Annotated in this window: 93 protein-coding genes and 1 pseudogene (1 of these 94 only partly in view); 47 read left to right on the top strand and 47 right to left on the bottom strand. The window is 67.6% G+C overall.

The annotated features are described in order from the left end of the window. A protein-coding gene (locus tag EKM57_RS09215; protein ID WP_129792215.1) for a CBS domain-containing protein crosses the window boundary here: on the bottom strand, window positions 1–253 show its 5' portion. The gene continues 176 nt to the left of window position 1, outside the view; 253 of the gene's 429 nt are visible here — the first part of the coding sequence; its start codon is at window positions 251–253; its stop codon lies off the left edge, out of view. Between the two features lie 68 nt (window positions 254–321). Here EKM57_RS09215 and EKM57_RS09210 point away from each other — a divergent pair, with 68 nt between their 5' ends. Further along, window positions 322–627 (top strand): hypothetical protein, encoded by a 306-nt coding sequence (locus EKM57_RS09210; protein WP_129792214.1) that lies wholly within the window; start codon window positions 322–324, stop codon window positions 625–627. Next, window positions 614–997: an acyl-CoA thioesterase gene (locus EKM57_RS09205; RefSeq protein WP_129792213.1), complete on the top strand. Its 384-nt coding sequence runs from the start codon at window positions 614–616 to the stop codon at window positions 995–997. The genes EKM57_RS09210 and EKM57_RS09205 overlap by 14 nt, the downstream gene beginning before the upstream one ends. On the opposite strand, the gene EKM57_RS09200 is transcribed toward EKM57_RS09205, so the two are convergent. The 6 genes from EKM57_RS09200 to hisS all read right to left on the bottom strand — a co-directional run bounded on the left by EKM57_RS09200 (window position 998) and on the right by hisS (window position 8,329). After that, on the bottom strand, window positions 998–2,542 hold the full coding sequence (locus tag EKM57_RS09200) for a DUF4139 domain-containing protein (protein WP_129792212.1): 1,545 nt from the start codon (window positions 2,540–2,542) through the stop codon (window positions 998–1,000). Further along, window positions 2,543–4,042 carry a DUF4139 domain-containing protein gene (locus EKM57_RS09195; RefSeq protein ID WP_129792211.1) on the bottom strand — a complete coding sequence of 500 codons (1,500 nt, stop codon included), beginning with the start codon at window positions 4,040–4,042 and terminating at the stop codon, window positions 2,543–2,545. A 132-nt stretch (window positions 4,043–4,174) separates the two neighbouring features. After that, entirely contained in the window at window positions 4,175–4,894 is a 720-nt protein-coding gene (locus EKM57_RS09190) for a DUF4167 domain-containing protein (RefSeq protein ID WP_129792210.1), read from the bottom strand. A gap of 252 nt (window positions 4,895–5,146) precedes the next feature. Then, complete coding sequence (prmC, locus tag EKM57_RS09185; protein WP_129792209.1) at window positions 5,147–6,016, bottom strand: peptide chain release factor N(5)-glutamine methyltransferase; 870 nt, start codon at window positions 6,014–6,016, stop codon at window positions 5,147–5,149. Then, window positions 6,003–7,088 (bottom strand): peptide chain release factor 1, encoded by a 1,086-nt coding sequence (gene prfA, locus EKM57_RS09180; RefSeq protein WP_129792208.1) that lies wholly within the window; start codon window positions 7,086–7,088, stop codon window positions 6,003–6,005. Before prfA ends, prmC begins: the two co-directional genes overlap by 14 nt. Next, window positions 7,085–8,329, bottom strand: a complete 1,245-nt coding sequence (gene hisS / locus EKM57_RS09175) for a histidine--tRNA ligase (protein ID WP_129792207.1) — start codon at window positions 8,327–8,329, stop codon at window positions 7,085–7,087. The genes prfA and hisS overlap by 4 nt, the downstream gene beginning before the upstream one ends. A gap of 132 nt (window positions 8,330–8,461) precedes the next feature. On the opposite strand from hisS, the gene EKM57_RS09170 reads away from it, so the two are divergent. After that, window positions 8,462–10,021, top strand: coding sequence for an amidase (locus tag EKM57_RS09170; RefSeq protein ID WP_165357329.1), 1,560 nt, complete (start codon window positions 8,462–8,464; stop codon window positions 10,019–10,021). A gap of 9 nt (window positions 10,022–10,030) precedes the next feature. Here the strand turns inward: EKM57_RS09170 and EKM57_RS09165 are convergent, their stop codons facing one another. The 4 genes from EKM57_RS09165 to EKM57_RS09150 all read right to left on the bottom strand — a co-directional run bounded on the left by EKM57_RS09165 (window position 10,031) and on the right by EKM57_RS09150 (window position 12,281). Further along, on the bottom strand, window positions 10,031–10,288 hold the full coding sequence (locus EKM57_RS09165) for a KTSC domain-containing protein (protein WP_165357304.1): 258 nt from the start codon (window positions 10,286–10,288) through the stop codon (window positions 10,031–10,033). A gap of 75 nt (window positions 10,289–10,363) precedes the next feature. Next, window positions 10,364–10,681 carry a multidrug efflux SMR transporter gene (locus EKM57_RS09160; protein ID WP_129792205.1) on the bottom strand — a complete coding sequence of 106 codons (318 nt, stop codon included), beginning with the start codon at window positions 10,679–10,681 and terminating at the stop codon, window positions 10,364–10,366. 9 nt (window positions 10,682–10,690) lie between these two features. Beyond that, window positions 10,691–11,590: a DMT family transporter gene (locus tag EKM57_RS09155; protein ID WP_129792204.1), complete on the bottom strand. Its 900-nt coding sequence runs from the start codon at window positions 11,588–11,590 to the stop codon at window positions 10,691–10,693. 55 nt (window positions 11,591–11,645) lie between these two features. Then, on the bottom strand, window positions 11,646–12,281 hold the full coding sequence (locus EKM57_RS09150; RefSeq protein WP_129792203.1) for a cell wall hydrolase: 636 nt from the start codon (window positions 12,279–12,281) through the stop codon (window positions 11,646–11,648). 125 nt (window positions 12,282–12,406) lie between these two features. Between EKM57_RS09150 and EKM57_RS09145 the strand changes: the two genes are divergently transcribed. The 6 genes from EKM57_RS09145 to EKM57_RS09120 all read left to right on the top strand — a co-directional run bounded on the left by EKM57_RS09145 (window position 12,407) and on the right by EKM57_RS09120 (window position 18,227). Continuing rightward, window positions 12,407–13,036 carry a response regulator transcription factor gene (locus EKM57_RS09145; protein ID WP_129792202.1) on the top strand — a complete coding sequence of 210 codons (630 nt, stop codon included), beginning with the start codon at window positions 12,407–12,409 and terminating at the stop codon, window positions 13,034–13,036. A gap of 67 nt (window positions 13,037–13,103) precedes the next feature. Continuing rightward, window positions 13,104–13,469 carry a response regulator gene (locus EKM57_RS09140; protein ID WP_129792201.1) on the top strand — a complete coding sequence of 122 codons (366 nt, stop codon included), beginning with the start codon at window positions 13,104–13,106 and terminating at the stop codon, window positions 13,467–13,469. 31 nt (window positions 13,470–13,500) lie between these two features. Further along, window positions 13,501–15,129 (top strand): ATP-binding protein, encoded by a 1,629-nt coding sequence (locus EKM57_RS09135; RefSeq protein WP_129792200.1) that lies wholly within the window; start codon window positions 13,501–13,503, stop codon window positions 15,127–15,129. 79 nt (window positions 15,130–15,208) lie between these two features. Then, window positions 15,209–16,078, top strand: a complete 870-nt coding sequence (locus tag EKM57_RS09130; protein ID WP_129792199.1) for an alpha/beta fold hydrolase — start codon at window positions 15,209–15,211, stop codon at window positions 16,076–16,078. Between the two features lie 161 nt (window positions 16,079–16,239). Further along, complete coding sequence (locus EKM57_RS09125; RefSeq protein WP_129792198.1) at window positions 16,240–17,919, top strand: FAD-dependent oxidoreductase; 1,680 nt, start codon at window positions 16,240–16,242, stop codon at window positions 17,917–17,919. 50 nt (window positions 17,920–17,969) lie between these two features. Further along, a complete protein-coding gene (locus EKM57_RS09120) occupies window positions 17,970–18,227 on the top strand; it encodes a DUF2171 domain-containing protein (RefSeq protein WP_129792197.1) in 258 nt (85 codons plus the stop codon). A 16-nt stretch (window positions 18,228–18,243) separates the two neighbouring features. On the opposite strand, the gene ispG is transcribed toward EKM57_RS09120, so the two are convergent. Further along, on the bottom strand, window positions 18,244–19,359 hold the full coding sequence (gene ispG, locus EKM57_RS09115; protein WP_129792196.1) for a flavodoxin-dependent (E)-4-hydroxy-3-methylbut-2-enyl-diphosphate synthase: 1,116 nt from the start codon (window positions 19,357–19,359) through the stop codon (window positions 18,244–18,246). 139 nt (window positions 19,360–19,498) lie between these two features. Between ispG and EKM57_RS09110 the strand changes: the two genes are divergently transcribed. After that, complete coding sequence (locus tag EKM57_RS09110) at window positions 19,499–19,846, top strand: DUF6152 family protein (RefSeq protein ID WP_129792195.1); 348 nt, start codon at window positions 19,499–19,501, stop codon at window positions 19,844–19,846. 8 nt (window positions 19,847–19,854) lie between these two features. Continuing rightward, entirely contained in the window at window positions 19,855–20,325 is a 471-nt protein-coding gene (locus tag EKM57_RS09105) for a hypothetical protein (RefSeq protein ID WP_206185362.1), read from the top strand. On the opposite strand, the gene EKM57_RS09100 is transcribed toward EKM57_RS09105, so the two are convergent. The 4 genes from EKM57_RS09100 to EKM57_RS09085 form a co-directional block, all read right to left on the bottom strand. Beyond that, window positions 20,316–20,792 carry a GNAT family N-acetyltransferase gene (locus EKM57_RS09100; RefSeq protein WP_206185361.1) on the bottom strand — a complete coding sequence of 159 codons (477 nt, stop codon included), beginning with the start codon at window positions 20,790–20,792 and terminating at the stop codon, window positions 20,316–20,318. The genes EKM57_RS09105 and EKM57_RS09100 overlap by 10 nt on opposite strands. Before the next feature lie 32 nt (window positions 20,793–20,824). Next, window positions 20,825–22,084, bottom strand: coding sequence for a Xaa-Pro peptidase family protein (locus tag EKM57_RS09095; protein ID WP_129792194.1), 1,260 nt, complete (start codon window positions 22,082–22,084; stop codon window positions 20,825–20,827). Between the two features lie 163 nt (window positions 22,085–22,247). After that, complete coding sequence (locus EKM57_RS09090; protein WP_129792193.1) at window positions 22,248–22,454, bottom strand: toxin-antitoxin system HicB family antitoxin; 207 nt, start codon at window positions 22,452–22,454, stop codon at window positions 22,248–22,250. An 18-nt stretch (window positions 22,455–22,472) separates the two neighbouring features. Beyond that, window positions 22,473–23,390 carry an SPFH domain-containing protein gene (locus EKM57_RS09085; RefSeq protein WP_129792192.1) on the bottom strand — a complete coding sequence of 306 codons (918 nt, stop codon included), beginning with the start codon at window positions 23,388–23,390 and terminating at the stop codon, window positions 22,473–22,475. Window positions 23,391–23,594: 204 nt separating this feature from the next. On the opposite strand from EKM57_RS09085, the gene EKM57_RS09080 reads away from it, so the two are divergent. Next, on the top strand, window positions 23,595–24,605 hold the full coding sequence (locus EKM57_RS09080) for an isoaspartyl peptidase/L-asparaginase family protein (RefSeq protein WP_129792191.1): 1,011 nt from the start codon (window positions 23,595–23,597) through the stop codon (window positions 24,603–24,605). A 25-nt stretch (window positions 24,606–24,630) separates the two neighbouring features. Beyond that, on the top strand, window positions 24,631–25,479 hold the full coding sequence (locus EKM57_RS09075; RefSeq protein ID WP_206185360.1) for a S1/P1 nuclease: 849 nt from the start codon (window positions 24,631–24,633) through the stop codon (window positions 25,477–25,479). A 39-nt stretch (window positions 25,480–25,518) separates the two neighbouring features. Here the strand turns inward: EKM57_RS09075 and pal are convergent, their stop codons facing one another. The 8 genes from pal to ruvB all read right to left on the bottom strand — a co-directional run bounded on the left by pal (window position 25,519) and on the right by ruvB (window position 32,135). Further along, on the bottom strand, window positions 25,519–26,037 hold the full coding sequence (pal, locus tag EKM57_RS09070; protein ID WP_129792190.1) for a peptidoglycan-associated lipoprotein Pal: 519 nt from the start codon (window positions 26,035–26,037) through the stop codon (window positions 25,519–25,521). Window positions 26,038–26,089: 52 nt separating this feature from the next. Beyond that, window positions 26,090–27,445: a Tol-Pal system beta propeller repeat protein TolB gene (gene tolB / locus EKM57_RS09065; protein WP_129792189.1), complete on the bottom strand. Its 1,356-nt coding sequence runs from the start codon at window positions 27,443–27,445 to the stop codon at window positions 26,090–26,092. After that, window positions 27,442–28,260 (bottom strand): hypothetical protein, encoded by an 819-nt coding sequence (locus EKM57_RS09060; RefSeq protein ID WP_129792188.1) that lies wholly within the window; start codon window positions 28,258–28,260, stop codon window positions 27,442–27,444. The genes tolB and EKM57_RS09060 overlap by 4 nt, the downstream gene beginning before the upstream one ends. Next, window positions 28,260–28,712, bottom strand: a complete 453-nt coding sequence (locus tag EKM57_RS09055; protein ID WP_206185359.1) for a biopolymer transporter ExbD — start codon at window positions 28,710–28,712, stop codon at window positions 28,260–28,262. Before EKM57_RS09055 ends, EKM57_RS09060 begins: the two co-directional genes overlap by 1 nt. 1 nt (window position 28,713) lies before the next feature. Then, window positions 28,714–29,388, bottom strand: a complete 675-nt coding sequence (gene tolQ / locus EKM57_RS09050) for a protein TolQ (protein WP_129792383.1) — start codon at window positions 29,386–29,388, stop codon at window positions 28,714–28,716. Between the two features lie 8 nt (window positions 29,389–29,396). Beyond that, window positions 29,397–29,855 (bottom strand): tol-pal system-associated acyl-CoA thioesterase, encoded by a 459-nt coding sequence (gene ybgC, locus EKM57_RS09045; protein WP_129792187.1) that lies wholly within the window; start codon window positions 29,853–29,855, stop codon window positions 29,397–29,399. A gap of 98 nt (window positions 29,856–29,953) precedes the next feature. Beyond that, window positions 29,954–31,102: a DUF3089 domain-containing protein gene (locus EKM57_RS09040; RefSeq protein WP_206185358.1), complete on the bottom strand. Its 1,149-nt coding sequence runs from the start codon at window positions 31,100–31,102 to the stop codon at window positions 29,954–29,956. A gap of 13 nt (window positions 31,103–31,115) precedes the next feature. Then, the gene (gene ruvB / locus EKM57_RS09035; RefSeq protein WP_129792186.1) at window positions 31,116–32,135 is read right to left on the bottom strand and encodes a Holliday junction branch migration DNA helicase RuvB; all 1,020 of its coding nucleotides are present in this window, start codon (window positions 32,133–32,135) and stop codon (window positions 31,116–31,118) included. Between the two features lie 106 nt (window positions 32,136–32,241). Between ruvB and EKM57_RS09030 the strand changes: the two genes are divergently transcribed. Continuing rightward, window positions 32,242–33,375, top strand: a complete 1,134-nt coding sequence (locus EKM57_RS09030; protein WP_129792185.1) for a dipeptidase — start codon at window positions 32,242–32,244, stop codon at window positions 33,373–33,375. A 26-nt stretch (window positions 33,376–33,401) separates the two neighbouring features. Here EKM57_RS09030 and ruvA read toward each other — a convergent pair whose 3' ends face one another. From ruvA to EKM57_RS09010, 4 genes are read right to left on the bottom strand one after another with little or no spacing between them, the layout of a single operon-like run. Continuing rightward, window positions 33,402–33,998: a Holliday junction branch migration protein RuvA gene (ruvA, locus tag EKM57_RS09025; protein WP_129792184.1), complete on the bottom strand. Its 597-nt coding sequence runs from the start codon at window positions 33,996–33,998 to the stop codon at window positions 33,402–33,404. Continuing rightward, entirely contained in the window at window positions 33,995–34,489 is a 495-nt protein-coding gene (gene ruvC, locus EKM57_RS09020; RefSeq protein WP_129792183.1) for a crossover junction endodeoxyribonuclease RuvC, read from the bottom strand. Before ruvC ends, ruvA begins: the two co-directional genes overlap by 4 nt. A gap of 13 nt (window positions 34,490–34,502) precedes the next feature. Next, complete coding sequence (locus EKM57_RS09015; RefSeq protein WP_129792182.1) at window positions 34,503–35,246, bottom strand: YebC/PmpR family DNA-binding transcriptional regulator; 744 nt, start codon at window positions 35,244–35,246, stop codon at window positions 34,503–34,505. Between the two features lie 18 nt (window positions 35,247–35,264). Then, window positions 35,265–35,507, bottom strand: a complete 243-nt coding sequence (locus tag EKM57_RS09010) for a DUF2312 domain-containing protein (protein ID WP_129792181.1) — start codon at window positions 35,505–35,507, stop codon at window positions 35,265–35,267. Between the two features lie 264 nt (window positions 35,508–35,771). On the opposite strand from EKM57_RS09010, the gene pyk reads away from it, so the two are divergent. Then, the gene (gene pyk, locus EKM57_RS09005) at window positions 35,772–37,250 is read left to right on the top strand and encodes a pyruvate kinase (RefSeq protein WP_129792180.1); all 1,479 of its coding nucleotides are present in this window, start codon (window positions 35,772–35,774) and stop codon (window positions 37,248–37,250) included. Between the two features lie 27 nt (window positions 37,251–37,277). Here pyk and EKM57_RS09000 read toward each other — a convergent pair whose 3' ends face one another. The 3 genes from EKM57_RS09000 to ykgO all read right to left on the bottom strand — a co-directional run bounded on the left by EKM57_RS09000 (window position 37,278) and on the right by ykgO (window position 39,071). Then, the gene (locus tag EKM57_RS09000; protein ID WP_129792179.1) at window positions 37,278–38,168 is read right to left on the bottom strand and encodes an NAD(P)H-hydrate dehydratase; all 891 of its coding nucleotides are present in this window, start codon (window positions 38,166–38,168) and stop codon (window positions 37,278–37,280) included. A 95-nt stretch (window positions 38,169–38,263) separates the two neighbouring features. Then, window positions 38,264–38,887, bottom strand: a complete 624-nt coding sequence (locus EKM57_RS08995) for an HAD family phosphatase (protein WP_129792178.1) — start codon at window positions 38,885–38,887, stop codon at window positions 38,264–38,266. Window positions 38,888–38,945: 58 nt separating this feature from the next. Then, a complete protein-coding gene (ykgO, locus tag EKM57_RS08990; protein WP_006833921.1) occupies window positions 38,946–39,071 on the bottom strand; it encodes a type B 50S ribosomal protein L36 in 126 nt (41 codons plus the stop codon). A 193-nt stretch (window positions 39,072–39,264) separates the two neighbouring features. On the opposite strand from ykgO, the gene EKM57_RS08985 reads away from it, so the two are divergent. Further along, the gene (locus EKM57_RS08985) at window positions 39,265–39,750 is read left to right on the top strand and encodes an Lrp/AsnC family transcriptional regulator (protein WP_129792177.1); all 486 of its coding nucleotides are present in this window, start codon (window positions 39,265–39,267) and stop codon (window positions 39,748–39,750) included. A 302-nt stretch (window positions 39,751–40,052) separates the two neighbouring features. On the opposite strand, the gene galE is transcribed toward EKM57_RS08985, so the two are convergent. Further along, entirely contained in the window at window positions 40,053–41,066 is a 1,014-nt protein-coding gene (gene galE, locus EKM57_RS08980; protein WP_129792176.1) for a UDP-glucose 4-epimerase GalE, read from the bottom strand. Between the two features lie 92 nt (window positions 41,067–41,158). Between galE and EKM57_RS08975 the strand changes: the two genes are divergently transcribed. The 3 genes from EKM57_RS08975 to gpmA all read left to right on the top strand — a co-directional run bounded on the left by EKM57_RS08975 (window position 41,159) and on the right by gpmA (window position 43,664). Further along, entirely contained in the window at window positions 41,159–41,779 is a 621-nt protein-coding gene (locus EKM57_RS08975) for a DUF4136 domain-containing protein (protein WP_129792381.1), read from the top strand. Between the two features lie 65 nt (window positions 41,780–41,844). Then, window positions 41,845–42,978, top strand: a complete 1,134-nt coding sequence (locus EKM57_RS08970) for a M14-type cytosolic carboxypeptidase (RefSeq protein ID WP_129792175.1) — start codon at window positions 41,845–41,847, stop codon at window positions 42,976–42,978. Continuing rightward, window positions 42,978–43,664, top strand: a complete 687-nt coding sequence (gpmA, locus tag EKM57_RS08965) for a 2,3-diphosphoglycerate-dependent phosphoglycerate mutase (protein WP_129792174.1) — start codon at window positions 42,978–42,980, stop codon at window positions 43,662–43,664. Before EKM57_RS08970 ends, gpmA begins: the two co-directional genes overlap by 1 nt. A gap of 78 nt (window positions 43,665–43,742) precedes the next feature. On the opposite strand, the gene EKM57_RS08960 is transcribed toward gpmA, so the two are convergent. Next, entirely contained in the window at window positions 43,743–44,354 is a 612-nt protein-coding gene (locus EKM57_RS08960) for a GGDEF domain-containing protein (protein WP_129792173.1), read from the bottom strand. A 147-nt stretch (window positions 44,355–44,501) separates the two neighbouring features. Here EKM57_RS08960 and purE point away from each other — a divergent pair, with 147 nt between their 5' ends. Further along, the gene (gene purE, locus EKM57_RS08955) at window positions 44,502–44,990 is read left to right on the top strand and encodes a 5-(carboxyamino)imidazole ribonucleotide mutase (protein WP_129792172.1); all 489 of its coding nucleotides are present in this window, start codon (window positions 44,502–44,504) and stop codon (window positions 44,988–44,990) included. 22 nt (window positions 44,991–45,012) lie between these two features. Continuing rightward, a complete protein-coding gene (locus tag EKM57_RS08950) occupies window positions 45,013–46,095 on the top strand; it encodes a 5-(carboxyamino)imidazole ribonucleotide synthase (protein WP_129792171.1) in 1,083 nt (360 codons plus the stop codon). A 180-nt stretch (window positions 46,096–46,275) separates the two neighbouring features. Here EKM57_RS08950 and EKM57_RS08945 read toward each other — a convergent pair whose 3' ends face one another. Beyond that, the gene (locus EKM57_RS08945) at window positions 46,276–49,299 is read right to left on the bottom strand and encodes a pitrilysin family protein (RefSeq protein WP_129792170.1); all 3,024 of its coding nucleotides are present in this window, start codon (window positions 49,297–49,299) and stop codon (window positions 46,276–46,278) included. 117 nt (window positions 49,300–49,416) lie between these two features. Beyond that, window positions 49,417–51,177 (bottom strand): diguanylate cyclase, encoded by a 1,761-nt coding sequence (locus tag EKM57_RS08940; RefSeq protein ID WP_165357302.1) that lies wholly within the window; start codon window positions 51,175–51,177, stop codon window positions 49,417–49,419. A gap of 279 nt (window positions 51,178–51,456) precedes the next feature. Here EKM57_RS08940 and EKM57_RS08935 point away from each other — a divergent pair, with 279 nt between their 5' ends. Next, a complete protein-coding gene (locus tag EKM57_RS08935; RefSeq protein WP_129792168.1) occupies window positions 51,457–52,023 on the top strand; it encodes a polysaccharide biosynthesis/export family protein in 567 nt (188 codons plus the stop codon). Here EKM57_RS08935 and EKM57_RS08930 read toward each other — a convergent pair. Beyond that, complete coding sequence (locus EKM57_RS08930) at window positions 52,014–52,688, bottom strand: serine acetyltransferase (RefSeq protein ID WP_129792167.1); 675 nt, start codon at window positions 52,686–52,688, stop codon at window positions 52,014–52,016. The genes EKM57_RS08935 and EKM57_RS08930 overlap by 10 nt on opposite strands. A gap of 367 nt (window positions 52,689–53,055) precedes the next feature. Between EKM57_RS08930 and EKM57_RS22475 the strand changes: the two genes are divergently transcribed. Beyond that, window positions 53,056–54,462, top strand: coding sequence for a sugar transferase (locus EKM57_RS22475; protein ID WP_129792166.1), 1,407 nt, complete (start codon window positions 53,056–53,058; stop codon window positions 54,460–54,462). Between the two features lie 42 nt (window positions 54,463–54,504). Here EKM57_RS22475 and EKM57_RS08920 read toward each other — a convergent pair whose 3' ends face one another. The 4 genes from EKM57_RS08920 to EKM57_RS08905 are packed head-to-tail and all read right to left on the bottom strand — an operon-like array spanning window position 54,505 to window position 58,857. Then, window positions 54,505–55,587: a glycosyltransferase family 4 protein gene (locus EKM57_RS08920; protein WP_129792165.1), complete on the bottom strand. Its 1,083-nt coding sequence runs from the start codon at window positions 55,585–55,587 to the stop codon at window positions 54,505–54,507. After that, the gene (locus EKM57_RS08915) at window positions 55,584–56,606 is read right to left on the bottom strand and encodes a polysaccharide pyruvyl transferase family protein (protein WP_129792164.1); all 1,023 of its coding nucleotides are present in this window, start codon (window positions 56,604–56,606) and stop codon (window positions 55,584–55,586) included. Before EKM57_RS08915 ends, EKM57_RS08920 begins: the two co-directional genes overlap by 4 nt. Then, entirely contained in the window at window positions 56,599–58,098 is a 1,500-nt protein-coding gene (locus EKM57_RS08910) for a lipopolysaccharide biosynthesis protein (RefSeq protein ID WP_129792163.1), read from the bottom strand. The genes EKM57_RS08915 and EKM57_RS08910 overlap by 8 nt, the downstream gene beginning before the upstream one ends. 3 nt (window positions 58,099–58,101) lie before the next feature. After that, complete coding sequence (locus EKM57_RS08905; RefSeq protein ID WP_129792162.1) at window positions 58,102–58,857, bottom strand: glycosyltransferase family 25 protein; 756 nt, start codon at window positions 58,855–58,857, stop codon at window positions 58,102–58,104. Between the two features lie 198 nt (window positions 58,858–59,055). Here EKM57_RS08905 and EKM57_RS08900 point away from each other — a divergent pair, with 198 nt between their 5' ends. The 8 genes from EKM57_RS08900 to EKM57_RS08865 all read left to right on the top strand — a co-directional run bounded on the left by EKM57_RS08900 (window position 59,056) and on the right by EKM57_RS08865 (window position 68,394). Beyond that, complete coding sequence (locus EKM57_RS08900; RefSeq protein ID WP_129792161.1) at window positions 59,056–60,027, top strand: glycosyltransferase family A protein; 972 nt, start codon at window positions 59,056–59,058, stop codon at window positions 60,025–60,027. Window positions 60,028–60,058: 31 nt separating this feature from the next. Further along, window positions 60,059–61,432 (top strand): GumC family protein, encoded by a 1,374-nt coding sequence (locus EKM57_RS08895; RefSeq protein WP_243450978.1) that lies wholly within the window; start codon window positions 60,059–60,061, stop codon window positions 61,430–61,432. A 29-nt stretch (window positions 61,433–61,461) separates the two neighbouring features. Further along, on the top strand, window positions 61,462–62,853 hold the full coding sequence (locus EKM57_RS08890) for a hypothetical protein (protein WP_129792159.1): 1,392 nt from the start codon (window positions 61,462–61,464) through the stop codon (window positions 62,851–62,853). A 43-nt stretch (window positions 62,854–62,896) separates the two neighbouring features. Continuing rightward, window positions 62,897–63,136 (top strand): hypothetical protein, encoded by a 240-nt coding sequence (locus EKM57_RS08885; protein ID WP_129792158.1) that lies wholly within the window; start codon window positions 62,897–62,899, stop codon window positions 63,134–63,136. 305 nt (window positions 63,137–63,441) lie between these two features. After that, on the top strand, window positions 63,442–64,680 hold the full coding sequence (locus EKM57_RS08880; RefSeq protein WP_129792157.1) for a glycosyltransferase: 1,239 nt from the start codon (window positions 63,442–63,444) through the stop codon (window positions 64,678–64,680). 71 nt (window positions 64,681–64,751) lie between these two features. Continuing rightward, complete coding sequence (locus tag EKM57_RS08875; protein WP_129792156.1) at window positions 64,752–66,062, top strand: outer membrane beta-barrel protein; 1,311 nt, start codon at window positions 64,752–64,754, stop codon at window positions 66,060–66,062. A 16-nt stretch (window positions 66,063–66,078) separates the two neighbouring features. Next, the gene (locus EKM57_RS08870; RefSeq protein ID WP_129792155.1) at window positions 66,079–67,098 is read left to right on the top strand and encodes a hypothetical protein; all 1,020 of its coding nucleotides are present in this window, start codon (window positions 66,079–66,081) and stop codon (window positions 67,096–67,098) included. A gap of 432 nt (window positions 67,099–67,530) precedes the next feature. Continuing rightward, window positions 67,531–68,394, top strand: a complete 864-nt coding sequence (locus EKM57_RS08865) for an SDR family oxidoreductase (protein ID WP_129792154.1) — start codon at window positions 67,531–67,533, stop codon at window positions 68,392–68,394. Window positions 68,395–68,493: 99 nt separating this feature from the next. On the opposite strand, the gene EKM57_RS08860 is transcribed toward EKM57_RS08865, so the two are convergent. Next, window positions 68,494–68,793, bottom strand: coding sequence for a hypothetical protein (locus tag EKM57_RS08860; protein WP_129792153.1), 300 nt, complete (start codon window positions 68,791–68,793; stop codon window positions 68,494–68,496). Window positions 68,794–68,955: 162 nt separating this feature from the next. On the opposite strand from EKM57_RS08860, the gene EKM57_RS08855 reads away from it, so the two are divergent. The 3 genes from EKM57_RS08855 to EKM57_RS08845 are packed head-to-tail and all read left to right on the top strand — an operon-like array spanning window position 68,956 to window position 71,218. Further along, window positions 68,956–69,378: a helix-turn-helix domain-containing protein gene (locus EKM57_RS08855; protein WP_129792152.1), complete on the top strand. Its 423-nt coding sequence runs from the start codon at window positions 68,956–68,958 to the stop codon at window positions 69,376–69,378. After that, complete coding sequence (locus EKM57_RS08850) at window positions 69,375–70,307, top strand: alpha/beta fold hydrolase (protein ID WP_129792151.1); 933 nt, start codon at window positions 69,375–69,377, stop codon at window positions 70,305–70,307. Before EKM57_RS08855 ends, EKM57_RS08850 begins: the two co-directional genes overlap by 4 nt. Further along, window positions 70,304–71,218, top strand: a complete 915-nt coding sequence (locus EKM57_RS08845; RefSeq protein ID WP_129792150.1) for a TolB family protein — start codon at window positions 70,304–70,306, stop codon at window positions 71,216–71,218. Before EKM57_RS08850 ends, EKM57_RS08845 begins: the two co-directional genes overlap by 4 nt. 26 nt (window positions 71,219–71,244) lie before the next feature. Here the strand turns inward: EKM57_RS08845 and EKM57_RS08840 are convergent, their stop codons facing one another. After that, window positions 71,245–72,141, bottom strand: a complete 897-nt coding sequence (locus EKM57_RS08840; protein WP_129792149.1) for an HNH endonuclease — start codon at window positions 72,139–72,141, stop codon at window positions 71,245–71,247. A gap of 306 nt (window positions 72,142–72,447) precedes the next feature. Between EKM57_RS08840 and EKM57_RS22225 the strand changes: the two genes are divergently transcribed. The 11 genes from EKM57_RS22225 to EKM57_RS08785 all read left to right on the top strand — a co-directional run bounded on the left by EKM57_RS22225 (window position 72,448) and on the right by EKM57_RS08785 (window position 79,459). Further along, entirely contained in the window at window positions 72,448–72,666 is a 219-nt protein-coding gene (locus tag EKM57_RS22225; protein ID WP_206185357.1) for a hypothetical protein, read from the top strand. Between the two features lie 278 nt (window positions 72,667–72,944). Then, window positions 72,945–73,313: a hypothetical protein gene (locus tag EKM57_RS08830; RefSeq protein WP_129792147.1), complete on the top strand. Its 369-nt coding sequence runs from the start codon at window positions 72,945–72,947 to the stop codon at window positions 73,311–73,313. A gap of 10 nt (window positions 73,314–73,323) precedes the next feature. Continuing rightward, window positions 73,324–73,680 carry a helix-turn-helix domain-containing protein gene (locus tag EKM57_RS08825; RefSeq protein ID WP_129792146.1) on the top strand — a complete coding sequence of 119 codons (357 nt, stop codon included), beginning with the start codon at window positions 73,324–73,326 and terminating at the stop codon, window positions 73,678–73,680. Continuing rightward, a complete protein-coding gene (locus tag EKM57_RS08820; protein ID WP_129792145.1) occupies window positions 73,673–74,692 on the top strand; it encodes a protease inhibitor I42 family protein in 1,020 nt (339 codons plus the stop codon). Before EKM57_RS08825 ends, EKM57_RS08820 begins: the two co-directional genes overlap by 8 nt. After that, window positions 74,689–75,327, top strand: coding sequence for a C1 family peptidase (locus tag EKM57_RS08815; RefSeq protein ID WP_129792144.1), 639 nt, complete (start codon window positions 74,689–74,691; stop codon window positions 75,325–75,327). Before EKM57_RS08820 ends, EKM57_RS08815 begins: the two co-directional genes overlap by 4 nt. 2 nt (window positions 75,328–75,329) lie before the next feature. Next, a complete protein-coding gene (locus EKM57_RS08810) occupies window positions 75,330–76,151 on the top strand; it encodes a hypothetical protein (protein ID WP_129792143.1) in 822 nt (273 codons plus the stop codon). After that, window positions 76,148–76,723: a hypothetical protein gene (locus EKM57_RS08805; RefSeq protein WP_129792142.1), complete on the top strand. Its 576-nt coding sequence runs from the start codon at window positions 76,148–76,150 to the stop codon at window positions 76,721–76,723. Before EKM57_RS08810 ends, EKM57_RS08805 begins: the two co-directional genes overlap by 4 nt. Continuing rightward, window positions 76,710–77,480: a deoxycytidine triphosphate deaminase gene (locus EKM57_RS08800; RefSeq protein WP_129792141.1), complete on the top strand. Its 771-nt coding sequence runs from the start codon at window positions 76,710–76,712 to the stop codon at window positions 77,478–77,480. The genes EKM57_RS08805 and EKM57_RS08800 overlap by 14 nt, the downstream gene beginning before the upstream one ends. Window positions 77,481–77,579: 99 nt before the next feature. Continuing rightward, window positions 77,580–78,581 carry a nucleotide kinase domain-containing protein gene (locus tag EKM57_RS08795; RefSeq protein WP_129792140.1) on the top strand — a complete coding sequence of 334 codons (1,002 nt, stop codon included), beginning with the start codon at window positions 77,580–77,582 and terminating at the stop codon, window positions 78,579–78,581. Window positions 78,582–78,688: 107 nt separating this feature from the next. Beyond that, entirely contained in the window at window positions 78,689–79,015 is a 327-nt protein-coding gene (locus EKM57_RS08790; protein WP_129792139.1) for a hypothetical protein, read from the top strand. Window positions 79,016–79,018: 3 nt separating this feature from the next. Continuing rightward, complete coding sequence (locus tag EKM57_RS08785; protein WP_129792138.1) at window positions 79,019–79,459, top strand: 4'-phosphopantetheinyl transferase superfamily protein; 441 nt, start codon at window positions 79,019–79,021, stop codon at window positions 79,457–79,459. Window positions 79,460–79,578: 119 nt separating this feature from the next. Here the strand turns inward: EKM57_RS08785 and EKM57_RS22470 are convergent, their stop codons facing one another. From EKM57_RS22470 to EKM57_RS08765, 5 genes and pseudogenes are all read right to left on the bottom strand, one after another. After that, window positions 79,579–82,734 (bottom strand): calcium-binding protein, encoded by a 3,156-nt coding sequence (locus EKM57_RS22470; RefSeq protein WP_129792137.1) that lies wholly within the window; start codon window positions 82,732–82,734, stop codon window positions 79,579–79,581. A 556-nt stretch (window positions 82,735–83,290) separates the two neighbouring features. Continuing rightward, entirely contained in the window at window positions 83,291–83,506 is a 216-nt protein-coding gene (locus tag EKM57_RS08775; protein ID WP_129792136.1) for a hypothetical protein, read from the bottom strand. Between the two features lie 3 nt (window positions 83,507–83,509). Next, window positions 83,510–83,563 (bottom strand): annotated as a pseudogene (locus EKM57_RS22770) (hypothetical protein); the annotation flags it as partial. Between the two features lie 377 nt (window positions 83,564–83,940). After that, window positions 83,941–84,972: an OmpA family protein gene (locus EKM57_RS22460; protein WP_129792135.1), complete on the bottom strand. Its 1,032-nt coding sequence runs from the start codon at window positions 84,970–84,972 to the stop codon at window positions 83,941–83,943. Then, window positions 84,969–85,532 (bottom strand): hypothetical protein, encoded by a 564-nt coding sequence (locus EKM57_RS08765; RefSeq protein ID WP_129792134.1) that lies wholly within the window; start codon window positions 85,530–85,532, stop codon window positions 84,969–84,971. The genes EKM57_RS22460 and EKM57_RS08765 overlap by 4 nt, the downstream gene beginning before the upstream one ends. Window positions 85,533–85,763: 231 nt before the next feature. Between EKM57_RS08765 and clpB the strand changes: the two genes are divergently transcribed. Together clpB and EKM57_RS08755 are read left to right on the top strand one after the other, a co-directional pair. Then, a complete protein-coding gene (gene clpB, locus EKM57_RS08760) occupies window positions 85,764–88,433 on the top strand; it encodes an ATP-dependent chaperone ClpB (RefSeq protein WP_129792133.1) in 2,670 nt (889 codons plus the stop codon). Between the two features lie 91 nt (window positions 88,434–88,524). Continuing rightward, entirely contained in the window at window positions 88,525–89,487 is a 963-nt protein-coding gene (locus EKM57_RS08755) for a 2OG-Fe(II) oxygenase (RefSeq protein ID WP_129792132.1), read from the top strand. The last annotated feature ends 513 nt before the right edge of the window (window positions 89,488–90,000 follow it).

Below are 90,000 nucleotides of genomic sequence, written 5' to 3'. Positions count from 1 at the left end.
CCCGAGTGACGGTGATGGCCGGGGCGGTCATGATCCGCTCCACCGGCCATTCGAGCACCGCGGCCCCTTCGCTCTTCAGGCAATAGATGATGTCGCGTTCCGACATGACGCCGGCGACCGATTCGTCGCGCAGCACCGGCAGCGCACCGATCCGCCGGGTAGCGAGCAGCTCGATGGCATCGCGCACCGGCGTCTCGGCCCGTACGGTGAGCACATCGGCTCCCTTGTTCTGGAGGATGGCGGCGATCGTCATGGCGCCCGTCTCTCTTTTGTTGCCGACTCGCCTTGATGATCCCATGTGCGAAGACCAAAGGAAAGGCCATGCCCCATCACGACCCGATTCCCCGCTCCCGCCAGGCGGATTATGAGCGCGCCGCCTCCGCTTGGGCGCGGTACAAGAGGATGATGAAGTGGATGGTGCTCGCCGCCGCGGTCACCGTGGGCCTGTCGCTCCTCTATCTCTGGCAGTCCGGCGGCCCGATGCCGCTTCACCTGATCGTCGCGACGATCGCCGGCGTCGGCCTGACGGTGCTGGTCGGCACGGGCCTCATGGGCCTGGTCTTCCTCAGCAACCGGTCCGGGCATGACGACGAAGCGGCACGCGGAGGGCAGGATGACGATCAGTAACGAGCAACCGATCCTCCGGGTCGTGCCGCGGCCCGGCGACATCAACGCCAACGGGCATATTTTCGGCGGCTGGATCCTCAGCCAGATGGACATCGCCGCCGGCATCGTCGCCGCGCGCGAAGCGGACGGACCGGTCGCCACCGTCGCGATCGAGGCCATGGAGTTCATCGCCCCGATCCTCCTCCACGACGTGATCTCGGTCTTCGCGCGGGTCGAGCGGATCGGCCGAACCTCGATCGCGATCCGCATCGAGGTGGTCGCAAGCCGCGAACGCGGCCAGACCGAGGTCAAGGTGACCGAGGGGCTGTTCACCTTCGTCGCCATCGACGAGCTCCACCGTCCGCGGCCGGTGAAGCGGGAACCGGCCTGATCAGCGGCGCTCGGCGATTCGATAGCGCAAGGCGGCGCTTCCGTTGGCGGGCACCGTCACCGTCCACAAGGGGCGGCCGTGGCGCCGCGACAGGCGCCGGGTGGGACCCAGCAGGGTTCCTTCGCCGACGAGGAGTTCGGCCTCGAAGGGAACGGGCCCGCTCTGGTCGTTCGTCACCGTCAGCCGATATTCCTCGCGGTCCCTGGTCCCGGTCAGTCGCTCGATGGTGGTGAAGACGCCGGTGGCCGGACCGATTGCGATCTCTACATCGTCTCCCACCGCCCGGTCGACCAGGAAACCTTCGCCGAGCAGGATCGGCCGGCCCGCGCCCTCGCCGAACAGAACCAGCCGGCCGGCGGGCAGCGGGAGCCCGAGCCCTTCGGCGCTCCGATTGCGGGTGACAAGCAGGCGCTGCACCGGCTCCGGCGCCCTCGCGTCGCCCGGATCGAGGCGCTGTCGGTAGACGATCCGCACGCGGACATCCTCCCGCTCGAGCAGCGCCACCTGCTTTTGCGAGTTCGCCGCCACCGTGACTGGCTCGGGAATGCGATAGAGCTTCACGTCCCCCAGCTCTTCCTGGTCGGCCTGCATCGCGACCCGCGACCCGGTCACGACGATCGCTTCGGCGGCTGCCATGGGCGGCGGGGGCGCGTGCGGCGGCGGCGGCGGGGGCGCACCCCCCTGTCCGAGGGAGGCTACATCGCTGGTACTGCCTTGCGGCCAGCAGCTGAGCTGGATTGGCCGGGCCAGCGGCGGATCCACCGGCACGTGCTCGCGGTTCAGTTGCCCAGCCACCGCTTGGGTGCTGGCCGCGACGAAGCTGGTGTCGTCGTTGCTGGCGAGGGTTAGCCAGGCGAACAGATCGACCCGCTCGCCATCCGCGGCCAGGTGGGCGACATAATTGGCCTGCCAATCGAAGTTGGTCGCGAGGTAGGAAAGCGTAATTCGTGTGGTGAGCGGCGCGCGATTTCGCACTCGCACCGACAGGGTCGGCCGCGGCGAAAGGCCGCCGGGAATCTCCTGATAGACCAGGGTCTCCGGCAGGCCGGTGCAGCGGAGCGCTTCGAAGCCGTCCGCGGTCTGCAGCACGACGGCGCCGTCCGCGCCGGAGCGGATCAGCGCCTCCTGCTCGCGAACTTCGCCGGTGGCCAGCGAGGTACGCCGCAAGTGCACCCGACGACCGAGCGATCGGTCGAGGAGCGTTCCGGGCGACAGCAGGTAGGCGTCGCGATTGCGTTCCACCACATCCTCCGGAAAGCCCGACATGATCACGCTTTGGGGGATGATCCCGCTCGCAACGCCTTCGAAGCGCAACTCGGACTCGCCAGCCGGAAGCACCACCTGCCGCGTCTCGCTGACCAGCGCATAGCCGTTCAGCCACCGCAGGTTCGGGGCCTGCGCCGGCGCCCGGGCGGGGTCACGATAGACGGTGACGGAGACACCCTCCGGCCCGGGCGAGGAGACGACCGCCTGGGCGAAGGCTGGTGCGGCGAGGCAGGCGAGGAGCGCCGCCCACGGCCGCACGATGGTTCGCGCGCGTGCCACTCAGTGCCTGGTCTGGAAGGTCGCGTTCACCGTCGCCGAGCCGTTCGCCGGCACCTCGACATGCCACACCACCTGGTCCGCCGACAGCCGCTCGCTTGGATGGCTCTCCGTGACGATCCGGGTATCGTGCCAATAATTGTCCAGCCCCGACTGATAGAGGTGGACCGTCACCGGCTCCGGCCGCGCGTTGGTGAGGAGATAGCGCATGCGCGTCTGCCAAAACTCCGTCTCCCGTACGCTGTCGCTCTCGCCGGACGTCCTCGTCCCGTCGGCATGGAAGATGCGGAAGCGCGAGGTCGTGCGCCATTCGGCGGCGGTGATCCTGTCGCGGCCTTCGACCACCGGCTGCGCCTTGACGTCGAAGGCCTGACCGGTGGTGAGCCCGAGTTGGGAGCCCATCGGCGTATGGCCGATCGCGCTCTCGCCGACGAATTGGGGGTTGCCGCGCGCGTCGCGCTGATAAACGCGAACCGTGCCTGCCGGCAGCGCGTCGCCAAGGCCTTGGTCGCGCGAGGTCGAGAAGCGCACAACCGTGTTCACGTTCTGCGGCTCCTCTAGCGTCTGGAGCCACGGAGCGCGAAATTCATAGGCGCGCTGCGCCGGCGTGCCCTGCACGTCCAGAAAGCTCACCTGCTTGGTCTGCCTGTTGGCGATCGTCGTCCGCTCGGGAAGCGGGTAGAGGTAGAAGTCGCCGAGCCGCTCCCGATCGGAGGTTTCGGTCCCTGCCTCGCGGAGCGGCCTTCCCGGCGGCGGCGGTGGCATGGGGCGGCTCAAATAGGGCTGGGCCGCCTGCCCCACCGCGCCCGCGACGAGCAAAGTGTCGGCGTCACGATATTCGGTGCCGCTATTGTTGGTGAGGGTGATCCAGCCCTGGACGTCCATCCGACCTGTATTCTCGTCGAACAAGGCGACATAATCCGCCGCCCAGGCAAGACCCGATGTCAGGTAGGTGAGCGTCACCGGGCGACGCCCGGCGCGCTCGCTCTCCACCGTTACCGAAAGGGTTGGGCGGGCACGCAGATTCTCCGGCACCCGGTCGAAGATCACCCGCACCGGCAATCCATCGTCGCGGAGCACTTCTATCCGATCGCCGATCTGGAGCACGACGCCACCATTGGCGGCAAGCACTCGCGCCCGCTCCCTCGTCTCGGCGCCGGTGGCCGGATTGGTGCGAACCAGCGTGATCGTCTCGCCCACGGCCTTCTGGATAAGAGCCTGGGGCGACAGCAGGTCGAAATCGAAATTCTGCTCGACGATGCCGATGCCTGCGCCGGTCAACGTGACGGTCTCGGGGCGGATCTGGGCGGAAACGTCTGGGAACTCGCGGCGCGAACGCCCCGAGGCGAGGTCGAGCTGGCGCGTGTCCTGAACCAGAGCGAGATCATTGTTGTAGATGGTGACGGCAACTTCGCCCTGCGCATTTTGCGAAGGCGCCGGAATTTCGTTCTGGGCGACGGCAGGCGCGGCCAGCAAGGCCGTAAGCAGGAACCAGGCACGCATGAAAGACGCTCCCCCAGACATTTCCGGGGGGAGCGTCCTACACTGTGGCGCACAGGTCAACGGCGTTGGGCCGCCACCGGCTCGGCTTTCCGAAGTCGCAGCCGGCGAACGTTGCCATCCGCCTTGCAAAGGTCAGGCGGCCGGAGCCACTTCCTCGCCGGAAGCGCGCGGACGGCGGGTCCGGCGGCGCGGCGCACGTTCCTCCGATTCCGGCTCGGCCGCGACGGAAATGGCCGGCGGCAACATATCCGCAGAGATCCGCTCGCCGTCGCCTTCCTCGGCACCGGCTTCCTCTTCGGAACGGCGGCTGCGCGCGCGGCGGGTGCGATACTCGCCATTGCCCTCCCGACTGGCGCCTTCCCGACTGGCGCCCTCCCGGTTGGCAGCCTCGCGATTGGCCTCCCGGCGCGGCTCGCGCCGAGGCTCGGTTTCACGTGCCTCGCGGCGTGGCTCGGATTCCCGGGCCTCGCGACGTGGCTCGGATTCCCGGGCCTCCGCCTCGTCGCCTTGATCGTCAGTGTCGCGGCCGTTGTCGCCGTCCTCCTGATCCTCATCATCATAGCCGGCATCGTAGCCGCTCTCGCCGCGCTGGCGGCGCTGCTCGTCGAACCGGGCGCGACTCTCGTTGAGCACGCGGAAATAATGGTCCGCAAACTGGAGGTAGAATTCGGTCTGGACGCGGTCACCCTGCATCTGCGCGTCGCGGGCGAGGCCCTTATATTTCTCGAGCAGTTGGGCGGCATTGCCCCGCTGCCGGTTATCCTGGCGATTTCCGCCGCCCGCACTCATATTGGGCGTGCGTCCGCCGCCGCCCCGGCCGCGTCTGCGGCCGCCCTGACGATTGCTGATCAAACGATAATCCTCACCAATGTGGGTTCAACTCTCTACCGGCCGGGCCATTCCCGGCCGCTTCACTGCGCGACCCAAGAGCCATGGTTCCGGCGAACGGAGCCAGGCACCTCTCCAAATCGCCTGCCAAGCGACCAAGCAATCGGGGGTCGGCGACGGCAGGCCTCACGCATCGATGCTGTGATCGGCCCCGTCCCTGAGCCCTTATGTAGCTACGGCGTCGCGCAAATCCAAGCGGAAAAGCATTAGCGCCGATTAAGCCCGGGAACCCGGCCGCAGGATAAGGCATCTGGAGACTCCGCTAAGGTCTGCACGTGACGAAACGGTGAATCCTTGCTCCGCGAAAAGCGCGGCCGCCCGGTCGTGCTGACCGGCGCCGACCTCGATGCAGGCGGCCCCGCGCGGCGCCAGCAGGCGGCCGAGCTGCGGCGCGATCCGGCGGTAGGCGCCGAGCCCGTCCGCCCCGGCGTAAAGCGCCTCGGCCGGCTCCCACTCCGATATATCCGGAGCGAGGAGCGCATCCGCCTCGACATAAGGCGGATTGCAAAGGACCAGTTCGAACTTCTCCTCGATCCCCTCGCCCCAGTCGCCGCGGACGAACCGGACGCGGCGACTTAGTCCGAGCCGATCGGCGTTGCGCCGGGCAAAGTCCAGCGCGGCGTCGGAACGGTCGACGCCGACTCCTCGCGCGCCCGGCCATTGGTCGAGGGCCGCCAGCACCAGCGTTCCCGGGCCGGTGCCGAGATCCAGGATGGTCGCCGGGCTCCCTTTGCCGAAAAGGTCGAGCGCCGCCTCGATCAACGTCTCGCTGTCCGGGCGCGGCACGAGCACGCCCGGGCCAACCTCTATGTCGATTGTCCAGAAGGCGCGGCGGCCGACGATATAGGCGACCGGCTCGCGGCTCAGGCGGCGCTCCACCAGGGAGCCGAAGTCCGCCGGCGCCGTCGCATCGAGGCGACCCAACAGCAGTTCATCGCGGCTACAGCCCAAGGCATGGGCCATCAGCAGCTCGGCGTCGAGGCGCGGAGTATCGGTAACCGGGGCAAGGCGCCGCGTCGCTTGCGCCAGTGCGGCACGAACGGCTTTCCCGTCCTGCCCGCCGGAAGGCGCGTCAGGCCTGCTCATCGAGCGTCGCCAGCCGCTCCGCCTCCTCTTCCGAGATAAGCGCGCCGATCAGGTCCTCGAGCTGCCCCTCCAATATTTCGGGGAGGCGGTGGAGGGTGAGGTTGATTCGATGGTCGGTCACCCGACCCTGCGGGAAATTGTAGGTCCGGATCCGCTCCGACCGGTCGCCCGATCCGACCATCGACTTGCGCGCGCCGGCGCGCTCGCTGGCGAGCCGCTCGCGCTCCTGCTCGTAGAGGCGGGTGCGCAGCACCTTCAGCGCCTTGGCCTTGTTCTTGTGCTGGGATTTCTCGTCCTGCTGGATGACGACGAGGCCGGTCGGCAGATGCGTGATCCTGACGGCGCTGTCGGTCGTGTTGACCGACTGTCCGCCCGGGCCCGACGACCGGTAGACGTCGATCCTCAGGTCCTTGTCCTCGATCTGAACGTCGACCTCCTCGGCCTCGGGCAGCACCGCGACCGTCGCCGCCGAGGTGTGGATCCGGCCGCCGCTTTCGGTCACCGGCACGCGCTGGACGCGGTGCACGCCGCTCTCGAACTTCAGCCGCGCGAACACGCCCTGGCCTGTGACGGAGGCGATCACTTCCTTGAAGCCGCCGACCTCGGCCGGGCTCGCCGAGATGATCTCGAACCGCCAGCCCCGCCCCTCGGCGTAGCGCTGGTACATGCGCAAGAGGTCGCCGGCGAACAGGGCCGCCTCGTCGCCACCGGTTCCGGCGCGGATCTCGAGCATCGCGCTGCGCTCGTCGGCCGTGTCGCGCGGCAGCAGCTTCAGCGCCAGCGCCCGCTCCGCCTCCGGAAGCTTCCGGCGTAGCGCCTCGGCTTCCTCGGCGGCCATCGCCTTCAGCTCGGGCTCCGCCTCGGGATCCTCGATCATGGCCCCGAGCCCGTCGAGTTCCGCCCGCAGCCGTCTCAGCTCGCCGGCGGCCTCGGCCACTGGAAGGACCTCGGCATATTCGCGGGAGAGCCGGACGAAGAGGTCGGGCGCCAGATCGCGCGCCGCCATCGCCTCCTGCAACTCCTCCTTTCGCGCCTCGATGGCCGCGATCCGCTCCGCCGGGATGCGGGTCATCGGCCGCGCAGCGTACCGGCAAGGCCGGCGAGCTTCACATGCTCCTGGTCGCCCGTGCCCAGGACCTTCACCGCCGCCTCGCCGCGGTCGAGTTCGTCGTCGCCGAGGATGACGGCGAAGCGCGCGCCGCTCGCGTCGGCCTTCGCCATGCGCTTCTTCATATTGCCCTTGAACGCCATGTCGCAGGCAACGCCGGCTCGGCGCAGCTCGGCCAGCAGCCCGACCGCCGCGCTTTCCGCTCGCTCGCCCAGCGGCACCAGGACGGCGTCCGGGCGCGCCCGTCCGGGCACGTCGATCAGCATCGCCAGCCGCTCGATCCCGGCCGCCCAGCCGACTGCCGGCGTCGCCGGTCCGCCGAGGGATTCGATCAGGCCGTCATAGCGCCCGCCGGCCAGCACCGTGCCCTGCGCGCCGAGCCGGTCGGTGACGAACTCGAAGGCCGTGTGGCGGTAATAATCGAGACCGCGGACCAGCCGCGAATTGCGCGTCCAGGCAACACCGGCCGCATCGAGCCCGGCAGTCACCTGGGCGAAGAAATCGGCTGCGGCGGGACTCAGATATTCGTCGATGCCCGGCGCGGCGTCGGCGATCGGCCGGTCCTTGGGATCCTTGCTGTCGAGGATCCTGAGCGGATTGCGATCGAGCCGGGACAGGCTGTCCTCGGACAGGTCGGCCCGGTGCGACTCGAAATGGCGGACCAGGGCGGCACGCCAGGCGTCGCGGGTCTCGGCGTCGCCCAACGTATTGAGCTCGAGCCGGACGCCCTCGCCGATGCCGAGCTCGCGCAGCAGTTGATCGGCAAGGACCAGCAGCTCCACATCGGCCAGGGCACTGTCGGAGCCGATAATCTCCGCGTCGAGCTGGTGGAACTGCCGGAAGCGGCCCTTTTGCGGCCGTTCGTAGCGGAACACCGGGCCATGCGTGGCGAGCTTCAGCGGCACATGCTGCTGCCAGCCTTCCGACAGATAGGCCCGGCACAGGCCGGCGGTGAACTCGGGCCGGAGCGTCAGGGAATCGCCGCCGCGGTCCGGAAAGGTGTACATCTCCTTGGAGACGATGTCGGTGGTTTCGCCGATCGAGCGGGCGAAGACCTCGGTCGCCTCGAACACCGGCACCTCGACCCGGCCGAAAGCATAGAGCCGGCGCACGCGGTCGAAGGTGGCGACGACCGCCTGAAAGCGGTCCGCCTCCTCGCCCCAGATGTCCTGGGTTCCCCTGATCCGTTGCGGGCCCTTGCTCATCGGCGCGCCCTTAGCAGTTTTGCAAGCCGAGGGAACTCCCGCGCTCCGGGTACGGCCCCGTGTCTGGACGACCGCGCCGAACCGGCCCTAGGGTAGCGTGCGCCGCGGCCGAGAGGAGAGGATGAAGTGAAGATGCGGGCCTGCCTGATCGCCGGGATGATGCTCCAGTCGGCCTTCGGAGCGGCGAGTGCGACCCAGCCGCAGCCGGTCCCAACGGTCACAGACACGGCGAGCGCCGAAGCGCGCACACGCATCGCGCTCGAACGGATCGAGGCGCTCAATCCGAGGCTCAACGCCGTCATCGCGGTCGATCCCACCGCGATCCAGCAGGCGCGCGGCCTCGATCGCTTCCGGAGCATGCGGAGCCCGCTTTTCGGAATGCCGGTGCTGATCAAGGACAATATCGAGACGGCCGGGCCGCTGCCCACCACCGCCGGCAGCCTGGCGCTGGCCGGCAACGTCACCGGACGGGACGCGCCGCTGGTGGCGCGCCTTCGGGCCGCGGGCGCGGTGATCGTCGGCAAGGCGAACCTGTCCGAATGGGCGAACATCCGATCGAGCCAATCCATATCCGGCTGGAGCGCGGTCGGCGGCCAGACTCGAAATCCCTACGCGCTCGACCGCAATCCCTGCGGATCCAGCTCGGGCAGCGGCGCCGCTGTGGCCGCCGGCATGGTACCGGTGGCGATCGGGACGGAAACGGACGGTTCGATCACCTGCCCGGCCTCGATCAACGGGATAGTCGGCTTCAAGCCGACGGTCGGCCTCGTCAGCCGCGCCCGGATCGTGCCGATCAGCCATAGCCAGGACACACCGGGTCCGATGACCCGAACCGTGCGCGACGCCGCTCTCGTGCTCGGCGCCATGGCCGGCAGCGATCCCGCCGATCCGGCGACCGCGGAAGCCGACGACCGACGGGCCGATTATGTCGCCAGCCTGTCGGCAGACGCGCTGCGCGGTGTCCGGCTCGGCGTGATGCGCTTTGCGGACGGCTTCGGCACCGATGCGGTCTTCGAACAGGCGCTGGCGGCCCTCCGGGCCGAGGGCGCGACCCTGATCGACATCGACGAGTTCGAAGGGCGCGAGGAGATCGGCCGCAACGAACTCATCGTGCTGCTGCGCGAGCTCAAGGCCGGCATGAACGCCTATTTGGCCACACTGCCGCCGAACGTGCGGACGCGCACGCTGGCGGACCTGATCGCGTTCAACCGCGCACATGCCGACGTTGAGTTGGCGCTGTTCGGCCAGGATCTGTTCGAGCAGGCGGAGGCCATGCCGGGGCTGGACGAGGCCTATCGCCGCGCCCGTGAGACGAGCTTTCGCCTGGCTGGGCCCGAAGGCATCGACCGGCTGCTGCGCGAGCATGATGTCGTCGCGCTGGTCGGGCCGACCATGCCGGCCGCCTGGCTGATCGATTCCGTCCACGGCGATCAATTTCCCGGCGCCGGCGGCGGCAGCTTGGCGGCGGTGGCCGGCTATCCGCATCTGACCGTTCCGATGGGTCAGGTGCGAGGGTTGCCGGTGGGCCTGAGCTTCATCGGCCCGAAATGGTCCGACGCTCTGATCCTGTCGCTGGGTTATGCCTATGAGCAGGCGTCGCAGCAAAGGCGCGACCCGCACTTCCTCGATTCGGTCGAGGAGAGCGACGACGTCGCACCCCATTTGCGGCCCGCTCGCGTCGAGGTCCGCTGACCCGCGCGGTCAATCCTCCTGGGGGCGAAAACGTCGGCGGCCCGGCTCGATCGCGTAGCGGAAGCGCGGCTTCACCTCCCGGTTCACGAACTCGCCGACGGAGGATGCCGACCGCAGCTGCCGGTATGTCTCCTCCGGAACATCGAAATAGCTGTAACGGTCCCCGCCCGAATACCAGATGTCGAGGACACGTGGGCCGGGATGATAAGTCGCCCGGTCGACGGCCGAGGAATCCGGAAAGGCCGTGCTGAGCGGCAGGTCCTTCACCGTCCCTCCTGCTTCGCCTTTCCGCTCATGCTGGGTCAACGGCCAAGGCGCCCCGAGGCTGCATTGGCGCGATGCTCACGCCGTCGTCAGCTTCAGCCCCGCGATGCAGCCGACGATTCCAAGGATCAGCAGCGCACGCAGGGTCGTTGCCGGCTCGCCGAACCAGAGCATGCCTACGACGACGGTGCCGATGGCGCCGATCCCGGCCCACACGGCATAGGCCGTGCCCATCGGAATGGACCGCGCGGCATATTCGAGCAGGCCCATGCTGAGGGCGACCGACACGAGGAAAGCGAGCGTCCAAGGCAGATTCCGGAAGCCGTCGACGAAGCGCAGCGAGGTCGTGAAGCCGACTTCGAACAAGCCGCCGATGATGAGCCAGAACCAGGCCATGATGCCCTCCTATACTCCGGCCGCCGGGTCGGCGACGGGAGATGCGGTCCGCCGCGCCGCGAGGATGCAGGCGACGACGATCATCGCCGCCCCGGCGAGGGTCAGTGGCCGCACCGGCTCGGCGAAGAAGATCAGGCCGAACATCGACGCCCAGATGAAGGCGGTATATTCGACCGGCGCGAGATATTGCGCCTCTGCGCGGGCATAGGCCCAGGAAAGCAGCAGCAGAGACCCGAAGGCCAGAGCGGCCGAGGAGAGAATCGCCGGAACATGCCCGGCGGCGGGCACATCGCCGAGCAGCGGCGCGACCAGCAGAAAGCAGGCGCTCATGATCGCGCTCATGAAGAAGGCGATCTCGAAAGGTTTGGCGACGAGCGCCTGCTGACGCATCAGGATGATGTTCCACGCATAGAGCGCCGCCGAGGCGAGGATGGCGAGCGCGCCCCGAAAGGCTTCGGGGCCGAGGTCGGCCTGCGCCTGGCCGGCGAGGATCACGAGCACTCCGGCGAAGCCGAGCAGGGACGCCAGGATGGCTCGGCGCTCGATCTTCTCCTTCAGGATCAACGCGGCGAGATAGAGGGCGATCAGCGGCGCGACGAAGGCGAGGGCGACGCCCTGCGCAAGCGGCACGCGGGCGAGACCCCAGAAGAAGAGGATCGCCATTACCGAGGACATGATGCCGCGAATGAGGTGGATGCGCATCGCCGCGCGTCCCGGCCAGGGCCTGCGCAGGCCGAAGAAGATCAGGCCGCCGATCACCGCCCCCGTCAAGGTGCGCCACAGCAGCGCGTTATAGGCGCCGATCGCCAGCGCCAGATGCTTCATCACCGCATCCATGCCCGAGAAGAGGGCGATGCCGAGCGTCGCGACGGCGAAGGGCAGCGCGATGCTGGGGACGGACCGGTTCATCGCCGCCGCATAGAGGGATTCGCCGACTGAGGGAATCGCGCCGCCGCTGGCCGCGTCAGGTTCGGCGCGCAGTGCGGAAGAATAGATGGCCGCCGATCTGCCGCGCCGGCTCCATGCCCCGGGACCAGCTCGGCGCGACGTCGGCCGTGTGGTAGAAGAGCGCGCCCTCGGTTGGATCTGCCGAGCGCTCGGCCAGTATCTCGGCGGCGATTCGCCGGGCGGCCACCCACATCTCGAAATCGCGGCTTTCGCGGGGCAGCCGGTCGATGCCCTGGATCGCCGCGCGATTGGGATCGCCCGGATTCCAGCAGCTGAACTGCCACGCCTCGCTCACCGTCTCGGTGACGAACGCGCCGTGATGGCCGGCGCGGCGGCGATTGTCGATGACGTGGCCGACCGCGCGCATCGCTTCCTCGCCGCTTCCGCGCGCCTCGCCCCACATGGTAAGCGCCATCCAATGGGCATCGACGACGTCGAGTTCGGCCGCCGGAGGCTCGGCGACGAAGTCGGGAGCGGCCGCTGACGGACGGAGCACCGGCCGGCCGCCAAAGCCCTGCGCCAGCTCGTCCCACTCGAGGACCGGCCCCGCGGGATCGGGCGAGGCGCCGGCGCGCTCGTCCTGCCCCCCCTGCGCCTGGGCGGCGAAGATGACGAGTCCGGCGGCCACGCCGAGTACGAGCGTCGCTTTCATGATGGCATCCTAACCGGCGAATGTGACGGTTTGCCACAGGCAATTCGTCAATGATGCGCGCCCCTTGGATGCGGAACCGACCTATGGTGATATGGCCCGGGGGGAAGGGGGAGCGATTCCGAGCCATGTCGATCAAGCCGAGCGCCAGGCCTCTCGTTCACGTCGTGGACGACGACTCGTCCCTTGCCGACGCCTTGGCGAGCCTGTTCCGCTCGGTCGACCTGGAGGCTCGCACCTACGGCTCGGCGCAAGGCTTCCTCGATGCGCCACGGCCCGACCGGCCCGGCTGCCTGGTGCTGGACGTCCGGCTCCCCGGGCTCAGCGGCCTCGATTTCCAGGCCAGGCTCGCCGAGCATGGGGTTCATCTGCCCGTCGTGCTGATGACCGGCCATGGCGACATACCGATGACGGTACGCGGCATGAAGGCCGGCGCGGTGGATTTCCTCGCTAAGCCGTTCCGTGACCAGGACATGCTCGACGCGGTCGCCGCCGCGATCGAGCGGGACGTCGAGCGCCGGGAGGCCGAAGGCCGTCACGCCGACCTTCACGCCCGCTTCGCGACGCTGTCGCCGCGGGAACGGCAGGTGATGCTGATGGTGGCGGCCGGCCGGCTCAACAAGCAGGTGGCCGGCGACCTGGCTTTGAGCGAGATCACGGTGAAGATCCATCGCGGCGCCGCGATGCGGAAGATGGGTGCCCGCACCCTGCCCGATCTGGTCAGGATGGCCGAGGCGCTCGGCGCCGGCCCCAGCTGAGGCCGCATACCCACGTATAGTGTCGCATGCCGCGAAACTCTGGAATGCTTCCCCCGAGAGGATTGCCGTGACGCCCGACCGCTTCGTTTCGATAGTCGAGGACGATGAGTCGCTTCGCGACGCTCTGCTGGGGCTGCTGCGGTCGATGGGCTATGCGGCGCGAGGCTTTGCCTGCGCGGAGGACTTCCTCGCCGTGCAGGACGGGCGCTGCGGCTGCGTCATTACCGACATCCGCATGCCGGGCCTCAGCGGAATCGAGATGACCGCGCAGCTGCGCCGCTCGGGCTTCGACGTTCCGGTCATCATGATTACCGCCCGCGACGATCCGGCGCTCGAGCAGCAGGCCCGCGCGGGCGGGGCCCTGTGCATCCTGCGCAAGCCGTTCGATTCGGAAGCGCTTCTGGATTGCGTCGAGCGCGCGCTCGCCGCATGATCGCCCGGCAGCTTCATGCCGGGAGGACGAGATGGATGGGCCGAGCTGGTCGCAGGGCGCCGGCATCCTCGACCTGGTCCACGACAGTATCATCGTCCGCGATCTCGACGACCGAATCCTCCAGTGGAACGCGGCGGCCGAGGCGCTGTACGGCTGGCCGCGCCGGGAGGCGGTCGGCCGCAACCTCCACGATCTGCTGCACTGCCGGGATCCCGAGCGCCTGAAGGTCATGGAGGCGGGCCTCCACGCCCATGGAGCGTGGGAGGGCGAGATCACCCGCACCACCCGCGACGGCAACCCCGTTCGGATCGACGTGAGATGGTCGCTGCAGCGCGGCCACGACCATAGCGGGCCCTGCGTCGTCGAGACGGGACGCGACCTCACCGCCCGCCGGGCCGCGGAGGAAGCCGCCCAGCTCACCGAATATCGCTACCGCAACCTTTTCCAGGCCATGTCGGTCGCCTTCTTCGAGGTCGACTTTGCCGGCGTCGGGCCCCTGCTGCTCCCGCTTCGCGACGCCGGGGCCGATCTTCGGTCTCACCTGGCCGGCAACCCCGACCTGGTGCGCGAGGCCATGCGGCGTTCGCGCGTGCTCGACGTCAACGCCAAGGCCCTGTCGCTGTTCGGCGCCGCCTCGCCGGAGGAGATGATCGGCGGCGACGTCGACCGCTACTGGCCCGACTCCAGCCTGCCGGTCTTCGCCGAAGCCTTGGTGGAGACGTTCGAGAAGCGGCCGCACATGATGACCGAGACGCGCCTGCGCGATCTCGCCGGGAGCGAGCTCGATGTCCTTTTCACGGTTTCCTGGTCGCCCGAGAGCCGCCGGAGCGGCGTGCTGCTCATCGGCGTGATCGACATCTCGGATCGGCTTCGCGCCGAACGGATGCTTCGCCAGGTGCAGTCCGATTTCGCCCATGCGGCGCGGGTCGCGACCTTGGGAGAACTGACCGCGTCGATCGCGCACGAGGTCAATCAGCCGCTCGCCGCCATCGCCACCAACGGCGAGGCGAGCCTGCGCTGGCTGGCGAGGCCGGAGCCGGAGCTCGAGGAGGTACGCCGGCTGGCAGGACGGATGGTGGCCGATGCGCGGCGTGCCGCGGACATCATCGCCAGGATAAGGGGAATGGCTTCGCGCGCCTCACCGGAACCGGTCGCGGTGGCGGTCGACGATCTGGTGACGGAGACCCTCGCCTTTCTCGACCGCGAGCTCCGGATCCGCGAGGTGGAGGCCGAAGTCCACGTCGATCCCCACTTGCCCCTGGTGTCCGGTGACCGCACCCAGATCCAGCAGGTGCTGGTGAACCTGATCGTCAACGCCCTGCAGGCGCTCGATCAGGTTCCGGCGCGGGACCGGCGGCTCGCCTTGCGCCTCCATGCCGCGGACCAAGCCGTCCGGGTCGAGGTCGAGGACAATGGACCCGGCATCCCAGAAGGAGAAACGACGCGCCTGTTCGACAGCTTCTTCACGACCAAGCCGGCCGGCTTGGGCATCGGCCTCTCGCTCTGCCGTTCGATCGTCGAGGCGCATGGTGGCCGCATCGCACATGAGACGGCCGGCCGCGGCGCGCGCTTCGTCTTCACGCTGCCGGCCGCCGTCGGTGCGGAACCGTTCGAGACGCATCCGGCGAGGCCCGAAATGTCCACTCATACGAAGGTATAGGCCCCCCGTCCCATCGTAGAATGGGCACCCCGTGAGCGCGAGGGCATGCTCGAATCTCCCCCGGAAGAGGAGATTTTCAATGCCGACGATCACCACGCGCGACGGTACCGAGATTTTCTACAAGGACTGGGGCGCGGGTCAGCCGATCCTGTTCTCGCACGGCTGGCCGCTCAGCTCGGACGCCTGGGACAATCAGCTGCTCTATTTCGGGCAGCGTGGCTTCCGGGTCGTCGCGCACGATCGCCGCAGCCACGGCCGGTCGGCTCAGACCTGGGACGGCAACAATATGGACCAATATGCCGACGATCTCGCCGAGCTTATCGAGGCGCTAGATCTGAAGGACGTGGTGCTGGTCGGCCATTCGACCGGCGGCGGCGAGGTCACCCATTATGTGGGCCGCCACGGCACGTCCCGCATTGCCGGCCTGGTGCTGCTCGAGGCCGTGCCGCCGCTGATGCTCAAGACCGCCGCCAATCCGAACGGCACTCCGATCGAAGCCTTCGACGATATCCGCAAGGGCGTGTTCGGGGATCGCTCGCAATTTTACCGGGATCTCACCCTCCCCTTCTACGGTTTCAACCGGGAAGGCGCGCAGGTATCGGAAGGCCTGCGAGAGTCGTTCTGGCTCATGGGGATGATGGGCGGGATCAAGGGTCAGTATGACTGCATCCGCGAATTTTCCGAGGTGGACTATTCGGACGATCTCAGGCGGGTCGACGTGCCCACCTTGATCATCCACAGCACGGACGATCAGATCGTGCCGATCGACCCGGCCGCGCGCGCCGGGATCAAGCTCGTCCCCGGCGCCCTGCTGAAGGAATATGAGGGCGGCAATCACGGTATTGCCCAGACCGACCCGGATCGGGTCAATGCGGACATCCTCGACTTCATCCAGTCCGAGGCCACGACGACGAAGCCGTTCATCCTGGCCGAGCCCACCCGGGCTTAGCCTGACACGCCTCGCGGGCCGTCCCGCCTCCCCACCCACGGGGCGGCTCGCACCCTGGAAGGAAAGCAGAATGATGCAGCGCCCTGTCCGCTCGGATCGAACCGCGGCCGCCCTTGCGGCACCGGCCGCTTCGGAACCGCTGCAGGCGGCGCACTGACGCCATGACCGTGCCCGAACAGAGGCTTGCGGACACGCGCGGCGACCAGATGTTCCCGACGCTCGAGCCGCGCGCGGTCGAGCGGCTGCTCCGTTTCGGGGAGCGGCGCCGATTCTCCGACGGTGCCATGATCGTGAGGACCGGCGAGACGGGGCACGGCCTTGCCGTCCTCCTGGCCGGAGCCGTAGAGATCAGCCAAAGCGCCGCCGGCGCGCGGTCCACGATCGTCACTCACCGGGCGGGGGATTTCATGGGCGAGCTTGCCCAGCTTTCCGGACGTCCGTCGTTGGTCGACGCCCGGGCGATCGGCGAGGTCGAGCTGCTGGTCATCGCGCCTGGGCAATTGCGTGCCCTCCTCGCGTCCGAAGCGGTCATCGGCGAGCGTATCATGCGCGCGCTGATTCTGCGCCGAATGGGCCTGCTCGAGACGGGCGGCGGCGGGCCGATCATCGTCGGCCATGCCGGCGATGCCGGCGTGCTCCGGCTGGTCAACTTTCTCTCCCGCAACGGTCATCCGCACTCACGGCTCGATCCGGAAAGCGATTCCTGCGGACGCGCCCTCGTCGAACGCTTCCAGGTTGCGCCCGAGATGCTGCCGATCGTCGTCTGTCCGAACGGACAGTTGCTGCGCAACCCGACCGAGGCGGCGCTCGGCCGGTGCATCGGTCTGGCCCGCCCGATCGATGCGGACCGCATCTTCGACGTCGCGATCGTCGGCTGCGGACCGGCCGGCCTGGCCACCGCCGTCTATGCCGGCTCGGAAGGCCTGTCGGCGATCGTCGTGGATTGCCGCGCCTTCGGCGGCCAGGCGGGCGCGTCGGCACGAATCGAGAATTATCTCGGCTTCCCGACCGGAATATCGGGAATGGCGCTGATGGGCCGCGCCTTCAGCCAGGCGCAGAAGTTCGGAGTCGAGATAGCCATCCCCGACGAGGCGCTTCAGCTTGAAGGCGATACCGGCGATTTTCTGCTGCGCCTGGCGGAAGAGGAGACGATACGCGCCCGCGCCGTGGTCGTCGCCACCGGCGCCCGCTATCGCCGCCCCGACGTGCGCGACCTCGAAGCGTTCGAAGGCACGACGGTCCATTACTGGGCATCGCCCAGCGAGGCGAAATTGTGCGAAGCCGAGGAGGTTGTGCTGGTCGGCGGTGGTAACTCGGCCGGCCAGGCGGTCGCCTATCTCGCCGACCATGCCGCACGAATCCTGCTGCTCGCGCGCCGCCCGATTGAGGAGACGATGTCGGCCTATCTGGTCGAACGGCTTTCCGGCCTATCCAATGTGGAGATCGTGACCGGGGCCGAAGTGTCGGCGCTCGAGGGGAGCGCCGGCGAGCTGGAGGCCATCCGCTGGCGCGACCGGGGGTCGGGCGCCGAGGAGCGCCGGTCGGTCAGCCAGCTCTTCCTGTTCATCGGCGCGGAGCCCAATACGGACTGGCTGAGTGGCTGCGGTCTGGAGCTCGACGAGCGCGGGTTCGTGCGCACCGGCGGCTCCTGCACGAAGGCCCGGTTGCCCCTCGAGACCAGCCGCCGCGGCGTGTTCGCCGTCGGCGACGTCCGGGCTGGCTCGATCAAGCGCGTCGCGTCGGCGGTCGGCGACGGCGCGCAGGTGGTCGCTGCCTTGCACACCTATCTCGCGCAGGCCCGTGCGCCGGACCTGATGCCGCGCCTGACGGCGACCGCCTGAAGCCGCGGCCGACCCGCGGCAGCCCTTTACCCACCAGAAGGAGAAACGACATGGCGGCAAGAGACGAGATACGCGCGGATATGGAAGTTATCGGCGCCGACGGCGTCCACCTCGGCACGGTGGACCGGATCGAAGGTGACCGGCTCAAGCTCGTGAAGGCCGACGCCGGCCAGGGCGGCCATCAGGACCATCATCATTATCTGTCGCTCGGGCTGGTCGCGGCTGTGGAGGGCGACAAGGTGCGCCTGTCGGCCAATGCCGGCAATGCCGCACTGTTCGAGGAGGAGCAGGACGGCTCGGCGGCCTGAGCCGCCGGAACCAGGCTCAGGCAGCCGCCTGGGCCTGGCCGGCCTCGATCTCCGCGGCCTTGGCCTCGACCAGCCGGACGATATGGTCGACCATGTCGTCGTCGCGGACATGATGGTCGGTCACGCCGGACAAATAGACCATATGCTTGCCGTTGCCGCCGCCGGTGATCCCGATATCGGTTTCGCGCGCCTCGCCGGGCCCGTTGACGACGCAGCCCAGCACCGAAAGCGACATCGGCGTGCGGATATGCGACAGCCTTTCCTCCAGCACCTCCACGGTGCGAATGACGTCGAAGCCCTGTCGCGCGCAGCTCGGGCAGGAAACGACTCGCACGCCGCGATTGCGGATGCCCAGGCTCTTCAATATTTCGAAGCCGACGCGCACCTCCTCCTCCGGCTCCGCGGACAGCGAGACCCGGATCGTGTCGCCGATGCCGAACCAGAGCAGCGAGCCGATGCCGATCGCGCTCTTGACGGTGCCGCCGCGAAGGCCGCCCGCCTCGGTGATGCCGAGATGGAGCGGGCAGTCGACGGCTTCGGCGAGCTGCTGGTAGGCAGCGACAGCGAGGAACACGTCCGACGCCTTCACCGCCACCTTGTAGTTGCGGAAATCATGCTCCTCGAGCAGGCGGATGTGATCGAGCGCGCTCTCCACCAGCGCCTCCGGGCAGGGCTCGCCATATTTTTCGAGCAGGTCGCGCTCCAGGCTGCCGGCATTGACGCCGATCCGGATCGCGCAGCCATTCGCCTTTGCCGCGCTGACCACCTCGCGCACCCGCTCGTCCGACCCGATATTGCCGGGATTGATCCGCAGGCAGGCGGCGCCGGCATCGGCGGCCTCGAGCGCCCTCTTGTAGTGGAAATGGATGTCGGCGACGATCGGCACGCGCGCCGCGCGCACGATCTGCCTGAGCGCCGCGGTCGATTCCACGTCCGGGCAGGAGACTCGGACGATATCCGCCCCGGCTTCCTCGCAGCGGCGGATCTGATCGATCGTCGCCTTGGCGTCCGCGGTGATCGTGTTGGTCATGGTCTGCACGCTCACCGGCGCGTCGCCGCCGACCGGCAGGCTGCCGACCATGATCTGCCGCGAGCGGCGGCGCTCTATGTCTCTCCAGGGGCGAACCGACATGGCCGCGATATAGGCGCTGCAGGTGACGAGGGAAAGGCACGGGGCAAATGCGCAACGCGCCCACGCCGCGTTCGCTGGCGGAGCCTTCGAGATCGGCCTCCGATCTGCTATGAACCACGCGCAAGATGAGGAGCCGAGGATGTTGAGAAAGATCTTGATCGCCGCCGCCTTGTCGGTCGCGCCCGCAGCCGCTCTGGCCCATCATGGCTGGTCGAGCTACGACATGGAGCGCACCATCACCCATACGGCCAGCCTGAGCGACGTGAATTGGGGCAATCCCCACGGCTCGGCCCGGGTTCGCTACGACAATGCCACCTGGGATGTGGTCCTAGCGCCGGTCCGGCGGATGGAATCGCGCGGGCTGACCCAGGCCATGCTCGGCCCGCGCCAGCACGTGACGCTGGTGGGCTATCCACGCAAGGACGGGACGCGCGAAATGCGGATCGAGCGGATCATCGTCGGCGACCAAACGGTCGAGCTGCGCTAAGTACGGCCTTGGCACTCGCCGACCTGGCTCGAAGGGTCGCATCGAGCGACTATGCGGCCTGGGCGGCGGAATCGGCGCTCGCATATCCGGTCGCCAACACGCTCCACCTGCTGGGCCTGGTGCTGCTGGTGGGCGGGATCGGCCTGGTCGACCTGCGGCTGCTCGGCTTGTTCCCCCGCCTTCCGCTCGCACCGCTCGCCGGCGCGCTGACGCCGCTTGCGATCGGTGGGCTTATCATTCTCGTCGCGAGCGGGACGGTCCTCTTCGCCGCCGACGCCCTTTCGCTGGCGACGAGCTGGACCTTCCGTCTCAAGCTCGTGCTGATCGCGCTGGCGCTCGCCAACGCATTGGTCTTCCGCTGGCTGTTCGGCCGGGCTTCGCCCGAGCCGCCATCGGGCGCGGCGCGGCTGATGGCCCTCGCGTCGCTCGCCTTCTGGCTGTCAGTGGCCACGGCGGGACGGATGATCGCCTACAGCTGAGAATTCCGGTCGAGCTCGATCTGGTAGCGCACGACATCGTCGGCCGGCGCGAACTTGTCGTACAGCCGTCGCGCCTGATGGTTGGCGCTGTTCGTGTGCCAGTAGAGCCGCGACCAGCCGCGCGATCTCGCCAGCGCCAGCAGGTCCTCGATCAGGGCCCGGCCAACCCCCTGGCCCCGCACCGCCTCGTCGACGCCGAGGTCCTCGAGATAGCAGATCGGCTGGAGCTTCCACGTCCCCGGATGCAGCACGCACACGGCGAAGCCGACCACCTCGCCGTCGCGCTCGGCCAGTCGCGCGAACAGACCGGAGCTGGGGTCGAGGAGACGCGACCAGCAATGCTCGGTCACATCCTCCGGCACCTCGGCACCCAAGGCTTTCAGATATCCGTTCCACAGCCGGCGCCACGCCGCTTTGTCGGCGGCGGTCGCCGCGCGCACGCGGATTCCATTGGCCTCGTCGTTCACGACATCCTCATCGGCCTGGAGGCGCCCGGCGGTCAACCGAACGGCTCGTCGATCGACGGCGGCGGCGTGGTGAACCAGCGGGGGCCTCCCTCGGCCATGTAGAAGCAATCTTCGAGCCGGATCCCGAACTTGCCCGGCAGATAGAGGCCCGGCTCGTTCGAGAAGCACATGCCGGGCGCGAGCGGAGTCGTCTCGCCATGGACCAGATTGACCGGCTCATGTCCCTCGAGGCCGATGCCGTGGCCGGTGCGGTGGGACAGGCCGGGCAGGCTGTAGCCGGGGCCGTAGCCCCATCGCTCATATTGCGCCCGCACCGTGTCGTCGACGCTTCCCGCGGTGCGGCCGAGTTGCGCGGCGGCGAAGGCGATCTCCTGGCCGCGACGGACCTGCTCCCAAACGCGGCGCTGCTCGGCCGTCGGCTCGCCGAACACGAAGCTGCGCGAGATGTCGGACTGATAGCCGTGGACGGTGCAGCCGCAGTCCATCAGCACGACCTCGCCTTCGCGGACCTCCTGGGGCTGGCCCGAGCCATGCGGATAGGCGCTCGCCTCCCCGAGCAGGATCAGGGCGAATTCGGAATTGCCGCCGAGCGCCTGCGTTGCGCCGGCCATGATGGCGCCGATGTCCGCGGGGGTCATGCCCCGCTCGATTCGCGGCGCGGTGTGGCGATAGGCGGCAAGGGTGACGTCGGCGGCCTTCTGCATGAGCGCAAGCTCGTGCGCCGTCTTGACCATGCGGCAGCCGCGGACCACCGGCGCCCCCGGCCGCAGCTCGACGCCGGGCATGGCGCGCCGAAGGCCGTCGACCGCGAAGAAGCGAACCGTCTCTTCGACGCCCACTGGGCCGGTAAGGCCGCGGTCGCGCAGGAAGCCGGCGACGGTGCGCAGCGGGTCCTCATGTTCGTTCCAGACGCGCACCTCGCCCGGCACCTTCAGGCTCTCGCGGACCGACGGCTCCTCGAAATGCGGCGTGACGATCGCGGGCTCGCCGTCGCGCGGCAGGATCGCCGCGGTGAGCCGCTCGCTCCGCCACCACTGGACGCCGGTGAAATAGGTCATCGAGGCGCCGGGCTCGATGAACAGCGCGGAAAGGCCGAGATCGGCCATCAGCCGCTGCGCCCGCGCGATCCGCTCGAGATGCTCCTCCCCGCTGATCGGAACCGCATCGCCGGTTATCGATCTCAGCCCCGGCACCGCCGTCGACGCCTGCGCGAAGAGGCTCGCCGGGCGGAGCGCGGCGGCGCCGACCGCCGCAAGCCCCAGACCCATGAAATGCCGCCTGTCGAAATGCATGAAGCTCCTCCCGCTCGGACGGCGGCAGCGATGATCGGCTATGGACGCGTTGACAAGGGGCTTCAGGCGAGCCTGAGCATGCCGGCGCCGATCAAAATCAGGGCGACGAAGAGGCCGGTCAGCCAGAGAATCCGCCGCCGCCGGCTGTGGAACGCCATGAACATCATTCCTTCTCCTCCTTGGGCGGCCTTCCTCTGCGCCGCTCCTCCGGGGGCGCCACCTTCAGGCCCCTGCGTGCCAGCGCCTCGCGCAGCAGCACCTCGATCTCGGCGTTGACGCTGCGGAAGTCGGCCGCCGCGCAGCGCTCGAGCGCCGACCATAGAGCGGGCTCGATGCGCAGCGGAAAGGCCTTCTTTGGGCGGGATGACATGATCGGAGCGGACCGGCCCTATTGATAGAGCGTGCCGGCATTCACCACGGGCTGGGTGTCCCGTTCCGAGCACAGCACGACCATCAGGTTCGAGACCATTGCGGCCCGCCGCTCGTCGTCGAGATGCACCACGTTCTTCTCCGACAGCTTCTGCAGCGCGGTTTCCACCATGCTGACGGCGCCGATCACCAGTTTCTCCCGCGCCGCGATCACCGCCTCGGCCTGCTGACGACGAAGCATCGCCTGGGCGATCTCCTGGGCATAAGCGAGATGGGTGAGCCGGGATTCGTCGATCGAGATTCCGGCGCGGGCCACGCGTTCCTGCAGTTCCTTCTCGAGCTCGGCATTCACCACGTCGGCATCGCCGCGCAGCGTCACCTCCTTATGCTCGATATCGTCGTAGGGATACCGCCCGGCCATCGCCCGCACGGCGCTTTCGACCTGGATCTCGATGAACTCCACATAATTGTCGACGTCGAACAGCGCCTGCGCCGTGTCGGTCACGCGCCACACGACGTTGGCGGCGATCTCGATCGGGTTGCCACGCAGGTCGTTCACCTTCAGCCGGTCCGACGTGATGTTGTGGATGCGGGTCGAGATCTTGGTGCGGGTGAGCCATGGCAGCCGCCAGCGGAGCCCGGTCTGGCGATCCGTGCCCTTATAGTCGCCGAACAGCAGGATCGCCGCGGCCTGGTTGGGCTGCAGGAAATAGAATCCGACGGCGACGAACAAGGCCGCCGGGCCGAAAGCCCAGGCGGACAGCCCGATCATCCAGGGATCTTCCCGCGCGACTCCGAGCCACGTCGACGCCGCCCCCGCCGCGACGAGGAGGACGAGCAGCAGAATCATCGGATAGCCGCTCTGTGTCGCCGCGGCGCGTTCCCGCGAAAGCCGCAGGTCGTGGATGTCCGACGCCTTGTGGATTTCCTGTGCCATTATCGCGCCTCCCGTTTAATCATGATATCATAATTATATTGTTTCGATTCGGGCAAGCGGAATCGTTTCGGCCGGGGCCAAAACCGCGACTTCCGGAAAAAAGGGGCTGGACAGGGAAGGCGCCCAAGCAGCAGGAGGGCCGCGCCTGCCGGGGCGGCGCGGACGCGCCTGGACGCCCCGTGCGTGTACCTGGAGTCTCCGCCGATGACCGAGCCTGCCGCCCTCCCTCGCGCCCTCGAATCGGGGCGGCCGGAATGGCGCCTGGTCATCCATGGCGGCTGCGGCAATCTCGATCATGGCCTCCTTGATGCGGAAACGGAAAAGGCTGCCCGCAGCGGGCTCGAGGACGCGCTGGCGGCGGGCACCGAGATTCTGGCCCGCGGCGGCAATGCGCTCGACGCGGTCGAGGCGACGGCCCGCATTCTCGAGGACGATCCCCATTTCAACGCCGGCCGCGGGTCGGTCCTCACCTATGAGGGTGCGATCGAAATGGACGCGGCCATCATGGAAGGCCGCAGGCTGGGTGCGGGCGCCGTCAACGGAGTCACGGCCACGCGCAATCCGATCAGCCTTGCCCGGGCGGTGATGGATCATTCCCCCCACGTCTTTCTCAGCCGCGGGGGTGCCGACGAATATTCGCGCCTCCGCGGACTGGAGCAGGCATCGCAGGACTATTTCGAGACCCCCGAGCGCCGCCACCAGCTCGACGAACTGCGTCGGCGGGGCGGGGAAGTCTTCGATATCGACGTCAAATATGGCACCGTGGGTGCGGTCGCGCTCGATCGGTACGGCCATGTCGCCGCGGCCACCTCGACCGGGGGCCTCACCGGGAAGCGCTGGGGCCGGGTCGGCGATTCGCCGGTGATCGGCGCCGGCACCTATGCCGACGACCGCGCCGGAGCGATCTCGACCACCGGGGCCGGCGAATATTTCCTGAGGATCGGCGTGGCGCACGAGATCTGCGCCCGGATCCGCTTCCGGCAGGAGGCAGCGGGCGGCGCGGACCTGCCGCGGTCCGAGGCGCAGGCGATCGCCGATTCGGTGCTGGCGGAGGTCGGCGGGCTCGGCGGCGCGGGCGGGATCATCCTGGTGACTCGCCGCGGCGACGCCCTCTTCAGCTTCACCACCCCGGGAATGTATCGCGGCGAAGCCTCGCCGGCCGGCCGCACCGTCGCCATCTATGCCGACGACCCGGTCGGCGACGCTGCCGCCTGATCGCCCGCCGGCTCCCGGATTGCCGATGCTGCGCCGCTTCGCTTTGCTCCTGATCCTGCTCCTGGCCCCGCGGCCCGCCTTGGCCTGGTGGGAATATGGCCACGAGACCGTCGCGCTCATTGCCGAGCGCGAGGTGCGGCCCGAGACCCGCGCCCGGTTGCGGGCCCTGCTGGCCCGCTCGGCCCTGCTCGAGACGCCGGCCTGCCCAGCCGGGAACATCGCCCAGGCGAGCTATTGGGCGGACTGCATCAAGACGCTCGGGGATCGGTTCAGCTTTGCTTCGCCCTGGCACTATCAGAATGTCGACGTCTGCCGCCCGTTCGACCAGGAAGGCGCGTGCCGCGACGGCAATTGCGTGTCGGCGCAGATCGAGCGCCACACCCGCTTGCTTGCCGACGGGGATGTGCCGGAGCGCGAGCGGGTGATGGCGCTCGCCTTCCTCATCCACCTGGTCGGAGACCTGCACCAGCCGCTCCATGCCGGCGATCGCGGCGATCGCGGCGGCAACGGGCTGCGGATCGCTTATGGACTCATCGCCGGGCGGACCAACCTGCACCTCGCTTGGGACGGCTATCTCGCCGAGCGCGCAATCTCGACCCCGGCGGCCGGCGCGGCGGGAATCCTGGGCTCGCTCGAACCGGCCGACAAGGCCGCGTTCCGCCAGGGGAGCGTGACCGACTGGGCCCGCGAGAATTGGGAAGTCAGCCGGGATTTCGCCTACGCCGCCCTGCTCGGCGACCCTTGCGGGGCCATCCCCGATGAACGGCCGGTGATCGACGAAGCGACGACGCGGCGCCTGATCCCGATCGTCCGCCGGCAGGTGGCGCGCGGCGGCATCAGGCTCGCGCGGCTGCTGGACGAGGCGTTGGCGTGAACGCCCTCTCCCCGCCGAAGCGGGGAGAGGGAAATGGGATTATTCAGGCACCACCGTCACCGCGCGGCGGTTCTGGGCCCAGGCGGATTCGTTCGATCCTTCGACCGCCGGGCGCTCCTTGCCCCAGCTGATCGTCTGCATCCGGTTCGCCGCGACTCCGCGCGACTGGAGATAATCGCGCGCCGCATTGGCACGGCGATCGCCGAGCGCGAGGTTGTATTCACGGGTGCCGCGCTCGTCGGCATGACCCTCGATGGTGACGTTCACCGTCGGATTGCGGTTGAGCCAGTCGGCCTGGGCGTCGAGCGTGCGCCGCGCTTCGGCGTCGATCGAATAGCTGTCGAGCGCGAAGAACACGCGATCCGAGGTCACGCTCTGCAGGAAGTCGGCGCGCGAGCCCGGCACCGGCGCGCCGCCGATCGTGCCGTCGGGATTACCGGTGTCCGCCGGCGGCACGTTCGAGCTCGGCGGCTCGGGCGGAAGGTCGGCCGATCGGCGGGCGCAGCCGGCCGTCATCGACAGAGCGGCGGCGACGGCCACCAGGCTGATCATCTTCATTCTCATATTTCTCTCCCTTTCATCGTCTGTCGAAACACGAAGCCGTCCAAATCTAGTCACGTAACGGCGACCATGCGGGGTCCGATCCGCCGAGCGGCGTCGGGACGCGGCGCGTGACGCCGCTCGCGACGTCGACATACCATAACTGGCCGGAACTGGCCCCGCGGGTGAACATCACCGCCCTGCCGTTCGGCGCCCAGGTCGGGCCTTCGGCATAGCCGCCCCCGGTCAGGATGCGCTCGCCCGATCCGTTGGGGCTCATCACGCCGATCCGGAATCCGCCGGTCTTGGTGAAGGCGATGAGGTCGCCGCGCGGGCTCCACACCGGCGTGGCATAGCCGCCGCCGCCGAAGCTGATCCGGCGCTGGCCCGAGCCGTCGGCATTCATGACGTAGAGCTGCTGGGTGCCGCCCCGGTCGCTTTCGAACACGATGCGGCTGCCGTCGGGCGAATAGCTGCCGCCAGTGTCGATTCCGGGGGCGTTGGTCAGCCGCTGCGGCCGTCCCCCCGATACCGGCACGCGATAGATGTCGGTGTTGCCGTTCACCGACATCGAGAAGATGATGTAGCGGCTGTCGGGCGAATAGCGCGGCGCGAAGGTCATGTAGGGCTGGTCCACCAGCGGCCGCGCGCGGCCCGAATCCAGCTCGTAGACCATCACCCGCGGACGTTCGTCCTGATAGGTCATGAAGGTGATCGTCTGCTGGTTGGGCGCGAAGCGCGGCGTCAGCACCGTCCACTGCCCGTTCGTCAGGAAGCGGTGGTTGGCGCCGTCATAATCCATGATCGCCAGCCGCTTGATCCGCCGCCGGGCCGGGCCGGTCTCCGAGACATAGACGATGCGCGTGTCGAAATAGGCGCCTTCGCCGGTCAGGCGGGTGTAGATCGTATCGGCGCAGCGATGCGCAGCCCGGCGCCATTCCGGCGGCTGGACGACATAGCCCTGGCGGGTGAGCTCCACCTGTCCGGCAATGTCGTAGAGATAGCAGCCGACGGTGATCGTGCCGTTGGCATTGGCCTGGACGAAGCCCTGGACGAGGTTCTGAGCGCCCGTGCTTCCGAAATAGCCGAAGTCCGGCGCCGTCACCTGCGGATAGGCGACCGGGCGCAGCCCGGCCGGCCCCATCGGCGTGAACAGGCCCGATCCCGCCAGGTCGGCCGCGACGATCTCCGCCACCTGGCGGCCGAGCGCCACGGTATTTCCCGCGGGCGTGTCCGCCGGCTGCGGGGTCGGCATGTAGGGGATGGCGATCGGGATCGCCGCGGTGACGCCTTCGCCGACGCGGATGGGCTCGTCGTCGGCTGGCTCCAGAGCCGGCACAGGGAGCTGCTGCGCCTGCGCCGGCACCGCCACCGCGCACAGGGCCACGAGGGCAACGAGAATCTTCAGGGGGCCAACATGCTTCATCGGGTCTGCCTCGGATCGAACTGATAGGTGAATTGCCGCCAGCCGCGCGGCACGTCGTACAGCTCGGGCGGAAGGCCGCGGATGGGCGTGCACTGGCGCACGACCGCCAGAGCGAGGTCTCGCATCCTCTCCTCATAGGCCCGGAGCCCGGGATCGTCATTATGAACCCGCCGCACCTGCGCGCCAACCAGGCTTCCGTTGCGGCTCAGAGTAACCGACACGTCCACCCTGATCGCTCCCGCTTCCGGCGACGGCAGCGGCTGACGCTCGCACGGCACGAGCGCCCGGCGGATCGCGGCGTTGATGCTCGCCCGGGCTTCGCCGGTCATTCTTGCCGTGGGGCGCGACGAGGTGGACGGCGTCGGATCGTCGCCGATGCCCTTGAGGATGTCATCGCCGAGGCGCGAGCGCTGGGTGCGCCGGCCGCTGCCGCTCGTGCCCTGCTTTTCCTGCGCAGGTTGCCGGGCGCGTGGCGGCGCCGGCGCTTCGCGCGCCGGGCTCGGTGCCGCCTGGCGGGGGGCAGGCTGCGCCGCGGCCGGAGTCGGTCGCGGCTCCGGCTGTGCCGGCTCTGGCGTCGGCGCGGCGGGCGCGTCGTCGACCGGTCCGGTCTCGGGCGCCATGCCCTGGGCCGGGGGCTCCTGCGTCGGCTGCGGTGCGGCGGAGACGAGCCCGACCTCGTCGACGAACGAGACCTCTATCGCGTCCGACGGCGGCGGCGCCCGGCCGACCGACGCCAGACCGAGCACCAGGACGGCGAGCACGGCGCCATGTCCGACGAGGGAGACGCCGACACCGGTAGCCTCCGACCGGTCCATCAGGGCGCCCCACCTTCCTGTTGCGGGGGACCGGAGACCAGGGCCATACGCCTGAGGCCGGCGCGGTTGATCTCGCCCATCACCTGCATCACGCGCCCATAATCGAGCGCGCGGTCGGCGCGCAGGTAGATGCGCGGGCCGCCTTCCTCCCGCGAGCCCGCGGCGATCTGCCGGAGGCGCTCGCCGAGCACGCTGTCGGGCACCGGCGCATCGTCCACGAAGACGGCACCGTTCGATTCGATCGTGACCGACACCGGCTCGCGCTCCTGCTCGAGCGCCGCCGCCTTGCTGTCCGGCAGATCGACCTGGACTCCGGTGGCGAGCAAGGGCGCGGTCACCATGAAGATGATGAGCAGCACCAGCATCACGTCGACCATCGGCGTGACGTTGATCTCCGCCATCGGCGCTCGGCGGCCGCGCCGTCCGGGACCGAGGATCGGGCCCATGGCCATCCTAGCTGTCCAGCTCCAGCTCGCGGCTCAGCGTGCCGTGGAATCCATCGGCGAAGCGCTGCAGGCGCGCTTCCAGCCGATTGATGCCGAAGCTAAAGCGATTGTAGGCGATCACCGCCGGAATGGCCGCGAACAGGCCCAGGGCCGTCGCGAACAGGGCTTCGGCGATTCCGGGCGCCACCACCGCCAGGCTGGTGCTCTGCTGCCCCGCAATGTCGCTGAAGCTGCGCATGATGCCCCAGACGGTGCCGAACAGCCCGACGAACGGCGCGACCGAGCCGACCGTGGCGAGAATGTTGAGGCGTGCGGCGAGCCGGTCGGTTTCGGCGGCGACGGCGGAATGCAGGGCGACGGCAAGGCGAGAGCGCGTACCGTCCTTGTCGATCGTGCGGCCCGCGGTCGACCGGCGCCATTCGGCGATCCCGGCGGCGAGCACCTTGGCCGACGGATGTTCGCCACGCCCCTTCTTCTCGTAGAAGCTGTCTATATCCTCGCTCTTCCAGAACTCGCGTTCGAACCGCTCGCTCTCCCGCGCGGCGCGGCGCATCTTCAGCCAATGGCCGACGATGATCGCCCAGGTCCAGATGCTGGCGAGCAGCAGCCCGCCCATCACGACTTTCACGACGATGTCCGCCTGCATGAACAGGGCGATCGGCGACATCGCGTCGGTCGGCATAACTTCGGTCACTCCACCCCTTCCTCTTTCAGCCGCTCGAATTTCGCCACCCATTCCCGCGGCTGGCGCCTGGGCCGTCCGTCCAGCGAAAGGAAGGCGGCCGTTACTGTCGCATCGGCCACCGTTTCACTTCCGCGCATGACTCGCTGATGAATGACGCAGCTTGCCGCTCTCACCTCGCAAACCTCGCTCAGCACCAGCAGTTCGTCGTCCAACCGGGCGGGCCGGCGATATTTGATGTGGGCCTCGGCGACGACATAGACTCCGTCTCCGGCCTCCAGCACGGCGCGCTGGTCGATGCCCGCCGCGCGGAGCATGTCCGAACGGGCCCGTTCCATGAATTTGAGGTAGTTCGCATAATAGACGATGCCGGCGACGTCGGTATCCTCGAAATAGACGCGCAGCGCGAAATGGTGGGCCCGGCCGATCCACGCGCCCTGATAGGCCTTGTCGACTGCGACGCCCACCCGCGCTCCCTATCGATGCGGCCGCGCGTGCGAACCCTCGGCCGCCCACGTCGGGACGAGCCGAGCCGATTCTGCGTCGGAGAGCCCCGGATCCGCGTTCAACGGCGGTCGTAGGCCTGCGCTTGCGCCTCGATCAGGCGCATCAGGTCCCCTTGGGTCAGGCTGACGTCGGCCAGGTGAAGCCCCCAGCCGGGAAGCGGCCTTCCCTGGAAATACACGTCACCCGGAATCCGATCGGTACGGGCATCGCCCGGATTGGCGTTCACGGAAACGGCGAGATAGCCCACCTGCCCCTCATTCACGCACTGGGCCGAAGCGAGGCCTTCGGTGCGCAGGAAAGGCGTCGGCGGCGGGCCCAACGACGACCAGTCGACCGTCGGCGCGCCCGGTGCCGGCGGCTCCGCCGTGAACCAGTAGGAATCGAGCGGGGCCGGGCCGCCACCGAGCGCGGCAGGGTTCGTGCAGGCCACGGTGAAGCCGGGCCGCGGCGTGCGGCCGAAGTCCGAAGCCGGCGGCGGCGGGGCGTCGGCCCGGAACGAGACGTAAGTGACGACGCAGCCGGTTTGGCCGGGCTCGGTGCAGAGCGGCGTGCGGCGAAAGCTCCCCCCGACGGTCCGGCCCTGCGGCACCTCGACATTGTAGCCGATCAGCATCGCCGAGAGCATCCGGCCGGCCGCTTCGCTCTCCTCGATCTCCTCGGCGAGCAGCCGGGTGAGGTGGATCGTCCCCTGGCTGTGGCCGATCAGCACGAACGGCCGCCCTTGATTGCGATGCTCCAGATAGTGCCGCCAGGCGGCGCGCACGTCTGCATAAGCGAGGTTGAAGACCGCGGTCATGTCCTCGCCCGCCATTGCGCGTGGAATCGCCGCGAGCGTCGCCGACCGGTAAAGCGGAGCGAAGGTCCGGCACACGCCGGCAAACCGGCCGAGCTGGACCAAGGCGGCGCCATGCTCTTCCGGCCCGGCATTCATGTCGCTGTTGAGGCCGGGGTCGCGCGACACGGTGGGATAAACGTAGAAACAGTCCGCGGGCGAATTCTCGGCCGGCCGCACCGCGCCGTTCGAACCATAGCCGTTCGGGGTCAACGCGGTGGTCGGCAAAGGCCGGCCGCAGGCGTCCTGCCGGCCGGGAAGGCAGAGCCAACTCGTCTCCTCGGCATAATCGATCGCCGGTGCAGCCTCGGCCGCCTGCGCCGTCGCCGGCGCCCAGGCGGCCGCGGCGGCCAGCGCGATCATCATTCTCCTCATCTTGCTTCCCTCATCAGGTATCGAACAAACCGGCCTGGTCCGCGGGCTGGGGCAGGCCGAGATGGGTCCAGCCGGGACCGTTGAGGCAGCGCCCGCGCGCGGTTCGGGCGATCAGGCCGAGCTGGATCAGATAGGGCTCGATCACCTCCTCGATCGTGTCGCGCGGCTCGCTCAGGCCGGCGGCGAGCGTCTCCACCCCGACCGGCCCCCCACGATAGATGTCGGCGATCATGTGCAGATATCGGCGGTCCATCGCGTCGAGGCCGAGATGGTCTACCTCCATGCGGGTGAGCGCGCTGTCCGCAGCCTTCGCGCTCACCTCGGCCTCGCCCGCCGCCTGGGCGAAGTCGCGGACGCGACGCAGCAGCCGTCCCGCGATGCGCGGAGTCCCGCGCGAGCGCCGTGCCACCTCGCGCGCGCCCTCGTCGGTCAGCGCGAGACCGAGCAGCCGCGCCGCGCGGCGCACCACCTGCTCGAGCTCCTCGACCGAATAGAAGGTGAGGCGGACGGGGATCCCGAAACGATCGCGCAGCGGCGTCGAAATCAGCCCCTGCCGGGTGGTCGCGCCGACGAGGGTGAATTTCGGAAGGTCGATCCGCACCGAGCGCGCCGACGGTCCTTCGCCGATCATCAGGTCGAGGACCCGGTCCTCCATGGCCGGATAAAGGATCTCCTCGACCGCCGGATTGAGCCGGTGAATCTCGTCGATGAACAGGACGTCGCCATCCTCGAGATTGGTGAGGATCGCGGCCAGGTCGCCGGATTTGGCGATGACCGGTCCTGATGTGGCGCGAAAGCCCACGCCGAGTTCGCGGGCAATGATCTGCGCCAGCGTCGTTTTGCCGAGGCCCGGCGGGCCGAAGAAGAGCACATGGTCCAGCGGATCCCCGCGGCCCTTCGCCGCCTCGATGAACACGCGCAGATTTTCGCGCGCCGATTTCTGGCCAACGAACTCGTCGAGAGTCTTCGGACGCAGCGCGGCGTCCAGATCCTCGGGCTTCCGGTCGCCCGCGATGATCCGATCCTGATCCATCAGGGTTCGGCTTTAGCGCAAGCATCCCGCCTGTCGAACCGCTTTCCGAAGCGCTTGAGGGCGGACCGATTCTTCCATAGGCTGCGCCGATAGCGGGAGGTCAGCCATGGATCGCCGGGAGTTCCTTCTGTCAGCGGGCGCCGTCAGCGCCGCACTCGCATGGCCGATGCGGGCCGCTGCCCAGGACGTGCCTCCGCCGCGGCCGCGCGGCGCGAGGTCCTTCTATGTCGACGCTCAGGGGGCGCTCGACGGCTTCGACCAGCCGGAGGAGGGCCGCTACGTACCGAGCGAGCGGCTGATCCGAGCCATCCGCCAGCGCCGGATCGACATCATCAGCGGCACGATCGCGCCCGTCGGCAACGGCCCCGACCGCTATCGCGAGGCGGTCGAGGGCGTCGCCTGGTGGGACCGGCAGATCGGCGAGCATGCCTCGCTCCTCGCCAAGATCGAGAGCGCCGCCGACATCCGCGCGGCACGCGAGGCGGGCAGGCTCGGCATCATCTACAATTTCCAGGACACGACCCCGTTCGAGACGAATGCCGACAGGGTCGACACGTTCGCGACGCTGGGCGTCAGGGTGATGCAGCTCACCTACAACAAGCGCAATCTCGCCGGCGACGGCTGCCTGGAGCGTGCCAATGCCGGCCTTTCCGATTTCGGGCGGGAGCTGATCGCGCGGATCAATCGCGCCAAGGTCCTGCTCGACCTCAGCCATTCCGGCCAGCGCACCGTGGCGGAGGGAATTGCCGCCAGCGCCGCGCCGCCGGCGATCACCCATAGCGGCTGCCGGGCGCTCGCCGACCTGCCGCGCAACATGCACGACGCCGAGATGCGCGCCCTGGCGGACAAAGGCGGCGTGTTCGGGATCTACCTGATGCCGTTCCTCCGCGCGCAGGGTCAGCCCGGCACCGAGGATCTGCTCCGCCACCTGGACCATGCGGTGAACGTGTGCGGCGAGGATCATGTCGGCATCGGCACCGACAACCCGTTCACCGGCTACGTCGTCAACGACGAGACGCGCGCGCAGCAGCGGGAATTTTACGAGGATCGCGCTCGCCGCGGAATCGCCGCGCCGGGCGAAGCCGCCGACGTGCTCAATCTGGTGGAGGGGTATAATGACGAGCATCGCTACGATCGCATCGCCGCGGACCTGAGGCGCCGCGGCTGGAGCACGACCCGGGTCGAGAAGGTGCTCGGCAACAATTTCGTGCGCCTGTTCGAAGAGGTGTGGGGCGCTTGACTCGATTCGAGCAGCTTGGAACGACCTTAGCGGGCCGCTTTCTTGAGCGCGCCACGAACGAGCGCGTCGAGGCCGGTATCGGGGCCCAGTTCGGCCTCTGCTTTCGCTACCGCCGACAAGGCGTCGGCCGGGCGGAAACCGAGATTGACCAGGGCGGAGACGGCATCCTGCGAATGTCCGCCGGACGGCGCCGCCGCGCCACCGGCAGGTCCTAGCGCAACTCCGCCCGCTTTGTCCTTGAGCTCGTTGACGATGCGTTGGGCGAGCTTGGGGCCGACCCCCTGCGCCCGGCTGATCATCCGGCTGTCCCCGCTCGCGACCGCCCGGTGCAGCTCGTCCTCGGTCAGCGCAGACAGTATGGCGAGGGCCACCCGAGCGCCGACGCCCTGCACCGAAATCAGCAGGCGGAACCAGTCGCGTTCCGACGCCGAGGCAAAGCCCACCAGCCGGATGGAATCCTCGGAGACCAGCATCTCGGTGTGCAGCACGACTTCGTCGCCGAGGGCGCCCATGTTCGACAGGGTCCGGCTGGACGCGGAGACGAGATAGCCCACACCGGCCACGTCGATCACCGCAAAGTCTGCGCCGAAGCCGTCGAGCAGGCCCCTCAGCTTGGCGATCATGCGGCGTTCCCGAGTGCGCGGCGGCTGGCAAGATGATGGGCGTGGGTGACGGCTACGGCGAGCGCGTCGGCCGCATCGGCGCCGGCGATCTTCACGCCGGGCAGCAGGCGCTGGATCATGGCGTGGATCTGCGCCTTCTCGGCGCCGCCGAAGCCGACCACCGCCTTCTTGACCAGCCGCGGCGCATATTCGCCCACCTCGATTCCCCGCTGTGCGGCGGCGAGCAGGACGACGCCTCGCGCCTGTCCGAGCTTCAACGTCGATTGCGGATTGTCGTTGAGGAATACCTCCTCGACCGCGGCCGCTGCGGGTCGATGCCGATCGATCACCTCGCCCAGCGCCGCCTCGAGGCGGACCAGCCGAATCGCAAGGGCCGATTTGGGATCGGTTCGAACCTGGCCGTTCGCGACATGGCTCAGCCGATTGCCCTCGGCCGCGATCACGCCCCAGCCGGTGCAGCCGAGGCCAGGATCGAGACCGATGATCAGCATGCCCCCACCTTGCCTAAGCCAACCTCTCCATCACCTCTTCGGACATTTCGTAATTGCCCCAGACGGTCTGGATATCATCATCATCCTCGAGCGTCTCGACCAGCTTGATGAGCTGTTCGGCATCGTCGCCGGAGACTTCGACGGAGGTCTGGGGCCGCCAGGCAAGGCCGACGCTCTCAGGTTCCCCCAGAGTCGCTTCCAGTGCACGGGCGACCTCGTGGAGGCTGTCCTGGGCCGTCCAGATCTCGTGGACCTCCTCGCCGGACTGCACGTCCTCGGCCCCGGCCTCGATGGCCGCCTCGAGCACGGCATCGGCCGAGCCGACGGAAGCCGGATAGCTGACCAGGCCCAGCCGCTCGAAGCCGTGGGTCACCGAACCCGAGGCGCCGAGATTGCCGCCATTCTTCGAGAAGATGGTGCGTACGTTCGTCGCGGTCCGATTGCGGTTGTCGGTCAGCGCCTCGACGACCAGGGACACGCCGCCCGGGCCGAAGCCCTCGTAGCGGATCTCCTCATAGTCCTCGGCTTCGCCGCCGCTCGCTTTGTCGATCGCCCGCTGGATATTGTCCTTGGGCATCGATTGGGCCCGGGCGGCGTTGACCGCGGCGCGAAGCCGCGGATTCATGTCCGGATCGGGTGCGCCCATCTTTGCCGCGACGGTGATCTCGCGCGACAGCTTGGAGAACATCGCCGAGCGCTTCTTGTCCTGCGCGCCCTTGCGGTGCATGATGTTCTTGAACTTGCTGTGGCCCGCCATGGCCGCCGCTCCTTCCGCTCAGGCGAGGCCCAGGGCCGCCTTGTAGGTTTCGAGCAACGCCTCCGCTTCCTGCCGGGCATTGCTCTCCATCTTCCGAAGCCGCACGACCGCGCGCATCGTCTTGGGGTCGTAGCCGCGAGCCTTGGCTTCCGCATAGACGTCGCGGACATCGTCGCCGATGGCCTTCTTCTCCTCCTCGAGCCTTTCGATCCGCTCGATCAGCAGCCTCAATTCGTCGGCCGCGACATTTCCTTCCGCCAATTCACGCTCCATGTTTGGGGTTGAGGCGACGCTCTAGGGTCCAGACCCCTGACCGGCAAGGGTCGACTGCCGTAGGCGGCAGGCGACTCAAGCGGGTTGCGCTGCCGAGATGAGTGGTTATGGGCGCCAGGGGCGCGAAGGCGAGACTGGAGGCGGTCGTGACGGATTGGCAGACAATGGCCGACAGGAAGCGCGGGTTGGGCGGGGACCCTGACGACGCAGCCGATCGGTTGCCGCCACTCCCCCGAAGGATCGGACTTTAGAATGCCGGCGAGAGAGGCTTCGCCGAGCCGGTTCGTCCCGCGCACCCGCAAGGTCCGGATCCTCGCCACCCTGGGCCCGGCGAGCAGCGATCCGAAGATGATCCGCCAGTTGGCCGAGGCCGGCGCCGACGCCTTCCGGATCAACATGAGTCACGGCAGCCATGCCGACCATGCGAAATTGATCGCCGCGATCCGCGGCCTGGAGGCCGAGCTGGATCGGCCGACGACGATCCTCGCCGACCTGCAGGGGCCGAAGCTCAGGGTAGGCCGATTCAAAGAAGACCGTGCCGAGCTCCGCAGGGGACAGACATTCTGCTTCGACCGCAGCGGCGAGCTCGGTGACTCGGAGCGGGCGAACCTCCCCCACCGCGAGATTTTCGAGGCGGTCGAGCCCGGCGCGCGGCTGCTCGTCGACGACGGCAAGCTCGTCTTCCGCATCGTCGAAGCGGACCGCGACCGGATCGTGACCAAGGTGGAGGTCGGCGGCACGATCTCCAACAATAAGGGCCTCAACCTGCCCGACGTGCTGCTGCCGCTCGCCGCCTTGACCGAAAAGGATCGGTTGGATCTCTCCTTCGCGCTCGAGCACAATGTCGATTGGATCGCTTTGTCCTTCGTGCAGCGGCCGGAAGACGTCGCCGAGGCGCGGCGGCTGATCGGCGGCAAGGCGGCGCTGCTCGCCAAGATCGAGAAGCCGGCGGCAATCGAGCGGCTGGAAGGGATATTGGAGCTCGCCGACGCCGTCATGGTGGCGCGCGGCGACCTTGGCGTCGAGCTGCCGCCGGAGGAAGTGCCGCCGCTTCAGAAGCGGATCGTCGAGGCGGCCCGGCGGCTCGGCCGGCCGGTGGTCGTCGCCACACAGATGCTTGAATCGATGATCGGCTCGCCCTCGCCGACGCGCGCGGAAGTGTCGGACGTCGCCACGGCCGTCTATGACGGCGCCGACGCTATCATGCTGTCGGCCGAGAGCGCGTCGGGCAAGTTCCCGCTCGAAGCGGTCGCGATAATGAACCGGATCGCCACCAGCGCCGAGGCGGATCCGACCCATTATGCCCGGGTCCACTTCACCGAGACGCTACCCGACGCGACGACGAACGACGCGATCGCGCGTGCCGCCGGCGAAATGGTCCGAACCGTCGGAGCCTCGGCGATCGTCTGCTTGACCAGCTCCGGGTCGACGGCGCGGCGCGTGGCGCGGGAACGGCCTACCGTGCCGTTGCTGGTGCTGACGCCGCAGATCAAGACGGCGCGTCGCCTCGGCTTGCTCTGGGGTGCCCACGCGGTGCGCACCCGCGATGTCTCCAGCTTCGAGGAGATGGTCGGCAAGTCGAAGCGGATGGCGCTTCGCCACGGTCTGGCAAAAGGGGGCGGCCGGATCATCGTCACAGCGGGCGTTCCCTTCGGCACTCCCGGATCGACCAACGTCATCCATGTCGCCCGGCTGCTCGGCGACGAGTTGGAGCGGCACCGGGGAAGCTGAGAGTTCGCGGCCGCGGTCGGGTCGGGATCAAGCTTCCCGATTGGCGGGCAACAGCGCCGGGATCTCGTCGGGCAGTTCACGGGCGAGGAATCCAATTCGGCCGACCCGCTTGGTCAGCCGCCGCCCCGCCTGCGCGTGCAGCCACGTCCCCCACAGCAAGGCGGTGAGCGGATCGGCTCCGCGGGCGCAAAGCCCTCCGACGATCCCCGCCAGCACGTCGCCGCTGCCCGAGGTGGCAAGACCGACGCCGCCGCCCTCCAGGCGGAAGGTTCGGCCGCCCGGCGCGGCGATGAAGCTGGCGCCGCCCTTGACCAGCGCATGCGCGTTGAACCGCCGCGCCGCCTCGCGCGCCGCTTCGGCCGGATCCGCTTCGATCTCACCCCGATCCCGGCCGAGCAGCCGCGCCATCTCGCCGGCGTGGGGAAGCAGGATCACGCCGTTCGGCCACCTGCAGACCTGGGCGCAGAGCGAAGGCAGGCAGTCGAGCACGGCGGCGTCCAGCACCAGGGGGCAGCCGGCGCCGCCGTCGAGCAAGGCGGCGAGCAGTTGCTCGAGCGGGCGGCCCGGCTGCATTCCGCAGCCGACGGCCACGGCCTGCGCGGCCTTTGCCCAGCGGACCAGCGGCGCAATCCCTTCCTCGGCAATGCAGCCGTCATCGGTCTCGGCATGGCCGATGACCCGCGCTTCCGGAATGGCCACCGCAAGAGCCGCCGCGATGCTCTGCGCGGTGCCGATCTGAAGCTTGCCGGCGCCGGCGCGAAGCGCCGCCACGCCGGAGAGGCGCGCCGCGCCCGCCAGCTCGCGGCTTCCGGCGATTACCAGCAACCGGCCGCGATCCTCCTTACCCGAATCCTCGGGCACGTAGGGCAACGGAAAGGCACGCAGAAGCTCGGCGTCCAGTGATTCGGGCTCGCTCATCGCGCACCGGGTATCGCAGCGAAGGGTCGTATTCGTCTCACCGCTGGGAGAAAGCACGAGGCGCCGGAGAGTTGCCGGTCTTTCGAACCCGGAGGCTAGAGCAGGCGCTCCGCCTCCAACCGGGCACGTAGCTCCTCGGCGGTGGTAAAGAGATGGGCGTGGAGGCCGACCGCGGCCGCGGCCTCGACGTTGATGAGCCGGTCGTCGACGAATAAAGCATCCTCCGGGCGAAGACCGAAGCGATCGAGCGCAAGAAAGTAGATGGCCGGATCCGGCTTGAGCAGCTTGACCTCGCCCGACACGACGATGTCCCGGAAGCGCGCGAAGAAGTCTCGTTCCCGGGCATGGAAGGGCGGCCAGAAATCGGCCGAGAAATTGGTGATCGCGTAGAGCGGCACGCCGCGGGCGTGGAGCTCGTCGACGATCGCCGGCATGCCCGCAACCGGATCGGTGATCGTCTCGCCGAATCGCTCGCCCCAGGCGGCGATCAGATGGGCATATTCGGGAAATTTCTCGGAAAGTTCGGACGCCGCTTCGTCATAGGGCCGGCCGCCGTCAAGCGACTCGTGCCATTGCCAAAGGCCGGTATCCTCGATGAAGCGCATCCGCGCTTCGTCGTCGGCGATCTGCCGCACCAGGAAACTGTCGGGATCCCATCCGTAGAGAACATTGCCGACATCGAAGATGACGGCAGCCGGCGGGGACTCGGGCAGACTCATGACGGCTCCCCGACTTTCGCTGGGGATCGGTCGACCATGATGCCGACGGCGCGGAGCCTCAGCCCTGGCGCGCCTTGAAGCGGCGGTTCGTCTTGTTGATGACGTAGGTGCGGCCCCGGCGGCGGATCACGCGGCAGTCGCGATGGCGCGACTTGAGGGACTTCAACGAGTTGCGGATCTTCATGGCTGGGACGCCCTGCCTGTCTCTGTGCTATGCTGTTGCCGGAAAGCGAGGCGCTCACCTAGTCAGCGAGGCCCCCCAAGTCAAGCATGGCGGTGGGGTTTCGCCCCGGGCCGACGGCAGCAATCCTATGCTCCCTGGCCTCTGAAACAACTGCCCTGTTGGAAGATCCTTCCAATTCAGGCATCAGGCACTCATGGACCGCACCGATATCAAGATTCTCGCCATCCTCCAGGAGGATGCTTCGCTGCCGGTGGCCGAGGTGGCCTCGCGCGTCAATCTGTCGCAAACGCCATGCTGGCGTCGGATCCAGAAGCTCGAGGCACAGGGCGTGATCCAGCGCCGGGTCGCGATCCTCGACCCCGATTCGATCGGGCTCGGCCTTTCGGTGTTCGTCGAGATTGAGGCCGCCGATCATTCGCCGGAATGGTTGGGCGGCTTCGCCGAAACGGTCGCGGCGATGCCGGAGGTTATGGAGGTGTACCGGATGGCCGGAGACGTCGACTACATGCTGCGCGTCGCCGTCGGCAGCATGGGTGAGTATGACGATTTCTATCGACGCCTGATCGCCGAGGTGCCGCTCAAGAACGTCACCTCCCGCTTCGCCATGGAGCGGGTGAAGAGCACGACTGCCTATCCGCTGCAGCGCCAGCTCCAGGACCCGAACCCGGTTGCAACCTGACCGGCTCGCTCCGGCCGCTCGGCCGGAAAAAGAACCCCCGGGGAGACCGGGGGCTAGGGGACCATTTCGGACAGGGGCCTCGGCGGATCGTCGCGACCCCTTCGCATCCCCGTCAATGCGGCAAGAATGACCCGGCGCGGACGCCACCGCAATGCGCGAGCGCGGGCGCGTTCAACTTTGCACGATCGCACTCCCCTGCCGGCTCGGCGCAGCAGGCTTATGCCAAGCCGGCGCGCCGGATTGGCAGTTCATTCCAGCATAGCGCGCAGCGGTTCAGCCCACGAGGGAATCACGCGCGGGAATCAGTTGCCCAGGCCGCGGTCAGCCAAATGCCGTTCCCACGCGAGCGCATCTGCCACGATGGTGTCGAGCCGGTCGCGTTCCGGCCGCCAGGGCAGGGTGGCGAGGATCCGCCGGTTGTCTGCGACGAGCCGCGGCGGATCGCCGGCGCGTCGGGGCGCAAGGCGGCGCTCGATCGTCACGTTGGTCGCGCGATCGACGGCGTCCAGCACTTCGAGCACCGAAAAGCCCCGGCCATAGCCGCAATTCATCACGTGGCTCGCACTCGGCTCGCCGATCAGCAGCTCGAGCGCCAATACATGGGCGGCGGCGAGATCGCTGACATGGATATAGTCGCGCACGCCGGTTCCGTCGGGCGTGTCATAGTCGGTGCCGAACACGTCGACATGGCCGCGCTTGCCGCTTGCCGCTTCCACCGCGACCTTGATGAGGTGCGTGGCCCCGGCGGTCGACTGGCCCGAACGGCCCTGGGGGTCGGCGCCGGCGACGTTGAAATAGCGAAGGGCACAGAAGTTCATCGGGTGGGCGGCCGCAACGTCGGTCAGCATCCGCTCCGTCATCAGCTTGGACCAGCCATAGGGGTTGATCGGTTCGGTTCGGGCGGCCTCGCGCACCGGCACCTCGTCCGGAATGCCGTAGGTGGCCGCGGTGGACGAGAAGATGAAGTGGCGCACGCCGCCGCGCACGGCCGCTTCGATCAGCGCGCGGCTCTTCACCGTATTGTTCTCATAATATTTGAGCGGGTCGACGACGGATTCGGGCACGACGACCGACCCGGCGAAGTGCATCACTGCGCCGATCCGGTGCTTCTCGATCAGATCGGCGACCAGCGCCTGGTCCGCAATGTCGCCGCAGGCGAAGACCGCCTCGCGCGGGACCGCCCATTCGAAGCCGGTAGACAGATTGTCGATCACCACCACCGGCCAGCCCGAATCGAGCAAAGCGAGCACGGCGTGGCTGCCGATATAGCCGGCGCCGCCGGTCACCAGCACCGGCACGCGATCTTCCTTCGTCATCTTTCCTCCCACCCCGCTGTGCGATGCAGCGAATATGTTCCAGGCTCGTTTCAGGTCCTATACAGTCCCGTGCGCTGAGGAGGAGGTGGGTGATGAAGCAACTCGCGGCAGTAAGTACGCTCCTCGTCGCGCTTTTGCTCGTCGGCGGCTGCCAGACCACCGATCAGGGCCGGGGAGTCCAGCAGGGGGTGTCGGTCACTCGCTTCCATCTCGGCCAGCCGATTGCGCGCGGGGAGATCGCGGTCGAGGCGGCAGACCCGGCCGAGGCGAACAGTCTTGAATTCTCCCAGCAGGCGGCCTCGGTGGCGCGCGAGCTGCGCCGGCTCGGCTGGGTCGTGGCACCCGGCAACGTCAATACCGAGCAGGTGGCCGTGATCCGGGTCGCGCAGGGCAGCCGCCTGGCCCAGCGTTCCCGCTCAGGACTCAGCATCGGCTTCGGCGGCGGCACCGGCGGCTATCGAAGCGGCGTCGGCGTCGGCCTCGGCGCAACCATCCCGGTCGGCGGCCCCAGCTCGGGCGAGATCGTGCTCACTGAACTCTCGGTCCGAATCCAGCGCAGATCCGATGCGACCATTGCCTGGGAGGGACGGGCGCGGCTCGAGGCGCGCGGCGATGCGCCGCTCGCCAGCTCCGTCGCCGCGGTCGACCGCCTGGCCTGGGCTTTGTTCAGCGACTTTCCCGGGGAGTCCGGCGCGACCATATTGGTGCGCTGAGGCCCGCCTCCGTCTGGCGCTCCTGGGGACTTCCCCGTTCCGCGCCCTCTGACTATGGGAACCCCATGACCCTATCCGTTTCGAGCGCCTTCGATGGCGGCAACATTCGCCTGATCTCCGCCGATGGCGATCGCCTGGACCTCGAGATCGTCCGGGACCACCAGTCGGACTTCTACCAATGGTTCTACTTCCGCGTGACCGGAGGCGCCGGCCGCCCGCTCGAGCTGCGACTGACCAACGCTTCCGGTTCGGCCTACCCGCACGGCTGGCACAATTACCGCGCCTGCATGTCCTACGATCGGGAAGATTGGAAGCGGATCGACTGCAGCTACGCGGACGGCGTCCTGACCCTGCGCACGACACCGACTTCGGACAGCGTCTGGTTCGCTTATTTCGCCCCCTATACGATGGAACGGCACCACGACCTCGTCGCCTCGGCGGCCGCCGTGGAAGGAGTCGAGTACCGGTCGCTCGGCCAGACGCTCGACGGCCAGGAGCTGGATTATTTCCGCCTGCCCGGGGGGCCGCTTCAGGTCTGGCTTTATGCGCGTCAGCACCCTGGCGAGACGATGGCCGAATATTGGATGGAAGGCGCGATCGAGCGGCTGCTCGACGATTCCGATCCGGTCACGCGGCGGCTTCGCGAGCAGGCAACCTTCCACATCGTTCCCAACATGAACCCGGACGGATCGCGCCGCGGACACCTGCGCACCAATGCCGCCGGCGTGAACCTCAATCGCGAATGGCACGCGCCGAGCCTGGAACGCAGCCCCGAGGTGCTTCACGTGCTGGAGGAGATGAAGAAGACCGGGGTCGATTTCGCGATGGACGTTCATGGCGATGAAGCGATCGCCGCCAGCTTTCTTGCAGGGTTCGAGGGAATTCCGAGCTGGAAGCGCGAGCAGCAGGACCTGTTCGACGCCTTCAGCGCGGCACTGGTGCGGATCTCGCCCGACTTCCAGACCGAGAAGGGCTATGAGATTCCAAGGCCCGGCGAGGCCAATCTGTCCATGTCGACGGCTCAGCTCGCCGAGCGGTTCGGCGCCTGCTCGATGACCCTGGAGATGCCGTTCAAGGACAATGACGACCTTCCTGACCCGGTCTACGGCTGGTCGCCCGAGCGCTGCCGGCTGCTGGCGCGCGCCTGCCTGGACGCGCTGCACGCGATTGTCGGCAGGGTGAAGGAGTATCGTCGCTAATGCCCCGGCTGGTTCTGATCCGCCACGGCCAGTCGGCCTGGAACCTTGAAAATCGCTTCACCGGCTGGTGGGATGTCGATCTCACCGAACAAGGGACGGCCGAGGCGAAGGCTGCGGGCGAGCTGCTCGCGGCCCGGGGCTTCGACTTCGACCTGTGCTTCACGAGCGTCCAGACGCGGGCGATCAAGACTCTCCACATCGCCCTGGAGGCGATGGGCCGGCTCTGGCTTCCCGAAGAGAAGCATTGGCGGCTGAACGAGCGCCACTATGGCGGCCTTACCGGTCTCGACAAGGCCGAGACTGCGGCGAAGCACGGCACCGAACAAGTCCATATCTGGCGCCGCTCGTTCGATATACCGCCGCCGGCGATGGAGCCGGGCAGCGAATATGACCTCGCCAACGACCGCCGCTATGCGGGGGTAGAGGTGCCGACGACCGAGAGCCTCAAGCACACGATCGAACGGGTGCTGCCCTATTGGAATGACAGGATCGCGCCTGCGCTCCGGGCGGGCGAGCGGGTGCTGATCTCCGCCCACGGCAATTCGCTGCGGGCGCTGGTCAAGCATCTGTCGGCGATCCCGGACGACGAGATTACCGGGCTGGAAATCCCCACCGGCCAACCGATCGTCTACGAGCTGGACGAGGGCCTGAACGCGGTCGAGCGATATTATCTGAAGGACCGATAGTCGGGGCCAGCTTCATGCCGGCCTAGAGCCCGCCTGCGGCGGCGCCCGGACCGACCAATCGTCCGGCCAAGCCGGTGTTCAGAATTCCTTGATGCGCTGCAGGTTTCGGTCGGCGCGGGCGAGGACGTCTTGGGCTCTGTCGCCGGGAAGAATCGTGGCGACGCCGATCGTTGCCTCGACGCCCACCGTCGTGTGGCCGAGGTCAAGCGGGCGCTCGGCGATGTAGCGGGCGATTCGCTCGCCGGTATCCATCGCCGAATCGGGATCGAGATGGTCGAGCAAGAGGCCGAAGCCTCGGCCGATGCGGGCAGCGACGTCGCTGGAGCGGATCAGCGACTGGAGCAGCCTGGCCACATGGGCGAGCGCGGCGTCGCCGGCGATCCGGCCGTGCCGTTCGTTGATTGCGGCGAGGCCCTTGAGATCGATCGTGATGAGCGCCGACGGCGTGCCATGACGATCGGCTTGGCCGACCGCGCGGTCGAGCTGACGCTCGAGCTCGCCCGGTCCGGGTAGGCCGGTGACGGGATCGCTGTCGGCTACCTGCTCGAGGTCCCCGATCCGCGCGCGGCTTTCGGCAAGCGCCGCGCGTAGCAGCGCATTCTCGTCAGCCAACCGGCCGAGCGCCTCGCGCACCTGCGGCGTGAGCTGCTCGGGCGGGATGGACCCGTGAATGTCGATGGGGGGCGCCATTCGGATGGATGTAGCGCCGAGAGGGTTAACAAGCGGCGAAGACCGAAAGGCAACCCGTCGAGCGGAAACCTGTCGGGCAGCGAAGCGCCGTTGCCCTTGTCGACCGCGCTGGATAGGTATGGCGCTCACGGAGCGGACGGAAGGCAGATGGCAGTGCAAGCGCCCCTGGTCGGGATCATCATGGGCAGCCGCTCCGACTGGGAGACGATGCGCCACGCCGCCGACATGCTCGAGGCGCTCGACGTGCCCTACGAGACGCGGGTGGTTTCCGCCCATCGCACGCCGGAACGGCTCTACGAATATGCCCGAAGCGCAGCGGAGCGGGGCTTGAAGGCGATCGTCGCCGGCGCAGGCGGGGCGGCCCACCTGCCGGGAATGACGGCGTCCATGACCCGGCTGCCGGTGCTCGGCGTGCCGGTCGAATCCTCCGCACTCTCCGGCCTCGACAGCCTCCTGTCGATCGTTCAGATGCCGGCCGGGATCCCGGTGGGCACCCTGGCGATCGGCAAGGCCGGGGCGGCCAACGCCGGACTGATGGCGGCGTCGATCCTCGCCACGGCCGACGCGGGTCTGGCGGGGCGGCTCGACGCATGGCGCGCCCGGCAGACCGACGCTGTCGCAGAGCTGCCCGAATGACCGGCCTTCCTGTGACGTCCTCATGACCATCGTCCCGCCGGGTTCCACGATCGGCATTGTCGGCGGTGGCCAGCTCGGTCGCATGCTGGCACTCGCCGCCGCCCAGCTCGGCTATAAATGCCATATCTACGCGCCGGAGGAGGCGCCGCCGGCGGCCGAGGTGGCGGCTTATTTCACCCGTGGCGATTATGACGACGAGGCGGCGCTGCGCCGATTCGGCGCGGAGGTCGACGTCGCGACCTTCGAGTTCGAGAATATCGCCGCCGGACCGCTCGCCGCCCTTGCCGGCGAAGCGCCGCTCTATCCGCCATGCCAGGCGCTCGAGATCGCCCAGGACCGGTTGAACGAAAAGCGCTTCATCCAGGGCCACAATGGGCGCCCGGTTGCCTTTGCCGCCGTCGACGGCGAGACGGCGCTCGCCGCGGCCCTCAAGGAGATCGGCACGCCGGCGATCCTGAAGACGCGACGCTTCGGTTATGACGGCAAGGGCCAGGTGCGCATCCGCAGCGTCAAGGAGGCGGCCAAAGCGTGGAAAGAAGTCAAAGGCGCGCCCTGCGTCGTCGAGGCGATGGTCGAGTTCGATGCCGAATTCTCCATCCTCCTGTGCCGGTCCCCCGAGGGCGAGGTGGCGGTGTGGGATTCGCCGCGCAACGTTCATCGAAGCGGTATCCTCGACCGCTCCACGGTCCCGGCCGACAAGGCTCTTCAGCCGGCAATCGGGAAGGCCGAGGCGCTTGCGCGTCGCGTGGCGGACTCGCTCGATTATGTCGGCGTGCTGACGCTCGAATTCTTTGCAGTCGGTGAGGAAGCGCTGTTCAACGAAATGGCGCCGAGGGTCCACAATAGCGGCCACTGGACGATCGAGGGCTCGCTGACTTCCCAGTTCGAGAACCACATCAGAGCGATATGCGGCCTCCCGCTCGGGGCGGTCGGCCTGGCGGCGCCGCGGGTGGAGATGCGGAACCTGATCGGCGACGAAGTCACGGGCTGGCGCGAAATCCTTGCCGACCGGACGGCGCATCTGCACCTCTACGGCAAGCGCGAAGCGAGGCCGGGACGCAAGATGGGGCATGTGACCCGGCTGCTGGGATTGAGCGGGGGCTAAGTCCCGCCGGCCGCCCTCTCCCCTTGGTCATGCCGCCGGAGGCTGGCATCCAAGCGGATCAAGACAATGGCCCGGCGTCGCCAGATCGCTCCCCCTCAGCGGCTGGGTCGGCTTGAACCCGGTCCCCGCCGAGATGACGACGGGGTCGGCCAGCCCCCGCCCGCCGCTTCCCGCGAGGCCCTACTGGAGCTGCATCACCTCCACGGGAAGGCCGAGGCGGTCGAGCTGGGGACGAACCTGGCTGGCGTCGCCGACTACCACCCAGACGAGGGCGTCGGGATCGACGGCCTGGCGGGCGGCGCGGTCGAGATCGGCGGCGGTCAAGGCACGGTAGCGGCCCGGCAGCGTCTCCTGATAGTCGGCGGGCCGCTCGTACAGGTCGTTCTCGATGATCGCGCCGAGCACCGCGTCGGACGTCTCGAAGCTGCCAGGCAGCCCGCGGACGCTGCCCTGGACGATCCGGCCGAGCTCCTCGGCGGTGACCCCCCGGGGCCCGACGAAGGCGCGGATCTGCTCCTGGAGCGCCGCGATCGATTCACCGGTGCGGTTGGTCTGCACCGGGGCGAAGACGATGAACGGGCTGTGCTCTCGAACCCGGTTGACGAAGGAGAAGGCGCCATAGCCCCAGCCCTTCGTTTCGCGGATGTCCATGTTTAGCCGGGCCGACGCCTGGCCGCCCAGTGCGTCGTTGGCGGCAAGCAGGGCCAGCATGTCGTCGGTCCCCTTGAGCGGCAGGACGGCCCCGGCGAGGATCATCGATTGGGGCGACTGCGGCCGATCGATCAGGACGATCCGGGAGCGGGTCGGCGGAATGGCGCGGGAGAAGTCCTTCGTGCCCTTGGGTGCGGCGGGCACGGCCCATGTGCCGAACCGGCTTTCGAGTTCGCGCGTGATCTCCTCGAGCGTGGTGTCGCCGACGACGAAGATTTCGAGATTGTCGGGGCGCAGCCAGCTCTGGTGCGCCGCGACTATGTCTTCGCGGGTGATCGCCTGGACCGACCCGGCGGTGCCCGAGCCGGTGAGCGGCACGCCGTAAGGGTGCTGCGTGCCGTAGAGCAACGGCGGCAGCGTGCGAAGCGCGATCCCGGTGGGCTGGGTCTGCTCGGAAGCGATCTGGGCAAGGCGCTGGGCGCGAAGCCGCTCGATCTCGCCGGGATCGAAGGCGGGATTCTTGACGATGTCGGCGAGGAGGTCGAGCGACGGTCCGAGATTGGTGACGAGCGCGGAAACGCCGACCGAGGTTCGATCGATCGAGGCGCCGGCGCCGATCGCAGCGCCGAGCCTCTCCTCCTCCTCGGCGAGCTGGATCGAGTTGCGGGTCGCGGTGCCCTCGTCGAGCAGGGCGGCCATGAGGCTCTGCAGCCCCTCGCGCCCTTCCGGATCGGCCGAGAAGCCGGCATCGAACTGCAGCGACACGCGCACGACGGGCACGGTGGCGCGGCGCGCGAAGGTGACTCGGACGCCGTTGGACAAGGTGGCGTGCTCGACCTCGGGGAAATCGAGATCGGTGATCGTGCCGACTTCCGGGATGCGCGAGCGGTCGCCTTGGAAGGTACGCGGTCCGTCCTGCGCGGATTCGGCAGACGGGACGACGGAACCGCCGCCGGAACCCGCCGTCACCTCTGCCAGGCCGGTGCGGGGCAGCGGCGCGAGCGGCTGCTCGCCAGCCTCGGGAGCGCGGAAGTAGAACGGGGCGTGGGTAGCGGGTTGTACCGGACTTGCGGTTGCAACGGCGGTTCGCGGCGCCATCACGCTTCCCTGTCCCGCAGACGATTCCTCATAGTCGCCGCGCTCGCCCGGAACGACGTGGAGCGCATAGACCGGGCGGCTCAGCCAGCGCTGCATCGCCTCGCGCACCTCGGCGGGCGTCGCGGAGGCATATTCCTCGAGCTGGCGGCGATAGAAGCCGGGATCGTCCAGGTAGAGCGCGCCCTCGGCGAGGGCGACGGCCTTGCCGCCGAACCCGCCGACCTGCTCGAGGCCGCGAATGCGGCCGGCGACGGTCTGCATGACGACGCGGCGCACCTCGTCCTCGGTCGGGCCCTGGGCGACGAACTCGTCGATGATCTGATCGAGGCGGCGCGAGACGGCGTCCGCGTCGACGCCGGGCTTCACGTCGACCTGGACTTCGAACATGGAGACCCGGTGGAAGACCTGGACGCCGGCGCTGACCCGCACGGCGGTCTGTTCGCCGCGCACGAGGATATTGTCCAACCGCGAGCTGGCCAGGCCGCCCAGGACGCTGGCGCCGATCTCGAGCGGAACGACGTCTTCATGACCGATCCCGGGGACTACCCAATTGCGATAGAGCCGGGTGGTCGCGACCTGGTCGTGCATCACCTGGTCGACGCGCGCCGGCAAGGTCGGCACGTCCGCCTGGGCCGGGACATTCTCGGGGCCCCGCGGAATGTCGCCGAAATAGCGTTGGACGAGAGTGCGCGCGGTCGCCGTGTCGATGTCGCCGGCGAGCACCAGGACGGCATTGTTGGGACCGTATTTGTCCCGAAACCACTGATGGACGGTCTGAAGCGTCGCCGCATCGAGATCGGCCATCGAGCCGATCGTCGAGTGGCGATAGGGATGGCCTTCCGGGAACAGGTTCTCGAGCTGGGCATATTCGACCAGGCCGTAGGGCTGGTTGTCACCCTGCCTTTTCTCATTCTGCACGACGCCGATCTGATTGCGCAATTTCTCCTCGGTGACCGCGCCGAGCAGGTGGCCCATGCGATCGCTTTCGAGGAACAAGGCGGTTTCCAGCGCCGGCGTCGGCACGGTCTCGAAATAGTTGGTGCGGTCGAACCAGGTCGTTCCGTTCCAGTCGGTCGCGCCGATCTCCTCGAGCCGCGGGAAGAAATTGCCCGGCGCATTCTCCGAGCCGTAGAACATCATATGCTCGAACAGGTGAGCGAAGCCGGTGCGGCCGGCCGGCTCGTCCTTCGACCCGACATTGTACCAGACGCTGACCGCGACGACCGGCGCCTTGCGGTCCTCGTGCACGACGACGCGCAGACCATTGTCGAGAGTGAAGGTCTCATAGGGGATCTCGACTTGGTCGAGCAGCCGACGCAACGCCGGATCCACGTCGGGCTGCGCAGCGGCTTCGGCCGCCAAGCCGGCGGATTGCGGCGCCTGCCCCGTCGTGGTTGCGCAGCCGGCGAGCGTGACTCCGGCGGCGATCGCGAGTGCGGTCAGAAGCTTACGCATACGACTCCCCAATGATGCTGGCCGCGGACGATAATGCGGTGTGACGCAGAAGCAATACGCCTGGCCATAAGTAGCGGGGAGCCTTCGGAGATTTTCGGACGACGACGCGGCCGCCGGTCAGAAGGATCGGAGGGCCGCCTGTTTGGCCGGCTTTTCCCGGGACATCGCCGGCCGCCCCCCTTCTCCGCCACCGAAAAGGGCAACTCGGTTCCGGCCGCCATTCTTCGCGGCATAGAGCGCCCGGTCCGCCTCCCGATACACGGCTTCGAATCCGGAGCCGGGCGCCGCATGAGCGACGCCGATGCTGACCGTGACCTGGCGCGGCTCGCCGAACAGGTGGACGAGATCGAGTCCGGCGACACTTTCTAGGACGGCGCTGGCAAGCTTGATAGGATCGGTCCTGAGCGCATCGGCGCCGATCGCGAATTCCTCGCCACCCATCCGCCCGGCCACGGCGGAGCCGGATTCGCGGTCGATGGCATCGGCAACGACGCGCAGCACCGAATCGCCGATATCGTGGCCGTAGCCGTCATTGACCGACTTGAAATTGTCGACGTCGATCAGGAGCAGGGTGAAGCCGTGAGGTGCGCCTCGCAATGCCCGTTCGGCCCTTGCCACGAATCCTCGACGGTTGAGCAGCCCGGTGAGAGGGTCGCGTTCGGCAAGGAGCTGCATCTCGTGCCGAGCCGCCTGAGCGGCGTCGCGCTCGGCGCGCATCTTGGCGAGCCGCAGGGTCATGGCAACGGAGAGCCACAATGTCTGGAGCGCCGAAGCGAGCAGGACCGCCAACTGCGACCCCCCGCCGAGCAAAGCCGGGCCGTAATCGATGATCTCGGTCGAGGCGAGGGTCGCCATCGGCAGCCCCCAGGCGAGCGCATAATCCCGAGCACCCTTGTCGCCGCGCCACCACGACCAGCCGATCAGCAGGACCACGCCGAGGAGGTCGGCGAGAACCAGGATGCCGAGGATCGTTCCGAGCAGCGGAAGCGGCAGGCTCGCCGGCGGGAAGGCCGCGACCGCGCCGACGAGGGCGATGGCAAGGCCGCAGATCAGGACCGCGGAGCGAATCCATCGCGCGCCCCGGCCGGGATCGATCATCGCTACCGCGCAGGCCGTGGCGAAGGTAATGGCGAAGGTGGAAAGCAGGGTGCACAGCTGCGCCGTCAGCGTGCCCGCGATGCCGGGCATGACGAGCAAAGCAAGCTGCGACCAGAGCAGGCCCCAGACGAAGACGGTGCCGACCCAGGCGGCATGCCAGGCGACGAAGCCGCGGCGCGAGGCGATGGAGAGCAGAAAGTTGTAGAGCGTGCTCAGGCCCAGCAGGGCGATGGCCGCGCCGACGAGGGCGGCGGCCAAGCTGGCTTCGCTTGCGGCCGACGATCCGGGCAGCAGCCGCACGCGCAGATGCGGCCAGGTGGCCAGCCGGTCGAGGCCGAGCACGATTGCCTCCACCCGCGCCTCTCGCGCCGGCGCGGTGAAGGCGAGTTGGCCGCCCACCCGCCAGTGCTGGCCGTAATCGCCGCTCGCCACCTGGAAGCGCTCGCTATGGCCGTCCGCATATTGAAACCGGACGGTGAGCCTGTCGAACCGGGTCATGTGGATGAGGAGCGTGGCAGCCTCGCCCGGAGCCAGGTTGCCGGCATCGAGCGGCGCGCGCAACCACAGGCGCCCGCCCCTGTAGGCGCCGGGGCCACCCGAGCAGGCGAAGGCCCGAAGCGCGGGCGGTTCGGCCCGGGCCAAGGATCCGGCGGACAGGTCCGCGAACGAGTCGGGGAGCAAGGGCGCGACGGCGTGGCAGAAGCGCTCCTTCAAGTCCGCCGCGGCGGCCCCGGAGGGGATCATCCATGCCAGAACGGCGAGGACGAGGAAGCGCCACAAAGATCCGTCTCCCGTGAAGGCGCTGGGCAGGTTGCGAGCTCGAGCGCCGGAGCGCCCCTAACAGGCGCAATGCGAAGAGAGGGTTAACTCGACCGGCAAGTGCCGCCGACCGGAATTTCGAGAACACCTGACGCGGGCGGCGAACGTTCGGCATGGATGCCTGCCCGTAACGATCCGCCTTGCGCAACGGCTCGGCGCATCCGGCGTTGCACGCCGTCGGGCCGACCGATAGGCGCCGCGCCATCGGGTCCGCGCCTGCGGCCGCCAACGGAGAGCCAGATGACAAGGTCGTTGCCCTTCGCGCTCAGCCTCGTCCTGACCGCCAGCCTCGCCGCCTGCTCCCAGGGGCCCTTTCCGGTCAGCGAGAATCCGCCGGCGCCGGCTTCTGCCCATGCGCTCGGTCCCGGCGAGCGGCTGCGGGTGACCGTCTATGGAGAGCCGGCGCTGACCGGCGAATATGTGCTGAGCAGCGGCGGCGAGCTCGCTTTCCCGCTGGCGGGCACGATTCAGGCGGCCGGAAAGTCCCCCGACGCGCTTGCGACGGAGCTCGCCGCATCGCTCAAGAACATGGGCTATCTGCTCGATCCGAACGTGGCGGTCGAGGTGCTTGCCTACCGCCCCTTCTATGTCCTGGGCGAAGTCAACCAGCCGGGCGAGTTTCCCTACCAGCCCGGCCTGACGGTCCTGGCGGCGGTAGCGCGGGCGGAGGGCTTCACCTACCGCGCGCGCCAAAGCAGCGTTTTCATCAAGCGTGCCGGGGAGCCGGCGGAGCGCGAGGTGCCCTTGACCAGCGACCTCATCGTCCAGCCGGGCGACATCGTCCGGATCGGCGAACGCTACTTCTGACCGGCCCCGGAATTCCGGTCGAAGGGCCGGAACCCGTTCCTGACGTCCGGCCAGACCCGGCGATTGATATAGCCTTCCGACCCCTGGTTCGAGATCAGCTTGGCGGGGATGCCGCCGACCACCCCATCGTCCGGGACGTCCTTGGTGACCACGGCGTTGGCGCCGACCGCGGCCCGGTCGCCGATCTGGATGCGGCCGAGGATCTTGCAGCCGGCGGCGAGGAAGACGTCGTCGCCCAGAATCGGCGAGCCCGCTTTGGGTCCGCGGTTGAGCTGGCCGAGCATCGCCCCGTGCGTGATGTTGCAATTGGCCCCGATCACCGCGTCGCCATTCACCATCACCCCGCCGAACCGGTTGATGAATAGCCCCGGGCCGATGCGGGTATATTCGGGAATCGCTATCCCATATTTGTAGCGATAGCGCAGCAGGAGCAGCTTGAGCGGCGGGTAAAGCGTCCATTTGCCCAGCCGGCCGCCGCGCAGATAGCCGCACAGGCGCATCACCGTCGTATATTTGAAGCCCGGCGTGAACAGGAAGTGGCGCAGGAACGAGGCGGTCCGAACGTTGCCGGCGTAACGGTACAGGTCCGACTGGATGAGTGCCCAGGTCAGCCGGAATCGGCGCTCCAGCGGCCCAGGGGCGGCGAGCCCGCGTGAATGCTCCATGACGCTGTCGGTTTCCAGGGTCCCGGCCTTCAGGGTCGATATGTTGCAGCGCAATAAAAAACGGCGCGTCCCGGCGCCCTCGCACGGCTCGCGCACCTTGGGCAACGTCGCGCAAGGCCAGCCGTTCACCTCGTACGACCAATCGAGCGGAACCAAAGAGCCTGCCGAGAATCGCGGAATTTGGCCGTATTTAGGAACCCGATCAACGCGGGACGCTTGCAGGTGCCGAGAAGAATCCTGATTGAGCCTTTTCACCGTTGCTTCAACACCGAGGGTGCCTGAAACTTGTGCAACGCACAATAATCCCCGTAGCCAAGACCTTCGACGAGCAGAATTGAAGGCTGTCTGCCAGGCAGTGGAGCGACCGATGAATGCGTATGTCGACTCGGTGCATGCCGAATCCGGAGCTACTCCCCTCGCGCCGCGGCACGAGGGCCATGTACGCCTTCCGAACAAGCAGCGCCGGCGAATAGGGCTTTATATCCTGATCGCCGCCGTGGACGCTGCCGCGATCACGGCCGCGCTGGTCTTCGCGAGCCTGCTGCAGTTCGGCCATCCGATCGGATGGCAGAGCTCCCGGCTCACCGGCATCATCATCCCACTCTTTTTCGCCATGGCGATCAGCCGAAGCGCCTACAGCGCCGACGCCCTCACCGAATCGCCCAAGGGCGCGATGCGTGCGGTGCTCTCGCTCTGCCTGGCCACGGCGATCGCGCTGCTGACCCTGCATCAGCTCGACCTGCTGGACGAGTTCAGCGGCTGGATCGTGGCCTATGGAGTCGGGCTCGCCGTGCCGTTCCTGATGCTCGGGCGCACGACCATGGCCGTGGTCAGCTCCTGGGCGCTCGAGAACCACCCTGTGATCGACCTCGTGATCGCGGACGGGGTCCCGGTGAGGGGCGGACGCCACCAACTCGTGATCGATGCCCCGGCGATCGGAATCTCGGCCGACGTGTCGAACCCGATGATGCTCGATCGCGTCGGCAAGCTGCTCAAGAACGTCGATCGAGTGACGATCGCCTGCATGCCGGAGCGCGAGGAGGACTGGAAGCTCATCATCAAGGGAGCCGGCGTCACCGGAGAGGTGCGGGCGGCCAATCCCGCGCTCCAGTTCAGCACCGATCCGGTGGACATTTTCGGCGACCGCTACGCGATGTTCCCACCGCCGTCGCTGCAGGAGATCGCGATGAAGCGCCTCATGGACCTGGCGCTGGTCATCCCCGGCCTGATCTTCGTCGCGCCGCTGCTGGCGATCATCGCGATCGCCATCAAGCTCGACAGCCCAGGACCGGTTCTGTTCGTCCAGGAGCGGATCGGGCGCGGCAACCGCCTGTTCCGGATGTACAAGTTCCGGTCGATGCGGACCGAGAGCTGCGACGGCAACGGCAACATGTCGACCCGGCGCGACGACGACCGGATCACCCGTGTGGGACGCTGGCTGCGCGCAACGAGCATGGACGAGCTTCCACAGCTGTTCAACGTGCTGTTCGGGAGCATGAGCCTGGTCGGTCCGCGGCCGCACGCGCTCGGATCGACGGCAAGCGAGAAGCTCTTCTGGGATATCGACCGCCGCTACTGGTTGCGCCACGCCTGTGCGCCCGGGCTGACCGGCCTCGCCCAGGTGCGGGGCTTCCGCGGCGCCACGCACCATCGGAGCGACCTCGAGGCACGGCTCGCCGCGGACCTGGAATATATGCGCACCTGGTCGCTGTGGCTGGACGTCAAGATCCTGCTGCGCACCTTCGGCGTCGTGATCCACCGCAACGCCTTCTAGGCAAGATCAGCCCTCGTCATCTCCGGATGGCGAGGGCGGGCTTCAGGCCAGCTCGCGGTACAAAGCGAGGGTGCTCTCCGAGATGCGATCCCAGTCGAAGGCGCCGAACGCCTTGCGGTCGATCGCATAATCTTCCGGCGGGCGGGCAAGGCTGCGGGCGAGCGCGTCGACGTCGCCCACCGGGAAATAATGGTGGGGACCGAGCCCCAGGTCGAGATTGGGGTCGATGTCGCTGAGCAGCATCGGCGTCGCGCAGGAGGCTGCCTCCAGCGCCGCGATCGGCAGGCCTTCATGATAGGAAGGCATGACGAACAGCGACGCGTTCTCGAACAGCTCGCGCAAGGTGGCGCGGTCCTGAAGGCCGGCGAAACGGACGCGCTCGCTCTCGCGCGCCCGCAAGGCGGTCGCATAAGCGCTCTCATGGTCGGCGCCGCCGACGATCACCAGGGTGCGCGAGTCGCCCGACCGTGCATGCGCGTCGACCAGGTCGTGCAGCCCCTTCTCCGGCACCAGCCGCCCCACCGCCAGGATGAAGTCGCGCGGCGCCAGGCCCAGCCGGCCGAGCGCATCGCCACGCACCGGCGGAAGGTCGGGCACGCCGTTCGGGATGAAGCGGATCCGCTCCGATGCGGCCGGGTAAGCGGCACGCAGGCGCTCGGCGAGCGAAGGCGAGACCGCGATCAGACGGTCGGCCGAGCGGCAGGCGAGCCTTTCCCCCAGCTTCAGCATCTGCCGGGCGACGAAGCCCCATTTGGCGCGCCGATAATCCTCGCCATGATGGGTGACGACGACGCGCATGCCGAGCGCGCGCGCCAGCGGCGCCAGCAAGGCCGGGCCGATTGCGTGGATGTGCACGACGTCCGCACCGGCGCGCCGTGCGGCCAGCACGCCGTTGAAGGTGGCGACGATCGCCTCGAAGGAGCGCGACCGGGGCGAGGCGACCGGCACGACGCTGATGCCCTCGTGCGTATAGGGCCGCTTCGGCACGTAAGGCCGCCGAGCGAAGACGGTGATCGGGATTTCGGGCGCAAGTCGCCTCACCCGGACGAGCAGCTCCTCGCAATGGGTTTCGACGCCGCCCATCACCCCCGGAAGGCCGCGAAGCCCGGTGACCGCGATCCTCACGTGCGGGGCTCCGCCGGCGAAGCCCCGAGCAAGGTCGCCGCCTGCCGGTCCGCCTCGTCCAGGCCGTCCGCCAGACGCAGGATGGCGAGCGACTGGGTCCAGGCATCGACGAAATTGCCGATCTTGCGGTAGCTGTTGTCGAGCGCGACGTGCGGGATGTCGAGCAGCGTCGACAGGATATGGCCGTGCAGCCGATCGGTGACGACGACTCGGCCGCGCGAAAGCGTCCTGATGCCGCGCTGCAGGCGCGAGCGGGCGCGGCGGTCGTAGATGCGCACGCGCCCAGCGTCGGGGCGATGGAGCAGGGTCCGCAAGCGCGATCCGATCGCCGTCAGGCGAAGCGCGCGCACATCGTCCTCCAGCCAGTCGACGGTCGCGGAAACGTCCGAATCGGGCCGCGCGGCGCTGCCCTGGACCTTTTCGACATCCGTGCGCAGCAGATAGAGCCGGTCGGTCCAGGGCCGATGGCGGGCCAGCGGACCGATCGCGAATGCCATGTCCGGCGCCAGCACCGTCTCGCAGGGGAAATGACGCTGGGCGAATTCGAGTGACGGGCGGTCGCGCACGAACAGAGTGAATCGACCGTGCCGCTCGATCGCGCGGGCGCATTCGGCGATCGAGGTCTCGTCGCCGAAGAAGATCGACTGGGGGAGCTGGACGATCGGCCGCCCCCTAAACCGCTCCAGCAGGTGCAGCCGGAAATCCTGGTGGGAGGGCCACAAAGTGCCGAAATTGCCGCCGCCATGGAGGAAGATCGTCCCTTCCGGGGCCGCGGCCGCCAGCGCATCGTCGTCGTGCGATCCGATCGTGCTGGCATAAGAGGGGATGAGGCCGTGCGACCCGAAGAAGGCGGTCTCCCCCAGCCAGATCGCGGAATCGCCGACATTGGAGTGATCGGGATAGTCGACGAGGGCGATCGGCGACCCGTCGAGGCATGGCGCCAGGGCTTCGTCCAGCCTCGAGCGGAGGCGGGCGATGGCGGCGCGGCTGGTTTCCGCATGAGGGGATCCGTCAAGCATGATTGGAGGCAAATTCCCTTTTCCAGTTCCTGATCTGGGCGCGGATGGGCGGCGAGATCGCCAGCAGGACGATCGAATAGAATGCGGCGCCGCAGGCGATGAAGAGTCCCAGCGCGGCCCAGCCGACCGGCTCCAGCCGCTCCCAGACCGCCAGAGCACCCCACAGGGCCAGGCCCATGGCGCAGGAGGCGGCGAAGGGCGCGCGCACCGCCTGCCAGGTATCGGCGAAGCGGATCGAGGAGGCCTGGCGCAGGAAGCGGATCTGGAGCGGCATGGTGAGATAGGCGCGAAAGACGTAGGCGACGGCGACCCAGAACAGCCCGTAAGGCAGGGCCAGGAGGGTCAAGGCGGCGGTGAAGACGAGCTGGACGAAGGCAAGCGTGCGCTGGCGCGCCGATTCCCCCATCGCCCCGAGCACCGGCGAGGCGAAGTAATTGAGGGTATAGGGAATGCCCATGAAGGCGAAGACCTGGGCGAGGCTGCCGGCCTCGTGCCATTTGGGACCGTAGATCAGCGGCACCGCATGCGGCGCCAGCACGCCGAAGCCGACCAGGGCCGGAAAGGAGAGGATCGCGGCCGAGCGGAGCATCGAGCGATAGGCTTCCCTGAGCGCAGGGAGGTTGGACTGAAGCCGGGAATAGGTCTGCAATCCGACCGACGCGAAGGGCTGGATCGCGCCGTTGCCGATGATCTCGGCGGTGCGCCAGGCGACGCGATAGACGCCGACCGCAGCGGCGCCGAGGCTGGCGCCGATCAGCAGGTCCTGCAGCCGAACGAGGAACAGGAAGATGAGCTGGGCAACGGTGATGTTGCCGCCGAATTCGAGATTCGCGCGCATCTGCGCGAAATCGAACCTCCTGCCCGGTACCCAGCGATAGGCGGTCCAGGACAGCAGCATGCCGACCAGCTCCATGACGATCCGCTGGACGACCAGGCTCCAGACCCCGAAGCCGTTCAGCGCCGCGGCCACCGCCGCCGCGCCGCCGATCAGGCCGGCGAGGAGCGAGCGAAGGGCGATGGCGCGGTGGCCGAACTCGCGCAGGCGAAGCGCCATGTGGGTCGCACCGAGGGCGTTGATCACGGTCGCGATGGGCAGGATCTGGAGCGGCAGCTGCGCCGAGGGCTGGCGCAGAAGATCGGCGATGAACGGCGCCGCAGCGGCGAGCAGCGAAGCGTAGAGCAGCGCCACCGCCACGTTGGTCCAGAAGACGGTATCGACGAGCTTCGCATCGACGCGCTCGGCGCGGGCGATGATCTGGGTGAGCCCGCCGGTGGCGATGATCCGCCCGACCTCCGCGAAGACATAGGCCATGGCGAAGATGCCGATATCCTCGCGGGCGAGGAGCTGCGCGAGCAGGACGAAGACGATGAAGGAGAAGAACTGGTCGCTCAGCGTTCGCGCCACCGACCAGCCGACCGAGCGCCGGGTCTTGCCGCGCAGCTCGCGGTCGAACGCGGCCGCCGGCACCTTCTCTCCGGGCGCGTCCTGCATCGGTCAGGGGGCCAGCAGCGAACGGGCGCGGGCGAAGAGATGATAGCCGGCGCGCTCGCGCTGGTGCGCGATCGTCCGCCGCAGCTTGAGACGGGCGGGAACGTCGAACGCCTCGAACCGGCCGAGGCCGATGCCGCTTTCCTGCGCGCGCTCCATGACCGGGAAGGGAAAGACGGCGAGGTTCGACACGCCGTGGACCCACCAGCGGTCCATCTCGTCGTCGATCGGACGCCGGACGCGGCGGAAGCGTTCGGTGAACACCCGCGCCGCGCCGCGCGTGATCAGATAGGCCTGGGTGCCGAAGGCGTAGCCGATGACCCGGGTCAGCCAGCGCGTGCGGGACCCGAAGTCCCGCTCGAGCACGCGCACCGGCGCCGGCTTCTTGTAATAGAGCCGGATATAATCGCGCCCGGCGGCTTCATGGTTCATTCGCACGAAGGCGGCGAGATAGTCCCAGTCGGCGATGACGTCGTCCTCGAGGACGAGATATTGGTCGTGATCCCCCTCGAGCAGCTGGCGCCACGCCTCGTAATGGCTGGAATAGCAGCCGATCTCCCCCTTGGTCAGCGGCCGCCCCTTGGCGACGACCGCATCCTCCTCGTCATAGCTGAGCGCCGGATGCAGGCTCTCGCTCGCGTCGAAGAAGGACCATTCGAGCCCGGCGGCGGAGCCGGCCGCCTCGGCAAAGGCGCGCCGCCGTGCCTCGGCGCTCCTGAGGCTGACCACGAGGATCCGGGTCCTCGGTTCGGCGTGCGCCATGGTTCCTAATCCTCAAGTCGACCCGGCCGGCGTCCCGTCCGCGTTCAGGCGTTTCCCACGGGGGACCGACGCCGGTTTGCCGCATTGCACAATGAACTGCTGGGGCCCTATACGGCCCCGGCCCGGCTTCGGGAAACCGCATGAGGGTTCGGTTTACCATCGCAAAGCCACGCATCGTCTGATGGAGGAGCGGAGACCTTGTCGCCGCAATTTTCGGTCGTCATTCCGGTCCACAACAAGGCGCGGCACGTCGCCGCCGCCGTGAGCAGCGCGTTGGGCCAGTCCTTCGCACCGCACGAGGTGATCGCCATCGATGATGCCTCCACAGACGGAAGCGCCGAAGTGCTGGCGGAACTCGACCATCCGGCGCTCAAGCTGCTCCGCCGCGACGTTCCGGGGCCGGGCGGCTATGCGGCCCGCAATCTCGGCATCGAGCAGGCGACCGGGGACTGGATCGCCTTCCTGGACGCCGACGATTTCTGGGAAGGCGACCATCTCGCCGACCTCGCCGATGCGATCGCGCGCCACCCGCAAGCGGGATGCGCCGCGAGCCGCTACGTCCATGTCCATTCCGACCGGCGCACGCCGTCGAAGATTTGCGGCCGACTGGCCGCCGCCGCCGACCGTCCGGCCGATTTCGAGGAATTCCTTCGGACCTGGCTGGAGCTGGGCGAATGCCCGATCTGGACCAGCGCCTCCGCCTTCAGGCGCGACGTGCTGATCGATGCGGGCCTCTTCCCGGCCGGCCACGCCTCGCGCGGCGGCGACAAGGATCTGTGGCTGCGCGCCGCCGCGCGCGCGCCCTTCGTCTACGTCCCCCGCCCCAGCGCCGAATTCTGGCGCGACTCCGACAACAAGGTGAGCAAGGCGACCACGACGACGAGCCTGCCGATCGTGGTGCGCAGCGCCCGGGCGCTCATGACGGACGCGACGCCGTCGGAGCGCCGGCTGCTTCGCGCGCTGGTGAACCAGCAGATCGGCCTCTATGCCCGCTTCGCCTTCAAGGGAGGAGAGCTGTCGCCCGAGATGAGGTCCAGCATCTATCTGCCGGGAGGCTGGCGCACCTGGCTGATGGTCCTGGGCATCGGTGCCATTCCGACCGGCCTGAGGCGACGGCTCTACGACCGGATCAAGCAACCGCCTTCGGTCAGGCTGGCTGCGGGGCCCTGACGGGCACCGAACGAAGAGGAAAGGGAGAGTGATGGAAGAGACCCGGCCTAACGGCGAGCGCACCGTCGGTGCCGTGCCGCGGGACGAGCTGATCGACCTGAACACGATCATGCTCGCCGTCCGGCGAAACTGGATCCTGATCCTGCTCGTCTCGGTCGCGGTGCTGCTGGCGACGGCCGTCATCTATTATTCGACGCAGCCGACCTATGTCGCGACCGCCAAGGTGATGGTGGACCGCGTGCCGGACGAGGTGGTCAGGCCCGCCAATCCGGACCAGCCGGTGATCCCGGCCGATTCCCCGACCGTCGACACCGCCGTGGCGGTGCTCGAATCGCCCTCCCTGCTCGGCCAGGTCGTCGACCGGCTGAAGCTGACCGAGCATCCCGAATTCAATCCGGAGCTCGCCAGCCAGAGCGGTCGCCCGGCCATGGCGTCGGCGGCCCGCGACCGTGCGATCCGCATCCTGGCCGCCGGGCTCGACGTGGAGCGCGAAGGCGTCTCCTATGCGATCGCGATCAATTACGTCTCGCCGGACCCGACGGTGGCGGCGGCGGTCGCGAACGACGTGATGGCCGCCTATCTCGACCGGCAGCGGGAGAATCGCTCCGCCCATACCGAGCGGGCGGCGCGGCTGCTCGGTGGCCGGCTCGAGGACCTTCGCCAGGAGGTGCTCGCCGCGGAGAGCGCCGTCGCCGACTATCGGGCACGGCACCAGCTCTTCGCCGCCTCGCAGGACAGCTCGATCACCCAGCAGCAATTGTCGGTGCTCGACGCCGAGCTGGCGTCGTCGCGCGCGGCGCAGGCCATGGCGGACGCGCGCCGGGCCGCGGTGCAGGGCGGACGGTCGCCCGACGCGATCCAGGAAGCGCTCGACTCCACCGTGGTCAGCGGCCTGCGCCAGCAGCGGGCGCAGCTGAGCGCCGCGGCGGCCGAGCTCGCCGCCCGCTACGGCGAGCGTCATCCCGACCGCGTCAAGGCCGAGCGGCAGGTGGCCGACATCGACCGCCAGATCCAGGCCGAGATCCGGCGGGTCGCGTCGAGCGTCTCGACCGAGGCCGGCGTGGCGCGCCAGCGCACCGCCTCGATCGCCGGCTCGATCGGACAGCTGCAGGGCCGCCTGGCGGCGGACAATGCCGCCTCGGTCCGCCTGAACGAGCTGGAGCGCCACGCGGAATCGTCGCGCGCCATCTATCAGGCCCTGCTCGACAATTACCGGCAGGCCCTGGCCCGTCAGGGCACCGAATCGAGCGGCGCCACCGCGATCTCCGAAGCGCAGGTCCCGGTACTTCCGTCCGAGCCCAATCCGCTGATGTACCTGGTGCTCGGGATCCTGGCGGCGGGTGCGCTGTCCGGCCTGGCCGTGCTGATCGCCGAGTCGCGCAGGGGCGCGGTGGTCGCCGCTTGACCGCCCCGGCGACCAGGGGACCCTAGGCCATGGACGGTACGATCGGCGGAGCGCCGGGCTTTTCGCTGCCCGTCCTCGTCGCCTTGTCGTGCCTGCTGGCGATCCCGCTCTACCTGGCCGGGCGCACCCTCCGGGGCGACGCGGCCCGCTTCCTGATCGCCGCCGTCTGGCTGCGCTACATCCTCAGCGTCTTCCACGAGGTCACCTACCAGCAGGTGGTGGGCGGCCTCAGCCTCAACGCGATCGGATCGGTGCTGGTCACCGCGGCCGGCCTGCTGGTGATCAACAAGCGCTACCTGATGCTGAAGGCGCTGCTGCCGGTCTACGCCCTGATCGCGATCGCGATGGCCAGCGCCCAGCTCAACGGGAGCCTGCTCGACTCGCTCGATACGGTGGTGAAATATCTCTATTTCTGCACCCTGTTCATCGCGACCTTCGAAGCGCTGCAGGACAATGCGCCCGGGCTGCTGTTCCGACGCCTTCTGATCGCCTTCGCCCCCTTGCTCGTCTTCCAGCTGCTCTCGATCGCGACCGGCGTGGTCAAGGCCTCCGAGCTCGACGGGTCGCGTTCCTATATCGGCGGCTACAATCACGAGGCCGCTTTCTCGGTCGCGCTGGCGACCTTCTTCGTCGTGGCGGCCTTCGCGACCGGAATGAACCGGGTGCTGAAGTTCGTGCTGCTCGCCGTCCTGATGACCGGGATCGCGCTGGCCAATTACCGGACCACGATCATCGCCATGCTCCCGTTCGTCGCCCATCTAGCGGTGAGCCGGTCGACCCGGCTGTTCCTGCCCCGCCAGCGTCTGTTCCTGGGCGCGGCCGCGCTCGGCGCCACGCTGGCGGCCGTGGTGGTCGCCGCGATATTGAGCGAGGGCCGGTTCGGCGAGCTGGCGGATTTCCTCTCCCGTCCAGGCACCTACATCAAGCCGCAGGAGGAATTCGGACTGGAGGAAAGGCGGCTGCTGTCGGGCCGCGTCTATATCTGGTCGGGCTATATCCACACCTGGATCGAATCCTCGCAGATGCAGCATCTGATCGGCTTCGGACCGGACAATTGGTCCGAATGGTTCAGGGTCTATCCCCACAATACGCTCATCGCCTATCTGTTCGAGCTCGGCCTGATCGGCCTGGCCGTGCTGATCTGGTGGTGGGCGGCCATGCTGCGGCTGGCCCGGCGCGCGCTGCGGCCGTTCCGCGCCGACCTCCTGTTCGCCCAAATATCCTTTATCTTGTTGAATTTAGCGACGATGGCCCTATGGCAGATAGAAGGATTAATCCTTTTTTCGATTGTCTGCGGTTATTCGATGTTCCGAGCGCAGGAAGCGCGAATCGCCCTATCGGGACGGCGACGGGAACCGCTTCCGCGAGAGGCAATCGGGGGGACGGGACTTGTCGAAGCGCCAGGACATTCGCCGTCATGACCGTGGAGTCTCCGCGGCGTTACTAGCCAGCCTCGATCGGTGGGTGCCGGCCAAGCCGGCAGAGCGCATCGCTTATGCGGGCCTGGCCCGCTCCGAGAACAGCGCGTCGCAGGAGGATGGCCCCGGCCTCGAGCCCCTGCCGCCGACGGCGCGCGACAAGCATGACGGCCCCTCCCCTACCCGCGACGGCGGCATGAGCCTGCCGGCCCGCGCCTGGATCATCGTCGGCGCCGCCGGCTTGCTCTGGATCGCCGCGGCCCTGGGCATCGCGCTGCTCTTCTAGGACCGTTCATCCGGGCTGAGCCCTCGAAGCCTCCAGGGCTACTCAAGGCGGAAGGACAACCCTTCCACAAGCCCAGGGCGAACGGCGCTTCCGGATCAGGGCGAAATTCGGCGGAACGGCTTGCCCGGCGCCCGCGAGGGGACCGGCCGGATCCAGGCCCCTCCGGCACTGCGCGAGGCGATTACGGGTCCGGAACGCTCGCTTCGTCTCCACCGGACGGCGGTGACTCACAGGTTGCCGCAACCCGCTTTCTATTCCCGGGTCGGATCGTCAGGGCGGTTGCGCAGCGACAGGGAGCCGGCCGTTTGAAGAGGAAGCGCATCCTTTTCGTGATCAATTCGCTTGCGGGCGGTGGGGCCGAGCGGGTGATGGTGACGCTGCTGCGCCATTCCGAGGCCTGGCGCGACCGCTACGACCTGTCGCTGGCGCTGCTCGACGAGGAGACGGTCGCCTATCCGGCGCCGGACTGGGTACCGGTGCACCGGCTGGACTCGGGCGGAGCGCTCTGGACGAGCGTCAGGCGGCTGCGGGCGCTGGTCCGCCGCGAGCGGCCCGACCTGGTGCTGAGCTTCCTCACCCGCGCCAACGTCGCCGCCTGCCTGGCGACGGCGGGGACCGACATTCCCTTCATCGTCAGCGAGCGGGTCAATACCGACGCCCACCTCTCCCGCGGGCCGTCCGGCGTGATCAGCCGCCGGCTGGTGCGGGCGACCTATCCGCGCGCGGCCCGGGTGCTCGCCGTCTCCCAGGGCGTTGCGGACGACCTTGCCCGGCTTTTCGCGGTGCCGCGCGACCGCCTGGCCGTGATCGCCAACCCGGTGGACGGAGACGCGCTCCGCACGCGCGCCGCCGAGCCGGGGACCGCCGTGCCGGAGCGGCCCTACGTGGTCGCGATGGGCCGGCTCACCGAGAACAAGAATTTCCCCTTGCTGATCGACGCCTTCACCGGAGCGGGGGTGGAAGGCCGGCTGGTCATCCTCGGCGAAGGGCCGGATCGCGAGGCGCTCGAGCGCCGGATCGGCGAGCTGGGGATGACCGGCCGGATCCTCCTTCCGGGCTTCGCCGACAATCCCTTCCCCTTGATCGCCGCGGCCGATTGCTACGTGCTCTCGTCCAACGCCGAGGGATTCCCCAACGGGCTGGTCGAGGCTATGGCGATCGGCGTGCCCGTGATCGCGACCGACTGCCCCTCCGGCCCCGCCGAGATATTGGCGCAGCGCCCCACCGGCGCGACGGCCGGGCTGGACTGCGCCGAACATGGGCTGATCGTCCCTTGCGAGGACCGGATCGCGCTGGCCGAAGGCCTGCGCCGCTACCAGGATCCGGCGGTCCGCGCTCATTATGCCGACGCGGCGCGGAAGAGGGCGGACGCCTTTTCGGTCGAGGTTTCGGTGGCGCATTACTGGACGGCGATCGAATCCGTCCTGGAAGGGGCGAGCGCAGGCGCAGGGGACGTCCGGGCGCGTCCTGCCCAGAAGGCGCCGTCCGCCTCCGCCGCGACGATCGAAAGCGACCGTCCGACGTGCGCCGGCGCGCTGCGCTAGACCGTTTCCCGGCGGGACGACCTGTCCCGGCGGCCGGGAAGCGGCCTGGATTCACCCCGTTGCGGCGCCACGTGCTCACAAAAGCGGCCACCGCCTTGAGCCCGATCGGCTGGGCGACGCTGCTGTCATGGGCAGGGCTTTCGTCCGCGGCGCAGGCGCAGAGCCTGGACATACTCGCCGACTTCAGGATCGACCGGCCGTCGGCGACGGACGGGTTCGTGACCGTGCGCGAACGGCCGCAGCCGCTCTACAATCCGGTCCCGATGCGGCTGGGCAGCGTCGAGGTGATGCCGAGGGTCTCGGCGCAGGCGCTGTACGACAGCAACATCTTCGTCGTGAGCGATGCCGAAGACGACGCCGCCCTTCACCTGACCGCCGCCGCCGAGGCGACGCAGAGCGCCGGCAATACCAGCCTGGCCGCGGACGCCCTGATCGACCGCCGGCAATATCTGGAGAATGACGAGCAGAGCACGACCGATTACTGGCTCGGCGCGGCGGTGCGCCATGCGCTCCGCCGGGACAGCCATGTCCTGGGCGCGCTACGGATCGGCCGCGAGACGGAGAGCCTGGCCGACCCGTCGGTTCCGCTCAACACAGTCCGGCCGAGCCAATATGATTTCGTGACGGGATCGCTCGGCGCGGGCCGGACCTTCAACCGGCTGCTCGTCGCGGCGCGGGCCAGCGTGGACGATCGAAGCTACAAGGACGGGCTCGACGCGCTCGGCAATCCGATCGAGCAGAATTTCCGCAACCGGCTGCTCGCGATCGGCGAGATTGCGGCGGAATATGATTTCGGGCCGCGGCGATCGGTCTTCGCGCAGGCGAGCTTCAACCGGCGCGACTATCGCAACCAGGAGGGCCCGGAGCCGATCCGCGATTCGAGCGGCTATCGGGTGGAGGCTGGGGCAAGCTTCATGCTCACGCCGCTGATCCGCAGCCGGGTCAGCGCCGGCTATTTCCGGCAGGACTTCAAGGATCCCCTGTTCGAGAGCGTGTCCGGCCTCGCCGTGCGCGGCCGGTTCGACTATCTGGTCACGCCGCTCGTCACCCTGACCCTGACCGGATCGCGCGGCGTCGAGGAATCCTCGACGATCGGCACCGGCGCCTATGTCGCCGACCGGGTCGGGGTGCAGGCCGATTACGAGCTGCTGCGCAACCTGATCGTGACCGCCACCACGAGCTATGAAAGGGACCGTTTCGAGGGCCTGGACCGCCGCTATTCGATCAAGCGCGCGACGGTGAGCGCGCAATATCGCCTTTCCCCCCGCCTGCGGCTGGATGCCGAATATGAGGGGCGCGACCAGGACAGCGTAGGCACGTCGCCGGGACGCGACTTCGTCCGCCACCAGCTCACGATCGGCCTAACCATACAGGGGATTTGACATGGGACAGGAAGGGATGAGCCGCCGCCTGGTGCTTGCCGGGGGGCTGGCGGGCCTGTGCGGATGCGGCGTCGAGGCGCAGGCGACCGGCACGCTGATCGAGCAGCGAACCTTCAGCGGCAATCGCGGGACCGGCAGCGGCGGCGCCGGCGGAGAGGGCCTGCGCGCGACCGACGGAATGCGGATCGCCAACAGCATTTTCCGGGATCTCGGCAACGGCGCCGTGCGCGTGTCGCGGCCGGTGACCGGCCTCACGATCGAGGATTGCCAGGGCGACAATCTGTACCGGTTCCTGGAGGTGACGGTCTCGACCGGCGGCGCCGACGCCTCGCTGACCGACTTCGCGGTGCGCCGGGTGCGGGCCGAAGGGATCGAGCATGGCTTCTCGCGAATCCGCTACCGATCGGGGCGCGGCCTGATCGAGGACGTGACGGCGGTGTGCCGGGAGAGCGGCGGCAACGATTATTGCGTCGGATTCCAGCTGGAGGGCGAGGCGAGCGAAATCACCTATCGCCGGGCGATCGCGCAGGCGTTCCAGGAATCCAGCCGTCCCTCCAGCAGCTATTGGAACGGCGACGGCTTCACCGACGAGCGCGGCAACAGCGCGATACGGTATATCGAATGCGCGGCGAGCAACTGCACGGACGGAGGCTTCGACCTCAAATCGTCCGGCGTGATGCTCCACGATTGCGTCGCGCGCGGCAACAAGCGCAATTTCCGGCTGTGGGCCAGCGGCGAGCTGCAGGGATGCGAGAGCCACGAGCCGGTGTGGCGCGGCGGCAGCGGCGGCAAATCCCATTTCTCCTTCCACGGCGATGTCGGTTCCTATCGGATCGTGCGGCCGACCGTGCGCGCGTCCGAAGGCAATGAGGCCCCCGTCTTCATGTTCGCGACGAACGGCCAGGCGAACATCACCATCGTGGACGCCGACATCGACGCGCCGTCCGCGCCGCTGATCCGGGTGGAGAGCGGGCCGGAGCCGAACATCGTCTTCGAGCCGGAGCGGTCGCAGCAGCGGATCCGGACGGCGAGCTGAGGCGGAGGCGGGCGCCCAGCGGCGGCGCGATCCGCCCCGACGCCGGTGAAATTGACGAAATTGACACCTGCCCCGCGCGGGTGCGTGCCCCCGCGCGCGAGTCCGCGCGGGCCGGCCGGCGCGCCGGTGGTGGGGCGGGCCCTGCTCACATGCGCGCCCGATCCCGCCGCGCGAGGCACGGCGCGATCGCAGGCGCGCAGGCCGGCGATTCTGGGTATCGGCGCGCCCGGAGCCCGGCCGGGGTGAGGCCGGAGACCAGCGGACGCGATGTCAAAGAGTCGCCCCCCTTCACCCCGGGAGGAAGCCTCCCCCTTAGCATCGGCTGCCGGAAAAATCAAGAACAAATGCAGAACATGGAAACAGCGACAACCGGGCTGGAACCTCGCCATCCTGCCGCAGTTTGCAGGCGCACAGGACAAGCGAGGAACCGCCATGACCGACCATCTTCCCACGCCGCCGTTCGACGAGCCGAACCAGCCGATCCCGGGCTTCACGGAGCGGATGAAGACGCGTCCGGACCATGGCGAGGACAGCTATCGCGGATCCGGGCGCCTGAAGGACAAGAAGGCGATCATCACCGGCGGCGACAGCGGGATCGGCCGGGCGGTGGCGATCGCCTTCGCGCGGGAGGGGGCGGACGTCCTGATCTCCTACCTGGCCGAGGAGGAAGAGGATGCGCAGGAGACCAAAAGACTGATCGAGGAAGCGGGACGCCAGGCGGTGCTGGTGCCCGGCGACATTTCCGATGCGGCGCATTGCCGGGCGATCGTCGACAAAGCGGTGGAGGCGTTCGGGCGGATCGACGTGCTGGTCAACAATGCCGCGCACCAGAAGACCTATGAGCAGATCGAGGAGATTCCCGACGAGGAATGGGACATGACGTTCCGGATCAACATCCACGCCATGTTCTACCTGACCAAGGCGGCGGTGCCGCACATGAAGGCGGGCGGATCGATCATCAACACGACGTCGATCAACCTGGACTCGCCGCGGCCGTTCCTGCTCGCTTATGCGGCCACCAAAGGGGCGATCCAGAACTTCACCGCCGGGCTGGCGCAGATGCTCGCCGACCGCGGAATCCGCGCCAATTGCGTGGCGCCGGGGCCGATCTGGACCCCGCTCATCCCGTCCACCATGCCCGAGGACCATGTGAAGGAATTCGGCAAGAGCGTGCCGATGGAGCGGCCGGGCCAGCCCAAGGAGCTGGCGCCGGTCTATGTGATGCTGGCGAGCGATGAAGCGAGCTATGTTTCCGGGGCGACGGTGGCGGTGACCGGGGGGAAGCCGATCCTGTAAGCGGCGCAGGCACCCGCCCCGCTTCCTGTCGGAACCGATCACGGGGCGGCGCCAGGGTCCACTCGCGCCATTACGGAGCCCGTCAGCGGGTCTTCGTCCCTATTCCTCGAGGTAGCGCCGCGCCAGCTGGGCTTCCGTGCGCAGCGCGTCGGCAGCCTCCGCTTTGCCCAGGCGGGTGAATTCGGCCGCCGCCTGCTCGCGCTTTTCGGCCTCGCTCAGCAGAAGGCCGCGCACCTGATCCTTGCCCAGGACGCGCCGTTCGACCTCGGCCGATCCGCTGCGGAAATTGTGGCGGACCAGGGATGCCTGCTCCGCGCGTCGCGGCGCGGCCTCTTCATTGTCGATCGCGCCGATCAATTCGCGCAGCAACGCCGCTTCCCCTTTTCTTCCGAGCTTCATCGCCGAGCGCAAATCGGCGCGCAGGCGAGCTTTCATTCCTGTTCCACCATCTTCCATCCGTATGTGCCTTCCTGCGTCGTGAGGAGCACATGATGTTCCCTATTGCTCCATAAGAGAGCCTAACATATTCGTGTTCGGGATGAATAGGGAGCCATAGAGACCATGTCGGACATGCTTGTCACTGTCGAGCAGGCGGCCGAGCGGCTGAAGCTGCACCCCAAGACCGTGCTGCGCCACATCCGCAGCGGACGCCTTCCGGCGACGCGGATCGGAAAGGCCTATCGCATCGACCGGGCCAAGCTCGACGCCTTTGCCGGTGTGGCGAGCGGCCAAGCCGAGGCAGCGAGCGGCGTGCGCGCAACATGCATCGTCGACGTCCCTCGCATAACAGCCGAGAGCGCCGAGCGGATGGCGACTTTCCTGAATGCGGCGGCGATGGCGGGCGACGGCGGGACACCGCCTTTGCACATCAGCACGGCGTTCGATTCGCTCGCCCATTGTCTCAAAATCGTCGTGATCGGCAGTCCGTCCGATGCGGCCAGGTTGCTGGAGATGGTGCAACTGCAACTGGGGTCGCGCCCATGAGCGACTCGGTGTTTCGAAGCGACAGGGCGGCCGAACAGGTCGAGGCGCAATATCGGCAGGTCCTGGAACAGTGGCCGGTGCCGAGGTCTGAGCTGCTCGTCCCGACGCGCCACGGCCCGACCTTCGTCGTGGCCTGCGGGCCGGAGGAGGCTCCTCCGGTCGTGCTGCTCCATGGCTCGCAGGCCAACTCCGCGGCATGGATTCCGGACGTCTCGCTCTGGTCTTCCCGGTTCCGGCTCTTCGCGATCGACATGATCGGGGAAGCCGGACTGAGCGCGCGGGTGCGACCGGACCTGGCCGGGGATGCACACGCCTTGTGGCTCGACGACGTCTTCGCGGGCCTGGGAATCGGAAGGGCGGGGTTCGTCGGCACCTCGCTGGGTGGCTGGCTTGCACTCGACTATGCGAGCAGGAGACCTTCCGCGGTGCGAGCGCTTGCGCTGATCTGCCCGGCCGGCATCGGACGGCAGAGGAACTTCCTGCTTCGGGCAGCACCGCTCCTGCTTCTCGGGCCGTGGGGGAAGCGCAAGATCCGGGAGAAGGTTTTCGGCCCCGCCCGGAGGGCGCTCCCTGCCGGGTGGCGATCGGTGGCCGAGCTCATGGATGCTGTAGGCCAAGCGATCCAGCCACGAGTGGTGAAGATCCCGCAACTGACCGACGAACAGCTGCGCCAGATCGATGTACCGATCCTTGCGATCGTCGGCGGCCGGGATGTCCTGCTCGACTCTCGGGACACCCAGGCCAGGCTGAAGCAAGGCGCTCCGCACGCCGAGATATGCTTCATCGAAGAGGGATATCATTTCCTGCCGAACCAGGCGGCACGCGTCATGGAATTCCTGGAGCGGACCGTTCGACCAGCCGAGGGTGATTTCGTTGCCGCACGGGAAGGCAGGCGGCATGATCATCTCCAGGAAGGAGACCGATCTTGAACCTCCACCTGTTCCCGCTGGTCCTGCTCGCGTCCGCTTCGATGCAGGCGAGCGGCCGGCCGGCCGATCCGCAGGACGTCCCCTACCGGCCCGGCGAGGTATCGACCGCCGCGGCGGAAGTGCGGATCAATTTCAGTGCGGACGGGCGCTGGGCCGCCTGGGGGACGATCGGCCGGGATGCCGATCCGGACCAGCAGGACATCTGGCTCTCCCGCCGCGGCCCGCAAGGCTGGTCGCCGCCCTTCCCCGCGCCGTTCAACAGCGATGCCGTGGAGTTCGATCCGGCTTTCTCACCGGATGGCCGAACGCTCTATTTCCATTCCGACCGGCCCGGGGGCGAGGGCGGGACCGATCTCTACGCGGTCGCCTTCGATCCCGAGCGGCGGACCTTCGGCGCGCCGGCCAATCTGGGCAATCGGATCAACAGCGCCGGCGACGAATGGGCTCCGCTGCCGACGCGCTGGGGCAGCCTGATCTTCGCCTCCGACGGCTGGGGCGGCGAGGGCGGAATGGACCTGTTCGAAGCCGATCTGTCGGGCGCGCGCGAGGCCCGGCCGCGCAACCTGGGGCAGTCCATCAACACCGCGTCACTCGATTTCGATGCGACGCTCACGATCGACGGGCGCAGCCTGATCTTCAGCTCGGGAAGGATGAGCGAGAGCGAAGCCATCGTCAGCCTGTTCCGCAGCGGCCGAAACAGCGACGGGAGCTGGGCGCCGCGCGTGCCGGTCGACGTCGGCTGCTCGAGCTTCGTGATCGGCCCGGCCTTCGATCCCACGGATCCGGACCATTTCTATTATGCGGCGAATTGCGAAGGCGGGCTGGGGCGCATGGATATCAGGCGAGTGCCGAGAGCGCTGCTGGGGGAGGAGGCGGGCGGCGGTGGAGCGATGAACGGCTCGGACGATTGAGCTTCGAGGCCGAGAGGGCCTGCCGACTATTGCTTGAAGCAGTGGTCGCGATGCCAGCGCAGGAAATGCGGGTGTGGCCGCTCATCCACCCGCGCCGGGACAATCGCGCGACCGGTGGGGTTGATGATCCCGCGAACGCTGGCCCGATCGTTCACCTGACGTGAGACGAGGATCTCCAGATCGTCAGCAAGACCGATAAGTCCGCGGTCGAACATCCAGTGTGCGGTTCCTGATAGCGCGATTCCGTTGCTCAAGATGTCGGGTCCGTTCGCTTCCACGGGTCGTATGTGCCCCGCCTCGACTTCGGCACGCCCGCCGCCATTGATCAGCCTCAGGCCCGTAATCGCGCAACGCTCATCATAGGCCCGCAGCACGATGCGACGGAACACGCGGTCGCGCACGATGCGCGAACCCAGCGTGGCGACGCGGTCCCGCGCCTGTTCGAATATGAACGGCGCGCGGTCTTCGGCCACCGCCGAAGATGCTGCGGGCTCGGATCGCGGCAGCAGCGGCGCTTCGTCCCGCAATCCCGCTTCGACAATGCGATTGAAGTCGCTGGGGGACAGCGCCCGGACCGCGGCCTGGGCTCGCCCCGAGATATTACCCTCTTCGTTCAGAACGCCGCGTTCGATGACGCCGTTCTCCTCGGCGAACGGAACAGGGTGGGCGAAATCCAGATATGAGCCGGGCTCGATCAACGCCAGATACATGCCCGGCGCAGAAGGATCGGGAACGATCCGCTCGACCTTCGCGACGGCGAAATAGCCCTTGGTGCCCGGCACCTTGCGCGGTTCGTAATAGACGATCCAGTCGCCTTCGCATGCCTGCGCGCGGCCGAGGTACTGACGCGGAAATTGGTACCGCTCGGCAGGGGTGTCCTCGTAGATCGAGTCAGCGCGGTGAATGAAGACGCCGAAGGCCATGTGCAGAGGCTATCGCGGGAGAGACGGCTCGCATAGGTCCAGCTTTGGCCGCAAGCCGACGTTCTGCTTCTGGACGCTGAGGCAAGTTTTCCGTCCTGAGCGGATCGATCAAATAGTCCCATTCCGACGTCTCGTCCCTTGGGGCAGAGGAGCTTAAGATCGCGGCCTTGGGCTAACAGGATGGACGGGCTGGTGACGGATGACCCATTTGAATTACCCTATGGGGATGAGTATGACCCGGACTCGCCAGATGCAGCTATTGCGCGCCTTCGTGACCGACTACGGTCTATTCACCCCCAAGCTTCGGTGATCATCACCGGATACGCAGCTCTTGAACTCGAAGTAGATCAGATCCTGCGAAGATTTGTATCGAGGCCGAGCAAGCTTCCGCGTCTAGGCATGGATCACCAGCTGAGCTTGCTTGGTGCAATGTTGGATGACCCGTGGTTGGGCTTGGTGCTTGATGCCATCGGTGTTTTTGGGGGTGTCCGCAACAGCTTCGCGCACGGCGATCCACCGATGTGATCGATAAGAAGATTTTTAATCTGGGAAAGAAAACCTTCAAGATAGGCTTGCCACTGGAAGCGGACACAAACCTTGGCCTGCTGGCGATGAATTTGGCTTCGGCTCTGCATGTTGGAAAGGACCTTTTTGAATACGTTTGTAGAAGGCCGTGGGACGCTGTGCCAGCGCCAGTTCTTTAGCTCCGAATCCCACTTACGGGCCTTAACCCGGCTGTGCCGCCGTTGACAATCCTGACATATACCATCATATGTGTCCGATAATCGAACACGAGGTCTGTCATGAGTCCGGACATCGAAGAGCAGAGAAAGCGGTTTAGGGAAAAGTCGGCGCTGCTTGTGCAGGAGCTGCAGGCCTGGTTCGAGGAGGAAACCGCGCCTATCGACGGGTCTCCGCCGCCCGCACCCGCCGGCGCCGGTGGATCCATCGTCGGGATGCGCCCAGCGATCGATTCCAAGCGGGTGGTGGATGCGGCCCGGGTAACCCGCGCCGTTCTGGACATCGAGCTTCCGCCCGAAATCATCAAGCGCGGCGGCTATGAGAGCTGCGAGGAAATGATCAACGACCTGATGCCCAAGCTTGAGCGCGTCTATACCGGCGAGTTGAAGGTCAAGAAGCGCCGCCCGGTCAAAGTTGCCGAACCGGCATGAGGGATACCCGATGAGTCAAGAGATCGGAAATGGCGGAGGTATCGGTGAACGCCTCCGTAAGGCACGGGAGTACCTGGAACTGACCCAAGAGGAAGCGGCGACCGCCGTGGGCGTGTCACGTTCGGCGTTGTCGCTGATCGAGCACGGCCGCCGCAAGGTGGACTCGGAGGAATTGGCGCGGTTCGCCAAGGTCTATGGCCAGTCGGTCGACGCGTTGGCCGGAACCTCTCCACTGCCCCCGCTGCCGGAAAGCGTCAAGGCACTCGCCCGCGCGGCAACCGAACTGTCGGCGAACGACCGCGACGAACTGCTGCGCTTCGCCGAATTCCTGCAAGCCCGGTCCCCCAAGGTCGGCGGCAATGGCTAGGTCGCCGGCCGGCGCCGCACGCCTCGAGGCGATCGCCGCCGCGAACCGGCTTCACGCCGATCTCGATCTGCGCCGCCGGGTGACTGAGGGGCAGGGCTTTGTCGATGTCTTCGAGGCGATCGGCGACCTCGATATCCCGCTCGTGTTCAAGCCGCTCGATTCCGCGCTCGGGCTTTGCTTGCCCGCCCCCTTGCGCGGCATCATGGTCACGACCAAGCGGGGCCTGCATATCCAGCGGTTCACCGCCGCGCATGAGCTCGGCCATGATACGTTGGGGCATGAGGGAAGCGTCGATCAGGAAATCCTCGAACGCGGCCCCAACTCGCCATCCGATGGTCGGGATTTGCGCGAAGTCGCGGCGGAGGCTTTCGCGGCCGAATTCGTGTTGCCAAGGTGGCTCTACCGCCACCACATCCAGGCGCAGGGCTGGACCCTCGCGCACGACCTGCCTCTGCCCGAAACAGTTTATCAGCTCTCGCTGCGCATGGTCGCGAGCTACGAAGCGACGTGCTGGGGGCTCTTGAGCCATCAGATCCTCTCATATGAACAGGTCCGCGAACTCAGCCGGGCCAAGCTCGCCGACCTCAAGGCCGGCCTCGGTGAGGGGCACAAACCCCACGATTCCTGGGCCGATGTCTGGAGAGTGACCGAGCGCGACCATGGCGCAACCCTACTCGGCAATCCCGACGACCTGCTCCGGATCGAGCTAGATGAGTCGCCGAGCAGCGGGCGACGTTGGGGCATCGAGGCGCTTGTTGCCCATGACTGGGAATTACTCGCCGACCGATCGCAGTTTCAGACCTCGCCGGTGCTGTACGGCGCACCGTCGCGCCGCGTCGTCGTCGCCCGACCGCGTCATGGCGGGCTTGGCCGCGTCGCGCTGAATGAGCAACAGCCCTGGGCCGCGGATTTACCCGGCGCCGCGTGGTTCGAGATCGCTATTGCTCTCCAAGGACCCGAGCGGCCGGGCCTTTCGCGCATTGATCGGCAGCGTCTGGGACTGAACCAATGATCCAGGCCATCCGGGATCTGCGGCCCGCCCTGCTGATGGTCCGATCTCAAGGCAACCGGCCGACCTGCCTTGCCTTCGCAACTTCCGCTGTCAACGAGAATCTTGCACGCGTCGATGAGCATCTCTCGGTCGAGTATCTCTATTTCCACGCCGTAGCGCGCACGCCGGGGGCGAGCCCTCATGCCGGGACAACGATGGAGGCAGCTGCTGAGGCGCTTTTGCACGATGGCCAGCCGGTCGAAACCCATTGGCCCTATCTCGACGCGATCCCCGTCGGCTGGGCGCCGCCAGCCCTTATGGCCCAACCGTTTCGGGGCACGCTGAGGGTCGGCAGGCTGTCGTTCGATGAGATAGTTGCGGAACTCGACGCCGAGCGACCGGTCGTCCTTGGCCTGCTGATCAGCGATGCTTTCTATATGCCCGACCCCGAAGGCCGCGTCGCTCCCGACGCGGGTGAAATCGTGCGGGGCGGCCATGCCCTGCTGGCGATCGGGCATGGCGCGGATCGGGACCGTCGGTTCTTGCTGGTGCGCAATAGTTGGGGCACCGACTGGGGTCTAAATGGTCATGCTTGGCTACGGCAGGACTATGTCGAGCATCATTTACATCAGACAGCCGCAATCGTGACGAGGTAAAGATGGAACTGCTTCAAGGCCGAACGATTCCCGAGGTGTGGCTGAAGGCCGTGCGGCATGTCGACCTGTGTCCCCGCCACCAGGATTTCGACGTTTTCCTTCACGTCCGCGAGCCGACGGTCCTCGAGGCCGACGATCGCGCGATTTACGAGATCGTCGATGCATTCTTTAAGAAGCACGACGCGTACAGCATCCACACGGTTGCCGAGACGATCTTCCCGCTCGACGAATATATGCGAGGCGGGTGCGAAGCCGTGTTCGAGATCTATCCGCCGCGCATCAAGGCGATCCATGCCGCACGCAACGATAAGAATTGGGGCACCTATGCCTATCGGCTGCTGCGGCAGAAGGATCGCGACGGGAGTATCTACAACCCGCTCAAGGATATGGTCGCGAAGATCCGCGCCCACAGCAAGTATACGGCGTCGTTCGAGCTCGGCATGGGCCATCCGCTCGAGGAAGACATTCCCATCTACGTGGGCGCGACCGATCGCCGACGGCTCTATGGCGGACCTTGCCTAAGTCATCTGAGCGTCAAGGTTTATGACGGCGCGATCCGACTGAACGCTACCTATCGGTCGCATTATTATGTTAGGCGGTTGTTCGGGAACCTCGTTGGCCTCGGTAGGCTCCAATATTTTCTGGCATCCGAGACCGGCCTGGCGATCGGCGGTCTAACGATCAATTCGACCTATGCGAAGATTGATCGTGGGGATGGGGGAGGCTGTGGCGGCCATTGGACGAAGCATGATGTAGATGGGCTGATCGCCGAATGCGCGCGGATCCAAGATAGCGTGCAGGAGCAAGAGGACGCATTGGCGTGACGGACGTGACGGGTATGTTGCGCGATCTGCAATGGCACCAACTGGTGCATGATGACGCCTATCACCGCGATATCGCTTCGATGCCGCCGGCGACGCGGATGAAGCATTTCGCGCTCCATTTGGCCAAGTATGCCGCCTATCTCCTCGATGCAGACGACCGCGGAGATTCGGCGCTTGCCCAACGGGCGTTGATCGACGCCTTCGCCATCATTCTAGCGATCGGCAACACGCTAGGGCAGGACCTGTCCCGCGACTTGGCGGGCCGCAACGTCGATGCCAGCGGCGATAGCGAGGCGGGGGGGGCGTCTGGATGGCGCGCCTTCGTCAAAGAGACAGGCGCTTTGGCTAAGGCCTGCGAATCGCTCGATCATATCGAGGACTTGCCGTTCAAGGCGTTGATGAAACAGGCCAATACAGCCCTAGCAGCGGTTGTGCTCCACGGCGTCAGCCAGCGCGGCATCGACATCGTCCCCGCCTACAAAGCGCGACTGCGCGATGTCGAGAAGCGCTCGCCGTTCGACGATTTCATCCAGCGGTGCCGGCCAGTCCGAAACGACAATGTTCTGGGGTAGCGAGAAGCTCGCCCGCGAGCTCCCAAAGTTTATCCCGGGCTATGACGCGAAGCGACTGGATGGCGCGGCGTACCGGCTGAGCGTCGGCGAGGAAGTCTATGTCTCGCCGACCGGCCAGCCCGGTGACCTGCGCAACAAGGCCAAGACCCAGCTCACGGCCGGCGCGGGGTTTACAGTTCCGCCCGGCCAGTTCGGCTTCATCCTAACCGAGGAGGAGATCGAAGTGCCTGCGGAAGCGCTGGCGCTCATTTCAATCCGAGCAAGCTACAAGTTCGCGGGGTTGGTCAACGTCTCCGGGTTTCACGTTGATCCAGGCTTCAAAGGCAAGCTGCTCTTCTCGGTGTTCAACGCCGGACCCAATGCAGTGCATCTGTCGCGCAACGAGGAATGCTTTCTGATCTGGTATGCTGATCTTGCCGAGGCGGGGCCGGCGCAGACCAAGTTCGGCTATGCGAATATTCCTTCGCACCTAACTGGCCCGCTTGCCGCCGGCATCCAGTCCTTCGCCGGACTCGAGAGCAAGATCAGCGAGACCGAGAAAAAATTCACCGACCGCGTCACGGCGCTCGAGCGCGAGCAGGCCGTACTCAAATGGGGATTCGGGCTGGCGGCGGGCGTGGTGCTGACGCTAGGGCTCAAGCAATGTGGGATCGATCGCCCCCCCGGACCGGCCAATGCGGCAATCACCACCAATGCCAGTCAAAGCGCGACGAACGCGACCGCAGCCGATCAGAACAGCTTGACGAACGCGAACTGACTGGAGAGAGCGAGCGTTGCCCGGATCGGGTCCTGTCGAGTACGACGCGACGCGGATGTGGGCGGCGGCGTCCGATCGCTCCGACCACCCCGGTACACAATGCAAGCAACCGAAGTCTTTGATCTCTATTGGCAATTCGCGGCCGAGCGGCAGCGTGTCTACTTTAGGCGTCTAGCCGAGCCGATGGGACCGTGGACGAATGACACGGTCTTAGCGAACCACCGGTTCACCAACAGCTATCGTGCAAGCGACCGCGTCAGCCAATATCTCATCCGCGAGGTGCAATACCGCTCCGATCGGCCGGGCACGCCCGACGAACTTTTCTTCCGCACCATCCTGTTCAAGATCTTCAACCGGATCGACACCTGGGAGGCGCTCGAGGCGAAGCTCGGACCGCTGACCTGGGCCAATGCCGACCTCGACCGCATCAACGCGACCCTCGACGCGCTGATGCGGTCAGGGCGCCGCATCTATTCGGCGGCCTACATCATGCCCTCGCCGCCTTACGGGCATGCACGCAAGCACGCCAACCATCTCGCACTCATCGCCCGCATGATGGACCAGCGGCTCCCGCAGCGGCTACAGCAACTGCCGACGCTCGATGCGGTCTATGAGGCGCTGCTCCGCTGGTCGGGCATTGGCCGATTCCTCGCTTTCCAATACACCATCGACCTCAATTACTCGGTGTTGCTCGACCACGACGAGGCCGGCTTCGTCGTGGCGGGGCCGGGCGCGCTCGACGGCTTGGCCAAATGTTTCGAGGACTTAAGCGGCCAAAGCCCTGAGGAAACGATCTATTGGATCTGTGACCAGCAGGAACGCGCCTTCGCAGCCCGCCGGATCGATTTTCAAACGCTCTACGGCCGCAGGCTCCAGCCGATTGACTGCCAAAACCTGCTATGTGAAATCTCGAAATATGCCCGCGTATCGCATCCGCAGTTCGCGGGGATCAGCGGGCGGACGCGCATCAAGCAGAGGTTCCGGGCGACGACCACACCGATCCCGGTGCCAATGTTTCCGCCGAAATGGGGGCTCGATGTGACCAAGGCTGATCTGAACGCGCCGCCGCTCTGTATGCGCAAGCGTAACCTTTTCGCATGACCGCGCCGGCCCCACCGCCGCCCAATGCGGCTCCGGCCACTCCGCCGCCGGCCGGGTCCACGGGAGGATCAGCCAGCCCGACGCAGTCGACAGCCACTGCATCGACCGTGCGCGAGGCGTTTTGGCCGATCGGCGGAAGCGCACTCATCGTCACGATCATCGCCTGCATGACAGCGATCATCAGCATCGTCGTGCTGGTTCGCCGCTTGCCGGACGCCCAGCTTCTCGGGCTCGTTCTAGCGCATGGTCCGGCGATCATTGGAATTCCTGCGGCCGCCTTGCTCAGCCTCGCCGTCGTCGCAGCGGCACGCTGCATCGGCGGCGCCGCGACGATCCAAGTCATGGGCTTGCGCGCCGAAGGGGCGACCGCGACGCTGCTGCTCTGGATCGCCGCATTTCTCGCTTGTGTCCTGGCCATCCGAGCTTTGTGGTAATCGGTGCTGGTCGGGATCGGCGCTGACATCCTGCAGATCGAGCGGTTTCGCCGTTCACTGGCGCGATTTGGGCGCGGCTATCTCGAGGAAGTATTTTCTGAGGAGGAACTCGCACGGTCATGGGTCCCCGCCAATCTGACCGAGGCAGCCTTTTTCGCGCGCGCCTTCTGTGCCAAGGAAGCCTGCGCAAAAGCGCTCGGAACCGGGATCGACGAGACCGTCGATTGGTACGATATCTCGGTCGATCAAGTAACGTTGCCCGCCACGATTGCACTCTTTGGCGGCGCGATAGCGAGGCTAGAAGCACTTACGCCAATTGGCTTTCAATCTGTCATCTCGCTTGACATCGGAAGCAAGAACGGCCTGGCACGGGCCTGCGTCATGATATCCGTGGTACACCAAGATCACTCATCGAGCGGCCAGCTGAACGAACGGCGGCTATAAGTGCCGTCGAGATCGCCTTCGAACGGCAATGAGTGGCGCAACGCGGTCGCCCGAATAGGCACGCGGCATAGCGAAAGTTAGTCCGCCGCGTCGCAGCGAGTGACCCCGCGCCAGCTCGCCTACAGCACGAAATCCGTAGCCGAGAGGCTTGCCACGTTGGTGACATAGAGCGTGAAATCGGCGGCGCCGTCACCGTCCACGTCGCCGTACACGAGGCTGTTGAAGCCGTTCGTTTCGTACCGAAGCTCGCCTGCCGAACCGTTGCCGGTGAAGGCCGCATCTCCGATGAAGGTAAAGGCCTGGTCTCCCGATGCGTTGACATCAGCATCCACCCCGGCGAGGTCGATCCGATCCCCTTCCGCCGACGCGAAATCCATGATCGCATCCCGCGGAATGCCCTGCGCGAACTCACCGAGGGATTCGAACAGGAAGGTGTCGGCGCCCGATCCTCCCGTCAGATCGTCGAGACCGGCTCCCCCCGACAGAATGTCGTCGCCGTCGCCGCCGAACAGGAAGTCGTCGCCGGCGCCGGTCGCGATCACGTCGTTGCCGCTGCCGGTCGTGATGCGGAAGCTTTCGATACCGGAAAGCGTGACGCCAAGATTGTTGCTTGCCGTTCCGTCGCCTTGGACGGTGAACACGACGTCCTCGAAAAGCATCCCTGCATCGAGCCACAGATTATCGTTGCCGGCACCGCCGTCGAAGGCGAGCGTGCTTGCCCCGAACGTGTTCCAGAACTGCAGATGAATCTCGCTATCCCCGTCGCTTGCCACGAGGTTGAGATTGTCGAAGAAATAGAATGAGCTCAGACCGTTCAGCACGCCGGAGACTTCCTCTCCGTAGACGGTCACCTGAGTATGGTCGGGGGCTTCGTTCGGCACCGTTCCGGAAAAGTCGGCATTCAGGCTGTCGATTCCCGTCCCGCCACTGAAAATGCCGTAGGCCGTGCCGGCGATGTCGACCACGTCGTTGCCCGAACCGGTCATGAGGTCGACCGTCTCGATGTTCGTCAGCTGCGTGCCGTTGGACAACGCCCCCGAGGCGCCGTCATAGGTGAAGACCAGGTCCGACGTCGCTTCGCCATAGAGTCCGTGCCAGGTGTCGAAGTCGTCACCTCCGTCGACCGTGTCCACGCCCTCGGACCAGATCTCATCGGAGCCCGCGCCGCTGCTCAGCCAATTGCTGCCGCCTCCCGCGCGCAGCATGTCGTTCCCGAACAGCGTGACGATGTGGTCGTTTCCGGCACCTGTGCGGATCGAGAAGGTCTCGAAGCCTGCGAAGCTTCCGACGGTGCTCGTCACGTTCCCGGCGACATCGGCGGCGAAGTGAATGTCGCCGAAGGTGGTGAAATCGGCGTCGAGCGAGTCATGCCCGCCAGCACCGTCGAGCGACAGGGTGGTGCCCGCGGCCAGTGGCGCTGCGTCCAATATGATCTGATCATCGCCGGCCGACGCGGTGTAAGCGAGGTGCTCGATCCCCGCGAAGTCGGTCCGGGCATCGCCCGAGGCCAAGTTGCCGTAGAAGCTCCCCTCCCCATTGCCGATGAACGCGAAGCCGCCAGCGTCGCTGGCGCTATGGTCCACGGTGAGGGTGTCGTCTCCCTCACCGGCATAGACGTTCGCGTGTGCGAGGCCGGCGACGCTGATCGAATCGTCGCCCGAACCGGTGTAGACGGTTGCCCCTTCGATGTTGACGAAGGTGGTGCCGTTCGAGATCGCGCCGGCGCCCGCTGCGATGGCGACCGTCAAATTCTCGCTCGCCAGGCGGTAATCGCCCTGCCACCCGTCGAAGCCCTCGCCGCCGTCGATCGTGTCGACGCCGCTGGAGAAGATCGAATCGTCGCCGCTGCCGGCATGGACGACGTTCACACCTGCACCGGCCGAGATCCAGTCGTTTCCGGCGCCGGTCGACAGGCTGTCGTTGCCGGAGCCACCTTCGATCGTGTCGTCGCCGGCGCGGGTCGTCACGACGTTGGTGCCATTGCCGAGCGTGAGCGCGTAGGATTCGAAGTTGAGATAGGTGCCCGGGACGTTGCCGGAGATCGCGCCGTTGGCGGCAACCTTGAACGTCGTGCCGTCGAACGCTGAGACATCGAGGACGAGCCTGTCCAGGCCACCCGCCGCATCGACCGAGAGCCTTGCCCCGCCGACCAGCGCGGCCGCGTCGACGATGACCTGATCCTCGTCATCGCCGGCCGTGTAGGTCAGGCGATCGATGCCGCTGAAGGCGGTGAAGGCGAAATCGTTGCCGGCGACATCACCCGCCAGCCCGCCCGCGCCGTCCGACCCGATGGTGGAAGTATGGAAAGGCAGGAATGCGTTCGCCCCGGTCGTGCGGACGATCAGCGTGTCGGTGCCGGCCCCGGCATGGATGAAGGCCGAGCCGCGAAGGTCGGTGAGCGTGAACCTGTCGTTGCCGGAGCCCGTCTCGAGCTCGAGATTCTCGATGCCGGTGAGCGCGGCGCCGTTGCCGAGCGAACCCGCACCGGTGCCGCCGTTGAAGGTGAAGGTCAACGACTGGGCGGTGCCGTCGAAGGTCCCGATCCATGTGTCGTTGCCGCTGCCGCCGCGGACCGTGTCCGCACCGGTGGAGACGAGCACGTCGTCGCCCGCGCCGCCCACCAGGGTGTTTCGACCGGCGCCGCCGACCAGCCGGTCGTTTCCGGCGCCTCCGTCGAGATGGTCGTTGCCAGCGCCGCCATGGACGATGTCGTCGCCCGCGCCGAGGACGACATTGTCCGCGCCGCGCCCCAGCGTCAGATCGAAATTCTCGAAATCGAGATAGGTGCCGCGATTGCCGACGACGATCTCATTGCCCAGGACGCGGAAGGTCGTCGCGCCCGCAAGCGCGCTGAAATCGGCGCCCAACGTGTCCGTGCCCCCGTTTCCGTACAAGGCGATGCCGGTCCTTCCGGCGAGCGCCGCGCCGTCGAGATGGACGAGATTGTCCCCGGCGTCGAATGCGACCCACAGATCCTCGATATTGGCGAAGGAGACCTGGTTCGCCGCGCCGCTCGACACGATCGTGCCGTCGAACGACCCGCCGGACGAGCGAATCCAGGATTCGGAAGGGTCCCCCGGCGCCACCGCGCTGTAATCGACCAGCAGGGCATCGCGCCCGCCGCGCCCGTCGACTCGGTCATTGCCGAGCAGCGGAACGAAGAGCTCGTCGCGGCCCGTGCCGACGAGGCGATCATCGCCGTTGGTGCCCCTGATGATCCGCAAGCCGGTCCATTGCCCAAGGCCAGCCGCAGCGATCGACTTGGATTGCTCCATCGAGATTCTCCCCTATCCGCGCGCTTGACTTCGCACGCCGCCATTTCAGGCGCAAGCGGGGGAAATGCGTCGGCGGAGGTCATGAAAAACCGTTTTCGATGCCGGACGAAGACAGTCTTTTCTCCAAGATCCGTCGGACATGTTTCAAGACAATGACTTCGATCTTCCACTGAACATTTGTGCCGAGCAAAGGTAGTCGCTCTCCAAGCCGACCTATCAGCGCCAATCAAGTAAAGGACGGCCTGCGAAGGGGCAGCGTAGTTCCGGGGCGGGCCGAGTCTCGGCTTCGCTGCTTTGCTTTGCATGGTCCCCGCACCGGATCTGGACCGGCGCGCGGCGATACCGGCCGCCCGCGGAGATAGGGGGAAAGGGGCCTTCTCCCGCCGCCGCGTCTCCCGAACCAGCCGGCGGCCGATGCTTCGGTCGGGCTGATCGCCGGGGCGAAAGATGGTATCGCCAAGCGCCGGGGCGATCCCTTGTGTTGCCCATCTGCAACACTACATCTCGCCTCGTCACGTGAAAGGGATTTGAGACACCGTCATGAACCTCGAGAAATTCACCGAACGGGCGCGCCTATGTTGAACGTGTCGTCGCCCGAACCGGTGATGAGCGACACGGCCTCGATATTGGCCAGCCGGGTCCCGTTGGACAGAGTTCCGGAGGCTCCGTCGAAGTCGAAGACGAGATCCGCCGTGGCTTCGCCATAGAGTCCGCTCCAGCTGTCGAAATCGACGCCGCCGTCGACCGTGTCAACGCCCTGGGACGAGATCACGTCCGCGCCCGCGCCGCTGCTCAGGACGTTGGTGCCGGTTCCGCCGTAGATGGAATCGCTGCCGGAGGCGGTGACGACGGGGAGTGACCGGTCTTGGCGAGGACATGGTCTCCCTCGGCGGCAGCCGGGACAAGACGGAGTTGCACCTCACCAATCTAATGGGAACTCATTTCCCGACGGCGTTTCGCGCGACGAAGATCAGGGTCAGTTTGCCAACTGTCGGGGCGCACACCATCTGCCGCATCGATGTCGAGCGCTCTCGTTGGCCGCTCTACGTTAAGATCGGTGATCGCCGCTTTCGTAAAGGAGCATTTCGACCAGTTCACTAGTCTGCGTGCTGGCAGTGAGCGGAACGGTGAAACGACGAGGCCCCAATTAAACGGCCTTCACCAGGAGGGGGCGAGCCTGGCGGCGTCCGGCCGGCACCCCGCCCCTCACTCCTCTGGCGCCGCCCCTGCGGGCAATATCACCTCCACCCGCCGGTTTCGCTGGCGCCCCTCTTCGTCGTCGGAGCCGTCCGGCTTAGCGTTGGGCGCGACCGGGCGGGTTTCGCCGAGGCCGAGGGTGCTCAGCCGGTCCTCGGCCACGCCTTTCGAGGCGAGATAGGCCTTCACCGCCTCCGCGCGCTGTTCAGACAAGCGCCGGTTGTAGGCATCTTCGCCCTTCGAATCGGTGTGGCCCTCGATCGAGATCTCACCCTCGCCGCTCGCCTCGATCAGCGCGACCAGCCGGTCGAGGGTCGGGCGGGCGTCGGCGCGGATCGTCGCCCGATCGAAATCGAAGGTGACGTCGCCGGGGAGCGAAACCATCGTGCCGCGATCGGTCTCGACCGCGCCGAGCTCCGACTTCAGCGCATCGACGGCCTGGAGGCTGCTCTCGCGCTGCGCGCCGGCGGCTAGCGACGAGCCCGGCGCGGCGGCCGGACGAAGCGCCGTCGCCGGATTAGGCCGCAAGTTGGACATTGCCGAGACTTCGGGGATGCCGCCGCCGCCGGCTCCGGCGAGCGGGAGGCTCACATCGAAGCGCGGATCGCTGGAATGGACCGAATCCATGCTTCCGTCCTCGTTGAGCACGAGGGTTGCGGTGCCGCTGCGGGGAAGCGCGCCTTCGAATACCAGAGCGAGATCGGCGCTGCGGCCGCCCGGCACGGCCAGGTTGGGATTGCCGGCCGGCGGGACGAGGAGCAGCTTCTCGCCGGAGTCGGTCAGGATGTAGCTGTTCTCCCGCCCCTGGTTGAGCCTGATCTCGCGGTCGCGGCCGTTCAGCACGCGGAGATCGACCAGCGCGCGCTCGCCGTCGGCGCGAAGCGAGAGGATTTGAAGCACCACGCCGCCGGGATGCGCCACCTGCGCGTCGACGGCGGCACCGCCGCCCCCACCCGACAGGAAGCCGCCCTCGCCGCATCCGGCGACGAGCGCGACCGCGGCGGCCAGCCCTATCGATGCCGTGCGGAGCCGCCCGGTCATTGCGCCGCGTCCCCCAGAGGCAGGTCGATGCGGAACGCGGGCAGGGCGGTATATTCGCTGTCGGTCGAGCCGTTCTCGTTGAGGATCAGAACGGCGGAGCGGACCGGGGGCAGACGGCCGAGGAAGACCAACTCCCCCTCCAGCGTCTGGCCGGCCGGAATGGACAGATTCGTGTTGCTCGCGGGCGGCGACAGGTAGAGGCGCTCCCCGCTATCGAGCACGATATAGCCGCTGCGTCGGTTGTAGCGATTGAGCGCGATCTCGCGATCGCGGCCGTTGATCACGCGCATGCCGACCACGGTCTCGGTCGGGCGAGACTGGATCGAGGTCAACTGGAGCACCACGCCGTTGGGGTGGGCCGATTGGATGTCGAGTGACAGCTCCGCGCCGCCGTTCCACAGGGACGCATCGCTCGCCGCCTCGTTGCCGGCGGCGGGCGCCTCCTGCGCCGCATTGCCGTTCACGGAGGCCGGTTGTGGATCGTCCGCGCCCTGCTGGCCGCAGGCGCCGAGCAGCGAAGCGGACGTCGACAGGACCAGCACAAGCAGAAAACTTCGCATATCCGAGCCTCTCCTTTGCAGACGGGAGCGGCCTATTAACGTGACGGATGCGTTTCGGTTCAGATCGCGTCCGGCGTTCCGCGACCCCCGGACCAGCCGGCGACCGATGCTCGGTCGGGCTGATCGACGGGGCGAAAGATGGTATCGCCAAGCGCCGGGACGATCTCTTGTGTTGCCCATCTGCAACACTACATCTCGCCTCGTCACGTGAAAGGGATTTGAGACACCGTCATGAACCTCGAGAAATTCACCGAACGGGCGCGCGGGTTTCTGCAGTCGGCGCAGACCGTCGCGCTGCGGATGAACCATCAGCGGATCACGCCGACCCATGTGCTCAAGGCCCTGCTCGAGGACGAGCAGGGCATGGCTTCCGGCCTCATCACTCGCGCCGGCGGCAGCGCCGAGGCGGCGCGGCGGGAGACGGACGAGGCGCTGGCCAAGATACCGGCGGTGACCGGCACCGGCGCGAGCTCGGCGACGCCGGCGCTGGACGGGGAGACGATCCGGCTGCTCGATTCGGCCGAGCAGATCGCGCAGAAGGCGGGCGATTCCTATGTAACGGTCGAGCGGATGCTGCTGGCGCTTGTGCTCGCTTCCGGCACGGCGGCGGGCAAGGCGCTGGCCGATGCCGGGGTGAAGGCCGAGGCGCTCAATGCGGCGATCAAGGACCTTCGCGGCGGGCGGACCGCCGACACGGCTTCGGCCGAGGATAGGTACGACGCGTTGAAGAAATTTGCGCGCGACCTCACCCAGGCGGCGCGGGACGGCAAGCTCGATCCCGTCATCGGCCGCGACGAGGAGATACGGCGCACCGTCCAGATCCTCGCCCGGCGGACCAAGAACAATCCGGTGCTGATCGGCGATCCCGGCGTCGGCAAGACGGCGATCGCCGAGGGGCTGGCGCTGCGCATCGCCAATGGCGACGTGCCCGACAGTTTGAAGGACCGGCGGCTGATGGCGCTCGACTTGGGATCGCTCATCGCCGGCGCGAAATATCGCGGCGAATTCGAGGAAAGGCTGAAAGGCGTGCTCGACGAGGTCAAGCAGGCCGAGGGCGAAGTCGTCCTGTTCATCGACGAGATGCACACGTTGATCGGCGCGGGGAAGAGCGAGGGCGCGATGGACGCGTCCAACCTGCTCAAGCCGGCTCTGGCGCGCGGCGAGCTGCACTGCATCGGCGCGACGACGCTCGACGAATATCGCAAGCATGTCGAGAAGGACCCGGCGCTGCAGCGGCGGTTCCAGCCGGTGTTCATCGGCGAGCCGACCGTGGAGGACACGATATCGATCCTGCGCGGCCTGAAGGAAAAGTACGAGAACCACCACAAGGTGAGGATCACCGACGGCGCGATCGTCGCGGCGTCGACGCTTTCCAACCGCTACATCACCGACCGATTCCTGCCCGACAAGGCGATCGACCTGATGGACGAGGCGGCGAGCCGGATCCGGATGGAGGTGGAGAGCAAGCCCGAGGAGATCGAGACGCTCGACCGGCGGATCATCCAGCTGAAGATCGAGCGCGAGGCGCTGAAGAAGGAAAGCGACGCGGCTTCGAAGGACCGGCTGGCGGCGCTCGAGGGCGAGCTGGCCGAGCTGGAACAGCAGTCGGCGGAGCTCACCACCCGCTGGCAGGCCGAGAAGAACAAGATCCAGGCCGAGGCGCAGGTGCGCGAGCAGCTCGACGCGGCGCGGCTGCAGCTCGAGCAGGCGCAGCGCAACGGCGACTTGGCCAAGGCGGGCGAGCTTAGCTACGGCGTCATTCCGGGGCTGGAGAAGCAGCTCGCCGAGGCCGAGGCGGCGAGCAGCTCGGCGATGCTTCGCGAGGAAGTGACGAGCGAGGATATTGCCGGAGTCGTGTCGCGCTGGACCGGGATCCCGGTCGACAAGATGCTCGAGGGCGAGCGCGAGAAATTGCTCGCGATGGAAGAGACGATCGGCAAGAGGGTGATCGGCCAGGAGCAGGCGGTCGGCGCGGTGAGCCGGGCGATCCGCCGGGCGCGGGCCGGGCTGCAGGATCCGAACCGGCCGATGGGGAGCTTCCTGTTCCTCGGGCCGACCGGCGTCGGCAAGACCGAGCTGACCCGGTCCCTCGCGGACTTCCTGTTCGACGATCCGCACGCCATGGTCCGGATCGACATGTCCGAATATATGGAGAAGCACAGCGTCGCGCGGCTGATCGGCGCGCCGCCGGGCTATGTCGGCTACGAGGAAGGCGGCTCGCTGACCGAGGCGGTGCGGCGGCGGCCCTACCAGGTCGTCCTGTTCGACGAGGTCGAGAAGGCGCATGGCGACGTGTTCAACGTGCTGCTCCAGGTGCTCGACGACGGGCGGCTGACCGACGGCCAGGGGCGCACGGTCGACTTCACCAACACGATCATCATCCTGACGTCGAACCTGGGCAGCCACTTCCTGTCCGGCCTGTCGGACGGGCAGACGGTGGCCGATGTCGAGCCGCAGGTGATGGAGGTGGTGCGGGCGCATTTCCGCCCGGAATTCCTGAACCGACTGGACGAGATCATCCTGTTCCACCGGCTCGCCCAGGAGCATATGGGCCCGATCGTCGACATACAGGTGGCGCGGGTCCAGGCACTGCTGAAGGACCGCAAGATCAGGCTCGACCTGACCGACGGGGCGCGGGCGTGGCTGGGGCGGGTCGGCTACGATCCGGTCTATGGCGCGCGGCCGCTGAAACGGGCGGTGCAGAAATATCTGCAGGACCCGCTGGCCGACGCGATCCTGCGCGGCGAGGTGAAGGACGGCGAGACGGTGCACGTGAACGAAGGCGACGGGGCGCTGGTGCTGGAGACCGGGGCGGCGTCCTTCGATAGGCCGGTTCGACAGGGCTCACCGGCCACTCAGGAAGAGCGGAAGGAAGATGCGGAGGCCGCGGCCGGGGAGTAACGGCCTCCCCCTGGCGGCGGCAGGGGCGGATCGGCCAGGCTCCCGAGGGGAGAGGGATGCTTGCGGCGCGCTCGTGCGCTAGGATGTTCGAATGACGTTGATGGAGCAGGCGCGGGGCGCCGCCGCCGCCGGGCGGGCGCAGGATTATGCGGCCCTGGTCGAGCGGGCGGCGCAGGCGGGCGAGGCGGAGGCCTGGCTCGAAATGGCGCAGTGGCGGCTCGGCGGGCAATATGGGCCGCGCGACGTGAAGGCGGCGCATGCCCTGCTCGATAAGGCCGTAGCGGCGGGACAGGTCGCGGCGATCCGGCTGAAGGCGACCCTGGTCGGCAACGGCACGCCCGGGCGGCGCGACCCGGACAAGGCGGCGAAGCTGCTGCGGCGGATCGAGAAAGCGGATCCCTATGCGGCGGTGCAGCTCGCTTCCGTCAAGGCGATGCGGACGCCCGGCGAGATCCGCCGCCTTCCGGTCGAGACCCTCTTGGAGAGCCCGATCATCCGCGCGATACGCGGCCTGCTCAGCCCGCAGGAATGCAACTATATCCGGATCCTGGCCGAGCCGCAGCTGGAGCCGAGCTTCGTGCTCGACCCGCGCACCGGGCAGCGGATCCCGCATCCCGTGCGCACGTCGAGCGGGATGAGCTTCGGGCCCACGGCGGAGGACCGGGTGATCCAGCTGATCAACGCGCGGCTGGCGCAGGTGACCGGGACCCGGCCCGAGCAGGGCGAGCCGCTGCACGTGCTGCGCTACCTGCCGGGGCAGGAATATCGGCCGCATGTCGACGCGCTTCCGGGAGTGGCGAACCAGCGCCAGTGGACGGTGCTGGTCTATCTCAACCACGGCTATGGCGGCGGAGGGACGCGGTTCGACCTGGCCGGAGTTGAATTTGCCGGGCGCGAGGGCGACGCCCTCATCTTCCGCAACGTCGACGAGGCGGGCGCGGGCGACCCGCGGACGCGCCACGCCGGGCTGCCGGTGACCCAGGGGACCAAGTGGCTCGCGACGCGGTGGATCAGGGCGCGACGCTATCATCCCTGGGAGGAAGAGACGTGGTGAGGGGCTTGGGGACTACTGAATTGGCGCCTTCTTGAACCAGCATGCGGCGGAAGCTGGGGCCGATTGAGGCTCTTCTTTGATGCCGCGCACGTTCCGGGCTGCTCGGACCCCAGCCTTCGCTGGGGTGACGAAGGGGGCGGATGTTGGCGGGGTGGCGCTTTCGCCTTCCATTCGCGGAGGCTGGGATTCGGGGTGGTTCGCCGACGATGCCGCGCCCGTCGTCTCGTCCGCTTGGACCCCAGCCTTCGCTGGGGTGACGATGCGGCAGGTGATGAGGGGCCGAGCGCATCGGCCCAGCCCTTTCGCCCTCATTCGTCACCCCAGCGGACGCTGGGGTCCAAGCCGATTCTCCGAAAGCGCCGCGCGCGTCGCCAAGTCCGTCTGGACCCCAGCCTTCGCTGGGGTGACGGGGGGGGGGACGTTGGCGGTGGGGCGTCTTCTCGGCCGTCCGCGAAAGTGGTTCGCCGACGATGCCGCGCGCGTCACCTTGGCCGCTTGGACCCCAGCCTTCGC

It is taken from the genome of Sphingosinicella sp. CPCC 101087 (genome assembly GCF_004151485.1).
Lineage (GTDB): Bacteria > Pseudomonadota > Alphaproteobacteria > Sphingomonadales > Sphingomonadaceae > Allosphingosinicella.
The sequence above is the reverse complement of the archived record's forward strand: the minus strand, read 5'-3'. Positions and strand labels throughout refer to the sequence as shown.

Excerpts from the sequence above, each read along its gene's own strand:
- EKM57_RS09210 (WP_129792214.1), top strand. The coding sequence starts at position 322 with ATGCCCCATCACGACCCGATTCCCCGCTCCCGCCAGGCGGATTATGAG.
- EKM57_RS09205 (WP_129792213.1), top strand. The coding sequence starts at position 614 with ATGACGATCAGTAACGAGCAACCGATCCTCCGGGTCGTGCCGCGGCCC.
- EKM57_RS09195 (WP_129792211.1), bottom strand. The coding sequence starts at position 4,042 with ATGCGTGCCTGGTTCCTGCTTACGGCCTTGCTGGCCGCGCCTGCCGTC.
- prmC (WP_129792209.1), bottom strand. The coding sequence starts at position 6,016 with ATGAGCAGGCCTGACGCGCCTTCCGGCGGGCAGGACGGGAAAGCCGTT.
- prfA (WP_129792208.1), bottom strand. The coding sequence starts at position 7,088 with ATGACCCGCATCCCGGCGGAGCGGATCGCGGCCATCGAGGCGCGAAAG.
- hisS (WP_129792207.1), bottom strand. The coding sequence starts at position 8,329 with ATGAGCAAGGGCCCGCAACGGATCAGGGGAACCCAGGACATCTGGGGC.
- EKM57_RS09170 (WP_165357329.1), top strand. The coding sequence starts at position 8,462 with ATGCGGGCCTGCCTGATCGCCGGGATGATGCTCCAGTCGGCCTTCGGA.
- EKM57_RS09160 (WP_129792205.1), bottom strand. The coding sequence starts at position 10,681 with ATGGCCTGGTTCTGGCTCATCATCGGCGGCTTGTTCGAAGTCGGCTTC.
- EKM57_RS09155 (WP_129792204.1), bottom strand. The coding sequence starts at position 11,590 with ATGAACCGGTCCGTCCCCAGCATCGCGCTGCCCTTCGCCGTCGCGACG.
- EKM57_RS09150 (WP_129792203.1), bottom strand. The coding sequence starts at position 12,281 with ATGAAAGCGACGCTCGTACTCGGCGTGGCCGCCGGACTCGTCATCTTC.
- EKM57_RS09145 (WP_129792202.1), top strand. The coding sequence starts at position 12,407 with ATGTCGATCAAGCCGAGCGCCAGGCCTCTCGTTCACGTCGTGGACGAC.
- EKM57_RS09135 (WP_129792200.1), top strand. The coding sequence starts at position 13,501 with ATGGATGGGCCGAGCTGGTCGCAGGGCGCCGGCATCCTCGACCTGGTC.
- EKM57_RS09130 (WP_129792199.1), top strand. The coding sequence starts at position 15,209 with ATGCCGACGATCACCACGCGCGACGGTACCGAGATTTTCTACAAGGAC.
- EKM57_RS09125 (WP_129792198.1), top strand. The coding sequence starts at position 16,240 with ATGACCGTGCCCGAACAGAGGCTTGCGGACACGCGCGGCGACCAGATG.
- EKM57_RS09120 (WP_129792197.1), top strand. The coding sequence starts at position 17,970 with ATGGCGGCAAGAGACGAGATACGCGCGGATATGGAAGTTATCGGCGCC.
- ispG (WP_129792196.1), bottom strand. The coding sequence starts at position 19,359 with ATGTCGGTTCGCCCCTGGAGAGACATAGAGCGCCGCCGCTCGCGGCAG.
- EKM57_RS09110 (WP_129792195.1), top strand. The coding sequence starts at position 19,499 with ATGTTGAGAAAGATCTTGATCGCCGCCGCCTTGTCGGTCGCGCCCGCA.
- EKM57_RS09095 (WP_129792194.1), bottom strand. The coding sequence starts at position 22,084 with ATGCATTTCGACAGGCGGCATTTCATGGGTCTGGGGCTTGCGGCGGTC.
- EKM57_RS09090 (WP_129792193.1), bottom strand. The coding sequence starts at position 22,454 with ATGTCATCCCGCCCAAAGAAGGCCTTTCCGCTGCGCATCGAGCCCGCT.
- EKM57_RS09085 (WP_129792192.1), bottom strand. The coding sequence starts at position 23,390 with ATGGCACAGGAAATCCACAAGGCGTCGGACATCCACGACCTGCGGCTT.
- EKM57_RS09080 (WP_129792191.1), top strand. The coding sequence starts at position 23,595 with ATGACCGAGCCTGCCGCCCTCCCTCGCGCCCTCGAATCGGGGCGGCCG.
- EKM57_RS09075 (WP_206185360.1), top strand. The coding sequence starts at position 24,631 with ATGCTGCGCCGCTTCGCTTTGCTCCTGATCCTGCTCCTGGCCCCGCGG.
- pal (WP_129792190.1), bottom strand. The coding sequence starts at position 26,037 with ATGAAGATGATCAGCCTGGTGGCCGTCGCCGCCGCTCTGTCGATGACG.
- tolB (WP_129792189.1), bottom strand. The coding sequence starts at position 27,445 with ATGAAGCATGTTGGCCCCCTGAAGATTCTCGTTGCCCTCGTGGCCCTG.
- EKM57_RS09060 (WP_129792188.1), bottom strand. The coding sequence starts at position 28,260 with ATGGACCGGTCGGAGGCTACCGGTGTCGGCGTCTCCCTCGTCGGACAT.
- EKM57_RS09055 (WP_206185359.1), bottom strand. The coding sequence starts at position 28,712 with ATGGCCATGGGCCCGATCCTCGGTCCCGGACGGCGCGGCCGCCGAGCG.
- tolQ (WP_129792383.1), bottom strand. The coding sequence starts at position 29,388 with ATGCCGACCGACGCGATGTCGCCGATCGCCCTGTTCATGCAGGCGGAC.
- EKM57_RS09040 (WP_206185358.1), bottom strand. The coding sequence starts at position 31,102 with ATGAGGAGAATGATGATCGCGCTGGCCGCCGCGGCCGCCTGGGCGCCG.
- ruvB (WP_129792186.1), bottom strand. The coding sequence starts at position 32,135 with ATGGATCAGGATCGGATCATCGCGGGCGACCGGAAGCCCGAGGATCTG.
- EKM57_RS09030 (WP_129792185.1), top strand. The coding sequence starts at position 32,242 with ATGGATCGCCGGGAGTTCCTTCTGTCAGCGGGCGCCGTCAGCGCCGCA.
- ruvA (WP_129792184.1), bottom strand. The coding sequence starts at position 33,998 with ATGATCGCCAAGCTGAGGGGCCTGCTCGACGGCTTCGGCGCAGACTTT.
- ruvC (WP_129792183.1), bottom strand. The coding sequence starts at position 34,489 with ATGCTGATCATCGGTCTCGATCCTGGCCTCGGCTGCACCGGCTGGGGC.
- EKM57_RS09015 (WP_129792182.1), bottom strand. The coding sequence starts at position 35,246 with ATGGCGGGCCACAGCAAGTTCAAGAACATCATGCACCGCAAGGGCGCG.
- pyk (WP_129792180.1), top strand. The coding sequence starts at position 35,772 with ATGCCGGCGAGAGAGGCTTCGCCGAGCCGGTTCGTCCCGCGCACCCGC.
- EKM57_RS09000 (WP_129792179.1), bottom strand. The coding sequence starts at position 38,168 with ATGAGCGAGCCCGAATCACTGGACGCCGAGCTTCTGCGTGCCTTTCCG.
- EKM57_RS08995 (WP_129792178.1), bottom strand. The coding sequence starts at position 38,887 with ATGAGTCTGCCCGAGTCCCCGCCGGCTGCCGTCATCTTCGATGTCGGC.
- ykgO (WP_006833921.1), bottom strand. The coding sequence starts at position 39,071 with ATGAAGATCCGCAACTCGTTGAAGTCCCTCAAGTCGCGCCATCGCGAC.
- EKM57_RS08985 (WP_129792177.1), top strand. The coding sequence starts at position 39,265 with ATGGACCGCACCGATATCAAGATTCTCGCCATCCTCCAGGAGGATGCT.
- galE (WP_129792176.1), bottom strand. The coding sequence starts at position 41,066 with ATGACGAAGGAAGATCGCGTGCCGGTGCTGGTGACCGGCGGCGCCGGC.
- EKM57_RS08975 (WP_129792381.1), top strand. The coding sequence starts at position 41,159 with ATGAAGCAACTCGCGGCAGTAAGTACGCTCCTCGTCGCGCTTTTGCTC.
- EKM57_RS08970 (WP_129792175.1), top strand. The coding sequence starts at position 41,845 with ATGACCCTATCCGTTTCGAGCGCCTTCGATGGCGGCAACATTCGCCTG.
- gpmA (WP_129792174.1), top strand. The coding sequence starts at position 42,978 with ATGCCCCGGCTGGTTCTGATCCGCCACGGCCAGTCGGCCTGGAACCTT.
- EKM57_RS08960 (WP_129792173.1), bottom strand. The coding sequence starts at position 44,354 with ATGGCGCCCCCCATCGACATTCACGGGTCCATCCCGCCCGAGCAGCTC.
- purE (WP_129792172.1), top strand. The coding sequence starts at position 44,502 with ATGGCAGTGCAAGCGCCCCTGGTCGGGATCATCATGGGCAGCCGCTCC.
- EKM57_RS08950 (WP_129792171.1), top strand. The coding sequence starts at position 45,013 with ATGACCATCGTCCCGCCGGGTTCCACGATCGGCATTGTCGGCGGTGGC.
- EKM57_RS08945 (WP_129792170.1), bottom strand. The coding sequence starts at position 49,299 with ATGCGTAAGCTTCTGACCGCACTCGCGATCGCCGCCGGAGTCACGCTC.
- EKM57_RS08935 (WP_129792168.1), top strand. The coding sequence starts at position 51,457 with ATGACAAGGTCGTTGCCCTTCGCGCTCAGCCTCGTCCTGACCGCCAGC.
- EKM57_RS08930 (WP_129792167.1), bottom strand. The coding sequence starts at position 52,688 with ATGGAGCATTCACGCGGGCTCGCCGCCCCTGGGCCGCTGGAGCGCCGA.
- EKM57_RS22475 (WP_129792166.1), top strand. The coding sequence starts at position 53,056 with ATGAATGCGTATGTCGACTCGGTGCATGCCGAATCCGGAGCTACTCCC.
- EKM57_RS08915 (WP_129792164.1), bottom strand. The coding sequence starts at position 56,606 with ATGCTTGACGGATCCCCTCATGCGGAAACCAGCCGCGCCGCCATCGCC.
- EKM57_RS08910 (WP_129792163.1), bottom strand. The coding sequence starts at position 58,098 with ATGCAGGACGCGCCCGGAGAGAAGGTGCCGGCGGCCGCGTTCGACCGC.
- EKM57_RS08905 (WP_129792162.1), bottom strand. The coding sequence starts at position 58,857 with ATGGCGCACGCCGAACCGAGGACCCGGATCCTCGTGGTCAGCCTCAGG.
- EKM57_RS08895 (WP_243450978.1), top strand. The coding sequence starts at position 60,059 with ATGGAAGAGACCCGGCCTAACGGCGAGCGCACCGTCGGTGCCGTGCCG.
- EKM57_RS08890 (WP_129792159.1), top strand. The coding sequence starts at position 61,462 with ATGGACGGTACGATCGGCGGAGCGCCGGGCTTTTCGCTGCCCGTCCTC.
- EKM57_RS08870 (WP_129792155.1), top strand. The coding sequence starts at position 66,079 with ATGAGCCGCCGCCTGGTGCTTGCCGGGGGGCTGGCGGGCCTGTGCGGA.
- EKM57_RS08865 (WP_129792154.1), top strand. The coding sequence starts at position 67,531 with ATGACCGACCATCTTCCCACGCCGCCGTTCGACGAGCCGAACCAGCCG.
- EKM57_RS08860 (WP_129792153.1), bottom strand. The coding sequence starts at position 68,793 with ATGAAGCTCGGAAGAAAAGGGGAAGCGGCGTTGCTGCGCGAATTGATC.
- EKM57_RS08855 (WP_129792152.1), top strand. The coding sequence starts at position 68,956 with ATGTCGGACATGCTTGTCACTGTCGAGCAGGCGGCCGAGCGGCTGAAG.
- EKM57_RS08850 (WP_129792151.1), top strand. The coding sequence starts at position 69,375 with ATGAGCGACTCGGTGTTTCGAAGCGACAGGGCGGCCGAACAGGTCGAG.
- EKM57_RS08840 (WP_129792149.1), bottom strand. The coding sequence starts at position 72,141 with ATGGCCTTCGGCGTCTTCATTCACCGCGCTGACTCGATCTACGAGGAC.
- EKM57_RS08830 (WP_129792147.1), top strand. The coding sequence starts at position 72,945 with ATGAGTCCGGACATCGAAGAGCAGAGAAAGCGGTTTAGGGAAAAGTCG.
- EKM57_RS08825 (WP_129792146.1), top strand. The coding sequence starts at position 73,324 with ATGAGTCAAGAGATCGGAAATGGCGGAGGTATCGGTGAACGCCTCCGT.
- EKM57_RS08820 (WP_129792145.1), top strand. The coding sequence starts at position 73,673 with ATGGCTAGGTCGCCGGCCGGCGCCGCACGCCTCGAGGCGATCGCCGCC.
- EKM57_RS08815 (WP_129792144.1), top strand. The coding sequence starts at position 74,689 with ATGATCCAGGCCATCCGGGATCTGCGGCCCGCCCTGCTGATGGTCCGA.
- EKM57_RS08810 (WP_129792143.1), top strand. The coding sequence starts at position 75,330 with ATGGAACTGCTTCAAGGCCGAACGATTCCCGAGGTGTGGCTGAAGGCC.
- EKM57_RS08800 (WP_129792141.1), top strand. The coding sequence starts at position 76,710 with ATGTTCTGGGGTAGCGAGAAGCTCGCCCGCGAGCTCCCAAAGTTTATC.
- EKM57_RS08795 (WP_129792140.1), top strand. The coding sequence starts at position 77,580 with ATGCAAGCAACCGAAGTCTTTGATCTCTATTGGCAATTCGCGGCCGAG.
- EKM57_RS22470 (WP_129792137.1), bottom strand. The coding sequence starts at position 82,734 with ATGGAGCAATCCAAGTCGATCGCTGCGGCTGGCCTTGGGCAATGGACC.
- EKM57_RS22460 (WP_129792135.1), bottom strand. The coding sequence starts at position 84,972 with ATGACCGGGCGGCTCCGCACGGCATCGATAGGGCTGGCCGCCGCGGTC.
- EKM57_RS08765 (WP_129792134.1), bottom strand. The coding sequence starts at position 85,532 with ATGCGAAGTTTTCTGCTTGTGCTGGTCCTGTCGACGTCCGCTTCGCTG.
- clpB (WP_129792133.1), top strand. The coding sequence starts at position 85,764 with ATGAACCTCGAGAAATTCACCGAACGGGCGCGCGGGTTTCTGCAGTCG.
- EKM57_RS08755 (WP_129792132.1), top strand. The coding sequence starts at position 88,525 with ATGACGTTGATGGAGCAGGCGCGGGGCGCCGCCGCCGCCGGGCGGGCG.